Origin of the sequence: Streptosporangium sp. NPDC051022 (assembly GCF_040683035.1) — a bacterium.
GTDB lineage: Bacteria > Actinomycetota > Actinomycetes > Streptosporangiales > Streptosporangiaceae > Streptosporangium.
The window spans coordinates 1-113,681 of sequence record NZ_JBFBCF010000009.1 but is presented as its reverse complement, the minus strand read 5'-3'; the positions used below and the strand labels follow the sequence as shown (position 1 = coordinate 113,681).

Sequence of the window (113,681 nt, the reverse complement as noted above, 5' to 3'; positions counted from 1 at the left end):
CCCGCGCGGCCCGGTCCATCCAGCCCAGGGGCAGGTCCTCCTTGAGGCCGCCGACCCGGTTGAACATGTAGTGCATCCGGCCGCCGGAGATCTCCTCCATCACGGCCTGCAGGGTCTCGCGTTCCCGGAACGCGTAGAAGACCGGGGTGATCGCGCCGAGCTCCAGGGGGTAGGAGCCGAGGAACATCAGGTGGCTGAGCACCCGGTTCAGCTCGGCCATCAGCGTGCGTGTCCAGACCGCCCTGATCGGCACCTCCATGCCGAGCATCCGCTCGACCGCCAGCACCACGCCCAGCTCGTTGGCGAACGCCGACAGCCAGTCGTGCCGGTTGGCCAGCATGATGATCTGCCGGTAGTCCCTGACCTCGAACAGCTTCTCCGCGCCACGGTGCATGTATCCCACGACCGGCTCGGCCGCGCTGATCCGCTCCCCGTCCATGGTGAGCCGCAGGCGCAGCACCCCGTGGGTCGACGGGTGCTGCGGCCCGATGTTGAGGACCATGTCCTCGGTGGCGAGCTCCTTGCCGCCCGCCGCCGCGACCGCGTCCGCTCCGGCCCCGATCCCCACGTTCACTTCCCGGGGCGCGCCCTGGGCACGAGGCTCAGTCATATGCCCCATGCTGCCACGTCAGCGGCGGGAGGCGAGATCCCGCAGAGCCGCGATCAGACGGTCGACGTGCTCGGTGGTGCTCCCGATGCCGATGGAGGCGCGCACCGCCGAGGCGGTCACGTCCTCGCAGCCGCCGTCCTTGGCGCCCAGGAGGTGGCGGACGAAGGGGTGGGCGCAGAACTTGCCGTCGCGGACGCCGATGCCGTACTCGCCCGACAGGGTCTCGGCGACCTGGCGGGCGGTGAACCCGTCGACGACGAAGGAGACGATGCCGACCCGCGGGTGCTCCGGGCCCCACAGGGACAGCTCGTGGACGCCCTCGATGTCCGCGAGGCCCGCGCGCAGGCGGCCCAGGAGGCGCTCCTCCTCGCGCACCAGCGCGTCCCAGCCGGTGGCGGTCAGCGCGTCGCAGGCGGCGGCCAGCGCGATCGCGCCGAGGACGTTCGGCGTTCCGGCCTCGTGCCGGGCCTCGGGGTCGGAGTGCCACTCGGTCTCGTCGTCGTTCACGGCGCGCACCGCGCCGCCGCCCCTGAGGTACGGCTCGGCCGCCGACAGCCAGTCGGAGCGGCCGATCAGCGCGCCCGTGCCGAAGGGGGCGTACAGCTTGTGCCCGGAGAAGACCACGTAGTCCAGGTCGAGCGCGGTCAGGTTGAGGCGGCGGTGCGGGACGAGCTGGGCGGCGTCGACCAGGATGCGGGCGCCGTGGCGGTGGGCGATGTGGGCCAGGGCTGCGATCGGCCACAGTTCGCCGGTGACGTTGGAGGCGGCGGTCACGACCAGCAGCTTGGGGCCGTCGATCGCGGCCAGCGCGTCGTCGGCCGCGCGCACCGCCTCGCCGGGGAAGGCGGGGGCGGGCAGCCGTACGGCGTCGGCCCACGGCAGCAGCGAGGCGTGGTGCTCGGTGTCGAAGACCACGGTGGTGGTCCCGGAGGGCAGGCTGCGGGCCAGCAGGTTGGTGGCGTCGGTGGTGTTCCTGGTGAAGATCACCGAGTCGTCGGGGCGGGCGCCGACGAAGGCGCGCACGGTGTGCCTGGCCTGCTCGTAGCGGGCGGTGGTCAGCTGGGAGGCGTATCCCGCTCCGCGGTGGACGCTGGAGTAGGCCGGGAGCGCGGCGGCGACGGCGGCGCTCACCGGCTCCAGACAGGGGGCGCTGGCGGCGTAGTCGAGGTTGGCGTAGGAGACGAGCCTGCCGCCCTTCACCGGGACCTCCAGGTCCGCGCCGAGCACCGCGGGGATCGGGCGGTCGTCGCAGGCGCGCGTCGCCGGGACGGTCACGGCGGTGTTCTCGACGGTCTGGGGGACGGCGGAGGCGGTGGAGGTGAAGATCGTCAGAGTGGACACGCCGGTGCTCCTTAGAGGTCATCGGACCCCAAGCCGTCGGCGTTGGTGCGTGGAGCCCGCGCTTGCCCGACACACTCCGTGCCGGACCAGGTCCTCACCCGGGGCACCCCGCCGCGGACGCGAGGGTTGCCGGCCAGCGAGCCGGGGCTTGTCACTGGCACTCATGACCTACGGATCGGACTATACCCACAGCCGGGCCGTGCTTGGCAAGTCCGGAGAACGGCGCGGCGTTCCGGGGTGGAGGGAGCGGACGGGGCCCACGGGACGGCGGGCGGACCGGGGGGAAGGGCGATGAGCAGGCCGGGAGAGGGCTGCGACGGGTCCGGGGAATGTTCCCGAGGAGGGCGGGAGGAGTTTTCGGGGGTGATCCGGAGGAACTTCCGGTCCTGTCCGATCGTCTGGTGCTTTGACCGGGCCGGATCCGAGGACTGGAGGACACGATGGAATGGATCGCCGACCCGGCGAGCTGGATAGGGCTGCTCACCTTGGTCGCCCTGGAGATCGTGCTGGGGATCGACAACATCATCTTCATCTCGATCCTGGCCGGGAAGCTTCCCCCGGAGCAGCGCGACAACGCCCGCAAACTGGGCCTGCTGGCCGCCCTCGTCAGCAGGCTGGCGCTGCTGCTGGCCCTGTCGTGGGTGGTACGGCTCACCGCCCCGCTGTTCGAGGTCTTCGGCCACGAGATATCGGGGCGCGACCTGATCCTGATCCTCGGCGGCCTGTTCCTGCTGGCCAAGAGCGTCCACGAGATCCACGGCCACACCGAGGACGGTCCCGGCCACTCCGGCACCGGGGCGGCGGTCACCTCCTTCGGCATGGTGATCGTTCAGATCATGCTGCTGGACATCGTGTTCTCCCTCGACTCGGTGATCACCGCGGTCGGCATGGTCGACGAACTGGCCGTCATGGTCATCGCGGTCATCGTGGCGGTCGTCGTGATGCTCTTCGCCTCGGGCCCGATCAGCCGGTTCGTGGACAAGCACCCGACCATCAAGATGCTCGCGCTGTCCTTCCTGGTGCTGATCGGCGTGGTGCTCATCGCCGAGGGCCTCGAGCAGCACATCTCCAAGGGATACATCTACTTCGCGATGGCGTTCTCGCTGGTGGTGGAGCTGCTGAACATCCGGGCGCGCCGCAGGTCGGCCCTCGCGCGGCGGGCCGCCGCGGACGGGGACGTCGCGGGCTCCGGGGACTCCGGGGAGCCCGGGACGTCCGGGAGCCCGGTGAACCCGGAGGGCGGGCGGAACTCCGGGAGCCCCGCGAACCCGGAGGGCGGGCGGAACCCCGCAAGCGGGTGGAACCCCGGGAACCTGGAGAACCCCGGGAACCCCGGGACCCCCGGGAACTCAGGGGCTGAGCGGTCCGATTCCTGACGCAGGATGCCGGTTTTACGTGGACTATTACCATGGTTGGGTGCACTTTGATCCATGGAGTCCGGAATTCGTCGCCCATCCCTACGACGTCTACGCCGAGCTGAGACGGGAACGGCCGGTCGGCTTCTACGAGCCGACCGGCCAGTGGCTCGTCGCCCGGCACGCCGACGTCAACACGCTGCTGCGCGACCGCAGGCTCGGCCGCTCCTACCTGCACGTGGCCACGCACGCCGAGTTCGGCAGGCCGGACGACCCCGAGTTCCAGGATCCGTTCTGGCGGGTGGTCAGGGCGGGGATGCTGGACGTCGAGCCGCCGGTCCACACCCGGCTGCGGAGGCTGGTCTCCAAGGCCTTCACCCCGCGCATGGTCGAGGCGCTGCGCCCCAAGGTCGCCCGGATCGCCGGGGAACTGGTGGACGCCTTCGTCGAGCGCGGTGGGGGGAACCTCATCGCCGAGGTGGCCGAGCCGCTGCCGGTGACCGTGATCGCCGAGATGCTCGGGGTGCCCGAGGCCGACCGTCACCTGCTGCGTCCCTGGTCGGCCGACATCTGCGGGATGTACGAGCTCAACCCGTCGGTCGAGGCCCAGCACACCGCCGTACGCGCCGCCCAGGAGTTCTCCGACTACCTCGTCGGGCTGGCCCGTGCCCGCCGGGCGGACCCCGGCGACGACCTGATCAGCGCGCTGGCACTGGTGGCCGACGAGGGCGACACGCTCTCCGAGGAGGAGCTGGTCGGCACCTGCGTACTGCTGCTCAACGCCGGGCACGAGGCCACCGTCAACGTCACCGGCAACGGCTGGTGGTCGCTGTTCCGCAACCCCGCTGAGCTGGAACGGCTCCGCGCCGACCACGGCCTGCTGCCCACGGCGATCGAGGAACTGATGCGCTGGGACACCCCGCTGCAGATGTTCGAGCGCTGGGTGCTGGAGGACATCTCGGTCGGCGGCGTGGACATCCCGCGCGGCAGCGAGGTCGCGCTGCTGTTCGGCTCGGCCAACCGCGACCCCGAGGTGTTCGCCGACCCCGACCGTCTCGACGTCGGCAGGACCGACAACCCGCACATCTCCTTCGGCGCGGGCATCCATTTCTGCCTGGGCGCCCCGCTGGCCAGGATCGAGCTGGCCGAGTCGTTCGGCGCCCTGCTCCGCAGGGCACCGAAGATGGAGCTCGTCACCGAGCCCTCGTGGGGGCCGGGCTACATCATCCGTGGCCTGCGGGCCCTTGAGGTGCGGATCTGACAGACGCCTCCGCGGTCACCCGACCGGTCCTCCGGCCCGTTTCCTCGCCGGAGGACCGTTCCAGCCTTGGCGGGACTCCGATCAGCGCCTGCCGGTCCTGCGCAGCCAGATGGAGCCGGGGGCGTCGGTGGTGAGTGACGCGGGGACGAGCTCGGGGTGCTCGTGCCAGAGCCAGGAGGAGAACAGCAGGATCTCGTAGCCGGAGTTGCCGACGAGGAAGGCGTGCAGGAAGTAGTCCTCGTTCCAGTCGCGTCCCTCGCGCAGCCAGTCGTCGGGGTAGTCGAACGGCCAGAAGACGTCGTGGACGTGGACCACGACCCCGGGGGCGAGCCGGGGAAGCACCTGGAGGAACAGCCAGATCACGTCGGATCCGGCCTTGGCCACGTGGGTGGAGTCGATGAACAGGATGTCGCCCGACTCCAGCTTGGCGTAGGTTTCCAGGGGCACGTCCTGCACCGGTACGCGCAGCAGGGTCAGCCGGTCGCTGTCGCCGGGACGCATCAGGCCCAGCAGCCGGTCGGGATAGGGCTCGACGCAGGTCACCTCGACGGAGGAGTCGAGGGTGTCCAGCGCGACCGCGGTGGAGAAGCCGGAGCCGATCTCCATCACCCGCCGGGGCCGATGGTGGCGCAGCATCGACCGGTACACCGCCGCGTCGGCGGCGCAGAACATGGAGTTCGACGGGGTGTATCTCGGTCCCTCGAAAGGGGCGCCGAGTTCTTCGGCCAGATCGGCGGCCAGTGCGGTCTGCTCCGCCTCACGCAGGTCGACGCCCGGAACGCGGTCCTTGCCGGGGGTCCGCTTCCAGTCGAGAGCCCGTTTCACGTCGGCCGCGGCGGTGAGCGGAGAGTAGAAGTGACCCGGGGGCATCCAGGGCGGAGTGGTGAGGGCCGCACCCACAGCCCGTACCGTCCGCACCGTGCGTCGCCGTAATGGCTCTGACATGAAGGATTTTCCTCGTCTTTGGCGTTGACTTGTCGCGGCTGGGAAAACTGAAAGTCTGGGTCGGTCGGGGTTGGAGCCGGGATTCCATGACGACACGCCGGGCCGTGCGCCGGTCCGGTGGTTGGTGCGCGCTTTTAGCCGTTTTAGTTTTGCATGTTCTCTGCCGTTTGGATGAGAATCCGGCGGGTTATCTCCCCCGCGGACGCCCTCCGGTGAAGGGGGACGGCCGGGACCTCAGGTCCGGGTCTGGGCGAGCCAGCCGAAGCCGCCGAGGCCGCCCGGGGCGATCAGCTCCGCCTCCTCCGAGGCCCTCGCCAGGGCCCGCAGGTAGGCCGCCGGGTCGCTGCGGGCGAGGTCGAGGGACGGACGGGCGCCGGTGACGCCGAGGGCGCGCAGGGCCTCCCGCTGGGTGGTCAGGGTCGTGGTGACCGCCCCGGCCCGCTCTCCCGCCGCCGCGCAGGCGTCCAGGGCGACGTGGGAGGTGATGTCGCAGGACCCGTCAGGCACGGGCATGACGATCCCCCCGTCGCGGTAACCGGCCAGCGTGCCGTACGGCGGGCGGGCACCCAGGCTGTGGGCGTAGTCGATCGCGACGGCCCGGCCGTGTGCCAGCCGTACGATCACCGAGGCCCAGGCCTGGTCGCGGGGCCGGCCGATCTCGGCCCGCTCGCCCACCTCCCGCATCGGCCACCAGCGGTCCAGCCAGGCCGTGTCGGCCTCCTCCGGCCGGTCGCCGAGCCGCTCCGCACCGCTCGAGGGGTCGACCATGACGAGACGGGGACCGTCCGGCGTCTGCTCGGCGACGTCCACGGGAACGTTGTCCAGCCACTCGTTCGCGACCACCAGCCCGTGGATCGCCTCGGGTACGGCCGCCGCCCAGGCGATCTCCACGGGGAGGCCGGCCGGTCGGGGGGCCAGGTCGACGCAGGTCACCCGGAGCCGGGAGCGGAGCTCGGGGGGCGCGGCGGCGAGCACGTGGACCGCCAGCGTGCCCTCGCCCGCGCCGATGTCGACCAGGTCGAGCGCGGGCCGGGTGCCCGCGGGGCCGGGCCCGTCCCGCCCGGCGAGGCGGGCGTCGACGGCGACCAGCTCGCGCAGCACGGCACCGGAGAGGACGGCCGAGGCGCCGACCGAGGTCCTGAAATGGGCGGAGGGGCGTTCACGCAGGTAGAAGCCGTCCTCGCCGTAGAGCGCCCGCTCCGTCGCGGTCCGCCAGGTGAGCCACACGCCCACTGACAGTACAGGCGGGCCCATAACCCCGCAGAGAGTGGATCATGACAGTGGCCCCGGGCGCCTCACTCAGGGATCATGGCTGTGGCGGGGCAGCCGGCGGTGCGGAACGGGGAGCGAGAGCGTCGCCGCTTTCGGACACGTGCCTTCACGTAGCCCGGTGGGACGGGCCCGTTACGCTGGTCAACTGGGCACGGAGCCCCCATCTTGTCAAAGGACGGGACGTCATGGACGCAGTCGATCGCCCGGCGCGGCTGGCAGTCGGAGTGGTTGGAGCGGGCCGGGTCGGCTCGGCGCTCGGTGCTGCGCTGGCGCGGGCGGGTCACCGGATCGTCGCCGCGAGCGGGGTCTCCGACTCCTCCAGGGAACGGGCCGTCGAACGGCTCGGCGTCGTCCCGACCCGCCCGGAGACCGTGGTGGCCAAGTCGGACCTCATTCTCCTGACGGTCCCCGACGACGTGCTGCCCGACCTGGTCTCCGGACTGGTCGGCACCGGCGCCGACCTGCGGGGCAAGCTGGTGGCCCACACCAGCGGAGCGTACGGCCTGGCCGTGCTGAACCCGGCGATCAGGGGCGGGGCGCTGCCGCTCGCGCTCCACCCGGTGATGACCTTCACCGGCAGGGACGACGACCTGCGCCGTCTGGCCGGCATCTCGTACGGTGTCACCGCGCCCGACCCGCTCCGCCCGGTGGCCGAGGCGCTGGTCATCGAGATGGAGGGCGAGCCGGTCTGGATCGCGGACGCCGACCGGCCGCTCTACCACGCCGCCCTCGCGGGCGCGGCCAACCACATGGTGACGCTCGTCGCCGAGTCCTCCGAACTGCTGGAGAAGATCGGCGTCGAACAGCCTGGCCGGATGCTCGGCCCGCTGCTCGGTGCGGCCCTGGAGAACGTGCTGCGGCTCGGCATCGCCGGGCTGACCGGTCCCGTGGTGCGCGGCGACGCCGGGACGGTCCGCAAGCACGTGGACGCGCTGATCCTCGCGGCACCCGAGGCGGCGGACGCCTACGTGGCCCTCGCTAGGCTCACGGCGGATCGGGCGCTGGCGGCCGGCCTGCTCAAACCCGAGGCCGCCGAGCGTCTCCTGGACGCCCTGGGAGGAAACATATGGACGTGATCGTGGCCGCCGACCGCGCCGGGCTGGTCAAGGCGAGGCGGACGCTGGGGATCGGCGCCCCCTCGGGGGGAACGCTGGCTCTGGTGCCGACCATGGGCGCGCTCCACGAGGGACACCGCTCGCTCATGCGGCTGGCCCGCGAGCAGGCCGACCACGTGGCCGTGAGCATCTTCGTCAACCCCCTGCAGTTCGGTCCCAACGAGGACTTCTCCCGCTATCCCCGGACGCTCGACACCGACCTGGAGGTCTGCGCCGACGAGGGTGTGGGCCTGGTGTTCGTCCCCACGGCCGAGGTCATGTACGCGCCGGACCGGCAGGTCGCGGTCTCGGCGGGGGAGATGGGCACGATCGTCGAGGGGGCGTTTCGCCCCGGGCACTTCGACGGCGTGCTGACCGTGGTGCTCAAGCTGTTCAACCTGGTCCAGCCGGACGTGGCGGTGTTCGGGCGCAAGGACGCCCAGCAGCTGGCCATGATCCGCCGGATGGTCGCCGACCTCGACCTGCCGATCTCCATCCTGGGGGCGCCCACCCTCCGCGAGGCGGACGGCCTGGCGCTGTCCAGCCGCAACCGCTACCTGTCCTCACACGAACGGCACGTGGCGCTGACCCTGTCCCGGGCCCTGTTCGCCGGGGCGGAGCGGCGGACGCCGGAGGAGGTCCTCGGGGCCGCGCACGCCGTACTGGACGTCGAGCCCGAGATCGCGCTCGACTACCTGGTGCTGGTGAACCCGGCGACCTTCGCCGGGGTCGAGGAGGGATACACCGGGGAGGCGATCCTGGCCCTGGCCGCCAAGGTCGGATCGACCAGACTGATCGACAACGTGACGATCGAGCTCTGACGCTTCCGCCGGTCCGGGCCCTGCGCGGGCCCGGGACGCGGGAAGAACGGGGAGGCCCGGTGGAGACGGCGGGGACCTTCGCGGAGATCTCCGGAGCGTCGGATATATTCCGCGCAGGCGCGCACGTCACCAGGCGGCGCGACCGACCGAGAGGTGATCGACACATGCTTCGCACCATGCTCACGTCCAAGATCCATCGTGCCACCGTCACCCAGGCCGACCTGCACTACGTGGGATCGCTGACCATCGACGAGGATCTGCTGGACGCGGCGGGCCTGCTCGCGGGCGAGCAGGTTCACGTGGTGGACATCGACAACGGCGCCCGGCTGGTGACCTACACGATCGCCGGCCCCAGGGGCTCGGGGGTCATCGGCGTCAACGGCGCCGCCGCCCGGCTCGTCCACCAGGGAGACCTGGTGATCATCATCGCGTACGGCCAGCTCGACGACGCCGAGGCCCGGACCTTCCGGCCCCGGATCGTGCACGTCGACCGCGACAACCGCGTCGTCGACCTCGGCCACGACCCCGCCGAGGCGCCTCCCGGCCTCCTGCGCGGCGACGAGCTCCACGAGGAGCTCCAGGACGTCCTCCACCGGGACGGCCTGCACAGGGCCGCGCACGACCCCCGCTGACACGGGGCCCGTCCCCGCGTGCGTGGGGAGCGGGGCGCCGATCCCCGACTCACGCCTCTGCGCCGCCATCGTCGACCGGCTCACCTTCGGCGGTCGGCGTGCTCACGGTGCGTCTCCTCCCGCTGCACGTACTTCTTCAGGCAGGACGCGTCCTGAATCCTCAGTTGCTCAGCCAGGTTGTCGATCACCTCGGTCGGCACCTCGTCCAGCGGATCCGCCAGGAATCGACCGATGTAACGGACTGTCGTGAGCTGTACGGCGTAACCGAGCCGGCTGTGCGGACCCCGGCACCTCTGCACCGGCCTGCGGTCCGCGTCAACATGTGCTAGGTTAGACCCAGTTGCAGTTGTGGTACCCATAGAACTCGTGTGCGCCTGACGGTATGTAGCCTCAGGTGCATTTTTGTTTGCCGGTTATCTCCGGGTGTGGGCCTATCTCGGCGACGCGGAATTCGTCCGATGCGGATTTCGGCTTTGCGCCTATTGAGAGGAGACCAACATGGCTTCTGGCACAGTGAAGTGGTTCAACGCGGAAAAGGGCTTCGGCTTCATCGAGCAGGACGGCGGCGGCGCCGACGTCTTCGCGCACTACTCCAACATCGTCTCGCAGGGCGGCTACCGCGAGCTGCAGGAAGGCCAGAAGGTGGCCTTCGACATCACCCAGGGCCAGAAGGGCCCTCAGGCCGAGAACATCGTTCCCGCCTGACCAAGCACCGCCGCTGATCAGGGCTCGCACCTTCACGGGTGCGGGCCCTGATTCGTTTCCGGCTGTCACCGGGGGACAGGCCAGGTAAGCCGGACTCTGCCTCCGGGGCCGTCCCGGCGGTGACGCCGCCCACCGCGGGATCGGAAGATCACCGGGCCCGTAGCGGTAAGGCTGGCCCTACCAACGGATGGGGGTTCACGGGCTCGTTTCCGGAATATCCGAATCTCTAGCGTTAAGTACGCCAAAACAGGAGATCCGGAAGCGGGGGACGACAGGTGGCGACGCACGCGGTGCGCCTCAACGCGGTGACCAAGACCTACGGAAAACAAGTGCACGCGCTACGCGGGGTCACGGTCGATCTGCCCCGTGGCGGCTTCACCGCCGTCATGGGCCCGTCGGGTTCCGGTAAGAGCACCTTCCTGCACTGCGCGGCCGGGCTGGACACGCCCACCTCGGGCACGGTGCACATCGGCGACACCGAGCTGTCGCGGATGAACGAGACACAGCTGACCGAGCTGCGCCGGGACAAGGCGGGCTTCGTCTTCCAGGCCTTCAACCTGATCCCCGCGCTCAACGTGACCGAGAACGTACTGCTGCCCTTCCGGCTGGCCGGCAGGCGGCCCGACCACGCCTGGCTGGGCGAGGTGATCGAGCGGGTCGGACTCGGCGGGCGCACCGGGCACCGGCCGTCGGAGCTGTCGGGCGGGCAGCAGCAGCGGGTGGCCATCGCCCGCGCGCTGGTGACCCGCCCCGAGGTGGTCTTCGCCGACGAGCCCACCGGCGCGCTGGACACCCAGACCGCCGCCGAGGTCCTCACCCTGCTCCGTCAGGTGGTCGACGGCACGGGCCAGACCGTGGTGATGGTGACCCACGACCCGGTGGCCGCCTCCTACGCCGACCGGGTGCTGTTCCTGGCCGACGGCATGCTGGTGGACGAGGTGTACGCCGCCGACCCGCGGACGATCGCACAGCGCATGACCGCGCTCGGCCGTGCGAGGGCCGTGGCGTGCTGAGGCTCGCCTTCGCCACCTCGCGCGGGCGCCTGCTCTCCCTCGCGAGCTCGTTTCTCGCGCTGCTGTTCGCCGTGGCCCTGGTCGCCTCGTGCGGGCTGCTGATGGAGAGCGGCCTGCGTGCCCGTCTTCCCGCCGAGCGGTACGGCGCCGCGCCGGTCGTGGTGGCCGGGCAGCAGGAGGTCTCCCTCCCCGTGGCGGAGGCCGGGGAGGGCGATCTGGGGCAGTCCCTCTCCGAACCGGTCGCGATCCCGGCCGCCCTGGCCAAGCGGATCGCCAAGGTGCCCGGTGTCGCCAAGGTCGTGCCCGAGATCGGCTTCCCGGTCGGGCTGACCGGCGCCGACCGGCCCGTGACCGGGCGTTCCTGGGAGTCGGCGGGACTCACGCCGTACACCCTGAGGAAGGGCCGCGCGCCCGCCACGGCGGGTGAGATCGTCACGGACGCCGCGCTGGGCCGCGAGGTCGGTCAGAGGGTGCGCGTCGCGGGGCGGGACGGGCTTCGGGAGTACACCGTGACCGGGATCGCCTCCGGGCCGGATCAGGCCCGGAGGACGTCGGTGTTCTTCACCGGCGAGCGCGCCGCCGAACTGTTCGCCCGCCCCGGCAAGGTGTCGGCGTTCGGGGTGTTCGGCGAGGGCGGAGGCCAGGACGAGAGCGAGCGGCTGGCGGAGCGGGTCGAGCGGGCGCTCGGCGACTCCGTGGCGGTCTACGCCGGCGACCGGCGTGGGCTGGCGGAGGACGTCTCGGCCCAGGAGGGCCGGGAGATGCTCATCGCGCTCAGCGGCAGCCTCGGCGGCGTGATCCTCATGGTGGCGGGGCTGGTGGTCTCCGGCGCGTTCGGGCTGTCCGTCCGGCAGCGCAACCGGGAGATCGCCCTGCTGCGGGCCGTCGGCGCCACCCCACGGCAGGTCCGCGCCATGATCGGCCGGGAGGCGCTGATCGTCGGGCTCGCGGCCGTCGTGCCCGGCCTGCCGCTGGGAGTCGCGCTGGGCAGGTGGCTGTTCGACCAGTTCCTCACGCGCGGCATGCTGCCGCAGGGGTTCACCCTGGCACTCGGTCCCATTCCGCTGCTGGTCGCGGCCGTGACGGGGCTGCTCATGGCCTGGCTGGCCGCCCGCGGCGCCGTACGGCGCGCCGCCCGCATCAAGCCCACCGAGGCGCTGGGCGAGGCCGCGGCCGAACGCAGGGAGCTCGGCCGCGGCCGGATGATCACCGGTCTGGTCTTCCTCGTCCTGGGGACGGCCACCTCGGGCCTGTCGATGGTCGCGGCCGGTGAGACGGCCGCGATGAGCGCCAGCGCGATCGTGCTGCTGCTCATCACCGCCGCCACCCTCCTGGGTCCCTGGCTGGTACGGCTGACCGCGGGCCTGGTGGGCGGCCTGGCCGGGCGGACCTCGCCGGTCGGCGGCTACCTGGCCGTGGCCAACACCAGGACGGCGGCCAAACGGCTGGCGTCCGTCGCCGGTCCGCTCATCCTGATGTTCGCCTTCACCTCGACCATCCTGTTCTCCCAGTCCACCCTGGGCCACGCGGCCACCCGGCAGGCCCTTTCGGGCAACCGCGCCGACTACATCCTGGAACCGGCCGCCGGGCCGGGCCTGCCTCCCGAGGTCGCCCGGGCCGCTCGTGACCTGCCCGGGGTCAAGGGGGTGACCGAGACGATCCGTACCAAGGTGCTCGCCGACACGGTGGAACTGGGGGACCGCACGCTGAAGCCGATGGAGGCGATCGGGCTGACCGTCCCCGCGCACGGGATCGACCTCGACGTCACCTCCGGCTCGCTGGAGCGGCTGCGCGGCGACGGGGTGGCGCTGAGCACGATGGGCGCCAGTGGCTTCGGCGTCTCGGTGGGGGACAAGGTCCGGTTGCGTCTGGGCGACGGCACGCCCGTCACGCGGACCGTGGTGGCCGTCTACGGGCGCGGGCTCGGGTACGGCGACGTCGCCCTGCCGTACGAGGTGGTGCGCGACCACTCGGCGGCCGGGGTGGCGGGCCGGGTGTACGTCACCGGCGGCACGAAGGAACGGCTCGCCGCGCTGGCCCCGGGCGTGACGGTCCTGGACCGGACGGAGGCGGGGGCGGCGGTCAACGCGGCGCAGGAATTCAGCGACTGGGCCAACCTCCTGCTGCTCGGAATGATCATTGTGTTCATCGTGATCTCGGTGGTCAACACGCTGGTCACGGCCACCGGAGCGCGGGTGCGGGAGTTCGCGCTGCTGCGCCTGGTCGGCGGCACCCGGCGGCAGGTGCGCGGCATGGTGCGCTGGGAGGCGCTGCTGATCGGCGGCCTCGCGGTGATCACCGGAACCCTGATCGCCACGCCGACGCTGATGGCGCTCAGCTACGGGGTGACCGGCTCGCCGCTGCCGCACGTGCCGCCGCTCACCTACGTGACGATCGTGGTGACCACGATGGGGCTGGCGTACGCGGCGACCCTGACCCCGGCCCGAACGGTCCTGCTGGGCCGCCCCGCCGACCAGATCCGAGGCTGACCCCACCGCGTGCCTTCACCTGCTGGAGTGTCTTTCCCGGCGCCGGTATGGCGAGTGCTGGTACGGGCGTGATCGGCGCCCTTGAACGGCGCGTGACTTGGTGATGTGCTTTCGCCGGTTGGAGTGTCTTTCCTGGCGCCGGTATGGCGAGTGCTGATGTGGGCGTGATCGGCGCCCTTGAACGGCGCGCGGCCCGGCGATCGTTTCCGGCCACAGCACTGGGAGCGGATCCTGGGGCATAGCCAGGGGGCTGCCCGGCCGGATGTGGGGCCCGGCCGGGCGGCGGGGTCCGCACCGGCCGGGGGGACACGATGCGGACGAGGGATGCGGTTCCCGCTTTCCCGCGAATCCGCCGGGAACCATGTGGGGGTGCTGCCCGGGACCCCTCCTTCCCGGGCAGCACGTTCAGAGGCGCGACGGCGGGGACGGCACTCCCCGCCGCCGCGCCGGTCTATGCCGCGTCCCGGTGGGGACGCCGGGAGGGGTACGGCGTGACGGCGGACGCCGGGGGACGGGAGCGGCCGTGCCTGTCAGGGGAAGGCCCACGCCCGCTCAAGGAGGGCCCGCTCAAGTTGGGCTCGGTCAAGATGGGTCCGGTCAGGGTGGGCGGGGAGGTGGGAAGTGCACGCCAGGTCAGGGTTGTCTCGGTCTCGCGCATCCGTTCCTCCAGGCTCGCGGCGGTGTCGCCCTCGACGATCACCGGCTGGGGAGTGGGCCAGGAGCCCAGGGCGTAGAAGCGGCGGCCACCGAGGCTGTAGAGGACCAGCCACGCGGGCCAGGAACGTTCCAGGCGTTCGGCTTCGGCGCGGGCGGGGCCATCCCACAGGCGGCGGTGAACGGTGGTGCGGGGTTGTCCGGCGCGGTGGCGGCCCGCCGTACGAGGCGAACGTAACCCGATCATGAGGTCACCCGCCGGGCGATCTCCTCCTGCCGTTCCACGGCGGCCTGGACCTCGGAGAAGGTGTCGGCGTCCACCGCTGGATCGGCCCCGGCCCGCAGGGCGTCCACCGGGAACGGCCTCTGCCGCAGCGCCCAGAACCGCCCGGCATCACTGATGATCAGCCGCCAGCCCGGGGTCGTTCCCTGGACGGGGATGGCTCTAGCATTCTCCATGGATCGCACTCCTTTGCGATCAAGGACCTGTCCGGCGCTGGAGACGTCCGGGCAGGTCCGCCTTATGGGGCGGAAAGAACCTGAGATACGCCGTACGGCGAAGGTGGCCGAAGCGCCGGACAACGAAGACGGCAGCGATGATCTTTGCTCGCGCGAAAGCCGCCCGAGCCCGCCGTCGCAGGCGATTTGCTTCTCATCGAGCTCCCCTCTGTCCCGATATTGAGCCTGTGGGGCAGGTTCGTGCCCTCCGGGAAAAGGCTCCTGTTGGAATTTCAGTCCACATATACGACACCTTCCGCTTCCGCTCGCGCCATGGGTGCTTTGCGGCTGCGGACCCCGGTGGGATTCGAGATACGCATCTCTTCCTTGACGATCCCAGGAGAAAGTCGCCCGTGGAAGGGATTTATGGGCCACACTGTCCGCACAGATATTGCGGCCCTCCCGTGGAGGAGAAAGAGGGGAGAATATGGACATATCCAGCCGTCTCGACCCGGCCGTTTCGTCTAACGAATACTTTCTCCAGGAGCTGCTCAGACACCGCAAAGCTGCCGGAGTGAGCCAGAACGAGCTGGCACGGAGAACGGGATGGAGCGACAGCCAGATAAGCATGATTGAAAACGGGCACCGGAGACCCACCCGACCCTTCGTGGAGGCGACGGACAGGGCACTGGAGCTCGACGGGGTCCTGCTCGACCTCTACGACATGCTCCACTCGCTGGCGGGCCGGATCCCCGAATGGTTCCGCCCCTGGATCGAGATCGAGCGGGAGGCCGAGTCACTGCGAAACTGGCAGCCGCTCATCGTCCCCGGACTGCTCCAGACCCGCGACTACGCCCACGCGATGCTCGCCGGGGAGCCGCGCATCACTCCGGAACGACTTGAGGAGTACGTGGCCACCCGTCTCGAAAGACAGGCCATCCTAAGCAAGGCAAATCGACCCATGCTGTGGGTGGTCATGGACGAGGGCATCCTTTATCGTCCAATCGGCGGGGCCGAGGTGATGGCGGCTCAGCTTCGCCACCTTGTCGAGGCGGGCGACCACCCCGACACGGTGATCCAGATCCTCCCCCTCAAGACAGGCAACACAACCGGCCTATCCGGAGGCTTCTCCGTCGCGCAGGCCAGCCCCAGCAGAGGGGCGAGTTGCTCGGCCTATATGGAGTTTCCCGGCACGGGCCATGTGACAGACCGCCCCAACGAGGTCGCCGCCCTGGCACTGCGATACGAGACCATCCGTGCCGAGGCGCTGCCACGACGAGAGTCACTGGAGCTGATCAAGGAGGCGTTGGCGAGATGGAACTGAGCAAGGAACTGGAGCAGGCGACGTGGGTCAAGTCCAGCCGATCAAGCAGCAATGGCGGTGAATGCGTCGAGGTCGCCGCACTGTCCGGAAAGCGCCGAGGAGTCCGCGACAGCAAGGACTCGAATGGCCCCGCGCTGATCTTCACTTTCGGCGAGTGGGGTGCCTTTGTCCGGGCTGTCAAGACCGGCGATTTCGACATCTGACCCCATCGTTCCCCGACGCAAGCGAAGAACCTCCGGCCGGAACCGGGGGTTCTTCTTTGTGTGTCGCCGGTGTTTTGTTCTCATTGTGGAAAATTAGTTCCACAGGCTTTTTGTGGTCTCTGGCCTATAAACCATGAAATGCGCCGATCTGGTTATGGCCGCTCCTCAACTCGTGTGCGTACTGCTGCGACCGAGAAGGTTCACCGGGTCGAGCACCGTTCGTCGGCGCCGATCCGGTCCGCTCCACCGCTCGCCGTACCGGCGCCCGGACGGACACGGACCCGGTGCGGGTAAACGGTCACGAACACGGTGAGGGTAGGGGGCTGTCGTACCGGTGGAGTTTCCGGGCTTCGGTGCGGGTGGGGGGTTCGCGAAGTACCGGCGTCTGGACGGACACGGGCCCGGTGCGGGTGAACGGTCGCGAACGCGGTGGGGGTAGGGGGCTGCCGTACCGGCGGAGGTTCCGGGCTTCGGTGCGGGTGGGGGCCATCCCGCAGGCGGCGGGAGGTGGTGCGATCCCTGGGTGGCCTCACGGGCTCTGCCGTAGGGCCTGGGCCGTATCCGGCCCCGTACGCACCCGAGCGCCCCGGTGGGACACGTGGTCCAGAGGGGCGGGTGGGGCGCGTGGCTCGGAGGGGGAGGGGCGAGGGCGGTCGTTTCGGGAGGGGTGGTCTCCTTGGAGCGGTCCGGCGAGGTCGGGGGTGGGGGTGGGGGTGACGGGGACCCCCGGGGAACAGGCATCGCGGCGGGGGCGTTATCGTCACATTGACGAAATAGAAGTGCCTCTAGGCAATCCCCACGAGGAGGCGGCATGACGATTCCGGCCATTCCCCAGAGGTTGACCGCGCCCACCCCAGGCTGGACGGTCGAGGCCGACGTCGTCGTGGTCGGCTCCGGGGTCGCGGGCCTGACCCTGGCCCTGCGGTACGCCGCCCTCGACCCACGGGCCAGGATCCTGGTCGTCACCAAGGACGTGCTCTCCTCGGGGTCCACGCGCTGGGCGCAGGGCGGCATCGCCGCCGTGCTCGACCCCGCGGACACCCCCGCCGAGCACCTGTCCGACACCCTCGTCGCGGGGGTGGGCCTCTGCGACGAGGAGGCGGTACGGGTCCTGGTGACCGAGGGCCCCGGAGCCCTGCGTGACCTGATCGCGACCGGCGCCCGGTTCGACACCGACGCCTCGGGTGAGCTCCAGCTGACCAGGGAGGGGGGCCACCGGCGCAACCGCATCGTGCACGCGGGAGGCGACGCCACCGGGGCCGAGGTGCAGCGGGCGCTCGTCCAGGCGATCGGGGAGTCGGCGGTCCAGGTGATCGAGCACGCGCTCGTGCTCGACCTGCTCAAGGACGCCGAGGGCCGGACCGCGGGGGTGACCCTGCACGTCATGGGCGAGGGCGAGCGCGACGGGGTCGGCGCCGTCAGAGCCCCGGCCGTGGTGCTGGCCACCGGCGGCATGGGGCAGGTCTACGCCGCGACCACCAACCCCGTCGTCTCCACCGGGGACGGGGTCGCGCTCGCGCTGCGGGCGGGAGCGGTCGTCAGGGACCTGGAGTTCGTCCAGTTCCACCCGACCGTGCTCTGGCTCGGCGAGGACTCGACCGGCCAGCAGCCGCTGATCTCCGAGGCGGTCAGAGGCGAGGGCGCGGTGCTCGTCGACGCCGACGGCGTCCGCTTCATGAAGGACGTCCACGAGCTCGCCGACCTCGCGCCCCGCGACGTAGTGGCCAAGGCGATCATGCGGCGGATACGCGAGACCGGCACCGGCCACATGTACCTCGACGCCCGCCACTTCGGCGAGGAGAAGTGGCGCACCCGCTTCCCCACGATCCACGCGGTCTGCCTGGAGCACGGGATCGACCCGGTCACCGAGCCCATCCCCGTCGCCCCCGCCGCCCACTACGCCAGCGGAGGCGTCAGGACCGACCTGCACGGCCGTACCAGCGTGCCGGGGCTGTACGCCTGCGGCGAGGTGGCCTGCACCGGGGTGCACGGCGCCAACCGGCTGGCCTCCAACTCGCTGCTCGAAGGACTGGTGTTCGCCGCGCGCATCGCCGCCGACATCCACGCGGAGCGGGAGGACCGGGCCGGGCGCGCCCCGGCGAAGGGCGAGACGGGTACGGCCTCCACGGCGGGCGAGACGGATACGGTCTTCACGGCCTCCGGCGAGGGCCGGCGGGGCTCCGGCGAGCCGGTGGCCGACGACCGGCCGACCGGTCTGATCGACCCCAGGGCCAGGCCCAGGATCCAGGGACACATGAGCAGGGGCGCGAGCGTGCTGCGCAGCAGGGAGTCCCTCACCGAGGTCGCCAAGGCCCTGCTGAGCGTCCGCTGGACCCCGGTGGCCGTCGAGCCGTGCACCGAGTCGTGGGAGACCACGAACCTGCTGACGGTCGCCTCGGCGCTGGTGGCGGCCGCCCGCGAGCGGGAGGAGACCCGCGGGTCGCACTGGCGTGAGGACTTTTCCGAGCGGAACGATGACTGGTGGCTCGGCCACCTCGACGTGACCCTGACAGCGGAGGGAATGACCATGACATACGTGCCGCACACGCGCGACGTCGACGCGCTGCCGTCCCAGGTGGAGGCGGACCTGACCGAGGCGGGCCTGGACCCGGCCGCGGTGACGGCGCTCCTGGAGATCGCCCGGGCCGAGGACCTCCAGGAGGCGGGTGACGTCACCAGCCTCGCCACCATCCCGGCGGAGCAGACCGCGACCGCCGACGTGGTGGCCCGCGCGGACGGCGTGGTCGCCGGGCTGGCCGTCGCCGAGGGCGTGTTCTCCTTCTTCAGCCGGGGCCGCCTCACGGTGGAGCGCCGGGGCAAGGACGGCGAGCACGTGTCCAGGGGCGACGTGCTGATGACCGTCACCGGCCCGGCCCGCGACCTGCTGACCGCCGAGCGGACGGCGCTCAACCTGCTCACCCACCTGTCGGGCGTCGCGACCCTGACCAACCGCTGGGTCCGGGCCGTCGAGGGCACCGGGGCGCGGATCAGGGACAGCCGCAAGACGCTGCCCGGCCTGCGGGCGCTGGAGAAGTACGCGGTGCGGTGCGGCGGCGGGATCAACCACCGCATGTCGCTTTCGGACGCCGCGCTGATCAAGGACAATCACGTGGTGGCCGCGGGTGGGGTAGCCGAGGCGTTCCGGGCGGTGCGGGACGCCCATCCCGGCCTGCCGATCGAGGTCGAGGTCGACCGGATCGACCAGATCGAGCCGGTGCTCGCCGAGGGCGCCGAGGAGATCCTGCTGGACAACTTCACCGTGGAGCAACTGGTGCTGGCCGTACGGCTGGTCGGCGGCAGGGCGCGCCTTGAGTCCAGCGGAGGATTGACCTTGGAATCGGCTCGTGACGTAGCCGAAACAGGGGTTGACTATCTTGCCGTGGGCGCGCTCACACACTCGGCGCCCGCTCTTGACATCGCCTTGGACCTTCGGGGGAATTGATGCTGCTCGCCATCGATGTCGGTAACACCCACACCGTTCTCGGACTGTTCGAGGGCGATGAGGTCATCGAGCACTGGCGGATCGCCACCGATGCCCGGCGTACGGCCGACGAGATCGCCGTCGTGCTCCAGGGGTTGCTCGGCCAGTCGCCGTTGCTCAAGGGCACCGACGTCGACGGCATCGTCCTGTGCTCGACCGTGCCCTCGGTGCTCAACGAGATGCGCGAGATGTGCCGCCGCTACTACGGCGACGTCACGGCGGTGATCGTCGAGCCCGGCATCCGCACCGGGGTGCCGGTCAGGATGGACAACCCGAAGGAGGTCGGCAGCGACCGGATCGTCAACGCGCTGGCGGCCATCCAGCTGTACGGCGGGCCGTGCATCATCGTCGACTTCGGCACCGCGACCTCCTTCGACGCGGTCTCGGCCAAGGGCGAGTACGTCGGGGCGGTGACCGCGCCGGGCATCGAGATCTCGGTGGACGCCCTCGCGGCGGCCGGGGCGCAGCTGCACAAGGTCGAGCTGATCCGGCCCCGCTCGGTGATCGCCAAGAACACGGTCGAGGCGCTCCAGGCGGGCATCATCTACGGTTTCGCCGGCCAGGTGGACGGGATCGTCGAGCGCATGGCGGCCGAACTGGCCGACGACCCGGACGACGTCACCGTGGTCGCGACCGGCAGCGCGGCGGCGCTCGTGGTCGGCGAGGCGCGCTCGGTCGACGTGCACGAGCCGTGGCTCACGCTGATCGGCCTCCGGCTGATCTATCACCGCAACACCGCCTAGCCGGACATCGGTAACCTTGTTCGTGTGACCGATGAAGTGACGAACCCCGTCGAGGATCTGCCCGAGCAGATGCGCGTACGCAGGGAGAAGCTCGACCGCCTTCGCTCCGAGGGCGTCGACCCCTACCCGGTGAACTTCCCGCGTACCGCGACCAACGCCGAGATCCGCGAAAAATACGCCGATCTCGCCGCTGACACCGCGACCGGCGACAGGGTGGGCGTCACCGGACGGGTCATGCTGTCGCGGACCGGAGGCAAGCTCTGCTTCGCCACGATCCGCGACGGCTCCGCCGACCTCCAGATCATGGTCTCCCTCGACAAGGTGGGTGAGGAGTCGCTGGCCGCGTGGAAGCGGGACGTGGACCTCGGCGACCACATCGGCATCGAGGGCGAGGTCATCACCTCCCGCAGGGGTGAGCTGTCCATCCTCGCCGACCGCTGGGCGATCACCTCCAAGTGCCTGCGCCCGCTGCCGGAGAAGCACGCCGGTCTCACCGACCCCGAGGCGCGGGTCCGCCTGCGGTACGTGGACCTCATCGTCAACGACGAGGCCAGGAAGATGGCCCACACCCGCAGCGCGGTCGTGCGGTCGATCCGTGACTTCTGGCACGGTGAGGGCTACCTCGAGGTCGAGACGCCGATGCTGCAGCCGGTCCACGGCGGCGCCGCGGCCAGGCCGTTCAAGACCCACATCAACGCCTACGACATGGAGCTCTATCTCCGCATCGCGATCGAGCTCTACCTCAAGAGGCTCGTGGTCGGCGGCATCGAGAAGGTCTTCGAGATCAACCGCAACTTCCGCAACGAGGGCGCGGACGCCACCCACAACCCCGAGTTCACGATGCTCGAGGCCTACGGGACGTATCTCGACTACAACGACATGGCCGACCTGACCCAGCGGATGATCCAGAACGCGGTCGTGGCCGCGCTGGGTCACTCGGTGGTCGTCCACCAGGGCCAGGAGATCGACCTGGGCCTGCGGGAGTGGCCGCGGATCACCCTCTACGGGTCGGTCTCGGCGGCGCTGGGCGAGGAGGTCACGACCGAGACGCCGCTGGAGCAGGTCCGCAAGCTCGCGGACGCGCGGGAGATCCACTGGGACGCCAAGTGGGGTCAGGGCAAGCTCGTCCAGGAGATCTTCGAGGCGCTCGTCGAGCACACCCTCGTCCAGCCGACGTTCGTCATGGACTACCCGCTGGAGACCTCCCCGCTGACCCGTCAGCACCGGGACAACCCGCTCCTCACCGAGAAGTGGGACCTCATCGGCTTCGGCACCGAGATGGGCACCGCCTACTCGGAGCTGGTCGACCCGGTCGAGCAGCGCCGCCGTCTCACCGAGCAGTCCCTGCTGGCCGCGGGCGGTGACCCCGAGGCCATGCAGCTCGACGAGGACTTCCTCGCCGCGCTGGAGTACGCCATGCCGCCCACCGGGGGCATGGGCCTCGGTGTCGACCGTCTCATCATGGCCTTCACCGGCAAGAACATCCGCGAGACCATCCTGTTCCCGCTGGTCAAGCCGACGAGCTGAGCCCGTCCGGCGCGGCGCCCGGGACGCGGGCGCCGCGCCGGGACGGGAGTGTGGCGCCGGGGTGAGAAAGGCGATACCGCCCTGGGAACCCCGGCGTCCTGCGGGCGTGCCGCCGCCCTCGTTCCGCACACCTTCGCGTTGCCCGTTTTGTACAGTTTTGTACCGTGTCTGCGCTTTTTTGTACCGTGCCCGCGCCTTCGTTCCGGGCCGTTCGGAAGCCGCGGCCGGTTCCCCGTCCCACGGCCGCGCCCCGTCCTGCGGTCACTCCTCGTCTTATGGTCGTTCCCCGGCGGCCGCTCCCTGTCTTATGGCCACTTCCGACGGCCGTTCCCCGTCGTGTACGGCCGCGCCCCCGCCGTACGCCGGTCTGGTGTTCCGTGGATGCGTGCCTTTCGTGCCTCCCCGTACCTTTCGATGGCTTCATGTGCCTTTTCGGCACCGCCGGGCCGTACGGGGGCGCGGTCGTGTGCTCTGCGGCCGCGCGTTTCCCGGCTAGGCGGTTTCGGGCGGACGTTCCTCTGACGCGTGGGTTTCGGCGGGGTGGGTTTCGGGTGTGCCTTCGAGGCCGGTCATCAGCCAGTTCAGCGCCTTGGCGAACAGTTCGGCCGGAACCGCGGAGGGGTCGGCGCGGCGCTGGATCACCAGCCCTTCGAAGAGACCGATGATCACGGTCGCCACCGCGGTCGCCTCGTGGGACGTGTGGTGCGCGGCCACGAGGTGGGCGACGGCCGTACGGGGGGCCCACCAGCGGTTGGCCAGCCGGCCGAGCAATTCCGGCCGTGGCAGCGCGTAGCGCAGAAACTCCATTTCGAGCGCGCTCGACACCGTGTGTTGATCGGCTAGTTCCGCCAGATATGCGCCGAATGCCGCAAAATCGGGGACGTCGTCCTTCCATTGCGGGGGGATTCCGCCGCCCACGTCAAGGGGGTGGGGGACGTGCTCGTCGAAGACCGCGCGGAACAGGTCGTCTTTTCCGGTGAAATGAGAGTAGAGGGCGCCGACCGTGTGGCCCGCCCTGGAGGCGATCTCGTCCACCGAGGCCCCGGCGAAACCTTGTTCTGCGAAGACTTCGGCTGCGGCGGCCAGCAGGCGCCTGCGGGTGCGGGCCTTGGCTTGGTCCCGACTTAACCGTAAAGGCACCGACATATCATGAGTACTTCACGTAGCGCCCGCTATGTCAACAGCGCGTGCTACCTCTATGAAGAGCAGAACTTGACGACCTTTGAACAAGCCGTTTACCGTTCCTGGCGGGCGGCATTGATTCCAGACAACTCACGCCTCGGTCACAGGTGCGGGGGGAGCGACTCCAGATGGCATATCCCGAAGTGGATTCCCGTCGCGGCGACGGCCTCCTGAGCGTGGGCGAGATCGGCCTCAGCGACGAGGATCTCGTGTTGCTGGCGGAGCTCGCCAAGGGGGTCACCGTGGATCGGGTGGGCCGTCGTCTCGACATCAGCGGCCGGACGGTCCGGCGCAGGCTCCGCGGGATCTGCGACCGCATCGGTGTGGCGACGGCGATCGAAGCCGTGGCCTGGGCCGCCCGCAGACGGCTGATCTGAGCCTGTTCCGCGGAGTCCGGGCTTTCCTGCCCCTTGGGACTCTCGGCGCGGCCAGGTGCCTCTGAGCGCCGCGACAGGCCGTTCCGCGCCGGGAGGGCCGGGACAGCCGGGAGGGCCGCGGCCCGCTTCCGCGGGCCACGACCGGAAGCGCCTCAGTCGGCGATGCGCACGCCGCCCGCGAAGGGCCGGTTGTCGATCGTGGTGACGTGGACGACGTCACCGGTCTGCGGCGCGTGGACCATCAGGCCCGCGCCGATGTAGATCCCGACGTGGTGCAGGTCGCTGTAGAAGAAGACCAGGTCTCCGGGGCGGAGCTCGTTTCTGGAGACGTGGGTTCCGGCCGTCCACTGGTCGCCCGTGTAGTGCGGCAGGCTGATGCCGACCTTCTGGTAGGCCCACATCACCAGGCCGGAGCAGTCGAAGGTGCTGGGCCCCTCCGCGCCCCACACGTACGGTCTGAGCTGCTGGGTGAGGGCCCAGCGGGCGGCCTCGGCGGCCTTGCCCTCGCCCGTGATCGGCACGTTGATCCTGACCCGGCTGCTCCGGTTGCGGGCGGCCTGCGTGCGCACCTCGCTGAACAGGTCGCCCTCGACCCTCTTCACCAGGCGCTCGATCCTGGTGCGCCTGGCCCCCAGCTGGGAGAGGAGGGTGTTGACCTCGTCGGTGCGGGCCTTGGCACCGGCCTGGGCGCGCTTGGCGGTCTCGATCGCCTCGCCGATCTGGGCGACCTCCTGGCTCTGCTGCTGCTGGAGCGCGTAGTTCGTGGTCGCCTGGTCGAGGAAGGTCTCGGGGTTGGACGACTGGGTGAAGGCGAGCGCGGAGGCCAGGCCGCCCGCCATGTAGGTGCTCTGCGCCAGCAGGGTGGCCTTGGAGCGCCGGGTCTCCAGCTCCGCCTCGCTGACGGCGAGGGTCTTCTTGGCGCTCGCGGCGGCGCGCTGCGCCTCCTTGAGCTTGATCCGCCCGCCGTTGTACTGCTCGCTGAGCGTCTCGATCTCGGTGTGCAGTTTCTCGGCCTGCTTGGCGAGCTGCTGGAGGCTGGGCTTCGGTTCGGCGGTCGCCATCAGGGGAGTGCCGAGGACCAGGGAGGCGAACACCAGCCCGACGACCGTCATCCGGCGCGATAGCCCGCGCGTCACGTGTTCTCGATGGCGGGCATGCCTGCCCGCGCGCTCTCTCCCACGGTTGCGCGTGCGCTTCACCAACAGGCTCCTCTCTCGGCCGCCTGCCGGGTTAGCTGACGGGTTCGGGCCGGAGGCAGCCCTACCGTGCGCCGGTGGCGCTTCGGATTCACCCCGGGGGACTGGAGGGTGGGTCCCCGGCTCCCCATCTGCGGGGATTCGGCGGGTTCAGCACTTTACGTTGCTGACATCGAGCACGGACATTAGTGCAATTGGAGGTTCATGCTCAACCAGAACTGCAAAGCCGGTAGAGCTTTCACAACTGAAATGTCACGGGAAGGTCACGTCATTTCAAGATCGACATATGTGTCACGCAGGCCCCGGATCTTTCGGGCCCGTTCGCGTGAGAGGTCGTCGCAGGTCTGCGTTCCACGAGGGGATCGGACCGGGTGTACGGCCGGCGCGCCCGCCCCGCGGCGGCCGGTGGGCTGCCGCGTGTCATCCGGCGGATCCGAGGGGGGAGTTAAGGACGAGCCGTAAACAGACGCTGACGAGGACGTACGCTGATCGGTCATGGAGCAGGTAGCGGAGCAGTTTCCGGCGCGGGCCGTACGTGATTCCGGGGCGGTGGAACGACGGGCCGGAGACGGCGGCGGAGAGGCCGGCGCCGAGGTCGCGGGGGAGCGGTCGCCGGGCGGTCCGGGGGCCGGGACGGCGGTGGTCACGGTGCGCCGTGCCCGCACCCCGGACGTGCGCGCCATCCGGCGGCTCGTCGACACCTACGCCGGGGCGGGGCCGCGCCTGCTGGAGAAGGCCACGGTCACCCTGTACGAGGACGTCCAGGAGTTCTGGGTGGCCGACAGGGGCGGCGTCGTCGTGGGGTGCGGAGCGCTTCACGTCCTCTGGGAGGACCTCGCCGAGATCCGGACCGTCGCCGTCGACCCCGGATGCCGGGGGCTGGGCATCGGGCACCTGATCGTCTCCTCGCTTATCGGCACCGCGGGCGATCTCGGTCTGCGCCGGGTCTTCTGTCTCACCTTCGAGGTCGATTTCTTCGCCAGGCACGGATTCAAGGAGATCCAGGGGACGCCCGTCTCGCCCGAGGTCTACGCGGAACTGCTCGCCTCGTATGACGAGGGTGTCGCCGAGTTCCTTGACCTGGAGCACGTCAAGCCGAACACCTTGGGGAACACGCGAATGCTGCTTCATCTGACACGGCGGGACGCCTGAGTTGACTGTGGTGCTGACTGATCGGAAAGGTGACTGTTGATACCTATGTCGATACCTTGTGCACCAGCATGCATGTGAGTCTGACATGTGCCACATGCACAGTCGAAGTGAGGTGACGCGGTGAGCACCGGACAGCCGCCGTATCCGCAGGATGATCCCGACCGCGCACCGTCGGGTCATCCTCAATACGGACAGAATGCGGGTCGAGCCCCTGGCGAACTCGACCCCGATGTGACAGTCGTGGGATATCGATCCGAGAACACGGGACCGGGGCAGGCCCAGCCCGGCTACGGTCAGCAGGGCTACGGCCAGCAGGCCGGTTACGGGCAGCAGGCCGACTACGGCCAGCAGGCTTCCCAGCCCGGCTACGGCCAGCAGCAGGGTTACGGCCAGCAGGGCGGTACGGGCGCGTACGGCCAGCAGGCCTCCTCCCAGCCCGGTTACGGGCAGCAGGGCGACTACGGCCAGCAGGCTTCCCAGCCCGGCTACGGCCAGCAGCAGGGTTACGGCCAGCAGCCCGGGTACGGCCAGCAGGCCGCCTCCCAGCCCGGCTACGGGCAGCAGGGCGGTACGGGCGCGTACGGCCAGCAGGGCGCCTCCCAGCCCGGTTACGGGCAGCAGGGCGACTACGGCCAGCAGGCCTCCCAGCCCGGCTACGGTCAGCAGCAGGGCTATGGCCAGCAGCCCGGGTACGGCCAGCAGGCCGCCTCCCAGCCCGGCTACGGCCAGCAGCAGGGCTACGGACAGTCGGCCGACTACGGTCAGCCGGCCGACTACGGCCAGCAGACGGCCCAGTCCGGCTACGGCCAGCAGCCCGGGTACGGCCAGCAGCCGGGCTACGGTCAGCAGCAGGGCTACGGACAGCCGGCCCCTTCCTACGGTCAGGGATACGCCCCCCAGGGCGTGGTGCCCCCCGGTCTCCCCGCCCCCCTCGCGGAGTGGTGGCAGCGTCTGGTGGCCCGGATCATCGACGGCGTCATCCTGGCGATCCCGACGGTGATCGTCTCCCTCGTGCTGACCATGATCCTGGTCACCACGCCGAGCTTCGACATCAACACGGGGAAGGTGACGGAGGGCGGCGGAATCGTCCTCGCGGAGATCGTCGTCGCCCTCGTCGCGGGCCTGATCTACATCGCCTACGAGTTCCTGATGCTGAAGCAGAACGGGCAGAGCGTCGGCAAGATGGTCATGGGCATCAAGGTCGTGACGGTCGGCGGCACCCTCCAGGGTGGTCTCTCCTCCGACCTCGCGCTCAAGCGGGCGGCCGTGCTCTTCGGCCCGCTCGCCCTGCGCGGGGTTCCGTTCCTCGGGTGGATCGCCAACATCTTCTACCTGGTGAACACGCTCTGGCTGTTCTGGGACAAGCCGCTGCAGCAGTGCCTGCACGACAAGGTCACCATGACGGCGGTCGTCAAGACCAAGTAGTTGTACGAAAAGGGGCCGGCGGGTTCAACCCGCCGGCCCCTTTTCGCGTACGAGTGGGGAAAGGTGACCGGTAACGCCGTCCCGCCGGGATGCGATGGAAGCGCAAACCCATTCGCGACGGCGTGAGGAGCGTTATGGCCGTCCACCCGCCTCCGGCGGCGACAATCGCCGCGGATCGCAGACGCCACGGCAGGGCGGGCCTCGTCGGTCGCGGGGCACCCGGCCCCGTGAACTCCGCGCGTCCGGCCTTTGGGGCCCCGCAGGGGCCGCCTTATGGGCCGTCGTCCGCCGAGCGTTATGAGGTCCCAAAGGGAGAACGCCCGGCGCCGGGACTTCCCACACCGCCGGCCGAAAGGGCGGCGCTCCGGGGACACCCGCATCCCGGCCGGTGTCATCTTCGTGTCCCTCAAGTGATTGTCCAACCGGACTTCTCCTTCACCCGCCGGGCGAGGGGTGGAGACCTTCTTACCGATGCCCGCTCGGGAGCCCCGGTGTTGCCGTGGTTGTTGGAGAGTCCGAACCCGTTTGGTGGTTATACGGTCTACGACTATGTCCTAGATGCCAGACAAGGACGTACTCTTGGTAAGAAAACGAGGAAGATCCGTCTTCTTCTGTCCGGCGGAGTCGTACCACGGCCTCCCGGCGGATGAAGCGGGCAGCTCTCTATCCGGGTGTTCTTCACACTGAGGTCATTCCGGTGGTGAACCCGCCGGTTGCGATCTTCAGGTTCACGGCGGGCCTGTCCACCCTGGCCCACCGTCCCCCTCACCAGGAACTTCGCGGTGAGGAGCCGGACACCCCGGCGGCCGCGGGGCCGGGACCGCATTGGTTTTCCGGCGGAGCCGATCACCGCATGATCACCCTGTCGGTTTTTCCCTCCGGCTTTACGGAGTGCAACCGGTAAGACGGCTGGAGAGAAGCATTAAGGTGGTGAGCGGCGAGCGTGGCCGCCCCCGTGACACCCTCCGCCCGCAGGTGACGCTATGGTCATCTGTGGACGGATCCGGACTGATCGAGCGAGCCCTCCGGGCAGGGCCCGGATGTCGCCGGCAAAATTTCCATGGTCCCCGAAAGTTACCCACGGTGCGGAGCGAGGACGAATGAACGACGTATTGTCCGCGTTGATACCCCCGGTGGTCGTCGGCGGGGCCTTCATCTACGGAGTTGTCAAGCTTCTTCGGAGTGAAGCCGCCGGCCGCCGCCCGGCAAAACGGCAGGATCGGCCTGAGTCGCAGAACAGCTGATCCACTCCCCCCTCCGGGGTCCGGCGAGAATCGCCGGGCTCCCGGAATTGCCGCTCTCCGATTGCGGGTATATGTTTAGCTAGCGAATGAAACAATACTCCGCGAAAGGATTGCGTAGATGGCCAAGCAGATCCAGGAGATTCTCATCGACGACCTCGATGGGGGCGAGGCCAATGAGACTGTCGCCTTCGCGATTGACGGCACCAGCTATGAGATTGACCTCAGTGACGTAAACGCGAAGAAGCTCCGCGACTCCCTGTCGCCTTTCGTGCAGAGCGCCCGCCGTTCCGGCGCGCTCGCCCCCCGTCGCCGCCGTGCAGGTGGCACCCGGGCACTCACGAGAGAGAAGAGCGCCGACATCCGGGCGTGGGCCAAGTCCCACGGTCTTAATGTCAGCGAGCGCGGTCGAATCGCCTCCAAGATCGTCGAGCAGTACGAGCAGGCTCACTAGATCGTTGAATCATGCGGTTATGGCGGCCACGGTGGGGTCCGGTGGCGGCCATGACCGCATGACGCGTTTGAGCGGCCGACAAACGTCGTTCGCTTGCGGCGTATCGGGAACATCGCACCCCCCGCAAGTAGTTGGATGGAGGGTGAACGCCCTGCTCTCGGGGAACGTCTTCTGCGTAGAGCGGTCGCCGGGTCGGGGCTACCATGCGGGATGACAGGGCCCGGATATCCCGGACCTGCCTGACCGCTCTGTGAGGAGCGACGAGATGTTCGAGAGGTTCACCGACCGCGCACGGCGGGTTGTCGTCCTGGCCCAAGAAGAGGCCCGGATGCTCAACCACAACTACATCGGTACGGAGCACATTCTTCTTGGCTTGATCCATGAAGGTGAAGGCGTTGCCGCCAAGGCTCTGGAGAGCCTCGGCATCAGTCTTGAAGGTGTGCGTCAGCAGGTCGAGGAGATCATCGGCCAAGGACAGTCTGCGCCGTCGGGGCACATTCCCTTCACCCCGCGCGCGAAGAAGGTTCTTGAGCTGTCGCTCCGCGAGGCCTTGCAACTGGGGCACAACTACATCGGCACCGAGCACATCCTGCTCGGCCTCATCCGTGAGGGCGAGGGAGTCGCCGCTCAGGTGCTGGTGAAGCTCGGCGCGGATCTCAACCGCGTCCGGCAACAGGTCATCCAGTTGCTCCACGGTTACCAGGGCAAGGAGCCGGCCGCCTCGGGCGGTCCGCAGGAGGCGGCGCCGTCGACCTCCCTTGTGCTGGACCAGTTCGGCCGGAACCTGACCCAGGCCGCCCGCGAGGGCAAGCTCGACCCGGTCATCGGCCGGGAGAAGGAGATCGAGCGGGTCATGCAGGTCCTCTCCAGGAGGACCAAGAACAACCCCGTCCTGGTCGGCGAGCCCGGCGTCGGCAAGACCGCCGTCGTCGAGGGCCTGTCCCAGAAGATCGTCAAGGGCGAGGTGCCCGAGACGCTCAAGGACAAGCAGCTCTACACCCTGGACCTGGGCGCGCTGGTCGCGGGCTCGCGTTACCGCGGTGACTTCGAGGAGCGCCTGAAGAAGGTCCTCAAGGAGATCCGCACCCGCGGCGACATCATCCTGTTCATCGACGAGCTGCACACGCTCGTCGGCGCGGGTGCCGCGGAGGGCGCGATCGACGCCGCCAGCATCCTCAAGCCGATGCTGGCCCGTGGCGAGCTGCAGACCATCGGTGCCACCACGCTCGACGAGTACCGCAAGCACCTGGAGAAGGACGCCGCGCTCGAGCGCCGCTTCCAGCCGATCCAGGTGGCCGAGCCCAGCCTCAGCCACACGATCGAGATCCTCAAGGGCCTGCGTGACCGTTACGAGGCGCACCACCGGGTCTCCATCACCGACGGGGCCCTCGTGGCCGCCGCGCAGCTGGCCGACCGCTACATCAGCGACCGGTTCCTGCCGGACAAGGCGATCGACCTCATCGACGAGGCCGGCTCGCGCATGCGCATCCGCCGCATGACCGCGCCGCCGGACCTGCGCGAGTACGACGAGAAGATCGCCAACGTGCGGCGCGACAAGGAGTCCGCGATCGACGCGCAGGACTTCGAGAAGGCCGCCGCGCTGCGCGACCAGGAGAAGCAGCTCCAGCTCAAGCGGGAACGCCGTGAGAAGGAGTGGAAGGCCGGCGACATGGACGTCGTGGCCGAGGTCACCGAGGAGCTCATCGCCGAGGTCCTGGCGACGGCCACCGGCATCCCGGTCTTCAAGCTCACCGAGGAGGAGTCCCAGCGGCTGCTCCGCATGGAGGAGGAGCTGCACAAGCGGATCATCGGCCAGGACGACGCCATCAAGGGTCTGTCCCGTTCGATCCGCCGTACCCGCGCCGGTCTGAAGGACCCGCGCCGCCCGGGTGGCTCGTTCATCTTCGCCGGCCCGTCCGGTGTCGGTAAGACCGAGCTGTCCAAGGCGCTCGCCGAGTTCCTGTTCGGGGACGAGGACGCGCTGATCATGCTGGACATGTCCGAGTTCATGGAGAAGCACACCGTCTCCAGGCTGTTCGGCTCTCCTCCCGGCTACGTCGGATACGAGGAGGGTGGCCAGCTCACCGAGAAGGTGCGGCGCAAGCCGTTCTCCGTGGTCCTCTTCGACGAGATCGAGAAGGCTCACCCGGACATCTTCAACTCGCTGCTGCAGATCCTGGAGGACGGTCGCCTGACCGACGCCCAGGGACGGGTGGTCGACTTCAAGAACACCGTCATCATCATGACGACCAACCTCGGCACCCGCGACATCTCCAAGGGCATCGGGGTCGGCTTCGCGAAGTCCAACGACACCGAGTCGAACTACGACCGGATGAAGGCCAAGGTCCAGGAGGAGCTCAAGCAGCACTTCCGGCCCGAGTTCCTCAACCGTGTCGACGACATCGTGGTCTTCCACCAGCTCACGCCGAAGGAGATCATCCAGATCGTCGATCTGATGCTCGCCCAGGTGGCGCTGCGCCTGAAGGACCGCGACATGGGGATGGAGCTCACGCAGGAGGCCAAGCAGCTGCTGGCCGACCGTGGCTACGACCCCGTGATGGGCGCCCGTCCGCTGCGCCGGACGATCCAGCGCGAGCTGGAGGACACGCTGTCGGAGAAGATCCTGTACGGCGAGCTCAGGCCCGGCCAGATCGTCAAGATCGGGATCGAGGGCGAGGGCGACAACGCGAAGTTCACCTTCGTCGGTGAGACCGCGCCCGCCAGCCAGGTCCCCGACTCGGCCGCCGCCATCGCGGAGCCGATCCAGCACTAGACGGCATACCAGCGGTAAAACGAGCAGACCCCGCCGTGAGGACATCACGGCGGGGTCTGCTCATTTGTTATCCAAGGAGGTATCCCACCACCACAGGTAGTACTACACTCTGTAGAGTGAGCCTGGAAGGGCTCACCAAGTGATCCATATGCTGTACCGATTGCGGCGAGACCGGTCCTGAGATCAGCCCGGCGGCGTACCGGCGAATCAGCTGCGCGAGTGACGCGGAGCCCGGTGCCCGTACGGAATGCTCGGCGAACCGGGCCGAGTTCCCGGCCGGGCAGGACCCCGCCGACCCATGCTGTCGTGACCGCCTGGGGGCAATCAGGGTCACTTACCCGAAGGCACCACAATCCTTGGAGGCATCGGATGCGTTTGCGACACCAGGACGGGACTCTCGTTCACCTGTCCTACAACGCGGGCGTCCATCCCGCTGAGGACCTGGAGAACCTGATCGCGCACCTGACCCGATACGCGGTTCCGGTGCGCAAGCGTCTGGGCGTGTCCCGGATGGGCGTCGGGCTCTGGCTCTCCCCGGGCGTCGCCGACCATCTCGTCGCCGACCGCATCGAACTGGTCCGCCTGCGCCGCTCCCTGGAGGAGCGGGGCCTGGAGGTCGTCAGCCTCAACGGCACCGGCGGCCGCAACCAGGAGTCCCCGGGGCCCGACTGGGCCAAGCCGGAGCGCTACCGCTACACGATGGCGCTGGCCAAGATCCTGGCGTTCCTGCTGCCGGAGGACGTCCAGTTCGGCAGCATCTCGACCATCCCCATCGGCTGGCGCCGTGACTGGCCCGCCGACCTGCACGCCATCGCCGCGCGCCGCCTCGAACGCCTCTCCCGCGAGCTGCGCGGCCTCTACAGCGTCACCGGAAAGACGATCAGGGTCGGCTTCGAGCCCTGGCCCGGCTGCGTGCTGGAGACCACGAAGCAGGCGCTCGAACGGGTCTGCGACATCGACTCCGAGCACCTCGGCGTCTGCCTGGACGCCTGCCACCTGGCGGGCGGCGCGGAGGAGGCGGGGGCGGCCCTGCGCGGCCTGGCCGCGGCCGGTGCCCCGGTCGTCAAGCTCGGCCACGTCCACAACCACTTCGGCGACGCCTGCCAGGAGCTTCCGAGCACCCGCTCGGTCCTGGAGGACACCCTCACCGCCATGCTCTCCGGCGCGGTGCACGGCACCGCCCACATCGAGGTCGAGACCCACGACCTGGCCGTGCCGCTGCGGGCCAAGGGGCCCGGAGCCCTGGTCAACATGCTCGCCGAGGAACTCGACTGGGCCCGCACCAACCTCACCGCCCTCGGCCTGAGCCTCGCCGCCTGATCCCCACCCGGACCCCGGCCTGCCCCCCTGCCCTGCCGCCCGAGTCTCCACCCGGGTCCGGCCTGGGCCGGGGGCCGGCGTGTCGCCCGAGTTTCCACCCGGGTCCGGCCTGGGCCGGGGGCCGGCGTGTCGCCCGCCTGCCTTCACCGTGCCCGTGCGGGCGCCGGTACGGCGGGGGGTGGCACGGGGCGGATCGGCGCCTGTGAGCGGTGCTCGACCCGGTGCGCGTTCCCGGGCACGCCGGCTCCGGCCCGGGCCCGGTCGTCTGCGGGGCGGGCCTGGGTGCCCGGAGTGCGAGGGGTCCGAGGGTCAGGCGGGCAGCCGGTAGGTTCCGTCGTCGAGGACCTCCGCCAGGCCGTCGGCGACCAGGCCGTCGAGGGCGCGCTCCCGCTGCGGGGCGTCGTCCCAGACCACGTCGAGGGCGTCCTTGGGGACGGGGCCGTGGGCCTGGCGCAGGACGGCCAGCAGGCGCCCACGGCACTGGCGGTCGGTGCCGGCGTAGGTCTGCCCCTTGCGGGCCGGCCCCTCGTAGGGGGGCTTGCCGGCGAGCCGCCAGGCGCACAGGTCGAGGATCGGGCAGTCGGCGCAGCGCGGGGCGCGGGCCGTACAGACCAGGGCGCCCAGCTCCATGACGGCGACGGCCCAGACGGGGGCGTCCTCGGCGTCCGGCAGCAGCGAGGTCGCGAGCCTGCGTTCGGCGGGCGTGGTGGCCTTGGGGGGATACTCCTCGCTCCGCACCGCCCGCGCCAGCACCCGGCGGACGTTGGTGTCCAGGACGGCGTGCCGCCCCCCGAAGGCGAAGCTGGCCACCGCCGCCGCGGTGTACTCGCCGATGCCGGGCAGCGTCAGCAGGGTGGCGTGGTCCGCCGGAACCTGCCCGCCGTGGTCGTCGGTGATCGCCCTGGCGCAGGCGTGCAGGTTGAGGGCGCGGCGCGGGTAACCGAGGCGGCCCCAGTGGCGTACGGCCTCGCCGGGCGGCTCCTGGGCGAGGGCGGCGGGCGTCGGCCAGCGCTCCATCCACTCGGTCCAGACGGGAAGCACCCGGACCACCGGGGTCTGCTGCAACATGATCTCGCTGACCAGGACCGACCAGGGGGAGGCGTCCGGGGTACGCCACGGGAGGTCGCGGGCATTGCCGGCGTACCAGCTGAGAACGGGTTCCAGTAGACGGTTCGACTCGGGCACCCTCCGACGATAGTGCCGTCCAAGGCGTGGTTCACCGCCTTCGCCCGGTTCGGCTCGCCGAAACGGGGTGGCGGGAGCGGCGGGTCGCCCCTCACGGCCCACGGGGAATCTTCATACTGTGCGTATGGATCCGGACACTTTCCGTAGCGACATAGGGGTGGACGTCTACTGGCGGCGCCGGATGGCCGCGCTCGTCGGCGTGCTCGTGGTGGTGGCCATCGTGGCGTGGGCCTGTTCGGCGAGCGGGCCGGACGGCGAGCCGAAGGCGAACCCCCTGGCGGGCGAGTCGCCCACGCCGGATCCGATACTGGCGCTGCTGCCCGCGGTCACGATCACTCCCACTCCCACGCCGACGTCGTCCGTCTCGGCGACCCCCACCGCCTCGGCCAAACCCAAGCCGCCCGTCAAGACCAGGCGGCCCGGCGAGACCTGCGACCCGTCCGACCTCGTGCTGCACATGCAGGGGCAGGGGGAGATCTACACCGGGCGCGACCGGCCCCGCTTCATCCTCACGCTGGTGAACACCAGCAAGGTGATGTGCACGGCCGACGTCGGGTCACGGGCGCTGGAGGTCCTCATCACCTCGGGGACGGACCGCGTCTGGTCGTCCGCCGACTGCGTCAGCGGTGAGACCGAGGACGTCCACCGGCTCGACCGGGGCATCCCGTACGTCCGGCAGATCGAGTGGGACCGCCGCCGTTCCGGCGGGGACTGCGAGGCCGAGCGTGCCGCCGCCAGGACGGGGACCTACGTCGCCACGGTCAGCGGCCTCCACCTCAAGAGCCGCAAAACCGTCTTCCATCTGCGTTAGGGGCCCACGCCGGAGGCTCCCCGTGTTCCGGCCGGCGTCCGCAGGGTGCCGGTGGTGTGGTCGCGGGGTGAGGCCGCTTTCGCGGAGATGTCAGACGTAGCGTTCCAGGATGGAGGACTCGGCCAGCCGGGACAGGCCCTCGCGGATGTGCCGCGCCCTGGCCTCGCCGACCCCGCCGACCTCCTGGAGGTCGCCGGTGCTGGCGGCCAGGAGCTTCTGCAGGCTGCCGAACTGGTCGACCAGGCGGTCGACCACCGTGCCGGGCAGCCGGGGCACCTTGGCCAGCAGGCGGTAGCCACGGGGGCTGACCGGGGTTTCCAGCGCGTCGCTGCCCGACTGGCCCAGAACCTGGGCGACGGCGGACAGGTCGAGCAGGCCGTCGGAGGAGAGCTGCTCAAGGTCGTGCAGGGCATCGGCGAACTTGCGCGGGCGACGGGCCGACGCGGGCAGGTAGTCGCGCACGATCAGCTCGCGGTCGCTCTCGGTGCCGGCGGCCAGCTCGTTGAGCTGCAGGGAGAGCAGCCGTCCGTCGGTGCCGAGCTCGACCACGTAGCCGGCGATCTCGTCGGAGATGCGCCGGACCATCTCCAGCCGCTGGGCGACCACCGCCACGTCGCGGACGGTCACCAGGTCCTCGATCTCCAGCGCCGACAGCGTGCCGGACACCTCGTCGAGGCGGAGTTTGTAGCGCTCCAGCGTGGCCAGGGCCTGGTTGGCCTTGGACAGGATCACCGCCGACTCCTCCAGCACGTAACGGATCCCGTCGAGGTAGAGGGCGATGATCCGCATGGACTTGCTGAGGGAGATGACGGGGAAGGCCGTCTGCACGGCCACGCGCTGGGCGGTGCGGTGCCGGGTGCCGGACTCGTCGGTGGGAATGGACGGATCGGGCATCAGGTGAACGGCGGCTCGAACGATCTTGTGATCGCCGGAGCTCAGCACGATGGCGCCGTCCATCTTGGCCAGTTCACGCAGTCGCGTCGCGGAGAACTCGACGTCCAGCTCGAACCCGCCGCTGCAGATCTCCTCGACCGTGCCGTCGTAGCCCAGCACGATCAGACCGCCTGTGTGCCCGCGGAGGATGCGTTCCAGGCCATCGCGTAACTCGGTGCCCGGTGCGACCGCGGCGAGAACGCCTCTGCGGCGTTCGTCGAGCCCTTGTTCGTCGAGTCCCTTGTAGGTTGCTGCCACATGACCCCCGTGGTCTGCGTGTCACACTCAGCTTACCGGCGGAGGCACTGCGGAGTCCTGACCGCCGGACTGCCGAACCTAGGTGACGTGGGTGAGCGCGTCCCAAACATTCTCCGCTTCGACAACGTCGAAACCCGGCATGAAGTTCGCGCCCCGGCCGCCGACGGGGACGAGGGAGCGGGCGCCGTCGCGTCTCTTGCCCGCGTCGAGGGAGCCGGCGGGGACCAGGGCGCGGGTGAAGCCCAGCCTTGAGGCCTCCGACAGCCGCCGCCGGACGTCGCGCACCGGGCGCAGCTCCCCGGCCAGGCCGACCTCGCCCAGCACTACCAGACCGCGGGGCAGCGGCTTGTCCCCGGCCGCGCTGGCCACCGCGAGCATCACCGACAGGTCGATCGCCGGATCGCTGAGCTTGATGCCGCCGACGGTCGCGGTGAACACGTCGCAGCCGCCGAGCTTGGCGTTGAGCCGTCGTTCGAGCACGGCCAGCACCATCGTCACCCGGTAGGTGTCGAGACCGGAGGAGGAGCGGCGCGGCTGCTGGGCCTCGGTCCGCGCGACCAGGGCCTGGACCTCGGCGGGCAGCGGCCTGGTGCCCTCCAGGGTGACGGTCACGCACGTGCCGGGCACCGGGTCGTTGCGGTGGGAGACGAACAGGCCGCTGGCGTCCGCGATGCCCTCGATGCCGGCCTCGTGCAGGTCGAAGCAGCCGACCTCGTCGACGGGACCGTACCGGTTCTTGATCGCGCGGACCATGCGGAGCCGGGAGTGCCGGTCGCCCTCGAAGTGGAGCACGACGTCGACCAGGTGCTCCAGCGTCCGGGGGCCCGCGATCGAGCCCTCCTTGGTGACGTGGCCGACCAGCACCGTGGACATGCCGCGCTCCTTGGCCAGCCGGATCACGTTTCCGGCGACCTCCCGGACCTGGGTGACGCCGCCGGGCACCCCGGTGGCCAGGGCCGAGCCGATCGTCTGCACCGAGTCGACGATGAGCAGGTCGGGCTGGACCTTCTCCACGTGGGCGACCAGCGCGCCCAGGTCGGTCTCCGCCGCGAGGTAGAGACGGTCCTGGATCGCACCGATCCGGTCGGCCCTGACCCGCACCTGGGAGGCCGACTCCTCGCCGGTGATGTAGAGGACTGTCTGCTGACGGGCGATCTTGGACGCGGCCTCCAGCAGGAGCGTGGACTTGCCGATGCCGGGTTCTCCGGCCAGCAGCACCACCGCACCGGGCACCAGGCCGCCGCCGAGCACCCGGTCGAGCTCGCCGACCCCGGTGCTGCGGGCGTGCGCCGTCTCGGCCCTGACCTGACCGATCGGGACGGCCGGGGCCGAGACCGCCCCCGCCGAGGCGACGGTGACGCCGCCGCGCGCGCTCTCCTCCTCGACCGTGCCCCAGGCCTGGCACTCGCCGCAGCGCCCCACCCACTTGGCGGTCTGCCAACCGCACTCGCCGCAGCGATAGCCGACCTTCTTAGCCATGGCCGCACGTTACCCGTCCGGGCCGACAACTTTCATCTCGTACGGCACGGCCGTGCCGTACGAAGGCCGCCCGGGGACCGCCCGGTCAGGTCAGATGTGGCCTTCGAGGTCGGCCAGGAGCAGGCGCTTCGGCTTGGCGCCCTTGATCTGCCGCACGACCTCGCCGTCCTTGTAGAGGTTGAGCGTCGGCAGGCCGAGGACGCCGTACCTGGCGGAGATCTCGGGGTAGTCGTCGGCGTTGAGCTTGGCGATCGTGACGCGGTCGCCGTACTCGGCCTCGATCTCCTCCAGGACCGGCGCGATCATCCGGCACGGGCCGCACCACTCGGCCCAGAAGTCGACCAGGACGGGCTTGTCGCTGTTGAGCACCTGCTCGGTGAAGTTGTCGGCGGTCAAAGTGATCATGATTCCTCCTGCTTTGTGAACACGCATCCGGGGCAGGCGGCGCTCAGCTGCCCCGCGACCTCGGCCCTGCGGACCAGCAGCGCGCGGATCTCGTCGTCGATCTCGGCCAGCTTGCGCCGGTAGACCGCCACCGACTCCGGACAGGACGCCCCCGAATCGTGTCCTGCCCGCAGGCACGCCACGAACGGCCGGGCGTCCTCCAGCGTGAACCCGACGGTCATCAGCGTCCTGATCTCGGCGACGAGCCTGAGGTCCGCCTCGCTGTACTCCCGGTAGCCGTTGGACGCCCGCCGGGCCACGATCAGCCCCTGCTGCTCGTAGTAGCGCAGCGCCCGGGTGCTGACCCCCGTCCGCCTCGCGAGCTCCCCGATCCGCATCCGGCCCTCCTTATGGGCATCACGGTAGACATTGACGCCGACGTCAAGGTCAAGCGGCGAACGGCGCCCGCCGCATTCCCCGGCCGGGCCCGGGAGCCGGGGAACGGTGGCCGCGGGGGAGCGGCGGGCGGGATTCGCCGGGGTCACGCGCGTCGTCGTCGCGATCGAACGCGAAAAATATGATGTTCGTCACCATCGCCGCCGTTCGCGGGAGAGAACGGCCCACCCGTACGGCGGGCGACGCCGGGCGCTCCGCCCCCGAGGCTCCTAGAACCGCTTCCAGCGGAGCACGTTGGGATAGGCGATCTCCAGGCCCGGGGTCTCCGCGATGGCCTGACCGGCGACCGCGGGGGTGAACTCGATGCGGAGCACCGCCTCGAGGTCGGCGCGGCGCTCGAAGACCATGCGCAGGTCGAGAGGGTCGCGCCGCCAGCCCTGGCGGGCCCAGAAGTCCTCGACGGCCTTGGCCGAGTAGGAGGGGACCGACCGGCTGAACCAGCGGCCGAACGCGCCGCGGGTGGCGTCGAGGTCGATCACGAAGGCCGTGCCGCCGCGCCGTACCACCCGGGACAGCTCGGCCAGGCCCGGCTCGCAGCCGGGACCGAAGAAATAGGCCCAGCGGGCGACGGCCACGTCGACCGAGGCGTCGGGGAGCGGAAGGTCCTGGGCGGTGGCCCGGTGGACCTCCACGTTGGGCAGGGCGCGGCAGCGGCGCCTGGCCAGCTGGACGAGGTCGTCGTGGGGCTCGACGCCGATCACGCGGGCGGCCGTGGCGGACAGCGAAGGCAGGTGGTAGCCCGTGCCGCAGCCGATGTCGAGGACGGTCGCGGCGGCCGGCGGCCTGATGGCGGCCATGGCCGCCTCGACGCGGCCCTCGGGGTCGACCGCCCGGTTCTCCAGCTCGTACGTCTGGGGCGTGTTCCAGATGTTCGGGCTGGGAATGGCGCCCTTCATGAACCGCGACATGCCCCAACGGTAGCGACACGCGGATCCGCCGCGGTCCGTCCGGTCTCCTTTCCCCGGCGCGCTGGTGATGTCGTACGCCACTGTTCGCCCGGCGCGCTTAGGCTGGCAAGGTGAGCGAGCGAGCCGAGGGCGACAGGGGTGTCCGCTCACACGGACTCCGGCCCGGAGACGAGGAAGTCGTATGAGCGTTACCCGAGTGACCAGCGCGAAGATCGCACTGTCCACCGCGTCGGTGTACCCGGAGCGCACACCGGACGCCTTTGAGCTGGCCTCGCGACTGGGATACGACGGTGTCGAGATCATGGTGGGCGCCGACCCCGTGAGTCAGGACATCGACGTCCTGGAGCGGCTGTCGGACCACTACGGGCTGCCGATCCTGGCGATCCACGCGCCGTGCCTGCTGGTGACCCAGCGTGTGTGGGGCAAGGACCCCTGGGCCAAGCTCCAGCGGGCGCAGCAGGCCGCCGAGCGGGTCGGGGCCAGGACCGTGGTCGTGCATCCGCCGTTCCGCTGGCAGCGCGACTACGCGCGCGAGTTCGAGATCGGCCTGGCCAGGATGCGCGAGGAGACCGACGTGGTCTTCGCGGTCGAGAACATGTTCCCGCTGCGGGCCAGGGGCAACGAGATGATCCCCTACTCGCCCGACTGGAACCCGATCGACTACGACTTCCCCCAGGTCACCCTGGATCTCTCGCACACCGCCGTGTCCGGCTCGGACGCGATGGAGATGGTCGGCAAGCTCGGTGACCGGCTCGCCCACCTGCACCTGGCCGACGGCGTCGGGATAGCCAACAAGGACGAGCACCTGGTCCCCGGGCGGGGCAACCAGCCGTGCGGGCCGGTTCTGGAGCGCCTGGCGGGCAACGGCTACGACGGGCTGGTCGTTCTGGAGATCAACACGCGCAAGGCCGCGGGCCGTACCGAGCGGATCGACGACCTCGCCGAGGCGCTGGCCTTCGCGCGCCTGCACCTCGCCGCCCCCGCCAAGCCGGGGACCGCCGGGACCGCCGGCTCGGGGACCGGGTCCGCCAAGGCCGGGTCGTCGGGTCCGGGCGCGTGACCGAGCAGGCGTCGGCGAGCAGGCGGCGGCCGGGGCGCAGGCCGGGGTCGGCGGACACGCGAGGGCAGATCCTCGCGGCGGCGCGCGAGGCCTTCGCGGAGAAGGGGTTCGACAAGGCGACGGTGCGCGGCATCGCCAGGCGGGCGGAGGTCGACCCGGCGCTGGTCCACCATTACTTCGCGAGCAAGGAGGGCATGTTCGTCGCGGCGATGGAGCTGCCGATCAACCCCGAGAACGTCATCCCGCTGCTGCTGGCCGGGCCGCGCGAGGAGATCGGCGAGCGGCTGACCCGGTTCGTCCTGACGATGACCTCGGAGGCCGCGGCGCGTCAGCCCGTGCTGGCGCTGATGCGCACCGCGATGACCAACGAGCGGATGGTCGTCATGATCCGCGAGTTCATGACGCAGGCGCTGCTGAACCGGGTCGCGGAGGCGCTCGGGATCCCGCCGCTCCGGATGGAGCTGGCCTTCGCCCAGCTGTTCGGCACCGTCCTGGTCCGCTACGTGCTCCAGTTGGAGCCTCTCGCCTCGGTCGGCGTCGAGGAGCTGGTGGAGCTGCTCGCGCCCACCGTCCAGCGCTATCTCGACCCGCTGTGATGCCGTTGAGTGGGCAGATTATTGTTCTACGTAGTGGAATGACCGTATGGTGGCGACGGTCACCACGAGTCACCGGCAGGGAATGTGTTACCGGCGGGTAGATTTCGAGGTGACCCGTCGTCACCGTGGATGGGCCGCGGTCGTACGCTGACAGCCAACGCCGTCTGTGGGAGGACCCGTGCTCTGGGTAGCGATCATCGGCCTGATCATGACAGTAGTCGCGCTCGCGCTCGCCGCGCGCCGCGTGCTGTTCCTCTATAAACTCGCCACCGTCGGGCCTCCAGCGCCCGAACGGATCGAGTACGCCAGAAACAACGTGGGAACCGAGGTCAAGACGCAGCTGGTCGAGGTCTTCGGCCAGAAGAAGCTGCTGAAATGGACCCCCTCTGGCACCGCCCACTTCTTCGTCATGTGGGCCTTCTTCATCCTGGCGACCGTCTATCTGGAGGCGTACGGCGCGCTGATTCAGGGAGCGATCACCGGCACGCCCGATTTCCACATCCCGCTCATCGGGACCTGGGCCGTGCTGGGCTTCCTGCAGGACTTCATCGCGGTCGCGGCCCTGTTCGGCCTGATCGCGTTCGCCGTCATCCGGGTCAAGAACTCGCCCAAGAAGCTGGGCCGCAGGTCCCGCTTCTCCGGCTCGCACCTCGGCGGCGCCTGGCTCGTCCTCTTCATGATCTTCAACGTGATCTGGACGATGTTCCTCTTCCGGGGCGCGGCCCACAACACCGGCAACCTCCCCTACGCCTCCGGAGCCTTCGCCTCCGAGGCCGCCGGCGCCGTGCTGCGGCCGCTGGGAGAGTCCGCCAACGAGGCCCTGGAGCACGTCGGCCTGCTGCTGCACATCGGCGTCATGCTGGTCTTCCTCGTGATCGTGGTGAACTCCAAGCACCTGCACATCTTCACCGCGCCGCTGAACGTGATGTTCTCCCGGCGCCCCGACGGCAACGGGCCCGCCCAGCCGATGCGGATCGACGGCAAGGTCGTCGACTTCGAGGACGAGGACCTCGACGGTGACAGGCTGGGCCGCGGCAAGATCGAGGAGACCACCTGGAAGGGCTTCCTCGACTTCTACACCTGCACCGAGTGCGGTCGCTGCCAGTCGCAGTGCCCCGCCTGGAACACCGACAAGCCGCTGTCGCCGAAGATGCTGATCCTCGACCAGCGCGACCACGCCTTCAAGGTCGCCCCGTATCTCGCGGCCACCGAGGAGCAGCGCGCCGACCTGCCCGAGGACGTGCTGTCCCTGCTGAGCAAGCCGCTGGTCGGCGAGGACGGCGTCATCCACCCCGACGTGCTCTGGTCCTGCACCAACTGCGGTGCCTGCGTCGAGCAGTGCCCGGTGGACATCGAGCACATCGACCACATCCTGGACATGCGCCGCTACCAGGCGATGGTGGAGTCGAACTTCCCGTCCGAGGCCGGCGTCATGGTCAAGAACCTCGAGAACAAGGGCAACCCGTGGGGGATGTCCGAGATGAAGCGGGCCGACTGGATCGAGGAGCTCGCGAGCCGCGACGACGACCCCATCGAGATCCAGCTCATCGACGAGAAGATGCCCGAGGACACCGAGTACCTCTTCTGGGTCGGCTGCGCCGGAGCCCTGGAGGACCGGGCCAAGAAGACCACGAAGGCGGTCGCGGAGCTGCTGCACATCGCGGGCGTGAAGTTCGCGGTGCTCGGCCCGATGGAGGCGTGCACCGGCGACCCGGCACGCCGCCTGGGCATGGAGTACCTGTTCGACATGCTCGCCAAGCAGAACATCGAGACGCTCAACGAGGCCGGGGTCAAGAAGATCGTCGCGACCTGCCCGCACTGCTTCAACACCCTCGCCAACGAGTATCCCCAGCTCGGCGGCACCTTCGAGGTCGTGCACCACACCCAGCTGCTGGCCAAGCTGGTCGACGAGGGCAAGCTGATCCCGGTCACGCCCATCGAGGAGAAGATCACCTACCACGACCCGTGCTTCCTCGGACGTCACAACAAGGTCTACTCCCAGCCGCGCGACATCATGGCCAAGGTGCCCGGCGTGCAGGCCCAGGAGATGCACCGCCACAAGGAACGCGGCTTCTGCTGCGGCGCCGGTGGCGCGCGGATGTGGATGGAGGAGCGGCTCGGCAAGCGCATCAACACCGAGCGCGTGGACGAGGCGCTGACCACCGACCCGGACACCATCTCGACCGCGTGCCCGTTCTGCCTGGTCATGCTGGGTGACTCGATCAACGAGAAGAAGAACGCGGGCGAGGCGAAGGAGACGCTGGAGGTCGTCGACGTCTCCCAGCTGCTGATCAAGTCCATCAAGGGCCGGCCCGCGGAGTCCTCCGCCTCCCCGGTCTGACCCGCTCCCGCTGTCGGGCACGGCCCGCGTGCCGCAGGCCGTGCCTGACAGCTGGTCAAGCTTCCACGAAAAGGACAGAGGCCCTGAAAGTCATCCTGTCTATAACAGAAAAATCACGGTAATCTCAACGTCGCGGAGCCGTTCGACGGGGAGGGGGCCAACGGTGCGTGTCGTCGTCACCGACGCCGAGGTCACGCTGGCCGACATCCTGACCCTCCGGCTGGCCATCGACGGGCCGCTCGCCGCCGACAGTGAGCTGGTCCTGCGCCAGCGGGGCACGGCCGTCGAGCACAGGCTGCCCCTGGGCGCGACCGGGGCCGAGGCGCGCGACGCGACGCTCGCCCTCTCGCTGGCCCCGCTGCCGCTCAGCCCGGGCCGCTGGGACACCTACCTCAAGCAGGACGGCTCGCGCACCAGGCTGCGCAGCGTCGATCCCGGCTTCTCCCTCGACCATCTCGACGCCTACGCGCTGAGCAGGCGCACGCTGGCCTACCGGGCCTACCGGACGCGCAACGGCTTCCTGGCCCTGAAGATCGACGACGCGCAGCCGGTCGCCGAGGTCCGCGCCGTCTGGTTCCGCGAGGGCCGCTTCGAGGTGACCGGGCTGCTGGCCTTCACCGGTCTCGACGACGACGAGTCCCGGCACGAGGCACGGCTCGCGCTGCGCCGCGGCGGCCCCGACGCCGAGCTGACCTCGGCCGCGACGGTCCAGGGGGTGCGCTTCCACGCCGCGCTCTCCCTGTGCGACGTGCTCGCCGCGGCTCCCGAGCAGCCGGGGATCTGGGAGCCCACGCTGGAGATCGACGGCCTGCCCGCGCCGCTCCGTCTCGGCTCCCGCCTCGACGACGTGAACGGCAAGCGCCGCCGCCTCCAGTACCCGGCGGTGCGGATCGACGGCGTGCCGATCAGGCCCTGCTACACCGCGGACGACGAGCTCAGGATCGAGGTGGGGGGATGAGGATCTGCATGCTCGTCCCCTCGGTCTACGGCATGCGCGGCGACGTCCGGTCGGTCGTCAACCTCGCCGAGGAGCTCGCCGAGCGCCACGACGTGGAGATCCTCAGCGTCCGCCGGCACCGTGAGAGACCGTTCTTCCCGGTCTCGCCGAAGGTGACGCTGTCCTGGATCGTCGACGCCCAGCCCGGGGTGCGGCACCTGCTGCCACGGGGCCAGATGCGCACCGAGGTCGCGCTGTGGCGGCGCCTGCGCGGGCTCAAGGCCGACGCGGTCATCAGCACCAGGCCGGGTCTGAGCGTCCAGGTGGCCAGGCACGCCCCCCGCGAGATCGTGCGGATCGCCAGGGAGTGGGGCCGCCCGCCGCTGCCGGGGTCGATCGCCAAGTTCTACCCCCGCCTCAGCGCGGTCGTCACCGCGACCGAGCGGAGCAGGCAGGACTGGAGCCGCCTGCTGAACGGCGGCGACGTCGAGGTGATCCCCGACGCGCTGCCCGCCGGCCCCTGGCCGCGCTCGCGCATGGACAACCGCATCATCGCCGCGGGCGGGCGCTGGGAGCCGGTGAAGGCCTACGACCGGCTGGTCCGCGCCTTCGCCGTCGTCGCGGACAAGCGCCCCGACTGGCGGCTGCGCCTGTACGGCGGCGGCCCCGAGGAGAGGCGCCTGCGAGCCCTGGTCCAGGAGCTGAACCTGCACAACCACGTCTACTTCATGGGGACGACGGCCGACCTGACCGGTGAGTTCGCCAAGGCGTCGATCGTGGCGGTGACCTCCAGGGACGAGACGCCCGGGATGACGGTGATCGAGGCGATGGCCAGCGGGGTGCCGGTGATCGGGTTCGACAGCCCGAGCGGTCCCGGGAAGCTCGTGGTCGACGGCCGCAGCGGAGTCCTGGTCGCCGAGGGAGACGGCGAGATCGAGGCCTACGCCTCGGCGCTGCTGGCGCTCATCGACGACGAGCGGCGGCGCAGGGAACTGGCCGCGGGTGCGCTGGGGGCGGCGGCGGTCCATACGGCGCCCGCCGTCGCCGGGCAGTGGGAGAAACTGATCGCGGCCACTTCCCGTTGCGCCTGACGCGGGTACGGTTGGGGCATGCATGGCTACAGCGGAGACAAGCAGGCCTATCTGACCAGGCTACGGCGGGTCGAGGGGCAGATCAGGGGCCTGCAGCGCATGGTCGATGAGGATGCCTACTGCATTGACGTGCTGACCCAGGTGTCGGCCGCCACGCGAGCGCTCCAGGCCGTGGCGCTCGGCCTTCTGGAGGATCACATCGCGCACTGCGTCGCCGACGCGGTCAACTCCGGCGGCCCGGAGGCGCAGGAGAAGATCAAGGAGGCCTCGGCGGCGATCGCGCGCCTTGTCCGTTCGTGACTAGTCACCGGACCATCTTCACGAACCAGGTCCCGGACTCCGTCGGGGAGTCCGGGACTAGGCCGTTCAGACAGTTCTTCCATCGGCTTCAGCAGATCGCCGAAGCGCTTAACCCGAGCGCGTTGTCGAGCTCAGCCAAGGTGAGCGGCCGTTCGCTGATGGCAACGGCGGTCAGTACCTCGGCATAGAGTGCGATCTCGTCCAACGCGACACGGTCGTGGACTCTAGAGTCCAGGTCGTCGTGCCCCACCGCGTCGTCCTTCCTTCCGCAGCCCACACCCACTTCGAGGTTACGGTGGGAGGTCTTGCGTGCCCATGGCCCATCGGGACCATTCCTCGCGGCGTCACCACAACCTCAGGAGGATCGTTTCCCGCTCCTGAGATCACAATTCGGCAAATTGCGAGATATATAAAGTGTATAGAGATATGTGAGGAGTGAAAGTTAAATAAATGGCTCTGTGGGTCAAATGCGCTGAGACTCGTCAAAAGTGACGGGGGAAGGTCCCCGAGACTCCTGGGACGGGATCGTCCCGCTCGTGCGTCAGGAGATGCACGACCGCCGAGGCCGTGGCGAACCCGCGCTCCGGCACCGCCGTCCCGGTGAGGCGGCACCACGCGAGCCCCGTGGCGTAGGCGGCGCCCAGCAGCGCCGCCGCTCCCGCCCTGCCCGGTGGGTGCAGCGCCGAGGGCAGCCCCCCGGAACGCGGCCAGCAGCCCCGCAGCGGGTGGGACGGGTCGGAGAGCACCACGTGGAGGATGTGGCGCAACTCCGGGTCCAGCCACGGGTAGAGCGCGTCGGCCGTCCTGGAACCGAACGGCGTCAGGTCGGCGGCGAGCAGCGAGGCCGCGACGGCCCTGGGATCCGCGCCCTTGGGGACGATGAACCCCAGCGTCTCGACCAGGTCGTAGATCGCGTGCTGGAAGTGCTCCCCGGGGGAGGTGTCCGGCAGCGTCACGTGGGGCGGGCAGCGCGACAGCCACGCCTGCCGTACCGCGTCGTCGCCGAAGCGCGCGACGTCGTGGTCGGTCCCGGTACGGCGGAGCACCGGCTGCACCATGGTCAGCAGGGCGTCGGCCCGGGGCCGGAAACGGGGGTCGTTCCTGATGATCGCGGCCGTGTCGGCCATCAGCGCGACCAGCCTGAGCCCGGCCTCCGGGTGGCCGGCCCTGGCCCGCTCGCCGTACAGCGCGGCCAGGTCGTGCAGCGAGGCGGGAGGCAGCCAGCGGACCCACTCGTCGCCGGGCAGCGGGCGGGCCAGGAACTCGCCGAACATCGACAGCAGGACCTCGTTGCCGTCGAAGGCCGGCGCGTAGGCGCACCACATGAGCGTGCCCCAGATCGCGGCGACCGGGCTGGGCACCTCCCCGGCGAAGACCTCGGTGAAGGGGCCGGTGAGCGGGAAGTCCTCCCTGCGCCTGCCACGCTGGGAGACGACCAGCTCGCGGACCCGCTCGGTGATCTCCGGGGGCACGTCCGGGCCGACGAACCCCTGGACGGATCCCCGGTCCGCGGTGAAGTCGTGAACGCCGGGGACCAGGTGCGGCAGGATCACCGAGGTGGCCTGGATCACGTGCGCCGCCGCGCGCAGCCTCGGATCGGCCGGCGGGGCTGCCAGGTGCCAGCGACCGTCGGCCGGGTCCTGGCGGTACCACCGGGCGTGCGCCCCGAACAGCCAGCGGCCGCCGTCCGGAGTGGCCAGGGTGCGCAGCGCGACGGCCTGGGCCCGCGCGGGCAACGGGAGCGCCGACCACCGAGGGTCGGCGACCACGAGGCGCACATCCCTCTCGATGGCGTCGAAACCATCCCACTGCCGCACGGCGGTCATGTTACCGATGGCCTCTCCGCGCGTCAGCGACCCCGTGGATCATCGCAGGTGGCGCGGTGAGTGCTCGGGCGCGTTCGGGCGGGTGTCCGGGGGGCCGCTCAGGCGGGGGTGACGACGGTCGCGGCGCGGTGCCGCGCGGCCTTGGCGATGTAGTTGTCGGGGGTGCGGGCGAAGGAGGCGCGGTCGTCGTCGGTGAGCTCACGCACGATCTTTCCGGGGACGCCCGCGACGAGCACCCCCGCGGGGATCCGCTTGCCCGGTCCGACCAGCGCGCCCGCCGCGATCAGCGAGCCCGCGCCGATCCGGGCCCCGCCGAGCACGATCGCGCCGATGCCGACGAGCGCGCCGGTCTCCACGTGGGCGCCGTGCACCATGGCCTTGTGGCCGAGGCTGACCCGGTCCTCCAGCACCGCGGGCTCGCGGGGGTCGGCGTGCAGGCAGCACAGGTCCTGGATGTTGCACTCCTCGCCGACCTCGATGAGCTCGTCGTCGCCCCGCAGGACGGATCCGTACCAGACGTTCGAGGCGCGGCCGAGCCGTACCCGGCCGACCACCACGGCTCCGGGGGCGACGTAGGCGTCGGGATGGATCAGGGGGGTCGCGTCGCCGTCGAGGGAGGCGACGTACGGGATGGCGTTCATGCGGTCGATGTTACGCGGAGTGAGGTTGTCCGATATTTCCGCAAGCCGGTGGCGCGTTCCGGTTGCGGTCTTGGGCAGTAAGCAGGAAAGTCGTCTCCTGACGTCTCCTTTCCCGCCACACAACCTCCACGGGTAGCGCCATGACAAACCAGCACGAGAGCTTTCCAGATCTGATGCATGAGGACTCGTTCGAGGTCGTCATGCGTGGCTACAGTCGCCGCCAGGTCCACGACTACATGAACCGTACCCGCAACCAGATCCGAGATCTGGAGGAACGGCTCGCGCGGTCGATCGACCAGGCCGAGCAGGGCCGCGTGGAGCTCGCGGAGGCCCGGCGGCGTCTTTCCGACGCCCCGCAAGACTACGACGAGCTCGGTGAGCGGCTCAGCCAGATCCTGAAGCTGGGCGAGGAGGAGGCCGCCGCCAAGCGGCAGGTCGCCACCGCCGAGGCCAACAAGCTCTGCGACGACGCGACCGCCGAGGCCGAGCGGATGGTCAACTCGGCCATGGAGCGTGCCGAGGGCATCATGAACGCCGCGCAGCAGGAGGCCGAGCGCCGGGTCGCCGACGCGACGAACACGGCCGAGCAGATGCTCTCCCAGGCGGGGGGCGACGCGGAGGAGACCCTCAACGCCGCCCGCACCGAGTCCGACGAGACGCTGCGCGCGGCCCGCACCGAGGCCGAGCGGATGGTCACCTCCGCCAGGCAGGAGGCTGAGCGGACGGTCGAGGGCGCCCGCGCCGAGGCCGAGTCGACCGTGACCTACGCCAACGCCGAGGCCCACGCCACGCTGACGTCGGCCCAGCAGCGTGCCACGATCCTGGACGAGACGACGGGACGCCGGGTCACCTACCTCACCGACACCCACCACGAGGTCATGCGCCGTCTCAACGAGATGGGCGCCGTCCTCGGCGACCTGCTGCACCGGGAGGGCGTCGCGGGGCCGCTGGTCGACGAGGACGCGGTGCTTCCCCCGGCTCCGGCCCAGCCCGCTCTCACCGCCCCCGCTCCGGCGGGCGCGCCGGAGGCCGAGGACGACTTCGAGTCCGGGACGGAGTTCGACGCCTTCGGGGCCGGGACGGCGTTCGCCGCCGAGAGGGAGGCCGCTCCCAGGGCGGGCGCGCCGCTCGACGTCGAGCCCGACGTCGAGGCCGTCCGGGTGATCGTGGACGACGATGACGAGGGGCGCAACGGCTCCTACGCCGCGGGCAGGCGTGACCAGGGTCTCGACGACACCGACGCGACCGCGGGGCAGGCGGCCAGGGAGAACGACGAGTACGTCACCCGGAGGTAGCCGGATGCCGGGCCGGTCGCGGTCGAATCCCATGCCACGGCCGTACGGTCCTTGATATCAAGCGGAGCCCGAGGCCGGAGGAGGCCGAACGGAGCCGGAGTCAGGCGGAGCCCGAGGCCGGGCGAGGCCCGGCGGAGCCGGAGGCGGGCGAAGTCCGAGCCGGGCGAGAGATGAGGCCGAGCGGAAACCCCCGCCCCCGATAGGGTCGGGGGCTTCCGCGATTGGGGGCCCGGCGCCGGGGCCGCGAAGTCCGCTGACCCGGGCACCGGGCGGCTCGTCAGGAGTCCTCTCCGACGGATCCGTCGGCTCCATCGGATTCGTCGTCGAATCCGTCGGAGAGGTCCTGCTGGTCTCGTAGCTGCTCGCGCAGCTTCTCCGGATCGTCCGCGTCGATGGTCATGGCGCAGCCGAGATCGCGCTGGGCGGAGGTCAGCGGGTGGTGGCGGGTGGCCCACCACCTGCCCGCGTCGCTCCGCCAGATCGTCCACTCGGGAAACTCCCGGGCGATTTCCGCCAGATGCCGGTCGAATGACATCCCTGCACCTTCCCCGCGCCCAGGCCCTCGCGACGTTCTACTTCTCGAAGGTGATGCACTTCTCTAGAGAAATCAATGATCGTGAAGGACAGGTCAACCTATCGCTTGACGACCGGGCTTGATCTATGAGTCGAAGTCGTACTGGAGTACATAGGAGGCGGCGTCGAGGGTCATCTCGTTGACCTCGACGGGGACGCCCTCAGCCGTGTAGGCGATCCGGCAGATCACGACGACCGGGGTGCCCGCCGGCAGGTCGAGCTGGACGGTCTCGTGCGGATGCGGCATCCGGGCACGCACCTCCTCGGTGAAGTGCGCCGGCGCGTGGCCGAGATCGCCCAGGCGCGCGTAGACGCCTCCCGGCCCCGTGTCCTCCCGCGTGATCGGGGTGTCCTCGACCAGCGCGGCGGGGAAGTGGGAGACGGACAACTGGACGGGTCTGCCGTCCACCGAATAGCGCCTGCGGCGCACCCAAACCTCGGTGCTGTTCAGGACCCGGGCCACGGCCTCCTCCGCGATCTCCCGGTCGATGTTCACGTCGTCCACGGTGTAGGGACGGCCGGCGGTGTCGGAGTCCCAGATCGCCTGCCCCTGCCCCCACTGCCGCTGGGAGAGCCGTCGCGAGCCGTGCCGCCTGATCGGGCGGAACAGCCGGACGTAGACTCCCGAGCCGCGCTTGGGCACGGCCAGTCCTTCGTTGATGAGTACGGACAGGGCCTGTCTGGCCGTCGCGCGGGCTATGCCGTACTCGGCCATGAGGGCGTTCTCGCCCGGAAGCCGGTCCCCGTCTCGGAGTTCACCGGACAGGATCGCTTCGCGAAGTCCGTCGGCGATGCGCCGGTAGATCGGGGGCTCGGGAGGAACCGGGGACTGCTGCACGTTTTATCACCCTCTGTCACCAACCGGGTTTGGCGTCTCCAGAGAACTTGCCCCGTCTTGTCCACGATCGCACAGATGCAGAGGTTGGTCCCGTGCTTCTTTTGAGCGGATCGTGCCCGTGTGGCGATCTGCGGGGGTTTTTCCGGGCCGTTACCGTGGAACGGTCCCAGCCGCTATTGTCCGGGCCCACCACCTCCGCGTGACGGCGGCGGCCAGTACCGCACCCGCCGTGTTGATCAGCACGTCGTCGACGGAGCTCACCCTGCCCAGGCGCAGGCCGTACTGCAGGAGCTCGACGGTGCACGACGCGGCCGCGGCGACCCCCGCGACCCTGGTGAACGAGGCGAAGCGCGCCGAGCGGACCGGGAGCAGGGCGCCGAGCGCCGCGAAGACCAGGAGATTCCCTCCGACCTGCACGAACAGTGTGTCGGCCGATCCTCGCAGCAGCAGGAGAAGATCCCTGAACGGGATGAGGCTGACGGTGCTCGGGACCGGGGCGGGGGTGAGGATCATCCAGATCCAGGGGGCGGTGCCGACCGCCATGGCGACGTCGGCGGCGGCCGTGCGGAGGGGGAGGGGGTGACCGTTCCGCGCCCGGCGGCGGGCGAGCAGCCAGGCGGTGAGGACGGCGAGCGGGATCGCCAAGACGCTCGCGATGATGACATTTCCCCATAAGATCCACACCTGTTGCATGGGGCAATGATGTCGGGGGCGGAACCGGAGTGGAGCCCTCCGAGGACACAGGAAGGTGACCTTCGGGTAAGGGACGCCCGGACCGCCGGAAACGGCGCCACGGCCTCGGCCCGATCGTCGCCTGGACGCGGCTCAGGCTCACCCTCCCGCCCCCGCGCCACCCGGCGGGGGCCGAGGGGCGGGGCTCAGCGGAGACGCCGCTCCAGGAAGCCCAGGACCCGCTCCCAGGCCTCGGGTGCGGCCTGCGGGTCGTGGAACTGCGGGGCCTCGTGGTTGAGGAAGGCGTGCCCGGCCCGTTCGGCGACGTACGTCTCCACGTTCGGCCGATCCGCGGCGGCCCGCTCCACCTGGGCGACCTGGTCGCGGGGGATGTAGGGGTCCGAGCCGCCGAAGACGAACAGCAGCGGGGCGGTGATCTTCTCCATCAGCCCTGTCGCCCCCGGTACGGCCGAGCCGTAGCACGACGCCACCGCGTCCGTCTCGACGGCGGTCGCCAGGAGGTAGGCGATCGAGCCGCCCAGGCAGAAGCCGAGCACCCCGGTCCCGCCGTCCGCCTCGGGCAGCGCGCGCAGACGGGCCAGTGCCAGGGCCGAGTCGGCCACCCCCTGCGGGACGTCGAACCGCGAGGCCACCTTCAGCGACTCCGCCGTCCCGGCCTCGTCGTTGTCGGACGCCCAGCCGGGCTGGATCCGCCAGAAGAGGTCCGGCGCGCCGACGACGTATCCCAGCCCCGCCAGCTTCTCGGCGACCTGCCTGATGTACGGCCCGACCCCGTAGATCTCCTGGATCAGCAGGACGGCCGGGCCGCTCCCGCTCTCCGGCACCCACAGGTGCAGATCGAACGAGCCGTCGGCGACGGTCACCTTCTCGGTGCGGGTTTCCATGGAGGTTTCCTCCTGCGAACTGGTCGATCGAACGGACAGCGAGCCGTGTACCCGCCGAACCCGGGGGGACACGAAGTCTCGACGTGATCATCCATCTCGCGGGCCCGTGGCGGGGCTTCGGGCGGGGTTCCACGTCGTCCCCGGTGTCTCCGGGCGGCGCCGGTGAACGTGCCCGGGGCCCGGGGCCCGGGGTCAGGAGGAGGGGGAGGGAGCGTGGGAGGAGGTGAAGACGGGGGAGCCGTTGATGTCGAGGTCGCCGGGCCGTACCGGGACCATCGCCGTGTAGCCGATGACTCCCATGGTCATCCCCTCCTTGAGGCCGCGAAGGACGCTGAAGGCGGAGCCGTCGTAGTGCGAGAAGTAGTACTCGTTGTCGTTGCTCGTGTCACGCTTCTTCGCCGACCATCCCTTGTCGGGGGGAAACGGGGGATGACCTTCTTGGCGACGATCTCATCGAAGTCCTCGGGCGTCGGAGGTGCCGCCGTGAACCGTCCGTGCCTTTTCGGCCCTTCTCATGGCCGGTCGGCGCCGGGACCGGGCTTCGATTCCGGTGGTTCGCCCAGCGTGACGCCCCGGCTGCCACGTCGGACGGGTGGCTCGCTCCCGTGGCCACTCCTGAATAGGTGATTTGTCGGGAAATTCGACCGAGGAAAGAGGTACGGCCGACCGTTCGCTTTCAACGGCCGGCGATTCTGTGTTCCCTGAAGTTCCCCTGAAGTCCCCCCTGAAGTCCCTCCAAGGTTCCCCGAATCCCCCCGTCGGCGAATCGGTGTGAGCCCTCAGATGCCTCGGGTGAGGGCGCGGGAGATGCCGAGGGCGGCGGCTTTGACGGCGGGGGCCAGGCGGGTCGGCTGGAAGCGGGCCAGGGGGACGGAGACCGACAGGGCGGCGACCGCCATGCCGTCGCCGAACACCGGCGCCGCGATGCAGGCGCCCCCCAGCTGGGACTCCTCGCGCTCGTAGGCCAGGCCCGCGACCTGGATCTGGCCGAGGGTCTCCTCAAGACGCTGCGGGTCCACGATCGAGTGGGGGGTCAGGCGGCGCAGGGGACGGCTCAGGACCTCCTCGATCAGCTCGGGGGCCGAGTAGGCCAGCAGGGCCTTGCCGATCCCGGTGCAGGTCAGCGGGAGACGGCCGCCGACGCGGGAGGGCAGGGCGAAGGACTCCTGGCCGCGGATCTTCTCGACGTAGACCACGTCCAGGCCGTCGCGCACGCCCAGATGCAGGGTTTCGTGCGTGGCCTCGTAGAGGTCGTGCATGAAGGGGAGTGCCGCGTGTCTCAGATCGCGTTCGAGGGGCACGATGGAACCGAGTTCGAACAGGCGGCGGCCGAGGTAGTAGCCGTCGTCGCGGCGGGTGATCGCGCCGATCTCGGTGAGTTCGGTGAGGAGCCTGAAGGCGGTGGTCTTGGGCAGGTGGCAGCGCTCGGCCACCTCGGTGAGCCGCAGCGGGCCTCCCGTGGGGCGGAACGAGTCCAGCACGAGCCAGGACTTCTCCAGCATCGACAGGCGGTCGGGGTTCCGTTTCACGGAACACATTGTTGCCCATGAAGGGCTCGCCCCCATATACCCATACATAGTGACCCAGGAGGGTCCTTTCGGGAGGAGAAGCCTTGTCTGACCTGGTGACCCACTTCATCGGCGGGGTACCGGTCGCCGAGGGCGCGACGTTCGCCACCCACGACCCGGTGACCGGGAAGCCGGTCCGTCTGGTCCACGAGGCGGACCGGGCCGTCGTCGACCGGGCGGTGACCGCCGCCCGCGCGGCCCTGCCCGGCTGGGCGGCGCTGCCGGTGGCGGAACGGGCCGTGTGGATGCGCCGTCTGGCCGACGCGGTCGAGGAGCGGTTCGAGGAACTGGTGGCCGCGGAGATCGCGGACACCGGTAAGTCGATCACGCAGACCCGCACCCTGGACATCCCGCGCGGAGCGGCCAACTTCCGGTCCTTCGCCGAGATCGCCGCCCAGCGCCCGGAGAACGCCTTCCACCTGACGGACGTGCTGAGCTACACAGTGCGCAAGCCGCTCGGCGTGGTCGCGGTCATCGTGCCGTGGAACCTGCCGTTCCTGCTGGCGACCTGGAAGATCGGTCCCTCGCTCGCGGCGGGCAACACCATCGTGGTCAAGCCCTCCGAGCACACGCCGAGCTCGGTCGCCGTGCTGGCGGACATCGCCGCCGAGATCGGCCTGCCGCCGGGTGTCCTGAACGTCGTGCACGGCTTCGGCGGCGGCTCGACCGGCCAGTTCCTGGTGGAGCACCCGGGGGTCGACGCGGTCACCTTCACCGGCGAGAGCCGTACCGGGTCGACGATCATGAAGAGCGTGGCGGACCGGGTCAAGCCGGTCTCGTTCGAGCTGGGCGGCAAGAACGCCGGGCTGGTCTTCGCGGACGCCGACCTGGACGCGGCCGTCGAGGGCAGCGTGCGCTCGGTCTTCACCAACGGCGGCCAGGTCTGCCTGTGCACCGAGCGGCTCTACGTGGAGCGGCCCGTCTTCGAGGAGTTCGTCACGCGGCTGGCCAAGCGGGCCGGGGAGCTGCGGTTCGGGCGTCCCGAGGACGAGGACACCACGATGATGCCCATGATCTCCGCCGAGCACCGGGACAAGGTGCTGTCCTACTACCGCCTCGCCGAACAGGACGGCGCCGAGTTCAGGGCGGGCGGCGGCGTGCCGAGCTTCGGCGACGACCGCGACGGGGGATACTACGTCGAGCCGACCGTGCTGACCGGCCTGCCGCAGAGCTCCAGGGTGAACCGGGAGGAGATCTTCGGCCCGGTCTGCCACGTCACGCCGTTCGACACCGAGGCCGAGGCGATCGAGCTGGCCAACGACAGCGAGTACGGCCTGGCGGCGACGGTGTGGACCTCGCGGCTCAGCAGGGCCCACCGGGTCGCCCAGTCACTTGAGGCGGGCCTGGTCTGGGTCAACACCTGGTACCTCAGGGACCTGCGCACCCCGTTCGGAGGAGTGAAGCTGTCGGGCATCGGCAGGGAGGGCGGCACCAACTCCCTGGACTTCTACTCCGAACCCACCACGATCACGATCAAGCTGGAGCCGGGAAATGACTGATGAGTGGAGCGACGCCACCGACGTGCTCGTCGAGGCGGCGGACCAGCTTCTGGAGGCGGCCCGCACCGGCAAGCCGTGCCCGCCCGTGCGGCAGACGCTGCCGGCCGGGACCGCGGAGATCGGCTACGCGGTACAGGAGATCAACACCAGGCGGGCGCTGCACGAGGGGCGGCGGCTGGTCGGGCGGAAGATCGGCCTGACCTCCCCGGCGGTGCAGAGCCAGCTCGGCGTCGACCAGCCCGACTTCGGCATGCTCTTCGCGGACATGGCCTACCTCGACGGCCTGCCCGTGCCCACCGAGCGCTTCCTGCAGCCGAAGGCCGAGGCGGAGGTCGCGCTGGTCCTCAAGAGCGACCTGGTCGGCGGCCCCTTCACGGTGGCTGACGTCATCAGGGCGGTCGACTTCGCGCTGCCCGCGATCGAGATCGTCGACAGCCGGGTCGCCGGCTGGGACATCACACTCGTCGACACGGTCGCGGACAACGCCTCCAGCGGGGCGTTCGTCCTGGGCAACACCCCGGTCGACCTGCGCGGCCTGGACCTGCGGCTGGCCGGGATGACCCTGAACCGGGGCGGCCAGGAGGTCTCGACCGGCGTGGGCGCCGCCTGCCTGGGGCACCCGCTCAACGCCGCCGTCTGGCTGGCCAACGCGCTGGGCGCCAAGGACTTCCCGCTGCTGGCCGGGGACGTCGTGCTGACCGGGGCGCTCGGTCCCATGGTTCCCATCGAGTCCGGTGACGTTTTGGAGGCCCACATCGACGGCCTCGGTTCGGTAAGGGCGGTCTTCTCATGACCAGTGTCGAGTCCGGCGTGGTCGCCGGCACCTCCGGCGAGCACATCGATCCCCCCGCCCAGGGTGCGGCGAACGGCCGCAGGCCGGCGAGGATCGCGATCATCGGTTCCGGGAACATCGGTACCGACCTGATGTTCAAGGCCCTGCTGTCCAAGCGGGTCGAGGTCGTCGCCATGGCGGGCATCGACCCCGACTCCGACGGCCTCGCCCGTGCCAAGCGGCGCGGGGTGGCCACGACCCACGAGGGTGTCGAGGGCCTGGTCGCGCTGCCCGGCTTCGCCGGTGTCGACATCGTCCTCGACGCGACCTCGGCGAAGGCGCACCTGCACAACGAGCGGGTGCTGCGGGCGCACGGCAAGCGGGTCATCGACCTGACCCCCGCCGCAGTCGGGCCCTACGTGGTGCCTCCGGTGAACCTGGACGCCCACCTCGGCGAGCAGAACCTCAACATGGTCACCTGCGGCGGTCAGGCGACGATCCCGATCGTGGCGGCGGTGGCCTCACAGGTCCCGGTCCGGTACGCCGAGATCGTCGCCTCGATCGCCTCCAAGTCCGCCGGGCCCGGCACCCGCGCCAACATCGACGAGTTCACCGAGACGACCTCCCGGGCGATCGAGGAGGTCGGCGGGGCGGCCCAGGGCAAGGCGATCATCGTTCTCAACCCGGCCGAGCCGCCGCTGATCATGCGCGACACGGTCTACTGCCTCGTCGACGACTGCGACGAGGCCGAGGTGGCGCGGGCCGTGGAGGCCATGGTGGAGCGGGTCCGCGAGTACGTGCCCGGCTACCGGCTCAAGCAGGACGTGCAGTTCGACCGGATCCCGGAGGGTGAGCCGCTGCCGACCGGTGAGCGTACCGGAGGCGTCAAGGTGAGCGTCTTCCTGGAGGTCGAGGGCGCCGCCCACTACCTGCCCGCCTACGCGGGCAACCTGGACATCATGACCTCGGCCGCGCTGCGCACCGCCGAGCGGCTGGCGGAGGTGAACGCGTGAAACTCTACGTTCAGGACGTGACGCTGCGGGATGGCATGCACGCCATCCGGCACCGCTACACCACGGCCCAGGCCGCCGAGATCGCCGCCGCGCTGGACGCCGCGGGCGTGGCGGCCATCGAGATCGCCCACGGTGACGGCCTCGCCGGGGGCAGCTTCAACTACGGCGCGGGCGCGCACACCGACGAGGAGTGGATCGAGGCGGTCGCGGGAGCCGTACGGCAGGCGAAGCTGACGACCCTGCTGCTGCCCGGCATCGGCACCATCCACGACCTCAAGCGCGCCCACGCGCTCGGCGTGACCTCGGTCAGGATCGCCACCCACTGCACCGAGGCCGACATCTCCGCCCAGCACATCGCCACCGCGCGCGAGCTGGGCATGGACGTGGCCGGCTTCCTGATGATGTCCCACATGGCCCCGCCCGACGAGCTGGCCAGGCAGGCCAAGCTCATGGAGTCGTACGGCGCGCACTGCGTCTACGTGACCGACTCGGGCGGCGGGCTGACCATGGACGGGCTGCGGGAGCGGGTCCGGGCCTACCGCGAGGTGCTCGACGAGGAGACGGAGATCGGCGTCCACGCCCACCACAACCTGGGCCTGGGCGTGGCCAACTCGGTGGTGGCGGTGGAGAACGGCACCTACCGGGTCGACGCCTCCCTGGCCGGGATGGGCGCGGGCGCGGGCAACTGCCCGATCGAGGTGTTCGTCGCGGTCGCCGACCTGATGGGCTGGGAGCACGGCTGCGACCTAAACGCCCTGATGGACGCGGCCGACGACCTGATCAGGCCGCTGCAGGACCGCCCGGTGCGGGTGGACAGGGAGACGCTGACGCTCGGCTACGCCGGGGTCTACTCCAGCTTCCTGCGCCACGCCGAGGCCGCCTCGGCGCGCTACGGGATCGACACCCGGACCATCCTGACCGAGGTGGGCCGCCGCAGGATGGTCGGCGGCCAGGAGGACATGATCGTGGACATCGCGCTGGACCTGGCGCGTGCGGAGGGGAAGGCGTGACCGACATCCACAAGCTCGCCGCCGTGCTGGACCAGGCGGCCCGTACGGCTCGCGCGGTGGCGCAGCCGGAGCAGGACTACGACGTGGCCACCGCCTACCGGGTCCAGGAGGAGCTGCTGCGGCTCCGCCTGGAGCGGGGCGACCGCCTCGCCGGGGTGAAGCTGGGCTTCACCAGCGAGGGCAAGCGGCGTCAGATGGGCGTGCACGACGTGATCTTCGGCAGGGTTCCGGAGTCGTCGGCCGTTCTCGACGGCTCATACGCCGATATATCGGGATACATTCATCCGCGGATCGAGCCCGAGGTCGTCTACCTGATCGGCCGCCGCATCGCCACCGTCGCCGACGCCTTCGCGCCCGGCGCGGTCGTGGCCGCCGCGGCCGGAATCGAGATCATCGACTCCCGCTACGAGAACTTCCGGTTCTCGCTGCCGGACGTGATCGCCGACAACACCTCGGCCGCCGGATACGCGCTCGGCCCCTGGCAGCCCTACGACCCCGGCCTGTGGAACCTCGGGGTCGTCATGGAGCTCGACGGCCGTCCCGTCCAGACGGGGTCGACCGGCGCCATCCTGGGCGACCCGCGCCGGGCCGTGGCCGAGGCGGCGCGGCTGGCCGTACAGGCGGGCCTGGTCCTGGAGCCCGGCTGGATCCTGTTCGCGGGCGCCGCGACGCCCGCCGTCGCGCTCCCCTCGGGCGCGCACGTCAGGGTGGAGGTCCAGCACCTGGGCTCGGTCTCCTTCACCGCCACCGGCACCCCGGGGGCCGCCTCATGACCGGCGGAACGACCGGGGGAATGGTCGTCGGCGGCAAGGCCACGCCACGGGGGAGGTTCCCGCACGTCAAGCGGGCCGGGGACTTCATCTACGTGTCCGGCACCAGCTCCCGCAGGCCGGACAACACGATCGCGGGGGCCGAGGCCGACGAGTTCGGCACGGTCAAGCTCGACATCGCCGAGCAGACCAGGGCCGTGATCGACAACATCGGCGACATCCTCGCGGCGGCCGGAGCCGGCCTCGACGATCTCGTCCAGCTCACCGCCTACCTGGTGAACATGAACGACTTCGGCGGCTACAACGCCGTCTACGCGGAGTACTTCGACGAGACCGGGCCGACCAGGACCACCGTCGCCGTCCACCAGCTCCCGCACCCGCACCTGCTCATCGAGATCCAGGCAGTCGCCTACAAGCCGACGCAGAACCCTCAGGAGGGCCAGTGATACCACCCATCGACTTCACCAAGTGGATCGACGAGCACGCCCACCTGCTCAAGCCGCCGGTCGGTAACAAGGTCATCTTCGAGGACTCGAACGACCTCATCGTCATGGTCGTCGGCGGCCCGAACGCCCGGACCGACTTCCACGTCGACCCGTACGAGGAGCTGTTCTACCAGGTCCGCGGCAACATGCACATCAACGTCATGACCGAGAACGGGCCGGATACCGTGCACATCCAGGAGGGCCAGATGTGGCTGCTCCCGCCGAACCTGCCGCACTCGCCGCAGCGTCCCGAGGAGGGCTCGGTCGGCTTCCTCGTCGAGCGGATCAGGCCCGAGGGGGTGCTGGAGAAGTTCCGCTGGTACTGCCAGGAGTGCAACGCCGTCGTCCACGAGGTCGAGCTCCAGGTCCGCGACATCGTGAACGACCTGCCGCCGATCTTCCAGGCCTTCTACGACAGCCAGGAGGCCCGTACCTGTGACGCCTGCGGCGCACTCCACCCGGGCAAGGGATAGCCGTTGATCATCGACGCCCACACGCACCACGTCCCCAAGGGCTGGCCGGACCTCGGCTGGCCCGAGGCGCCCAGGCTCCGGATCGAGTCGGAGCGGGAGGCCATGATCCTGCTCGGCGACCGGGAGTTCCGCCGGATCCAGGACGACTGCTGGAACCCGGCGGTGCGCCTCGACCAGATGGACGCAGACGGGGTGGACGTCCAGGTCGTCTCGCCGACGCCGGTGTTCTTCTCCTACGAGCGTCCCGCGGCGCAGGCCGCGGGCGTCGCCAGGATCTTCAACGACCTGGCCCTGGAGATCTGCGCCTCCGAGCGGCTGGTGCCGTTCTGCCAGGTCCCGCTCCAGGACCCCGACCTGGCCTGCGCCGAGTTGGACCGGTGCCTGGCGGCGGGGCACGCGGGCGTCGAGATCGGCAACCACGTCGGGGACCGTGACCTCGACGACGCCGGGATCGTCCAGTTCCTCCAGCACTGCGCGGCCGTCGGCGCGCCCGTCTTCGTCCATCCATGGGACATGGCGGGCGGCCCCCGGCTGCAGCGCTGGATGGCCCAGTGGCTGGTCGGCATGCCCGCCGAGACCCACCTGTCGGTGCTCGCCCTGATCCTGGGCGGCGTCTTCGACCGGGTCCCGGACAGCCTGCGCATCTGCTTCGCGCACGGCGGCGGCTCCTTCGCCTTCTGGCTCGGCCGCTTCGAGAACGCCTGGCACCGCCGCAACGACGTGGTCGGGACCTCGGAGCTGCCGCCCTCGGCCTACGTGGAGCGCTTCAGCGTGGACTCGGTGGTCTTCGACGAGCGGGCGCTGCGGCTGCTGGTGGACACCATGGGGGAGGACCGGGTCATGCTCGGCTCCGACTTCCCCTACCCGCTGGGCGAGACGCCGGTCGGCTCGCTGATCCGGGGGGCGGGGTTCCTGTCGGACACCGCCCGCGCCAAGCTGCTCGGGGGCAACGCCGCGAGGTTCCTGGGCAGGTGAAGCCGCCGGCCCGGCCGGGTCCCGCCTGCCCGGCGACCCGGCCGGGACCCGGCCTTACGCCCCGAAACCCGGCCTTACGCCTCGAAACCCGGCCGGGACCCGGCCTTACGTCCCGAACTGCAGGTCGGAACCGGCGAGCTGTTCCTCCTTGGTCTCCCTCATCCTGAACAGCCCGTCGACGACCTTGCCGATCACGAACGTGATCACGAAGGAGTAGACGGCCACCACGATGACGGCCACCACCTGTTTGCCCAGCAGCGCTCCGGAGCCGCCGTAGAACAGGCCCTTGGTGGGGCTCCCGGTCACACCGGTGGCGAGCAGGCCGATGAGCACGACGCCGACGATGCCGCCCGCGCCGTGCACGCCGACCACGTCGAGGGTGTCGTCGTAGCCGAGTACCAGCTTCCACTCCACGGCGTAGGACACCACGACCGCCGCCACGACGCCGATGAGCAGGGCGCCCCACACGTTGACGAACGCGCACGACGGCGTGATCGCCACCAGCCCGGCCAGCGCGCCGGTGGCCGAGCCGAGTCTGGTGAAGTGCCGGTACCGGATCCACTCCAGGATCAGCCAGGTCAGCATCCCGGCGCTCCCGGCCATCATCGTGCTGAGGAACGCCGCGACCGCGACGCGGCCGTCGTTGAGAGCCGATCCGCCGTTGAACCCGAACCAGCCGAACCACAGCAGTCCCAGCCCCAGCATGACGAAGGGGATGTTGCTCGGCACGGGGGGCTCTCCCCTGCGGTACCTGATGCCGGGGCCGAGAGCGATGGCCAGGGCGAGCCCGGCCATTCCGGAGTTCAGCTCGACGACCAGCCCGCCCGCGAAGTCGAGCACGCCCCACCTGTTGATCCAGCCCGAGGGCGAGAACACCCAGTGGGCGACGGGGAAGTACACCAGGGTCACCCAGACGACGGAGAAGATGATCCACGGCCCGAGCCGGGTGCGGCCGGCGACCGAGCCGCTGATCAGCGCCACCGTGATGATGGCGAAGGTGAGCTGGAACAGGGCGAAGGCGTAGAGGGGGACGAGTCCGTGCAACGTGCTGGGGGCGACGTCGGTGAAGCCCAGATGGCTGAAGCCGATCAGGCCGACGTCTCCGGCGTCCCGGCCGAAGGACAGCCCGAAGCCGTAGAGGAACCACACGACCGTCACCACGCTGATGGAGACGAAGCTCATGAAGAGCATGCTCAGGACGTTCTTCGCGCGGACCATCCCGCCGTAGAAGAAGGCCAGGGCGGGGGTCATGAGAAGCACCATGGCGGCGCTCACCAGCACCCATGCCGAGTCACCGGTGTTCAGCCCGGGTGGCATCGCGCACCCCCTCTCTCGCTTCGCCCTTCCCCCGGAAGCCTGGGCAGCCGGGACGGCCGCGAAACCGGCCACCGGGCGGGATTGGGAGGTGACATTCCATATCCGGACGCCGGGGTGGTGTTGGCCGTCGCAGGTAAAGCGTCCCCCGGAGGGGACACGCCTGATGTGCCGATCCTCACCGTGTGTCCGGTGAGGCGTGCCTGGTGAAGCGCCCGCGCCCGCGCCCGCGTCCACGTCCGAAGACCGGGCGCGGGCGCGGCTCAGTTCACCGGTACCGGAGTCTTGCGCGGACGAACGGCCAGGCTCCGCTCCGTGAGAGCGCCGAAGCCCAGTCCCAGGGCGGTCCAGAAGACGGCCTGGACGCCGAGCGAGGCGATGCGGAAATTCCACAGCACCGCGCCCGGGAAGCCCCTGGGAACCTCGTTGACCGTGGGAAGGGCCAGATAGGAGATGGCGACGAGGACGAGCGCCACGGCGGCGCCGACCAGAGTGGCGTTCCAGTTACCCAGCCGCGCCGCGAGGCGGTGTCCTGTCTGGACCGCGACGACCGCGATGATCACCGAGATGACGATCAGGGCGAAGTACGTGGCGGCACGCATGCCCACCGTGTCCGGTGAGCCGACCGAGGGAGGGTTGGCGGGATATTTCAGCGCGGGCAGCAGTGAGACGGTGAGGAACCCGGCACCGGCCACCAGCGCCGACGTGGCCCGTGGGCCGAACCGGCTGATCCTCGCGTGAACGAGGGCGAACGCCAGGGCGAACAATCCTCCCAGTGCCACACCGAACAGCCCCATCGCGGTGGCCAGGCCGAAGGTCTGCTGCACGCCGCGTGAGACTATCTCGACCTCGTGCTCGTGACCGCCCGCGCTCATGCGGTGCTCCTCGAAGGCGATGGCCGAGTTGATCTGGGGCTCACCGAAGATCCAGGCGAACACCAGAGCGAGAAGAGCGGCTCCCAGTCCGACGAGCATTCCGCGTACCAGCAGTGTGCGCATGGTCATGGTTCGGCTGCCCTGCGATCAGTGGCAGGGGAAGCCGAGAAGATGCCTCCCGTCGTGCATGAACTCGTGAACGGCACGGCCGTTGATCAGTGAGGTCGCGCCCTGCTCGGCCCCGACGAAGTAGAGGATCAAAAGTGCCAGTGCCAAGGTGAGGATCGCCCAGGGAACAATCTCACGGAGAGGAATCGGGATCGGGATCGGGTAGGTCCGGCTGGTGGGTACCGTTCTTTCAGCCATGGGTTCCTCCTTCGAGGACTGGCGTGTCTTAATCGCGGTGGACGTCGCGCGAATTCGGCTCTCGGGCCACAAAGGACGGCTCGTGATGATGAGGCTACTCTGTGCGTTCACCGGGCCTGTGCGCCGTCACAATTGGTTCGTCTATTAACCTATGGTGCCGGTCGGGAGCGGTCAATCAACCCGACGCAGATCATTTCGCCTGCGTTTGTGATTCCTTTTTACCGTTGAAGGTGTGGTGTGGTGATTGTCCGGCTTTCATGTGTCGGCTGCTGACGTTCCTCCAGGTGACGGGTACTTCCGTGCGGAGGCGGACGCGTCCGGCGAATTTGCCGCGCTCTCGTCGCCTTTCGTGAGCCGGTCGTTTTTCCGCTGAAGGTGACCGCGTGGCATCACCTGTTTCGTTCCGTGTCCGCCGGGGTCGGAAAGGGTGGGGTGACAAATCCTCCTGCCCTTCCGGCCCTGCTTTCCCGGCGGGAGGTACGTGATTTATCCGCTCTTCCCGGCGACCCCGGGCGGGCCGCCGTTTCCAGGAAAAACCCGAATGGTCGGACAGCGGAAAGGTTTGTAAAAGTAAAATGGAATCGGTGTTTCGCGGGGACCTCCGTTCTTCCTCTCTTGAGAAGGTGTCCGGGCCGGAATGCTCGATGTGAGAGCCGACGGGGGGAGTCGACAGTGCGGCCCGGGCGGGACACCGAGGGGCAGCCCTCTGAGGCGATGCTGATGGGCCTCACCTTCATGAGCGGCATGGTCGACGCCAGCAGCTATCTGGGAATCGGTGAGATCTTCACCGCGAACATGACGGGAAACCTGCTCATTCTCGGTTTCGCCGCCAGCGGCACTCCCCAGTTCTCGATCGTCGCGTCGGCCATCTCGGTTGTGAGTTTCTTTCTCGGCGCGGCGCTTGGAGGCAGGCTCACCGTCGTCATAGCGTCTCGCCGCCGCCGGCTCGTCGTCGCCATGACCGTCGAGTCCGTCCTGAACGCGCTCGCGGCCGCGGGCTCGTTCCTGCTGCCCACGTCGTCGGTGGCCCATCAGTACGTACTGGTCGCCATCCTGGCGACGTCCATGGGGGTGCGGAACACCGTGGTGCGCCGTCTCAAGATCCCCGACATCACCACGACGGCTCTGACGGGCACACTGACCAAGCTGGCGGCGGACTCCGTGCTCGGCACCGGGAGACGGGTCCGGGCCGGGCGCCGCCTGACTCAGATCATCTCCCTCGTCCTCGGTGCCTGCACCGGCGGTCTGATCCTGGGACACTTCGGTCTTCCCGCCACGATGGTGTCGATGACCGGCCTCATCGTCGTGCTGACCGTCGCCTATGTCTGGTACTCGGCTCCGGCCCGCACGGACGGGAAGAGGTGAGAGGCGGAAAGGCGGAAAGGCGACCACCGGATCGGTGTCCTCTCGCCGCTTTTCCCGATGGTGGCCCGATGACCGTCAGGGGTCACTCCTCGTTCAGGCGAGCGCGGACCCCTTCCATCTTCCGCCGGAGTTCGTCCTCGGTGAAGACCTGCCTGTCCATGAGCGAGTGCGCCACGACCAGGGCCGAGCGGGTCTGCACGGGGAATCTGGCGTAGACGGTCTCGCCCAGCCGATCCTCGGCGTTCCGGCGCTCCAGGTTGTCCAGTGCGCCGTGCGAGGAGAGGCACTCACAGGTCACCTGCATCCTCGACTCCCATACGGCGGGCTCGTGGTCCAGACACCGCAGGTCGGTGTCGGTTCGCTCACCGATGTCGGCCAGGGTCTCCATGAGCACGCCGTACGTCTTCTGGGGCGCTGTGCTCATCGCTTCCAGCCTGCCAGTTTCTGGGTGGCCGTGTCGGACGTCCGGCCGGCCTCCGGCAGTGCGACACCGATCATGGTGTCACGGGTGACGATCTCGGCGAGTTGCTCCTCGCTCCACCCCTCGGTTCCCTCGGGCCGCATGGGCATCACCATGAAGCGCGACTTCTGGTTGGAGTCGTGCACGCGGACCTCGACGTCGGGCGGCAGGTGCAGGCCGAACTCGGCGAGCACCTCGCGGGGCCGCCGGACCATCCGGCGGCGATAGCTCGGCGTGCGGTACCAGTCCGGCGACATGCCCAGGACGGGCCGGGGGTAGCAGGAGCAGAGCGTGCACACGATGACGTTGTGCACCTGCGGCGTGTTCTCCAGCACGTAGAAGAAGGTGTAGTCGCTGGGAGTGCCGACGCCCGTCGGCTGGAGCCAGTCGATGCCCACCTCCTTGCAGGCCTCCGTGCCGTTGGAGAGCAGCCGCTCCTTGAACCCCGGATCGGACCATGCCTTGGCGACCAGCTTCGACCCGCCGTGCGGGCCGACGCCGTCCGCCCATTCGGCGAAGCGGCGGTGGTCCTCGGCCGAGAAGATGCCCTTCTCGATGGCCAGTTCACGGATGGCGAGTTCGAGGATCTCGAACTCACTGACCTTCGACGCCACCTGGAGCGTCCCGTGGTGACTTCCAGCCATCACTCCCCCTTGTCAGCTGACCGGCTGCAGCCAGCGCTCCGAGAATTCCGATTCCAACGTGTCCTGGCTGAACCCGGTGTAGTCGGGCCACAGTTCGGTCTGCTTGAACCTGACGACGTAGAAGGGCTCCTTGCGCCCGGTCTCCAGCCGGTCCCACGCCTCGTCCTCGGGGATGACCCATTCGGGCCGGTGGTCGACGACGACTCCCTCGTGGCCGCGGGTGTACTGCTGGGTGCGGGTGTGGAACAGCGTTGTCTCGTTCTTGATGACGACCCTGTCGCCGATGTTGAACTTTGGCTTTGCCATCACTTCTTCGCCTCCAAGCGGGCACGGATCTCGTCGATCTTGGCTCCCAGCTCGTCGGTGGTGATGAGACCCTTGTTCACGAGGGTCTTCGTCGCGACGGTGATCCAGCGACCGTAGTAGGGCATGCCGAAGTACTGGGTCGTCCCGAGATCGTTCTCGGCTCTGCGCCTCATCTCGGAGTTCCACGCACCACGCCAGCCCAGGCACTCGCAGGTGAGGTAGGTGTTCATCTCCCACTCCTCCTCACCCTTCTCGAAGTAGGGCTGAGGGTGGTCGGGCTGTCCCCCGACGTCGTGGACCACCGCGCGGAGTGAAGCGTAGAACTCATTTGAGATCGTGTACGGAGAGTCAAGGACCTCACGGTCTTCCGGCGCGAGGTTTCTGACGTTGGACAGCAGCTTGTCGTAGAGCAATGTCGCCATCTGTTCCCCCTCGTTCTTCTTGTAAAGAACGTCAGCACCACCTTACCCGGATGCTTCCCGTCAACCTCTATGTCGCGACAAAGGGTCGCAAAGTATCTTTGGATCTGAAAACCCCGTTGAGTTGTGCGGGGATCTTTGACTTGCAGATTTTGGCAATTTTTGACGCGCTTTGCGATGTGTGCGACATCCGGATCGCCGATGTAAATCGAACGCTTTTTTGAAAAATGCGTTCCGGGATAATTGTCGAATGATGTCCGCGTTTCGAAGGGAGATTCGATGGTGGAGACGCGGGTACGGGGGACTTCCGGACGTGTTCGGGTGGCGGGCCGTGGTCCCCTGCCGGGTCACGCTCACCCGAGGACGATCGCGAGGGCCGTACCGCCGTGCGGAACCCGGGCTGCCTGATCACCGTGTGTCGCGGCTGCTGCTGCGGCACCGAGCGCAAACATCCCGGTGTCGACCACCGGGAGCAGGTCGACCGGCTCCGCCGGGAGTTGAGCCCCCCTTCCCGGGTCCGCGTCTCGGGCTGTCTCGGCCTCTGCGTCCGGTCGAACGTCGTCGTCGTCGGACCCTCGCCCGAGGGGCGGCTGTCGGGGGGCCGCCCGGTCTGGCTGGGCTTCGTCCTCGACGAGGAAGTCGTCGGGGATATCGCCGTCTGGGGAAACGCCGGCGGCCCCGGTATCGCGGACCCGCCTCCGGCCCTGACTTTTTACGTGTTCGAATGGCCGTGGCGGCGTGGGATCACGGCACCGGGAAAGGAATGAGAGCGGGATCGGAAAGGATCCTTGGTGGTTGTCGCGGAGCGTTACGGGAATATCCGGGCACGGAGCGCCCTGTCAGGGCCTCCTGTTTTCTGCGAAAGGAAAACCGGTGGCTGAGTTCGAGAAAAGACTGGCATGTGTCATCGCGGAGGACGGGTCGGTCGTCCGCGGATATCTGATCGACGGGTGCGAGTTCGACGGGACCAACACCTACACCCTGAGCTGGGGGGTGCCGCTCCAGGGCGAGGCGAAGACCAATTTCGCGGGCACGGTCGGCAGCGCGCAGACCGAGTCGGTCCGGCCCGGCCTGATCACGGTCGGCCTGGGGGACGCCCCGAACCAGATGAAGGTGCACACCTTCGACGTGGACGGCACTCCCGCCCCGCGCTCCTTCCACCTGGTCTGCTTCCGGGACCAGTGAGCCGGCGCCGCGCCCGGCGGCCCTGTTCCGGGCCGACGACGACTTCTACTTCTCGGAGAGCCGGTGGCCCCTGAACATCGGGTGCTTGGTCTCCCAGTACCGCCAGCCCTCGACCCGCGCGGGGACGTTGGCGATGCCGGTGGCGACCCTGTTCACGCTGCAGTCCTGGAGCTGCTGCCACGCCGCCCAGCCCACCCGGTAGCCGAAGACGCGGTACCACAGGTTGCCGTACATGCCGGGGCTGACCACCTGGGCGTAGTCGTGTCCGGCCTCGACGATGTGCTCCTCGGCGAGCAGTGGGTTGACGTTGTTGCGCAGTCTGCGGAGCAGTGACCGCTGGAGCTCGTCATGGGTGAAGGTGTGGCCGACCTCGCTCTGCTTCTCCCTTTCGATCTCGAGCTCGAGGTACACGCGGTGCTGCCGCCTGACCGAGACCGTCATCGTGCCGCCGGGACCGTCGATGAAGCGGGTGCGCGGGATGAAGAAGTTGCGCGCCCTGAAGTCGTGGAACCTGAAGAGGGCGCGGGGCCTGCACTTTCTGCGGGCCTCCTCCCCGATTGTGGGGAAGGTCGGGGTGGGGGTCGGAGTCGGGGACGCGGACGGGTCGGCGGGCGCGGAGGCCAGGCTCTGGGCGGGCACGAGGAGGGCCGAGCACACGGAGGCGCCGAGGGCCACGGAGGCGGACCCGGCCATGAGCGCCATCCCCAGCTTCCTGGACGGCCCGCGCCTTCTCGGCCGGGCATGCGCGGTGATGGCATCCGGGTGGGGATCGGGCGTGAACATGGAAATACCCTTCCTTTCGAACGCGGCCCGTGACCGCGACCAACCGGCTGGCCGGAGACGGCCCGTGCCCGTTACGCGACATAACTCAACGTAATGATAAAGATGCTTACAGTTGCCGATGGTTGTCTTGTGGTGCCACGCCGCCACGAAGTCCCTTTAAAAGGAAAAGGGCGGGTGAAAGGCGTCTACGGCAACCGGTGCCCGGTTGTGGGGGCGTTCGCGGGCATGGCCGGAGCGTTACCACTGAGAGGGGTGTTTACCTTTTGCTGTGGCGATCAGGTGAAACGCGCGACTTGGGGGGTTTCCGGCTTTCGGGGGCCGGGTGGTTCGAGGAGGGGGAGGGATGGTCACAATAAGTGTGCATGTAATCACTTTTTGTGCGCGAAAGGTAATTTAGTCATTCGAAGGCTTTGAATTTCTCCAGGTGACCCCCGGGGCCCGGCCACCTAGCGTGGAACTTCAGTCCCACTCCGTGCGGTAGGTGACATCCGCACGGCGCCCGTCGGCCCGGGCATCGCCCGGGGTGCGACTGACTCACATGGAGCGACCTGTCATGATCAAGATCAGTAACGCTCTCGCAGCCGGGGTGATGGGGGCCTCCGCCCTCATCGTGCCCATGACGATGCCGGCCCAGATCGCCCCCGTGGCCCCCGCGGCCCCCGCGGCCGTGACCGCGGCGGCCTCACCCACTCTCACCGCCGCCTCGAAGCCGTGCAAGCACGGTCAGTGCCACGCCCCGCGTCACGCTCCCCGCGGCGGCATCGACAGCGGCATCAGCGACAACAGGGTGCCGGGCGGCATGGGAGGTGGCAGCGGCATCGACAACTGACGCGCGGGAGACAACGGAGAACGGCCGGACGGCCGGAGACGGCCTCCGGCCCGCGTCCCCGGACGCCGTGACGGTCCTCAGCCCGCCGCGGTGCCGGGGGACGCGGCGTCGAGCCCGGCGACGAGCCTCTTCGGAGCCACCGCCCGGTAGCTCTCCTCGACCCAGTCGAGCAGCACCTCGGTCTCCGGCAGCTCGCCCGTCAACGGGATCGTCACCCACCCCGCCTTGCCGAGCCCGTATCCCGAGGGCCTGACGCCCTCGACGGCCAGGGCGTGGCCGTTCGACTGCGGCAGCTTGACCCCGACGTGCGGGCTCCACCTGTCGCTCGGCTCGTCGACCCCGAGGAAGACGAAGATCTTCTTGTTGACCTTGACGACGCTCTCGCCCCACGGGTGATCCTCGTACGCCTCCGGTAGTCGCAGCGCGAACTCGCGCAGCGTCCGCCGGACCTCACGCCAGCTCTCCATGGCGCCCATTGTGTCCGGCGGCACCGACATTTACGGCTCGCCGGCACCTACGGCGCGCCAGCGGCCGAGCACGCGGTCGATGTCCGCCCTGATCCGATCCCTGGCCTCGGCCCGGGGCACCCCCGACATCAGCAGCCGGTCGTAGTCGGTGTCCAGGTGCCTTATCGAGGCGACCACGGCCAGCGTGATCGCGTTCTCGTCGAGCACCCGGGCGGCGGCGGTACGGCCGACCCGGCCGCTGCCCCGATGCCCGGCGTGCCGGGAGATCTCCTCGGCCCGCTCGGGCGGGCAGCCGGGGAACAGCCTGACGATCTCCCCGGCCATCCTCGCCTGGAACTCCACGTCCTCCCCGGCCCGCCGCTCCCGGTCACGCTCCCGGCGGCGCAGCCGTACCTCCTCGTCGGCCAGGCAGCGCTCCTCGGCCAGCGCCAGCGCGGCCTCCTCGACCAGGATGCCCAGCCGTTCGTACCGCTTGCGCCTGGAGTTGAACCTGACCACGACCGCGGCCAGGCCGCTCTCCTTCTTCGCCCGGCGGCTGAGCGCCGCGTCGCCCGCGGGCAGGAAGACGAGGTGGTCCATGTCCGCGCAGGTCAGACAGTGCGGACCGGCGTTCTCCATGATCAGATAGGGGCCGGTTCCGCCGCAGCCCGCGCACTCCCAGGCCTGCTGGGACTCGACCGCGACCAGGTCGGGGGCCTTGCTCTGCCGCTCGGCCAGTTGCCGTCTCCTGGCCTCGCTCATGTCCGGGGAGATCCAGTGGATCCGGAAGGCAGAGTCGTCCCCGGTGGACAGGAACCGCAGCTCCCCCCGGTCCCGGCCGCCGGACACGTAGGCGCTCTCACCGGCTGTGAGCCCTTTGCCCAGCGCCCAGCGCCTGAGCACGGCCACCGCGTCGGCCATCTTGGCGCCGTCGACCGCGGAGAGCTCCTCCAGCGTGGCGGCCCGGCCCTGCCGCCAGGTGTCCACGTGCCGGGCGTGCAGCCAGCGGACACCGGTCAGCACGTCGATCGCGGTGACGAACCTGCGCTGGGCGAGCGCGGCCTCGGCCGCCTCCACGATCCTTCGCTCCAGTTTGCTCACCCCGTCAGCCTGCCGTACTCCCGGGCCTGTCAGGGACGGGGAATGTTCCGCAGGTTCGCCCGGGCCATGTCGATCATGCGGCCCACCCCGCCGCTCAGCACCACCTTGCCCGCCGCCCTGGCGAACCCCCTGACCTGCCCGCCGGTGATGCGCGGCGGGATGGACAGCACGTTGGGGTCGGTGACGACGTTCACGAGGTACGGCCCCGGCATCGTGAAGGCGGTGCCCAGCGCCTTCCTGACCTCCGAGGGCGTCCGCACGGTCTCCGACTCGATCCCCGCTGCGGCGGCGATCGCCGCGTAGTCGACGGGCGGGTAGTCGGTGCCGAAGTCCGGCATCCCGTCCACCAGCATCTCCAGCTTCACCATGCCGAGCGAGGAGTTGTTGAACACCACGATCTTCACCGGCAGGTCGTACATCCGCACGGTCAGCAGCTCGCCGAGCAGCATGCCGAGCCCTCCGTCGCCGGACAGCGAGACCACCTGCCGGCCGGGGGCGGCGAACTGCGCGCCGATGGCGTGCGGGAGGGCGTTGGCCATGCTCCCGTGCCGGAAGGAGCCGATGACGCGGCGGCGGCCGTTGGGCGTCAGGTAGCGGGCGGCCCAGACGTTGCACATCCCGGTGTCGACGGTGAACACCGCGTCGTCGTCGGCGAGCTCGTCCACGAGGCTCGCCACGTACTCGGGGTGGATCGGCACGTGGTGCTCGATGTCGCGGGTGTAGGCGTCCACGACGTGGTCCAGCGCCCGCAGATGCCGCTCCAGCATCCTGTCGAGATAGCGGCGGTCGGTCTTCTGCGCGACCTTCGGCAGCACCGCGCGCAGCGTCTCGCCGACGTCACCGTGTACGGCCAGCTCCAGCGGGGTCCGGCGGCCCAGCCGCGTGGGGTCGCGGTCGATCTGGACCGTGCGCGCGCCCGGCAGGAAGTCGTCGTAGGGGAAGTCGGTGCCCGCCAGCACCACCAGCTCCGCCTCGTGCATGGCCTCGTGGCACGCGCCGTAGCCGAGCAGCCCGCTCATCCCCACGTCGTACGGATTGTCGTACTGGATCCACTCCTTGCCCCGCAGCGCGTGCCCGACGGGCGCCAGCGTGCGGGCGGCCAGGGACATGACCTCCTCGTGCGCGTCGCGGACCCCGGCGCCGCAGAACAGCATCACCTTCTCCGCGTCGTTCAGCGCCGTGGCCAGCTGCGCCACCTGGTCGGCCGGAGGCCGGAGCGTGCCCCGCGCGGTGAGGAAGTCGTGGGGCCCGACGGTTCCGGCGACCCGCAGCTGCGCCACGTCGCCGGGAAGCACGAGGACCGAGACGCCACCGCGGCCGATCGCGTGCTGGACGGCGACGCGCGGCACCCGGGGCAGCTGCCCGGGGGTGCCGATCGTCTCGCAGAAACCGGCGCAGTCGACGAACAGCCGCTCCGGATGGGTCTCCTGGAAGTAGCCCGTCCCGATCTGCGGGCCGGGAATGTGCGAGGCCAGCGCGAGTACGGGGGCGCCGCTGCGGTCGGCGTCGTACAGCCCCTGGACCAGGTGGGTGTTGCCCGGCCCGCAACTGCCCGCGCACACCGCCAGGCGCCCGGTGAGCTGCGCCTCCGCCGACGCGGCGAACGCCCCGGCCTCCTCGTTGCGCACCTGGACCCACTCGACGCCGCCGGCCCTGCGGACCGCGTCGACCACGGGGTTCAGGCTGTCGCCGACCACCCCGTAGATCCGCTCGACCCCGGCCTGCCGCAACACCTCGACGAACTGCTCGGCAACGGTCGCCATGGCGCCCCCCCTCGCTTGTCGCGTCAAGGGGTACCTCACCGGATTTCGCGAGGTCATTCCGGATGGGGCGGTGCTCGTCCCACCGGCCGCCGTCGCCTGTCTGTCCGAGCACCGCCCGCACCGGTGAGGTCCTCGCTCCGGCCGGCGGCGAGCCCCTTCCCGGGTGAGCCCCGGGGCCGTCCGGCGGCGACGGCTACCATTGGACGATGACGGTGACCGTGCTGACGGGGGCGGGGATCTCCACGGAGTCGGGGATCCCGGACTACCGCGGTCCGGACGGCCTGTGGCGCAGGGATCCCGCCCACGAGAAGCTCGTCACCTACGACTACTACATGGCGGATCCGGAGATCAGGCGCCGCTCGTGGCTGCTCCGCCGCGACAACCCCGCCTGGGAGGCCGAGCCCAACGCGGCGCACCGCGCCCTGGCCGCGCTGCCGGACGCCTGGATCATCACGCAGAACGTCGACGGTCTGCACCAGCGGGCCGGATCGCCGCCCGAGCGGGTGCTCGAACTGCACGGCAACATGTTCGGTGCGGTGTGCACCGCGTGCGGCGCGGGCTCGACGACACGCGAGGCGATCGATCGGATCCTCGCCGGGGAGGACGACCCGGCCTGCCGGGAGTGCGGGGGCATCCTGAAGACCACGACCGTGATGTTCGGCCAGTCCCTCGACCCGGTCACCCTCGGCAGGGCGGTCGAGGCGGCCGAGGCGTGCGAGGTGTTCGTCGCCGTCGGCACCTCGTTGCAGGTGCAACCGGCCGCGTCCCTGGTGATGGTCGCGGCCGAGGCGGGCGCCAGGCTGGTCATCGTCAACGGCGAGCCGACGCCGTACGACGCGCTGGCCGACGAGGTGATCCACGCCCCGATCGGCGAGGCCGTCCCCCACCTGTGCGCCGAACTCCTGGCCTGACCGGCGGCGATCTGGATCGCGGCGAAGGACGTCGCCTCTGTGGTCGCCGGTTCCCTCCGGTCGTGGTCGGGCGAAGGTCTCGGCGGGGGCGGCTCCTGGACCTGATGGAGGTCCGATCCATGAACGACGCCGGATCCGGCGTGACGTCGACGGGGTGATCGGGGGTCAGGAAACGCCCTGGACGGTGGCGTGGGGCAGGACCTGGCGGCGGTCGGCCGCGTTCGCGATCACTACGGCGATCTGGCCGCGGTACTGGCCCGTCAGCACCTGGGCGGAGGCCTCGCCGTCGAGTCGCACGTCCTCGGGAGGCGCGCCGGAGCCGGTGTTGATCATGAGCAGCATGGTTCGCGGGCCGCAGGCCAGAGTCACCCTTTTGAGGGTGCCTCCCTGGAAGGTGGTCGAGACGAGCCGGTCGTCGGCGAGAGTGGTGAACACCTTCGGGTTCAGCTTCTGTGTCGTCGACTCTGACCTGGTCAGGTCGATGGTGGCGCGGACGCCGTCGGCGGACACGCCGCAGACCCCGGCGGTGCGTGTGAAGGCGATCACCTGCGACCTCCCCGTCCGCACCCGCGCGATCGCCTTGGACGTCCCCGGCTTGTCGATGTCGAGGTCGTGGATTTCGGAGAACGACATGTCGATCGCGGGGAGAGCGGCGATCGGCCAGCTCGCCGGATCGCTCACCACCGGGTCCTCGATCCCCTCGCCGGAACACGCGCCGACGAGTGCGAGCATCGTCACCAGTAACGCCGCTTTTCTTCGCACACGGTCTCCTCGCCTGAAGGTTGGAGGAACGCGGAATCTTCCCCGGGCGTCCGGGTGTCCGGGCGGGAAGACGGCAGGGGCGGGGGGGACGTCCCCTTGATCGACCCTACCCGGCGGGGCGTCGCCGCGAGGCCGGAGACGACGAGGTCCGGGGCGGTGGTTCCGTACACCGTCTGGAGTCCGGCGCTCACCGCGTCGATCGCCGCAGAACAGGCGGCACCACCGGTTTTTCCGGGGGCCGCCTTCTCGGTGCTCCGGCGGTGCCGTTCGCGAACGAGATCTCCCGCGACCGTCGTCCGCGACGTGTCCACACTTCCTATTTCGGTAGGAATTGCCATTAATCAGAACAAAACCGCATCTCTCTTTTTTGTGGGACGGCAACCTCTTGTCGCCTTTGCACGTCTCGTTTCCTGCGATATCCGTCTATGGGAGGGAACGATCTATGTTTCCGTACGAAGAACCGGCGAAACAGCAGGCGGAGGAAGAGGAACAGCAGCAATTACAGGTGCAGGTGACGGCGGCGGTGCCGGCTCCGCCGCCGCCTCCGGCTCCCGCTCATGCCTTGCCGGTGTTCCAGGTCGACGGGGACTTCCACGCGGACCTGAACGAGGAGAGGGCGCGGGTGACCACGTCGGTGATCCGGGGGCAGGCCAACATCGACCGCAGGGTGGTGGGTGTCGAGATCGGCACCGATCTCGGGTGGGTGCAGACCATGTTCCGGGCGCGGATGCAGGCCGACTACTACACGGAGGGGGGCTACGCGCGCTCCCTGATCCTGCAGACGACCGAACCGGTGATCGACGGCAACGACAACAACGACATCTGGTACGGCGATCCGCGGCGGTTCGACCACACCGGTCCCTTCATCGGGACCGTCTTCGACGACTCACCGCAGTTCGTCGCCCCGGCGCTGTCCCCGGAGGGTGACCGGCTCGTGCGGCTCTCGGGGTCGTGGACGTTCGGATGCTGGCTGGTCACGCGCAGCCAGAACCTGCGTTCCAAGTTCCTCTACCACCAGGACTGGACGGCGTCCTTCCACGCGGAGGTCACCCCCGAGGGGCTCGCGCTGTCCTACAGCGATCTCACGCTCGGAGACGCCGGGGCCGGGCCTGGAACGCTCCACCCGCTGATGGACGGGCCGCCGTCGAGCACCTTCCTGGACGACCAGGGCACGTGGCGGGTTCTCGCCGAGGCCGAACGTCTTGACCAGGACGGGATGGACCTCACCTGACCGGGGAGCCGAGGCGTGACCTCTCCGGTTCCGCACAGGGGATCAGGAGAAATGCCCGCCTTTCAGCGGCGTCGGGGAATATGCCCCATTCATGAACGATAAACGGCGGCACCGGTCCGGTCGCGTTCTCGCCGTGGCGGATCGCGGCCGGGCCGGGGAAGCCGGAAGCCGGCTCGCCGGTGGGGGACCGGCCGGGGCCGGTACCCGGCCGATCCCCCACCGGCGGGCCGTACGCCGACGAGCCGGGACCCGTGAGGGGCACCGGCTCTCGGCTCCGCCCGCTCTCCGCGGGCGCGTCACGAACCGTTCGCGACGCCTTTCGGGGACGTCCCGCCCCCGGGCGGCGTCACGGGCGCAGGACCTCCTGGACCAGCGCGGTGTCGGTGAACTGCTCGAAGCGCTTGGCGACGCCGCCCTCGAGCTGCCACACGTGGGTGAAGCGGACGTCCATGTACTTGCCGGTGGCGAGGTAGGTGCCCCGGTAGTTGCCGTAGACGACGATCGTGTCGCCGCCGTCGACGTACGCCTCGGGAACCGCCTGGTAGTTGTCCCACTCGCTGCCGAGGCGGCCGAAGACCTTCTCCAGGACGTTCTGCGGGCCGACGTAGGTGCCCGCGTAGGGGAAGCCGGCCATCTCGGTCCACTCGGCGTCGGGGCCGAGCAGGGCCAGGATCCCGTTGATGTCGCCGGCGGCCGATGCCTCGTAGGAGGCGCGGACGGCCTCCAGGTTCTTGCTCATTGTGTCTCCTTGCTGGACGGCGCTTTGTTTGTCAGACGGGTTCTTCGCCGGTCGGGTAGACCACGTCGCCGAGCGGCAGGATGTGGGCGCCGCCCGGGGAGTTGTTGATCTCGCCCGCGCCCGAGATGCCGAGGAAGGTGCCGACCGTGCGCAGCGCGGCCCAGTCGTAGAGCCAGGTGGCGGCGACCGGGATGAGGAACTCCCGGAAGGTGAACACGTAGACGTCCTCGGCGATCTTCCAGGTGCTCGCCATGTCCACGTCACCGTGGCCGCGCTGCTCGCCTACGAGGCACTGCCAGGCGTAGCGTTCGGAGCTGAGATAAACGTGCTCGTAAAGGTGATTGGGGCTGTAACGGTACAGAGCCCGCCTACCGATCAGGTCACGAGTTGGTGCGGGTGCTTCCCCCGTCACCTCGTGACCGTCGATCGTGCCGGGGGTGAAGGTCTGTGAGACCTGGGGTTCGCCGGGGGTCCGCTCCTCGGCGATCGTCGAGACGATTCGCAGGGCGCGCCCGGTGGCGGTGTGCAGGACGGTCACGGTGGACTCGCGGGGGCGCGAGGCGTGGGTCTGGTTGACGAAGAACAGGTCCTCGCGTACGGCGATCGCCTCGTACCAGTCCGCGGGGCCGCCGTCGGCGCTCACGCCGTGCGCGTTCTCGAAGGAGAGTTTGGTGGTGGTTCCGTCGTCGAACGTCAGGCTCAGCGCGGTGCCCGCGAGGACATCGGTGACCGGAAGCCGGTTGGTGTCGATCCCGGCCGCGAAGTCGTCCATGTTCTTCCAGCCCGCGGGCCGGTCGATGTCGGCGGTCAACTGCGACTCCTTCCTACACGAAGTTATCTATGAAATCATATAACTTCTAGCTGCAAAGGAGTAGGCCGATGAGGCTAAAAGGTAAGGTCGCCCTGGTCACCGGGGCCGGTACGGGAATTGGTGCTGCGGTCACCCGGAGGTACGTGGAAGAGGGGGCCAGGGTCGTCCTGACCGGCCGGAGAGAGGGGCTCCTTACCGAGGTCGCCGCGCCGCTCGGCGACGCCGCCGTGGCGTTCGCCGCCGACGCGACGGACGCCGCCCAGATGCGGGCGGCGGCGGACCTGGCACTCGACCGCTTCGGCTCGCTCGACATCGTCGTCGCCAACGCGGGCGGCCACGGGGGCTCCGGGGTCGCCGACACCGACGACGAGTCGTGGCGGCTCAGCCTCGACGCCAACCTCAACAGCTGCTTCGTGACCTGCCGGGAGACGCTGCCCGCGCTGATCGAGAGCCAGGGGAGCATCGTGATCGTCTCCTCGATCGCCGGCCTGGCCGCCGGACCGAACGTATGTGGATATGTCACGACCAAGCATGCGCTGGTCGGGCTAACCAAGTCACTGGCCCGCGACTACGGCCCCAAGGGCGTGCGGGTCAACTGCCTGTGCCCCGGCTGGGTGCGCACCCCGATGGCCGACCACCAGATGGACGAGCTCGCCGAGCGGGACGACATCAGCCGTGACGAGGCCTACGCCCTGGTGACCAAGGACGTACCGCTGCGCCGGCCGGCGACCTCTGAGGAGATCGCCGACATCTGCCTGTTCCTCGGCTCCTCGGAGTCCGCCATCATGACCGGCTCCGTGGTCGTCGCGGACGGCGGCGCCATGGCCGTCGACCTGCCGACCCTGGCCTTCGGCTGACCGGCCGACCGGCTGACGGATCGACGGACTGACGGATCGACGGACTGACAGATCGACGGACTGACAGGTTCACGGACTGACGGGCGAAACCCGCGGGCCGTGGTCTCCCCCCACCGGCAGGAGGTGACGGGAGACCACGGCCCGCGGGTCGTCCGGGTCAGGAAACGCCGAACCGCGAGATCGGCAGATCCTCGGTCGCCACGTGCACGATGTGCGACTCGGTGTAGACGTCGATGCTGTGCTTGCCGCCCTCCCGGCCCAGGCCGCTGGCCTTGACGCCGCCGAAGGGGGTGCGCAGGTCACGGACGTTCTGGGAGTTGACCCAGAGCATGCCCGACTCGATCTGCTGGGCGAGCCTGTGCGTGCGGCGCAGGTTGTTCGTCCACAGGTAGGCGGCCAGGCCGTACCGGGTGTCGTTGGCCAGTGCCAGCGCCTCCTCCTCGGTGGAGAACGGCGTGACGCACACGACCGGGCCGAAGATCTCCTCCTGGAAGATCCGCATCTTCGGCGTCACGTCCGCGAACACCGTGGCCGACAGGAAGTTGCCGACCGGCAGGTGGTCGGGGCGCGAGCCACCGGCGACCAGGCGGGCGCCCTCGTCGATGCCGATCTGGACGTACTCCATGACCCGCGCGTAGTGCTCGGGGTGGACCAGCGCGCCCAGTTCGGTGGCCGGGTCGTCGGGGGAGCCGACCTTCACCCGGGAGGCGCGCTCGGCGAAGCGCCGGACGAACTCCTCGTAGATCGTGTCCTGGACCAGGACACGCGAGCTGGCGGTGCAGCGCTCGCCGTTCAGGGAGAAGACACCGAAGACCGCGGCGTCGAGCGCCCGGTCGAGGTCGGCGTCGTCGAACACCAGCAGCGGGGACTTGCCGCCCAGCTCCATCGACAGGGTCTTCAGGTTGTCGGCGGCGTTGCGCATGATGATCTGGCCGGTCGTGGTCTCTCCGGTGAAGGAGATGATCGGCACGTCGGGGTGCGCGACGAGGGCAGCGCCCGCCTCCTCGCCGATGCCGTGCACGATGTTGAACACACCGGCCGGCACGCCCGCCTCCTCCATGATCTCCGGCAGCAGGCTGGCGGAGAGCGGGGACCACTCGGCGGGCTTCAGGATGACCGGGCAGCCGGCCGCGAGCGCGGGCGCGAGCTTCCAGGTCTCCAGCATGAACGGGGTGTTCCACGGGGTGATCAGACCGGCCACGCCGATGGGCTTGCGGATCACGTAGTTCAGCTGGGCGGAGGCGACCCGGTAGACGTCCTCGCCCAGGGTGGTGATCACGTCGGCGAAGAAGCGGAAGTTCTGCGCGGCGCGGTGGGCCTGGCCACGCGCCTGCGTGATCGGCAGACCGGTGTCACGGCACTCCAGCGCGGCGATCTGGTCGTCCCGCTTCTCGATCGCGTCGGCGATCTTGCGCAGGACGCCGGCGCGCTGCTGGGCGGGCATCTTCGGCCAGGGGCCCTCGGTGAAGGCCTTGCGGGCCGCGGCGACCGCGGCCTCGATGTCCTCGGCCTGACCGGCGGAGACCGTGAGGTACTCCTCGTTGGTCGCGGGCTCAAGGGCGGTGAACGTCGCGCCGGAGACGCTGGGAACGTGTTCCCCGCCGATGTAGTGCTGCAGGTTCATCAGGCCACTCCCTCACTCTGGGCCAGCAGTTCGTTGATCCGCTTGATGCCCGCGTCGGTGGGCGTGATCAGCGGCGGGCGGACGTGACCGGAGGCGATCAGACCGCGTTGTTCCAGGACCCACTTGGCGGGGGCCGGGTTCGTCTCAACGAACAGCAGCTCGACCAGGGGGTGCAGGGCGTAGTGCAGGTCGAGGGCGGTCTGGTGGTCGCCCTCGACGTAGGCGGTGTACATCTTGGCCACGGAGGCCGGGGCCAGGTTGGCCACCGCGCTCACGAAGCCGACGCCGCCGATCGCCAGCAGCGGCAGGCAGAGCAGCTCGATGCCCGACCACATCAGGAAGTCACGGCCGCACTTGTGGAGCACCTGGGAGAAGTGCTCGAAGTCCTTGGTGGTCTCCTTGATGCCCACGATGTTGTCGTGGGAGCGGCGGAGCCGGGCGACGGTCTCGGGGGCGATGTCGACCGCGGTCCGCGACGGGACGTTGTAGATGACGATCGGCAGGGCGGGGAACTCCTTGGCGACCGTGGAGTACCAGCTGTAGAGCGCCTCCTGGGTCGGCCGCGCGTAGTACGGGGTGATGACGAGCGCGGCGTCGGCGCCCAGGCGCTCGGCCTCGGCGGTCAGCCGGAGGGTCTCGTCGAGCTTGGCGGAGCCGGTGCCGGGCAGGAACGGCACCCGGTCGGCCGTCTCCTCGGCGACCGCGGCCATCGCCGCGATCCGCTCGTCGACGCTCTGCGCGCCGGGCTCACCGGTCGAGCCGCCGATCGAGATGCCGTGGGAACCCTGGGCGATCTGCCAGCGCACCAGCGCCCGCAGCGAGTCGAGGTCGAGCTCGCCCGTCGCGGTGAAGGGGGTCACCACCGGGGCGAGGGACCCGCGTATGCTCGCGGGATCCGAACGGAACTTCATATGATCACTCCTTGTACTGCTTCAAGTCGGTCTGCGCGGGATCAGGCGTTACTCGGCGTGTTCCTGCTCCTCGTAGACCTGGCGCCAGGCCTTGTTCATCGGATAGAGCCCGTCGACCGAGGCACCCTCGTCGACCCGCTCGTAGATGAAGCGCTCCTCCTTCTCCTGCTGGACGGAGTCGCGCGCGACCTCGGCCACCAGGCGGGGCGGGATGACGACCACGCCCTCCGCGTCGCCGACCAGGACGTCGCCGGGCATGACCAGCACGCCACCGCAGTCCACCGGGATCTGCGAGTCCATCGGAACGTGCCTGCGCCCGAGCACGGCGGCGTGTGCGACCGCATAGTAAGAGGGCAGCTCAAGGTTGGAGAAGGAGGGGCTGTCACGCAGGCCGCCGTCGGTGATCACCCCGGCCGCGCCGCGGCGCAGGGCACGCAGCGCCAGGATGTCGCCGAGCGTGCCGGATCCGTGCTCGCCCCGCGCGCTGATCACCAGGACCTCGCCGGGCTGGATCTCCTCGACCGTACGCTTCTGGGCGTTCATCCCGTTGCCGATCTCGGCGAACACGTCCTCGCGGAGGGGGAGATAGCGCAGTGTCCGGGCGATGCCGACCATGCGCAGGTCGGGCCTGGCGGGCTTGACGCCCTCGATGAAGTGGTGGTCGATGCCGCGCTTGCGCAGCTGAGAGGAGATCGTCGCCGTCGAGACCGACCGCAGGGCCTCCTTGATCTCCTCGTCGAGGACACCGGGTTTGGCGGCCTCGGCGGCGGCGGGGGCGCCGGCGGAGCCGTAGGCGGCCGCGCGGACCTCGTCGGTTACCTTGGGCTGGACACCGTAGGAGGCGAGTTTGTGGTCGTCGGAGACGATTTCGTTGCGGAGCCGTCCGGTGTCCTCCAGTTCGACCTCGACCACGTCGCCCGGCTGCACGACCGTCGACCCCGCGGGGGTGCCGGCGAGGATGATGTCGCCGGGTTCGAGGGTCATCAGCCGGGACAGGTCGGCGATCAGCAGGTCGAAGCCGAACAGCAGGTCGTCGGTGCACGCCTCCTGGACCAGCTCGCCGTTGACGTAGGTGCGCAGCCACAGCTTGGACGGGTCGTCGGTGCGCAGGATCGCCGGGCCGACGGGCGTGTAGCCGTCCTGGCCCTTGGCGCGGAGGTTGGAGCCGAGGTCGGCGTGCTTGAAGTCGTAGACTCCGAAGTCGTTGGCCGCGGCGTATCCCGCCACATGGCTCAGGGCCTGCTCGGGGGAGACGCGGTGTGCCCGGGTGCCGATGATGACGGCGATCTCGCCCTCGAACGCCAGCAGCTCACAGCCCGCGGGCCGCACGACGGGGCGGCCCGACCAGGACAGCGACGACGTCGGCTTGACGAAGTAGGAGGGAACCGCCGGCGTGCGTCCACGCTCGGCCGCGCGGCTGCGGTAGTTGAGATGGACCGCGATGATCTTTCCTGGTGCCAGGCCGAGCGGGTGCTCCACGGGCACTCCCTTGGTTCAAATCGTATACGACATCCTCGATGATACGCGATTTGGCCATGTGGGGCTATAGACAAAGATATCTGAATTCATACATGATTTGGAGACACCCGGGCTCGCGGGACCCGTCGCCGGAAGGTGCGAGACGCGGGGCCGACCCGAGGAGATCGAAGAGATGACGGACCTGTTCATCGGAGGCAAGTGGTGTCCCGCCGAGAGCGGCGCCACCTTCACGACCCTGAACCCGGCGGACGGCTCGGTGTTCGAGGAGTGCGCCGAGGCGGGCGTGGCCGATGTGGACCGCGCGGTCGCCGCGGCCCGCGCCGCGCTGACCGATCCCGTGTGGGCGGACATGCCCGCGCACGCCAGGGCGCGGTTGCTGTGGCGGGTGGCCGACCTCATCGAGGAGGTCGGCGACGAGCTCGCCGAGCTCGAGACGCGGGACAACGGGCAGCCGCTGGGCATCGCCAGGAGTGTCACGGTCCCCGGTGCCGCCGAGCACTTCCGCTACTTCGCCGGATGGTGCACCAAGATCGAGGGATCGGTGCTGCCGGTCGCCTTCCCCGACACCCTGCACTACAGCAGGCGCGAGCCCGTCGGCGTCTGCGCGATGATCACGCCGTGGAACTTCCCGCTGATGATCGCGGCCTGGAAGCTCGCCCCCGCGCTGGCCTGCGGCAACACCGTGATCATCAAGCCCGCCGAGCAGACCCCGCTGTCCACGGTCATGCTGGTCGAGCTGATGGAGCGGGCCGGCTTCCCGCCCGGCGTGGTGAACCTGCTGACCGGCGGCCCGGCCGCCGGCGCCGCCCTCGCCGAGCACCCCGACGTCGACAAGGTCTCCTTCACTGGATCGACCGCCGTCGGCCGCAAGCTCGTGCACGCCAGCGCCGGCAACCTCAAGCGGCTCACCCTGGAGCTGGGCGGCAAGACGCCGAGCATCATCGCCGCCGACGCGGACATCGACGCCGCCGTCGCGGGCAACGTGCAGGGCGCGCTGTTCAACAGCGGCCAGGTCTGCGCCGCCTACTCCCGCTTCTACGTGGACCGCAAGCGGGCCGACGAGTTCACCGAGAAGATGGCCGCCGCGGCCTCCGCGCTGGCCCTCGGCCCGGGTCTGGACCCGGCCACGCAGCTCGGCCCGCTGGTCAGTGAGGAACACCTGGCCAAGGTCGACTCCTATGTACGCGGCGCCCGTGACGAGGGCGCCGAACTGGTGACCGGCGGCAGGCGGGCCGACGGCCCGCTCTCCGACGGCTTCTTCTACGAGCCGACCGTCTTCGCCGGGGTCACCGACGAGATGGCCATCGCCAGGGAGGAGGTGTTCGGGCCGGTCATCCCGGTACTCTCCTACGACGACCCCGACGAGATCGTGGAGCGTGCCAACAACTCGGAGTACGGCCTCGCGGCCTCCATCTGGACCAGGGACCTGTCAACGGCCCATCGTCTGGCGGCCAGGATCAGGGCGGGAGCCGTCTTCATCAACATGATCCATGTTCCCGACGCCGCGACCACATGGGGCGGGTTCAAGGCCAGTGGCTGGGGCCGGGAGATGGGACCGTACGCCATCGACGCCTATACAGAGGTCAAGGGCGTCTGGACACACCTGGGAGGGGCATGATGGGAGAACTCGTCATGGCGGCCAAGATCACACACGTGCCGTCGATCTGGCTGTCGATTCAACCCGGCAAGCACTTCGGCATCCGGAAGAACGCCGAACTGGCGCTGGAGGAGATCGGCAGGCGGGCCCACGAGCGCGGGGCCGACACCTTCCTGGTGGCCGACACCCACTGGCTGAACAGCATCGGCTTCCACCTCAACGGCAAGGACCGGCACCACGCCACCTACGTCAGCCACGAGCTCCCGCACTTCATCCATGACCTGGCCTACGACTACGCCGGTGACCCCGAGCTGGCCGAGCTGGTCCGCGAGGAGATCGTCGCGGGCGGGCAGAAGGCACGCGTCCACAACTACAACGACCTTGGCCTGGAGTACGCCACCCTGGTGCCGATGTACTTCATGAACAAGGACTCCGACATCCGGGTGCTGCCGATCGGCTGCAACATGTACTCGACGATCGAGGAGAACCGCCTGATCGGCGAGGCCCTGATGCGCGCCGTCCGGCGCAGCGACCGGAAGGTGGCCTTCCTGGCCAGCGGCTCGCTGTCGCACGCCTTTCCCCCCAACGCGATCGCCGAGTCGATGCTCGACGACGTCAGCAGCGAGATCAACCGTCAGGTGGACCACGCGGTCCTGGACATGTGGACGCAGGGCAGGACGGCCGAGTTCCTGGAGATGCTCCCCGACTACAACAAGCGGTGTACCGGCGAGGGCGCCATGGCCGACACGGCCATGCTCTTCGGCCTGCTCGGCTGGCAGGACTACACCGGCGAGGGCGAGCTGCTGTGCCCCTACTTCGGCAGCAGCGGCACCGGTCAGGTGGTCGTCGACTTCCCGTTGCCGGCCGTCGTCGGCTGAGGGCCGTACCGGCGCCTCCCGGTTTCGCCGGAGGCGTACAGTACGATAAGAAATCGTATGTGAACCATTGTTGAGGAGTGCGTCACCGATGCAGGATCGACAGGGCTTGTCCTCTCGTGTTTTCTCTCCTGACCATCCCGTCGACCTGCCGCCCGTGCTCCTCCTGCACGGCATCGCCTCCAACGGCAACGGCGACTGGGTCGAGCCCGGAACCGTCTCCGCGCTGACCGACGCCGGGCGCACCGTCGTCGTGGTCGACCTGCGCGGCCACGGCGACAGCCCCGCGCCGGTCTCGGCCGCCGAGACCGGCGCCCCGGCCCAGGCCGAGGACGTGCTCGCCGTACTGGACGGGGCGGGTGTCGAGACGTTCGACATCGTGGGTTACTCGATGGGCGCCAGGCTCGCCTGGGCGGTCGCCGAGGCGGCCCCGGGCCGCGTGCGCAGGGCCGTCCTCGGCGGCCTCAGCCCCGTCGAGCCGTTCACCATGGTGGACGTCGCCGCCCTCCACAAGGCGGTCGCCGAGGGTGTTCAGCCCGAGGATCCCTTCACCGGGATGATCGCCGGTCTGGTCGGCTCCCGCGGTCCGGAGCGGGCCCCCGGCCTCGCGCTGGTCGTCGAGGGACTGGCCGGCACCCCGTTCGAGCCGAAGGCGTGGCCGGGGACGACCCCGCCGGTCTTCGTGGTCGGGCAGGACGACATGATGACGCAAGGAATCGAGCGTATCGTCGATCTGGTGGGTGGAGCGGAGCTGGTCACCGTCCCGGGCGATCACTTCGGCGTGCTCACCGGTGCCGAGTTCCGCGGCACCGTCGTGAGGGCCCTGGGACAGTGACCGTCCTGGGGACGGTCACCGGCCCAGGCAACGGCCGATGGCCGAGGATGAGGGGACACCGGTGAGAGTCGTCAAGAAGCCCGCCAAAGCCAAGGAGTCGAAGGCTGAGATCAGCTACGGACTGTTACGTTCGCGAATCCTTGACGGCACCTACGGGCCGGGTTACCGGCTGGTGATGGACCAGCTCGCCAGGGAGACCGGGGTCAGCACGATCCCCCTGCGCGAGGCCGTACGGCGGCTGCAGTCCGAGGGACTCGTCGAGGTCGTGCGCAACATCGGCGCGCGCGTGGCCGTCTTCGACTCGACCCAGGTCGAGCACACGCTCAACGTCCTGGCCCGCCTGGAGGGATACGCGACCGCGATCTCGTCCCCCCTCATGACGCCCGAGCAGATCGAGGCGTCGAGGGAGATCAACGCGCGCATGGTCGAGGCGCTGGAGGAGTTCGACCCGACCTCCTTCACCGCGCTCAACCGGCAGTTCCACTTCTCGATCTACCAGTACTGCCCGGACGACCACCTGGCGAATTTACTGGAGTCGGAGTGGGCGCGGCTCGACCACATGCGACGCTCGACCTTCACCTACGTTCCGGGGCGGGCGCGCCGTTCGGTGGTCGAACACGAGCACATGCTGGACCTGATCGCGATGGGCGCCGAGGCGGCCGAGATCGAACGGGTGGCCTGCGCTCACAAGATCGCCACAGCAGAGGCCCTGCACAACGCCCATGTCTGATCCGCTCTGATCCACGCCGTCTTCGGCGACACGAGGGAGACCTCGCAAGAACACCTCGCAAGAACACCTTGCAAGAACACAGCCCGGCACGCCCCCACGGCATGCCGGGCTGTGTCGTCTTCGAGTCACACCAGCAGCTGGCCGCCGTCCACCTGGACCACGGTGCCGGTGATGTGACCGGCCGAGGCGGAGGCGAGGAACAGCACCAGCGGCGTGATGTCCGCGGTGGTGGCGATCTTCCGGAGGGGGATGCGGGACTCCCAGGCCTCCCGGGCCTCCGGGTTCTCCATCAGGCCGGCCGTCATCGGGGTGTGCACCGGGCCGGGCGCCACGCCGTTGACGCGGATGCCGTGCGGGGCCAGTTCGACGGCGCCGGTCCGGGTGAGGGCGTCCACGGCGGCCTTGGTGGCCTCGTAGTGCCCCATGCCGGGGGTCGGCTGGCGGGCGCCGATCGAGCTGATGTTGACGATGACGCCCTTGTTGTCCGCCTTGATCATCTGGGCGGCGACGGTCTTCGTGACCGTGAAGGTGCCGCGCAGGTTGACCGAGACCACCTTGTCGAAGACCTCGAAGGGGAGGTCGACGAGGAGGCCGCCGCCCGCGACGAGCCCGGCGTTGTTGACCAGGACGTCGACCGGGCCGAGCTTCTCGGCCACCTCGTCGACCGCGGCGGCGACCGATTCGGCGTCGGTCACGTCCAGGGTGACGGCCAGCGCGCCCAGTTCGGCGGCGACCTCGTCGGCGGCGGGGCGGTTGACGTCGGCGACCACGACCCGGTCACCGGCGGCGGTGAACGCCTCGGCGACGGCCCTGCCGATCCCGCTCGCGGCGCCCGTGACGAGGACGACGCGTCCCGCGGTGCTCATCGGGCTTCCGCGATGATGATGCGCGGGCTGCCTGGCAGCGCGCGGGTCTCGACGGGCTCCCAGCCGGCCTCCGTGAGCCAGCCGCGGACCTGGTCCTCGGGGTAGACAATGGTGCCGTCGATCACGAGGTACTCACCGGCGTGGAGCGCGTCGATGGTGCGCTGCTTGTCGTCGGAGTCGAGGAAGAAGTCGAGCAGCAGCAGCTTGGCGCCGGGGGCGGCGGCCTCGCGGGCCCGCTTGGCGATGAGCCTGTTCTGCTCGTCGTCGTAGCGGTGCGCCACGTGCTCCAGGAACACCAGGTCGAAGCCGGTGGGGATGTCACCCTCGAGGATGTCGCCCTCGACGATCTCGACGCGGTCGCTCAGGCCGGCCTCGGCCAGCACGCCCCTGGCCGCCTCGACGAGCGGGCCGCCGGAGAAGAAGGTGCCCTGCAGCGCCGGGTTGGCCGCCAGGGCCTCGCCCAGGAAGGAGACGGACAGGCCGCCGAAGTCCAGGACGCGCTTGTAGGGGGAGAAGTCGAAGTTCTCGGCGAGCATCTTGGCGTGCAGCGCGTTGTAGGTCATCACGCCGCTCATGAAGGGGGCCAGGCGCTCGCCGGACAGGTCCAGGTCGGCGGGCTTGGCGGTACGGGAGGTCTCGCCGAAACCGAGCCAGTGGCCGTAGCTGATGGCGTCGAGGAAGGCCAGGAAAGCACGCAGATCGACGTCGTCACCCGAGCCGGCGAGGTAACGTGCGGTGGAGGGCGAGTTGGCGTACGTACCGTCGGTACGGGTCAGAAGGTCGAGGCTCGACATCGCGTCGGCGAGGATCCGGGCGGTGCGCTCGGGAAGGCCGGTGCGGGCGGAGATCTCGGCGACCGTCGCGGGCCCTTCCGCCAGCGCGGCGAACAGCCCCGCTTCACTGGCGGCGAAGAGCTGCTTGGCCGCCATATAGCCGATGGCCACGTCCACGATCTTCGAGGGGCTCGCGGACTGGGTGCTGTCCGGGTGAGGCGACATGCGATGCGCTCCTTTGATTCCAAACAATATTGGGAATACTATACGATTCACCAGGCAGCGGCCAGGGGTCGCGCACAACGTCATCGGAGGTTCGCGGTGGAGTTCTCAGGTCAGGTCCCCCGGCGTCGTCTCGGTGAACGCGGCCCCCTGGTGCCCGTCTTCGGCCTGGGGTCGTGGAACACATGGGACCGCATGTCGACGGACGACGCGGTCGCCCTGATCAGATACGCGGTCGACCGGGGTGTCAACCTCTTCGACGTGGCCCACTACAACTTCGGGCCGCACGCGGAGAACGCCGTCACCGACATCATCTTCGGCAAGGCCGTCGTCGAGGCGGGCGTCGCCAGGGAGGACTACCTCCTGTGCGGCAAGCTCTGGCTCTGGGAGTATCCCCAGTCCTCCTTCGCCGAGCAGATGGAGACCTCGCTGTCGCGCATCGGGACCGACCGGGCCGACTCCGTCGTCGTCGGGGACTTCTTCGGCGAGCTGGACATCCGCGCCGTCGTCACCGACGTGGCCGAGCTGGTCAGGGCCGGGCGCTTCGAGACGTGGGGCGTGAACAACTGGTCGGCCGCCGACCTGTGGTTCGCGCGGGACTTCGCCATCGCCGAGGGCATGGAGCCGCCGTCCTTCGCCCAGCTCAAGTACAGCCTCGCCCGGCGTTCGGTGCCGGACGGCGAGCCGTACGGGCGGCTGTTCACCGAGGGCGGGCTGGGGCTGCAGGCCTCCGACGTCTTCGAGGGCGGGATCCTCGCCGGCAAGCTGAACCCGCAGCGCAAGATCGGCGCCGACCCGGGTGGCATCCGCGACCGGATCCGCGAGTCGTACCCCGAGGTCAAGCGGGTCGCCGAGAGCTTCGGGGCCACCCCGGCCCAGCTCGCGATCGCCTTCACCCTGACCCACCCCGCCGCGGCGAACGTGCTCTTCGGCGCCAGCAGCCGTCAGCAGCTCGACGACAACCTGGGCGCGCTCGAACTCCTGGAGCGTCACGGCGCCGAGCTGCGCCCGGCGGTCGAGGGACTCTGGATCGACAAGGGCGTGGTGAACCCCGACGCGTCGTGGGGGACCGACGCGCCGGACAAGGCCTGAGACGCGGGGGGCGTCTCTGTGGCGACGTGCCGGCCCGACGGCGTGCGGGCCGGTACGTCGTGATTCTTCCGGTACGGCGCGCGTCGCGGGCACGACGCGCGTGAGGCGGCCGTGCGCCGCGGGCGGCACGGTGTGCACCGTGTGTGCGCTGTGTGCGTCGTGTGCGCTGTGTGCGCCGCGGGCGTACGGCCGCCGCCGGGAGGCCGGGGAGACCGGCACAGAACCGCCCGTGGGGGGCGGGGGCCCGTGACGTCGGGGACGGCACGGAAAGGCCCGGCACGGCTTTGACGGCCGTGCCGGGCCTTGTTCTGTTCCGGGTTCCGCTCCGGCGGTCGCCGGGACGCTCGGTGACCTCTCAGAGCTCGTGGACGACGCGGCCGTCGACCATGGTCAGGGCGATCGGGACCTGGGGCAGGGCGTCCGGCTCGACGTCCAGCAGGTCCGCCTCGAGGACGCACAGGTCGGCGACCTTCCCGGCCTCCAGCGAGCCCTTCCAGGACTCCGCCCCGTCCTGCCAGGCGGCGGTGATCGTGTAGGCGCGCAGGGCCTCGGTGACGGCCAGCCGCTGGGCGGCTCCGCGCACGCCGCCGTCCAGGCCGCGCCGGGTCACCGCCGCGGCGACTCCGACCCGCCAGTCCGGGGTGAGCACGGGCGAGTCCGAGCTGAGGCAGAGCTTGACGCCCGCGTCCAGTGCGTCACGGGTCGGCCACGTCTGGGGGAGGATGTCCTCACCCAGTGCGTCCAGCACCATATGCTCAGTCGCGACAGGGATTCCGACCTGGGTGTTGAGGCCGACGCCGGCAGCCGCCATCGTCGCCAGGGTCGCGGAGGAGATCACGTCGCCGTGGATGATGTAGTGCCTGGCGTCACGGCCGTCCCGGGCGGCGGCCGCGCCGAAGGCGTTCGCCACCGTCCTGGTCGTCCTGCTGCCGGTCGCGTGCACGGCGACCTGGTGTCCGGCCGCGTGCGCCGCGTCGATCATCGCGATGAGGGCGGCCTCGCGCTCGGCCTCGGAGTCTCCCTCGATCAGCAGGCCCCCGTACGTGCCGTCGGTGTACGGCTCGTCCATCCAGGCGTTGCGCATCGGCGGGATGCCGTCGCCGAAGATCTTCACTCCCGCGACGCGGAACCAGCCCGGCACGTCGGCGGGCGGCACGAAGTCGCGCAGCCCGTCCAGCACTCCGGACAGGGAGCTCGCGCCGTCGAGCTCGCCGAACAGCATGAGGGCGGTCACGCGGGCGTTGAGGCGTCCCTCGGCCGCGAGGTCGGCGTAGTCGCGCAGCGCCGCCGATCCGAAGCAGCCGCTCGGCCCGTCGTCCTCTCCGGGGCCGAGGCCCGGTTCGGTGTAGCTCGTGATCCCGAGTGAGGAGAGCAGTTCAGCCGTGCGCAGAATGGCGCCCCGCCTCGCCTCGCGGGTGTCCAGCCGTGCGGGGGGCTCGCCCCCGTGGTGCCCGGCGGCCATCTGGTCCATCAGCAGGGACGGCCACATCTGGCCGAGCCACACGCCGTGGAGGTGGGAGTCGTTGATCCCCGGGAGGACCGATCTTCCACGCAGCGGGATGACGCGGGTGCCGGGGCCGATCAGAGATGAAATTTCATCTTCTGTTCCTACCCTGGCGATCCGGCCGCCGGTGATCGCGATCGACTCCGCCAAAGTGTCGGCGGCATCGACGATGTGCACCTTGCCGCCGGTCATGACCACGTCCGCCGGAGCGGCGCCATGCCTCGAATCGTTAGGCAACATTTCACCATCACACTAGACACGTCATTTGGACCCGCATAACGTACATGGAATCGGATACGATTTGCGAGTGCCTGAACCTCAGGACGGCACTCGGGCCCCCGGAGGTAACCCCATGCCCCTGCATCCCGAGGCGCAGAGAATAGTCGACCGCAACGGAGTTCAGGACCAGGGCGAGGCCCCCCAGCTTGACGTGGCGGCGATGCGCGAGGGATTCCGCCTTGCTTGGACCCTGCCGGACGATCTCCAGCCGGTCGGCGGCGTCGTCGACACCGCGTTCCCCGGACCCGCGGGGGACGTTCCCGTCCGGGTCTACACCCCCGAGGGCGAGGGCCCCTTCCCCGCCCTGGTCTGGTTCCACGGCGGCGGATGGACCATCGGCGGTCTCGACGAGAACGAGGTCGCCTGCCGGGCCGTCTGTGCCGGTGCCGGTGCCGTGGTCGTCTCCGTTGACTACCGGCTCGCGCCGGAGAACCCCTTCCCCGCGGCGACGGATGACACCTACGCCGCGGTCCTCTGGGTCCACGACAACGCCGAGCGGCTCTCGGCCGACCCGTCGCGCATCGCCGTCGGCGGTGAGAGCGCGGGCGGCAACCTGGCCGCCGTCGCCGCGTTGAAGGCCCGTGACCTCAACGGCCCGAAGCTGGCTCTGCAGGTGCTCGTCTCGCCCGTCCTGGGTCACCCCGACGACGGGCGAGCCTCCTACCGTGACTTCACCGAGGGGTACTTCCTCTCCAAGGAAGGCATGGACTGGTTCTTCACCCAGTACCCCCGCGACGCAAGTGACGTCGACAATCCCTATCTCCTGCCGCTGCGCGCGAAGGACCTGTCGGGTCTCGCGCCCGCGCTGATCATCGAGGCCGAGTACGACGTGCTCCGCGACGAGGGCGCCGACTACGCCGAGGCGCTCAAGAGCGCCGACAACCAGGTCGAGCTCGTCGTCTTCGAGGGCATGATCCACGGTTTCTTCGGGCCCCTGGCCGTGGAGCTGGCCGAGATCAGCGGTGTGAGCAAGTGCGTCATCGACGCGCTGCGGTCCGCCTACGCGAAGGACGCTCAATGAGCGGCGAAGTCCTCTCCCTGAAGGACGTCAGCATCAACCGGGGCGAGGCCCCGATCGTCCACAACGTCTCCCTCAGCGTCGCCCCCGGCACCGTCACCGTGGTACTGGGCGCCAACGGCGCGGGCAAGACCACTCTGATGGACGGCATCGCCGGGCTGGCCCCCGTGACCTCGGGAACGATCCAGCTCGCGGGCACTCCGATCGAGAAAATCCCCACCTACAAGCGCTCCCAGGCGGGCCTGGGATACGTCGAGCAGGCGCGGACGGTGTTCCGCACCCTGACCGTCGAGCAGAACCTGCTCGTCTCCCGCTCCGGTGCCGGAGACATGTCGACGGTCTACGAGCTCTTCCCCGAGCTGAAGAAGCGCCGCACGCTCCAGGCGGGACACCTGTCCGGCGGTGAGCAGCAGATGCTCGTGCTCGGGCGCGCGCTGATCTCCGACCCCAAGATCATACTGATCGACGAGATGTCACTGGGCCTGGCGCCCGTGGTGGTCCGCCGCCTCATGCACGCGGTCAAGGACCTGGTCGGCCTGGGCATCGCGGTCCTGCTCATCGAGCAGTTCGCGAACCTGGCGCTGGAGATCGGCGCCAACGCCTACGTGCTGCGCAAGGGCCGGGTCGTGTTCGACGGCCAGTGCGACGAGATCAGGGGCGACTCCGAGCGGCTGCACGAGTTCTATTTCGGCGCCATGCCCACGGACGCCGCTGTCGAGGCTGGGGGCGAGAACCGGTGAACATGATCAATACGCGTTCGTGGGGGATCGCCCTGGCCGCCGCCGCGGCGGCCTGCGTGATCGTGCCGAACCTGCTCCCGCCGTACTGGGTCTACCTGGCGATCACCGCGGTGGTCAGCTCGGTGATCATGCAGAGCTACGGTGTGATCGTCGGCCGGGCCGGCGTCATGTCCCTGTGTCAGATGTCCTTCGCGGCGATCGGCGCCTGGGTGGTGCTCAGGCTGAACCTGGCCGACGCGCCGGGCGGCTTCATCGTCTGGCTGGTCATCGGCGGTCTGGCGGCCGTTCCCGTCGGTGTCGCCATCGGCCTTCCCGCCCTGCGCATCCGCGGTGTGAACCTCGCCGTCGTCACCTTCGGCTTCGCGGTCGCCACGGACATCGTGCTCAACTCCAACCAGTTCCCCGGCACCTCCGAGCTGAAGACGCTGCAGCGGCCGAGCATGTTCGCCACCAACGGCGGATACTTCGTCCTGGTCGTCGTCGTCTTCATGATCCTGGCCATCGGGCTGGCCCTGTTCAACCGGACCCGGCTCGGCATGTCCTGGCTGGAGATCCGCTACTCGGAGCGGGCCGCCGCCGCGCACGGCATCTCGGTGGCGCGCAGCAAGCTCGCCGCGTTCGCGATCAGCGCCTTCATCGCCGGCATCGGCGGCGGTCTGATGGCGGGCCAGCTCGGCCTGGTGGTCTCCAGCAACTTCGCGATGGGCCAGTCGCTCGCGCTCTTCGCGGTGGCCATCCTCATCGGCCCGCACAACCCCGAGGGCGCCTTCATGGGCGGTATCTTCGGTGCGGTGATGGCGACGATCCTGGAGAAGCTCAAGCTGCCCCAGGACCTCGGCGGCATCCTGTTCGGCCTGTCGGCGATCTTCGCCCTGCGCAGCGGCGTCAGCCAGACCGACTTCACCCGCGCCCGTAAGCGGGAGCGCGAGGCCCGTAAGCTGCTCGAAAGCATCAAGGACAAGCCCGAGGACGCCGAGCTCCCGGCCGCCCCCCTCGTGCCGTCGCCCGCCCCCGCGAGCGGCGAGCCCGCCCTCAGCGTGCGGGGCCTCACCGTGCGCTACGGCGAGGTCGTGGCGCTCGACGGGATCGACCTCACCGTCCCCTCCGGCGGTGTCGTGGGCCTCATCGGCCCCAACGGCGCGGGCAAGTCCACCTTCATCGCCTCGGTCAGCGGCTTCATCCCCGGCTACGAGGGCACGGTCGAGCTGCAGGGCAGGTCGATCGACAGGCTCAGCCCGAGCGTGCGGGCGAGCAAGGGCCTGCGGCGCACCTTCCAGACCACGGTGATCGCCCCCGAGCTGACCCAGTACGAGTATCTGGCGATCGGCGCGAACCGGAAGCTCTCCAAGCAGGAGGCCGACGAGCTGCTCGAATTCTTCGGGTGCCCGCCCGGAGACGTCCCGGTCTCCATCGTCGACGTCGGCAGCCGCCGTCTGCTCGACGTGGCGGCCGCGATCGCGGCGAAGCCCAAGGTCGCCCTGCTCGACGAGCCCGCCGCGGGACAGTCGGCTGCGGAGTCGCTCAAGCTTGGCCGTAGGCTCGCCGAGGTGCCCGCCCGTTTCGGAGTTTCCATCCTCCTCGTCGAACACGACATGGAGCTGGTCCGCGCGGCGTGCGCGCAGGTGACCGTTCTCGACTTCGGACACGTCATCGCGTCCGGATCCACGCAGGAAGTGCTCGACGACCCGGCCGTCATGGCCGCCTACCTCGGCACTGCCGACGTTCCCCTGGTTTAAGTCCCTACTATCCCCCCACCCCCCCTCTTCCCCCAGCCCCAAGGAAGTGCAGTAATGAAGCGTTCCCTCATAAGCGTCACGGCTGTCGCAGCCCTGGCCCTGGCCGCCACCGGTTGTTCCGACGACGGCGGTTCCGGCAAGGGATCGATCAAGGTCGGTGCGATCAACGGTGTGACCGGCCTGTTCCAGACGCCCGAGGTTCCCCAGGCCGTCAAGGCCGTCTTCGACGAGGTCAACAAGGCGGGTGGCATCAACGGCCGCCAGATCGAGCTCGTCAGCAAGGACGACGCGATGAACCCGCAGCGGTCCACCGAGGCCGCGCTGGACCTGCTCGAGTCCGAGAAGGTCGTCGCGCTCGTCGGCTCCTCCAGCGCGGTCGACTGCGGTCTCAACCGCGCGACCTACAGCAACTCCGGGATCATCTCGATGCCGGCCATCGGCGTCGACCCCGCCTGCTTCACCAGCCCGAACATCGCCCCGGTCAACCCGGGTCCGTTCAAGCTGATCACCGCGATGCTCTACTACGCGTCCGAGACCCTCAAGCACGACAAGGTGTGCATGTACTACACCGTGCTTCCGGGCAGCGGTGGCGGCATCGACGCCGCCATCAAGGAGTGGACCGACATCACGGGCAAGCAGCTCACGGTCAAGGACACCTCGGTCGGGCAGGGTGACCCCACCCCGTACCTGGTGAAGGCCAAGGCCGCCGGCTGCCAGGCGATCCTGTACAACGCCACGGTCGGCCCGTGGTTCGCCCAGGCCAAGACCCAGGGCATGCAGGACATCGACTTCATCGTGGCCGCCAACAGCTACACCGACGCCAACGCCCAGGCCATCCCGGACGGCCTCAACGTCTACGCGGGCACCGAGTGGCAGCCCTACACCGACGAGACCCTCCCCGGCAACGAGCGCTGGGCGAAGATCATCGACGAGAACAAGATCCAGAAGACGGCGTTCAGCCAGGGCGGCGTCATGGCGGCGGACCTGTTCGTCCAGGTCCTCAAGGGCATCAAGGGTGACATCACCCGCGAGTCCGTCACCGAGGCCTTCAAGAACATGAAGCCGATCGACTACCCGATGGTCGGTACCCCCTGGGTCTTCGGCCCGGGTGAGGCCCACAGCCCGATCCAGGGCAGCCGGTTCGTCAAGGTCGAGGCCGGCAAGTGGAAGGTTCTTCCCGAGGGCTTCATCGTCCCCGGCAAGAACTGATCTTTAAGGAGCCCCAGGAGGTGGGTGTCCGATGTTGAATTCAGTGGTCGCGGGTCTGACAAGCGGTGGCGTCTACGCCCTGCTCGGCCTGTGTGTCGTGCTGACCTACCGGCTCGTCGCCGTGGTCAACTTCGCCATGGCGGGTGTGGGCACGATGGGTGCCTTCATCATGGTGTCGCTGATGGACGCGGGGCTGCCCTGGCCGGTCGCGCTGGTCATCGGCGTCGTGGCGAGCGCGCTGCTGTCCGGCCTGATCGGCGCCGGGCTCGTCCGCTGGTTCGGTGAGCACGACGAGCGCACCAAGGCCGCCGTCACCGTGGCCCTCTTCGTGGCCATCGGGGCGATCGGCCTGCGCCTGTTCGGCAGCACGTCGACGGGAGCCAGGCGCTTCCCGACCGTGTTCGACGCACCCGCCTTCACCCTGGGCGACGTCGTGGTGCCCCAGTCGGTACTGGTCTCGCTCGCCTTCGCGGTGCTCATCACCGTGGGCGTCGGGCTGCTGCTGAGCCGGACGCACGTCGGCCTGCGCCTGCAGGCCCTGTCGGAGCGTCCGGCCACCGCCCAGGTGGTCGGCATCCCGGCGCCCCGGCTGGCCATCGCCGTCTGGGTCGGCATCGGGGCGATCAGCACGCTGGTGATCCTGCTGGTGGCGCCGCGTCTCGGTGGAGACTTCTCCACGCTGAGCGGGCTCGTCACCACGGCCCTGGCCGTGGCGATGGTCGGCTCCTTCAGGAGCCTGCCCCTGACCCTCCTGGGCGGCGTGCTCATGGGTCTCCTGGAGGGCTTCGCCGCCTCTCTGGACGAGATCCAGCAGTACCGGGGAGTGGTCCCCTTCCTCGTGATCCTGGTGCTGCTGTGGTGGCGCAGCCGTAACGAGGTCTGGGACACCGCCCACAGCAGATAGCGAATCAATCGGAGAGCATCGCATGTCAGTTCCAACATCTACGCGGGCCGCCGTCCTGCGTGCCCACGGAGAGCCGCTCGTCCTGGAGGAGCTTCCGCTCCCCGGGGAGTGCGAGCCCGGCGCCGCGATCGTCAAGGTCGACTGCGCCACGCTGTGCGCGACGGACGTGCACATCTGGAGTGGTGCCATGTCGTTCCCCGGCATGCTCCCGATGGTGCTCGGCCACGAGATGATCGGAACGGTCGTGGCGGTCGGGTCCGGCACCGTCGACGCCCTGGGCCGCCCCCTGGGCGTCGGCGACCGGATCGGCTGGTCGGAGTCCACCTGCGGCCACTGCTACGGCTGTACGGTGATCGGCAACCCCGTGGCCTGCTCCAACCGGGGCTACGGGTTCATGCAGCGGTCCGACAACTGGCCCTACTCGACCGCCGGTCTCGCCGAGTACGACTACGTCACGCCGACCGCCCAGAAGTACATCCTCCCCGAGGACGTCAAGGACACCTGGGCGGCCAGCGCGGGCTGCGCCGTCAAGACGGTCCTGCACGCCTTCGACCGCGCGGGAGGCGTCCGCCCCGGGGCGAACGTCCTCGTGCAGGGAGCCGGCGCGCTCGGCATCGTCGCCACCGCGGTCGCCAGCGTGTCGGGCGCGGGTAAGGTCATCACCGTCGGAGCGCCCGACTCCCGGCTCGAACTGGCCAAGCGCTTCGGCGCCGACGTCACGATCGGCCTGGACGGCGACGCCGACAGCCGCCGCGCCACCGTCATGGAGGCGACCGGCGGCCGGGGCGCCGACCTCGTGCTGGACCTGGCGGGCGCGCCCGGCGTGGGCGCCGAGGCCGTGGATCTGGCCGCGTGGGGCGGTACGTTCGTCATCGTCGGCAGCACGGGCCCCCGCCCCGACCCGATCTCGCTGGGCACGGTCATGGGCAAGGAGCTGAACGTGCTGGGGTCGCTCAACGGCGACATCGGCGACTACTACGACTCGATCGAGTTCCTGCGCAGGTTCCAGTCCCGTTTCGCCTGGGACGAGCTGTTCAGCGAGCCCGTCGGGCTCAGCGGGGCGTCGGCCGCCATCGAGTCCATGTCGCGGCTGGAGCAGGTCAAGGCCGTCGTCCACCCGTGGCTTCCCTAACAGCCATTCACATATCAGCGAGGAGTTCGATGTCCACGCCCAAGAAGGTGGTTCCCCTCCGCAGGGTCGGGACCCACGGTCCCGACGTCTCCGTCCTGTCACTGGGGTCCTGGCACACCTATGACCGGATGGCCTTCGAGGACTCGGTCGCCATGGTCCGGCACGCCGTTGACCTGGGCATCAACCTGTTCGACGTCGGCGTCTACGGGTTCCCGGGCCACCCGCCGGTCTTCACGGACGTGCTGTTCTCGGCGATCGTGCGGGCGGCGGGGATCGCCAGGGAGGACTACCTCCTGTCGGCGAAGCTGTGGCTGGAGCCGTACCCGGAGATGTCGCTACGGGAGCAGCTGGAGCGCGCCCTGTTCCGGGTCGGGACCGACCGGGCGGACATCGTCGTCCTCGGCGACATCCGCCGCGACGACCTCGACCTGAACAGGCTCGCCGTCGACCTCGCGGAGCTGGAGGTCGACGGGATCATCGGCTGCTGGGGCGTGAACAACTGGTCGGCGACCGCGATCAAGACCATCCGCGACCACGCCATCAAGGCGGGCTCGCCCGGGCCGCAGATGGCACAGCTGAAGTACAGCCCGTGCCGCAGGTCGATCCCGGACGGGGCCCCGTTCGCGCAGGTGTTCGCCGAGGGCATCACGATGCAGGCCTCGGACGTCCTCGAGGGGGGCATCCTCGCGGGCAACAAGAACCCCGCGCGCGAGATCGGCCGTGACCCGGGTGGCATCCGCGAGCGGATCATCGAGGCGTCGGACGGGATCTCGGCGGTCGCGGCCGAGCTGGGCGTGTCCCCGGCTCAGCTGTGCGTCGCCTTCACGCTGACGCACCCGTCGGTCAGCACGGTGCTGTTCGGGGCGACCCGGATGCAGCAGCTGGTCGACAACGTCGCCGCGCTGGAGCTGCTCGACACCGTCGGTGCCGAGCGTCTGCGCGAGCTCCTCGCTCCCTTCTGGGTCGACGCCGACGTGGTGAACCCGGAAGGACCCTGAGTCACTCGTCCCGGGCGGTGGGGTGAGCCACCGCCCGGGGTGGGCGCAGGAGAGCCTGTGACGGCTTGTGGGGGGTCGTCTACGGCCCGCTGAACTACAAAGGCCGCGATCGTCCGTACGGACCGATCGCGGCCTTTTGGGAGCCGCCCGTCTCGGCTCGCCTCCTCTCGCGGTGCGGCGCGGTGAGGCGGGACGAGGCGGGCTTTCCCGCGTTCAGGAGTGACTGATCATCACGTGCTTGATCCGCGTGTAGGCGTCGAAGCCGTACCGCGACAGGTCCTTGCCGGTGCCGGAGTGCTTGAAGCCGCCGTGCGGCAGCTCCGGAATGATCACCTGGTGGCAGTTGACCCACACCGCGCCGAAGTCCAGGGCCGCGGTCAGCCGCATGGCGCGGCCCGTGTCACGGGTCCAGACGCTGGAGGCCAGGGCGTAGTCGACGCCGTTGGCCAGCTCGATCGCCTCCTCCTCGGAGGCGAAGGACTGGACGGTCACGACCGGTCCGAAGACCTCCTGCTGCACGATCTCGTCGTCCTGCCGCACCCCGGCGACCACGGTCGGGGCGAAGAAGTAGCCGGGCCGGTCGAGACGGCGCCCGCCGGTGACGACGCGGGCGTGCCCGGGAAGTCCCGCGATGAAGGAGGCGACCCGCTCGGCCTGGGCGGCGTTGTTGGAGGGGCCGAGGAAGACGCCCTCCTCGTCCGGGGCGCCGACGGTCAGCGCGTCCGCGGCCTCGGCGAGCGCCGCGGTGAACTCCTCGTGGACGCCCTCCTCGACCAGCACGCGGGTGACGGCCGTGCAGTCCTGGCCGGTGTTGAAGAACGCGGCCTCGGCGACCGAGCGCGCGGTGGCGGCGACGTCGACGTCGGCGAAGACCACCGCGGGGGCCTTGCCGCCCAGCTCCAGGTGGACGTCCTTGAGGTCCTCGGCGGCCGACTTCATGACCTCCATCCCGGCGCGGGTCGAACCGGTGATGGCCACCATCTCCACGCCCGGGTGCTCGACGAGCGCCCGCCCGGTGTCGCGGTCGCCGCAGACGACGTTGACGACCCCCGGGGGGAACACCCTCGCGCACAGCTCGCCGAGCAGCACGGTCGAGCCGGGGGTGCTGTCGGCGGGCTTGATGACCAGCGTGTTGCCGGCGGCCAGGGCCGGGCCGATCTTCCACGCGGCCATCATCAGCGGGTAGTTCCACGGGGTCACCTGGGCGACCACGCCGATGGGCTCGCGCCGTACGAACGAGGTGTGCCCCTCGGCGTACTCGGTGGCGCCGAGGCCTTCGAGGACCCGGGCGGCCCCGGCGAAGTAGCGGACGGCGTCGACGGACCCGCCGACGTCGACGCGGCGGGTCGTGCCCCTGGGCTTGCCGGTGGCGCGGACCTCGGCGTCGGTCAGCGCGTCGAGGTTCTCCTCCATCAGGCGGGCGAGCTCCAGCAGCAGCTCCTGCCGCCGGGCCGGGGTGCTCCGCCGCCACGTGACGGACGCCTCGGAGGCCGCCGTGACCGCCGCGGCGACGTCCTCGGCGGACGAGCGCGGGGCCCGGCCGTACACCTTCTCGGTGGCCGGGTCGACGAGCTCCATCCACTCGCCGGAGGCGGGGTCCCGGCTCTCCCCGCCGATCACGTTGCGCAGGGTGTCCATGCGTCTCCTTAGCTGGTGAGGGACTCGACGCGGGTCATCACACGGCGGCAGAAGGCCGCGACGTCGTGCGGGTCGTCGGTGAACTGGGAGGGCTTGATGCAGAAGGTGTCGAAGCCCTGGGCCATCTGGTCGGGGATGGTCGACAGCGCCTGGTCGAGGTCGGCGACCGAGTCGTTGTCGGGGAAGATCGCGCGGGTGCCGCCGATCATCTCCAGCTCCGAGATGTCCCTTCCGGCCTCGCGCATCGCGGCGGCCAGCAGGTCGAGCTCCTCGGGCTTCGGGCGGCCGAGCGGGTTGAAGCCGTGCCCGTAACGGACCAGGCGCCGCAGCAGCGGGCCGTGCAGGGTCTGGCCGCCGAACCAGAGGGTCGGGCCGCCGGGACGGAAGGGCTTGGGCTCCAGGTAGGCGTCCTGGAAGGGGTAGAACTCGCCGTCGAAGGTCGCGGGAGACTCCTTCCAGAGCAGCTCCCAGGCGGCCAGGTGCTCGTCGAGGAGCTTGCCGCGCCTGTCGAACGGCACGCCGAGGGCGGCGTACTCGTCGCGGCTCCAGCTCACCGTGGGGAGCACGACCAGGCGGCCCTCGCTGAGCCGGTCCAGCGTGGCCATCTCCTTGGCCAGCAGCAGCGGGTGGCGCAGCGGGGCCAGGATCGCCCCGGCGACCAGCCGGATCCGACTGGTCACCGCGGCGATGGCGCTGAGCAGTACGATCGAGTTCGGCCAGGAGGTCGCGGGATCCTGGTTGCCGGGCAGGGCGTACTCTCTGGGGTTGGGCATCACGCCCAGCGCGCCCGAGTCCGGGCCCAGCACCACGTGCTCGCTGAGCATCACCGAGTCGAACCCGGCGTCCTCCGCCTCGCGGGCCCACCGGACGACGGAGGCCAGGTCGTCGCCCGGTGTCATCGTCCAGTTCTCGCTGAGGATCAGCAGCATCTTCGGGGTGGCCACAGCCGCGCCTCCGCCTGTCGTTCTAAAGATTTGGATCCAAACGATATGCCGCGAGAGTTGGCATTGGCAAGGCTTGTACGCCGTGAGCTGCAAAACCCCCATTGACGGGGGGTCATTTGGGTCCATACATTCATTCAAACAACCCCTTGGAGGCCCCCGATGTCCCATCCAGCGGACCTGATCCTGGTCAACGGCGACGTCCTGACCGTCGACGCTGATTTCTCCGTCGCGCGGGCGGTGGCCGTACGGGACGGACGCATCCTCGCCGTCGGCGAGACCGCCGAGATCGAGGCGCTGGCCGGACCCGGGACGCGGGTGATCGACCTCGCGGGCCGTACGCTCCTGCCCGGCATCAACGACTCGCACCTGCACGGCGCCGCCTGGGGTCTCACCCGGCCGCCCTTCGCGCTCAGCGTCGGCTACCCCGCGGTCAAGTCCATCGCCGACATCGTTGAGGTCGTACGGCGGGCCGCCGAGACCACCCCCGCCGGGGAGTGGATCACCGGCCTCGGCTGGGACCTCGGCTACCTGGAGGAGACCCTCGCCGACCCGGCCCGCCGCCCGCACCGGCTCGACCTGGACGCGGTCTCCCCCGACCACCCCGTCGCGCTCACCGACTTCTCCGCGCACCAGCTGTGGGTCAACTCCAAGGCCCTGGAGATCGCCGGGATCACCCGTGACACCGTGGCGCCCCCCGGCGGCGTGGTCGACGTCGACGCCACCGGCGAGCCGACCGGCATCCTCAAGGAGGCCGCCCAGGCCTTCGTGCAGGACCACATCCCGCCCGCCACCGTCGAGCAGCGCAAGGAGGCCATCCGCTCCGCCGTGGCCGTGCTGCACGCCGAGGGCATCACCAGCTACACCGAGCCGGGCCTCGGCCCCGGCGGCACCCAGATCCTCGGCGGCGGGCTCAGCACCGAGTCGCTGGAGGCCTACATCGAGCTGGCCCGCGCCGGGGAACTGGCCGCCCGCGTCAGGGTCCTGCTGCTGCCCGCCGCGATCGGCGGCTCCGCGGCCGACCTGGTCGCCGGGCTGGAGGGCCTCGGCGTGCCCGACGACGTGGACCCGGACCGGCTCTCCGTCATCGGCGTGAAGATCTTCGCCGACGGCGTCCCGCCGAACGAGACCGCCTGGATGCACGAGCCGTACGGCAGCGCCGGAGGATACGGCTCGCTGTGCGTGCACGGCGCGACCGCCGCACTTCAGGAGGCCGAGCTGCGGGAGATGATCCGTCACGCGCACGCGGCGGGATACCAGCTCGGCGTGCACGTCACCGGTGACCGGGGCATCGACGCCGTGGTGGACGCCTTCGTCGCCGCCAACGAGGTCCACTCGCGCCCCGACGCCCGTCACTACCTGATCCACGGGGACTTCGTCTCGGCCGACAGCCTGGCCAAGCTCGCCTCGCACGGCTACTCGGTGAACATGAACCCCGGCATCAAGTGGATGACCGCCGACATGATGGACGACATCCTCGGCAAGGCGCGCTCGGAGTACCAGTGGCCGGTCCGCTCCGCGGTCGAGGCCGGGGTCGCGGTCTGCTCCAGCTCGGACGCGCCGATCACCGAGCCCAACTGGCGTCAGGCGGTCGCCTCGATGATGCTGCGCGAGTCCAAGGCGACCGGCCGGGTCAGCGGCCCCGACCAGTGCGTGGACCTGGCCACGGCCCTGCGCGCCTACACGAGCAACCCGGCCCGCCAGGACTTCGCCGAGTCCTGGAAGGGCACCGTCGAGGTGGGCAAGATCGCCGACCTGTGCGTCCTCGGCGGCGACCTGCGCGCCGCCGACCCGCACGACTTCGCCGCCATCCCTGTCGATCTCACGATCCTCGACGGCGAGATCGTCTACGAGCGCCCCTGCTGATCGCGACGCCTGACGACGGCGTCGCGGGCTCGGGCGTCTCCGAGTCACGACGGACCACGGCCCGCGACGCCTCCGGGTGCCGCGGGCCGTGGTGCTCCTGGCCGCCTTCCGCCGGCTTCCCCTGGCTTTCCCCGGCTTCCCCTGGCCTCCCCGGCCTCCCCTGGCTTTCCCCCGGAGGGAGAAGGAACTGCCGGGAAGGCGTTCATCTGCTCAGGTTCCGGTACCTTCGCGCCGACAGGGGCAGGAAGATCGCGATGAGCAGTACCGGCCACGCGATCGCCATCGGCACGGCGTTCTGGGTGATCCACGACCCGCCGCCGAAGCCGGGGGTGCCGAAGAGCCCGCGGGCCGCCGCGGCCGTGTCGGTCCGAGCAGCCCGCGCACCGATCCCGCCCGCACCCGGAGGTCGAACCCGTTCAGGCCCGTCCCCTCGGGGGTCTTCGGATAGTGCTTGCGCACGTCCTCCGCGCTGATCGTGATCTCGCTTTCCCCCATTTTCACCCTTTTCGCGCACGTTCTTCCCGTGCGGCCCGGCCCGCGTGGCTCCGGAGCCGTGCCGCTCCACAGCTTTCCGTACAGCGTACCGTACGCCGTATGGAGCGACTATAGTGGGGGTCAACGACGAAGGTTTGGAGACTGTTCCCGTGAGCGGAAGAAAGGGGGCCGACGTCGATCCGGCGCGTAGCCTGGCTCTGCTGTGGGGAGCGCACGGAAAGCCCGGCAGGTCCGGGCTGACCATACGGTCGATCGTCGTCGCCGCCATCGAGCTGGCCGACGCCGAGGGGCTGGAGGCCGTCTCCATGCGCCAGGTCGCCGAGCGGCTGGGGGCCGGCACCATGTCCCTCTACACCCACGTGCCGGGCAAGGCCGAGCTGGTCGACCTGATGGTCGACACCGCGTACGGGCGGCTCTACGACGACGTGGACGCGCCGTCCTCGCGGCCGGGAGGCTGGCGGGAGGCGCTGGAGTTCGTCGCCGCGCGCAACTGGGAGCTCTACCGGCGGCACCCCTGGCTGCTGCACGTCGTCGGAGGCCGCTCCGTCCTGGGCCCGAACGCCTCGCTCAAGTACGAGGCCGAACTGCGTCCGCTCGACGGCATCGGGCTGTCCGACCTGGAGATGGACGCCGTCCTCGCCCTGATCCTGACCCACGTCGAGGGCGCCGCCAGGGTCCAGGCGAACATGGCGCAGGTCCAGCGGGACAGCGGGATGACCGACGCCGAATGGTGGGTGATCAACGCCCCGCTGCTGGACAAGGTCATGGACGGGAGCAGGTTCCCCGTCGCCTCCCGCGTCGGTCAGGCGGCCGGGCAGGAGTACCAGGCGCTCGCCGATCCGGAACGGGCCTTCGCCTTCGGCCTCGAACGCATCCTCGACGGCGTCGCGGTCCTGATCGCCCGCAGGGGGGCGTGACCGTCCGCCTCGGGCATGATCTCGCGCCGTGATCCGCGCGACGCCGGCCCAACAGGTGCGGAGACTGGCCTTCCGCACCTGTGGAGTGAGGGCACCGATCCGGGAGCGGGGTCAGACGCGCGCCCAGAGGAAGCTGTAGTTCGGCGGCTCCCACCCGGGATAGGAGGTGTGCGCCGCCAGGCACCGGTAGGCCACCCCGTTGTAGGTGACCTGGTCGCCCACCCGGTAGTAAACGCCCGCCCGCCACTCGCCCGCGGGCGGGGAGGTCGGGGTCGAAGTCGGGGTCGGGGTGGGGGTGGGGTTGGGAGTGCCGGTGAAGTTGGCGACGAAGTCGAACGTCGCCTCCTTGCCGGAACCGACGGTGCGCACGTTCATGAGCAGACGTGAGTCGTAGATCGTGTCGGTGCTGTTGCGGGGTTCGCCCGGGAAGTACAGCTGGGTGGTGAGGATGGGCCTGCCGGGGGCCTGTACCTTGACGTGGATGTGGCGGGTGCGGCCCGGGTACAGGCCCGGCACGATCGTGGTGAGCCTGTAGGCGCCCTGGGCGTCGGTGAACTGGTGCCCGCGGAAGGTGAAGCCGCTGTTGTCGTAGTTGCCCGCGTTATCGGCCTGCCAGAAGTCCAGCAGCGCGTTGGCGACCGGCTGGCAGGAGCGGTTGAAGACGAACCCGCTGACGGTCAGCGCGGTGCCCGAACCGGGCAGCGTGCTGCGCAGCGGTGAGTTGGGCTTGAAGTAGGGGCCCTCGGTCTGCGCGATGGTCGCGGGGTCGCCGCTGCCGCAGAACGGCGTGGCGTCGAGCAGCCTGCCCTCCTGCCGCGCGTCGCGGGCCAGGGCGGGGACCTGGCCCATCAGCAGTGGGATCGGGGCACCGACGAGAGCGGCCTTCAACAGGGTCTTACGGCTGATGCCCTGGTTGCGGTGTTCCTCGTCGAGGTTCTCGGCGGTGTGGTCTTCGGCGTCCACGGTGGTCTCCTTAGCCTTGGGGGGCGGCACGCCTGACCGGGACCACGGCACCGGCGAGTGGCGTCGGCGATGTCAGATTCGCCGGTGATCGGCCGGACCGGGCAGGCGGGGCTGATCCAAAGCTCGCACGCACGCCGTATCGTTTGTACCCAATAGACCCCCATAACTCCGCGCAATGGTCGTCCGGCGGGATGGCGGTCGCGGACCGGGCCCGAAGGCGGTCGGAGCACGTCATCGCCCTTTTCCCTGGCCCCGGCGGGCTCCCGGGCAGGGCGCTCGCATTCGGCGGGGTGGCCTGCGCCCGCTCGGCTCACGGTCGCGGTACGTAGTTTCTGTGGCGGAGCTACGGATGTGGCAACGGATTTTTCGGTGGCGACCCAGTACCTACCGTCTGGCGTAACAGGGTGAAAACCTCATCCTTTCTACCCCCCATCCCCATGCTGCCCGCCGCCCGGGTGTTCCCCGGCGGCGTGGTGTCCGGCGTGACCCTCCGAGCCGGACATGCGGGGAAGCCAGCAAGGAGCAACACGTATGAAACGCAGAGCGATGATCGCGGTGACCGTAAGTGTCGCCACGGTCACGGCGACGGCACTTTGTGCATTACCTGTGAACGCGGCCAGGCAGGTCGCCCCCAACGACTCCGCCTCGGCGCCGAACGCGGCGGCCCCGCCCGACCCCGGGGCACTGGCCGTGGCGGCGGCCGACAGGGCGGCTGCCGGTGGGTTCGACGAACTGCGCAAGGGGCCGGACGAGTCCTATCGGCGCACCGGTGTGACCTCCGGTGTCGGCGGCATGCAGTACGTCACCTACGAGCGCAGCTACAAAGGTCTGCCGGTGGTCGGCGGTGACGCGGTCGTCGTCACCGACGCGGCCGGACAGATCAGGGACACCGCCGGGGCCGCGGGATCAAGCCCGGAGGGCATCCCGCTGACACCGAAGATCAGCGCGGCGAAGGCGACGGCGGTCGCCAAGGCCCGGTTGTCACGGGTGGACGACACCCAGGAGCCCCGTCTGGTGGTGAGGGCAGGGGAGAACGGAGCCAGGCTGGCCTGGGAGGCCGTGGTCGCCGGAACCGCCGCAGGCAAGCCGAGCATCCAGCACGTGTTCGTCGACGCCCTCAAGGGCTCGATCGTGGACTCCTACGACCTGGTCCGTTTCGGAACCGGCAACGGCTTCTACAACGGCCAGTTCACCATCACCACCTCCGGATCCGGCAGCTCGTACACCCTGCGGGACAACACCCGCAGCGGTGTGGCCTGTGGTGGCCAGAACGGCTCCCCGTACACCAAGAGCAGCGACTCCTGGGGCAACGGACAGGGCACCAACCTGGAGACCGCCTGCGCGGACGTGATGTACTCCGCGCAGAAGGAATGGGACATGCTCCGGGAGTGGTTCGGCTACAACGGCTTCAACGGCCGTGGTGGTGGCTTCCCGGCGCGCGTCGGCCTGAACGAGGTCAACGCCTTCTGGAACGGTTCCTACACCAACTTCGGCCGTAACCAGGCCAGCAGCCAGCAGGCCACCGCCATGGACGTCGTCGGCCACGAGTACGGTCACGCCATCTTCCAGTTCGCCGGCAGCGGGAGCGGGGGCAGCGGCAACGAGACCGGGGGCCTGAACGAGTCCACCGGTGACATCTTCGGCACACTGCTGGAGCACTACGCGAACAACCCCAACGACCCGCCGGACTACCTGGTCGGCGAGGAGGTCAACCTGAGCGGACGGGGTCCGATCCGCAACATGCACCAGCCCTCGCTGGTCAACAACGACCCCAACTGCTACTCCTCCTCGATCCCCAACACCGAGGTCCACGCGGCGGCCGGTCCGCAGAACCACTGGTTCTACCTGCTCGCCGAGGGCACCAACCCCGGCGGCGGCAAGCCGACCAGCCCGGTCTGCTCCGGACCGTCGACGCTGACCGGCATCGGCGTCCAGAAGGCCGGCAAGATCTATCTGAACGGCCTGCTGCGCAAGACCTCCACCTGGCGGCATGGCAACGTCCGCGTCGCCACCGTCGCGGCGGCGGTCGAGCTGTACGGCAACGCCAGCGCCGAGTGCGCCGCGGTCAAGGCGGCTTGGAGCGCGGTGAGCGTGCCCGCGCAGTCCGGTGAGGCCACCTGCACCACGCCCACCGCCACCCCGACGCCCACCGTGACCCCGACCTCGACCCCGACCGTGACCCCGACCTCGGGCCCCGGCGACATCCCCGACATCAGCCTGACCAACGTCAAGGCCCACCTGCAGCAGTTCCAGACCATCGCCACCAACAACGGTGGTAACCGTCGCTCCACCGGCGCCGGCTACACCGCCTCGGTCACCTACCTGGAGAACAAACTCCGCGCCGCCGGCTACACCGTCACACGGCAGAGCTGCACCTCCGGCTGCACCGCCGGGGCGGGCCCCAACCTGATCGCCGACTGGCCGGGAGGCGACCCCAATCAGGTCATCATGGCCGGCGCCCACCTCGACAGTGTCTCGGCCGGACCCGGCATCAACGACAACGCCTCCGGCTCCGGCATGCTGGCGGAGGTCGCCCTCGCCCTGGCCGCCAAGAACCCCACCATGATCAAGCACGTACGCTTCGGCTGGTGGACCGATGAGGAGCAGGGCCTCAATGGCTCCAAGTTCTACGTCAACGCCATCGGCGCCGCAGAACGCGCCAAGATCAAGCAGTATCTGAACTTCGACATGGTCGGCTCGCGCAACGGCGGCTACTTCATCAACAACATCAACACCGCCGCCGCAGCCGATCTGAGGGCCTTCTACACCAACCTGGGCGTGCAGCCGGAGGAGAACGTCGAGGGCGCCAACCGCTCCGACGACGCCTCCTTCCGCAACGCGGGCATCGCCACCTCCGGCGTGGCCGCCGGAGCCAGCGACCGCAAGACCGCCGCCCAGGCCACCAAGTGGGGCGGGCAGGCCAACCAGGCCTACGACTCCTGCTACCACTCCTCCTGCGACAACGTCTCCAACATCAACGACACCGTCCTGGACCGGGCCGCCGACGCCACCGCCTACGCGATCTGGAAGGCCGCCGTCGGCACCTCCCCGACCCCGACCCCGACCGTCACCCCCACCGTGACCCCGACTCCCACCGTCACCCCGACCCCGACGCCCACCGACCCGCCCGGCGACCGGACCTTCACCAACGGCACCGACTACCCCATCACCGACAGCGCCTACGCCTTCAGCCTGGTCACCTCGACCGCCACCGGCTCGGCCAACTCTCCGGTGAGGATCTCCTCCACCGTCAGCCATCCCTGCTCGGAGAGCCTGTCCGTATGGCTGCTGGCCCCCGGCGGGGGTGATTTCATCCCCGTCAAGCAGGCCGAGTTCGGCGACACCTGCACTCCGTGGTCGGGCCCGCGCACCTACGACGTGCCGGTGACCGCCGACGCGAGCGGCCCCTGGCACCTGCTGATCATGGACGGCAGGCAGGACGGCATGACCGGCACGCTCGACACCTGGAGCATCACCGTGTGATCCTCCGTTCGACCCCCGGTTCCTGACCCGGGGTGGGACCCCGGCCGGTCACTCCGGCCGGGGTCCTTCGTCCGCGGAGAACAGCCGTTCCCCATCGGGCAGCACCACCTCGGTGCGGGAACGGACGCCCAGCTTGCGCAGCACCTTGGCCACATGCGTCTCGACCGTCCTCGGGGACAGGAACAGCACCTCCGCGATCTCCCCGTTGGTACGGCCGAGCGCCACCAGCCTGGCCACCTCGGTCTCCCGCTGGGAGAGCACGCCCTGCCTGCTCCTTCTGCCCCGGGGGAGCAGAACCCCCGCGCCGATCGTCCGCAACGCCCGGCGGCAGCGCGCGGCGTCGTGGGCCGCCCCGAGCGCGGCGAACCGCTCGGCCGCGTCGGTGAGCGTCTCCGCCGCCGCGGGACGGTCGCCGAACGCGATCAGCGCCCTGGCCTCCTCCTCCATCGTGCGGGCCACGCCGTACGGGCGGGGCATCGCCTCCTGGGCGGCGCGGGCACGGGACAACAGGTCGACCGCCGTGCCGTACCGGCCCTCCGCATGGGCCAGCGCGCCCCGGACCAGGGTGAGCGCGACCTCGGCCGAGGGCGCGCCGCCGCCCTCGACGCCCGCCGCGAAGTCGGCGACCAGGGCGGTCGCCTCGTCGTGACGCCCGGCCCGCAGCAGAGCGGTGACGGCGGACGGCACCAGGTGGTCACCCCACACCCACACCCCCTTACGGCGCAGCCTGGCCAGCGCGCGGCCGGCCTCGGCGAGCGCGGCCTCGACCGAGCCCCGGGCCAGGTGCAGCTCGATCATCCCTCCGGAGGCGGTGGCGAGCAGGGGCAGGAAGCCGGAGGCGGGGTCGCACAGGCCCGCCGCGTACAGGTGCTTCTCGGCCTCCTCCCACTCGCCCGTGCCCAGGGTGAGCAGGCCGAGGGTCAACCGGGCGTCCACCGCGATGAGCGGCGCCTCAAGGGTTCTCTCCACGATCGCGGTCGCCCGCTCCCGCAACCCCTCCCAGCGTCCGGTCAGCCAGTCCAGCCGGACCGAGGTCACCTCCGTGAGGTGGACGGGGTACGGGGCGCCGGTCTCCCTGGCGATCCGCATGCTCTCGTTGGCGAACCGTTCGGCGGCGGTGTAGTGGCCGAGGGTGGTCGCCGCGTCGCACAGGTTGGCGTAGGCGCGGGCGACCTGCCGCCGTATCACCACCGACGGCTCGTCGGCGGGAAGCCTCTCGGCCAGCGCGAACGCCTCCGGCGCGCCGACCGACATGGCGAGAGTGACCCTGTTGGCCTGCACCGTCGCCGCCAGCTCGGGGTTGTCGCAGGAGGCCACCAGCCGTTCGGCGCGGTCCATCCACTCCAGGTGCCTGGCGATCGGTTCCTCACCCCAGTACGGCACGGCCAGCAGGGCCAGCCCGCGGGCGGCGGGGACCGGCAGGTCGTCCAGGTCGGCGAGGGCGGCGATGACCTCCTCCCGTCCCGCGGCGGCTGCCCCGGCCTGGTTGCACATCAGCACGCCGAGGTTGAGCCGCACCTCGCCGCGTACGTCCCTGGGGAGCTGGGGGTCGGCCAGCAGGCGCCGCAGCAGCCGGGCGACCCGGCTGTGGGAGACGCCGCTGACGGCCAGCCCGCTCAGCCGCACCATCAGGCCGCTGCGACCGGCCCGCAGTAGTTTGGGGTCGGCGAGCATGCCGCCGAGCACCTCGATCGCCTGTGGGATGTCGCCGAGGTTCGCGGCCTGGTCGGCGGCGGCCGAGCCGTACCGCTGCCAGGCCTCCAGATCGCCCGCGCGGCGGGCGTGGAAGGACAGCTCGGTCAGCGGCGGCGGTTCGGTCCCGGTGAGCGCGGCCAGGGCCCGCAGGTGGGCGATCCTGCGGTCGGGGCCGGTGATCGTGTCGTAGACGGACTGCGCGGCCAGGGCGTGGTGGAAGCTGTACCAGTCGTCGTCGTGCTCGCGCAGCACACCGGCCTCCAGCGCCTCGCGCAGGCCGGCCGCCACCTCGGGCGCGGGGGCGCCGCAGACGTCGGCGATCAGCGTCTCGCCGGCGGGTGTCCGGAGTACGGCGGCGGCGTGGACCACCCGCAGCCCGCCGGGGGACAGATCCGACAGATAGTCGGCCATCGCCTCGCGCAGGGGCGGCGGCACCGGGAGGCGGTCGAGGACCTCCGGTTCCTCCTCGCCGTCGAAGTGCTCTCCCCGGCCGTCGCGCAGCGCGCCGAGCATCTCCTCGACCACGAGCGGGATGCCTCCCGTACGTTCGAGCAGCTTCTCCGCGAAGGCCGGTGTCACGTCCGTATGGCCGAGCAACGCGCGCGCCAGGTCCCGTACCCCGTCGGCCCCGAGCGGCTCCAGCGTCATCACTTCACCGGTCGTTCCCGGCGGGCGCCGGTAGGCGTGCCCGAACGGCAGGCCCGCCACCGGCAGCTCACGCCGCCGGTAGGTCACCACCAGCGCCAGCCCGGCGGGCATCGGGTCGCTGAGGAAGCGCAGCAGGTCCCGGGTTCCCTCGTCGGCCCAGTGCAGGTCCTCGATCACCAGTACGGCCGGTGCGACGGCCGCCAGCAGCGTATGCACCGCCCTGAACAGCCGGTGCCGCTCGGCCTGCGGATCTCCGAGCGCGGCCGGGGCGGGTGGCAGGTTGGCGGCCAGCTCCGGCAGGTGGCCGCGTAACGCCCCGATGACCGGGTTCAGCCGTTCCCGCGACGGCAGGGCATCGGCCGTGTGCCGCAGGGCGTCCAGGACCGACCCGTAGGGGAACGGCTCGCGGATGTGCCGGCAGTGCCCGGCCAGGACCGTGCGACGGCTCCTGCGCAGGCGGTTGACGGCCGTTCTGACCAGCTGTGTCTTCCCGATTCCCGCCTCTCCTTCCACCATCACCACGGAGGGCGGGCGGGTGGCCGCCAGCAGGAGGGTCCGCAGCTCCGTGTCACGCCCGACCAGCACGGGAGAGGTCATGCCGGTCATCGCCACTGCCCGGGGCGGGAGCCGTCCTGGGGTGTCCGGCCAGGCGGGTGTGGGCCACGAGCGGGCGGTGGACGATCACTGCCCCGGAGACCGATGGATCGCTGCGGTCCGTCGTCTGTTCTCATGGCGCGGCCCTCCGGATGCGGCCGGCGGGTCGTGGGGGGCGCCGAACCGCTCGTCATCCTGATCGTTCGCCGACCGTCACACCGTCGCGCGAACGCTTGCCCGGGATGTTATTGGCATCGCCCGACGGTCCTCAAATCCCATTTTTTTACGCTTTTTTCTATGACATCAGCATCTGTGGCCTGATGCGCAACACCCCAAAGAACCAGAAACCCCTGTCAAGGGCACGTTGCCTCCCCACCCCGAAACCACGCCCTCCACCCGGAACGGTCCGCGCCCCGGGGTGGGCCGGGGCGCGGGTGGGGCGCGGGTGGGGTCAGCGCCGGGGGGCGCGGATGCCGCGGAACTCCCAGTCGCCGCCGAAGGTGGTGGAGATGACCTCTTCGGACTCGGTGGGCTGGGCGCCGCAGTCGTCGCGGATGGGGGCGGGGCCGGTGACGATGTGGTTGGTCAGGGTGCCCAGGCCCTCGACCTCGACCTCGACCACGTCGCCGGGCTGGACCGGGCGGGAGTTGGCCGGGGTGCCCGACAGCAGTACGTCGCCGGGGTGGAGGGTGATGGTGCGGGCGATGTCGGCGACCAGGTAGTGCATGTCCCATTCCATCTCGTCGGTGGAGCCGTCCTGGGCGACGGTGCCGTTGACGAGGGTGCGCAGCCGTTTGCCGCGGAAGTCCCAGCCGGTGACCAGGCCGGGGCCGAGGGGGCACAGGGTGTCGGAGCCCTTGACGCGCAGCATGGAGCCGGCGTCGGTGTCGCGGAAGTCGTGCAGGCCGTAGTCGTTGCCGATGGTGTAGCCGGCGATGTAGTCGCCGGCTTCGGCGGGGGAGATGTTGCGGGCGGTGCGGCCGATGACGATGGCCACCTCGCCTTCGTAGTTGAGGTACTTGCAGCGTTCGGGGCGGACGACGGCGCCTTTGTGGGCGTTGAGGGAGGAGGTGGGCTTGTGGAAGTAGGTGGGGGCGTCGGGCAGGGAGGTCATGAACTCCTCGACCCGGCTGCGGTGGTTGAGGTGCACCGCGATGATCTTGGAGGGGACGACCGGCGGCAGGTGCACGGCCTCCTCGACGCCGACTGTCCGGCCGTCGGCGCTGACGAGCTCGTCGCCCTCACGGCGCACCTGGGTGGCGGCGCCGTCGAGCAGGATCCTGCGGTACTCGGGCATCAACGGCCCCTTCCACGTGAGATGACAGACGAAACAGCAGAAAGACAGACGGATGGGAGACGGGCGGGCGCCACGAGGCGTCCCGCCGCTGTCCCGCCGCCGTCCTGGCCCGGACCCCGGGCCGGGAGAGCCGGGGGCCGGGCCGGGATCCAGACGGGATCCAGGCGGGTGAAACCGTCACCCGACGATGTCGGCGTGACCGAACGCGCAGGTCAGGATGGGTATGGGTAGGGGTAGGGGTCGGTGGAGGGGTCGGTGCGGTGCGGGGCGGGGAATCCGCCGGCCGGCCGGTCGAACCACAGGTGTACCTGGCCGGTGCCGACCGAGTTCTCGTAGTGGCCGTACTGGCGGCCGGGCACGGCGCAGTCGCT

The 113,681-nt window shown here is 69.9% G+C and carries 105 protein-coding genes and 2 riboswitches (1 of these 107 running past the window's edge); of the genes, 57 read left to right on the top strand and 48 right to left on the bottom strand.

The genetic code is table 11. The features are described from left to right. Together AB0N02_RS17650 and AB0N02_RS17645 are read right to left on the bottom strand one after the other, a co-directional pair. Nucleotides 1–610, bottom strand: the 5' portion of a protein-coding gene (locus tag AB0N02_RS17650; RefSeq protein WP_363947204.1) for an NADH-quinone oxidoreductase subunit D. The gene continues 587 nt to the left of window position 1, outside the view; the window shows 610 of its 1,197 coding nt (coding positions 1–610); the start codon lies at nt 608–610; its stop codon lies off the left edge, out of view. An 18-nt stretch (nt 611–628) separates the two neighbouring features. Then, entirely contained in the window at nt 629–1,885 is a 1,257-nt protein-coding gene (locus AB0N02_RS17645) for an aminotransferase class V-fold PLP-dependent enzyme (protein WP_363947556.1), read from the bottom strand. 119 nt (nt 1,886–2,004) lie between these two features. After that, nucleotides 2,005–2,120, bottom strand: a riboswitch (SAM riboswitch). Between the two features lie 271 nt (nt 2,121–2,391). Between AB0N02_RS17645 and AB0N02_RS17640 the strand changes: the two genes are divergently transcribed. Then, entirely contained in the window at nt 2,392–3,327 is a 936-nt protein-coding gene (locus AB0N02_RS17640; protein WP_363947201.1) for a TerC family protein, read from the top strand. A gap of 40 nt (nt 3,328–3,367) precedes the next feature. Then, complete coding sequence (locus AB0N02_RS17635; protein ID WP_363947198.1) at nt 3,368–4,567, top strand: cytochrome P450; 1,200 nt, start codon at nt 3,368–3,370, stop codon at nt 4,565–4,567. 81 nt (nt 4,568–4,648) lie between these two features. On the opposite strand, the gene AB0N02_RS17630 is transcribed toward AB0N02_RS17635, so the two are convergent. Further along, nucleotides 4,649–5,467: a class I SAM-dependent methyltransferase gene (locus tag AB0N02_RS17630; RefSeq protein WP_363947195.1), complete on the bottom strand. Its 819-nt coding sequence runs from the start codon at nt 5,465–5,467 to the stop codon at nt 4,649–4,651. 279 nt (nt 5,468–5,746) lie between these two features. Then, nucleotides 5,747–6,739, bottom strand: coding sequence for an SAM-dependent methyltransferase (locus AB0N02_RS17625; protein ID WP_363947193.1), 993 nt, complete (start codon nt 6,737–6,739; stop codon nt 5,747–5,749). Nucleotides 6,740–6,969: 230 nt separating this feature from the next. Between AB0N02_RS17625 and AB0N02_RS17620 the strand changes: the two genes are divergently transcribed. The 3 genes from AB0N02_RS17620 (at nt 6,970) to panD (ending at nt 9,331) form a co-directional block, all read left to right on the top strand. Next, nucleotides 6,970–7,860, top strand: a complete 891-nt coding sequence (locus AB0N02_RS17620) for a DUF2520 domain-containing protein (RefSeq protein WP_363947190.1) — start codon at nt 6,970–6,972, stop codon at nt 7,858–7,860. Then, a complete protein-coding gene (gene panC, locus AB0N02_RS17615; RefSeq protein ID WP_363947187.1) occupies nt 7,851–8,699 on the top strand; it encodes a pantoate--beta-alanine ligase in 849 nt (282 codons plus the stop codon). The genes AB0N02_RS17620 and panC overlap by 10 nt, the downstream gene beginning before the upstream one ends. Before the next feature lie 164 nt (nt 8,700–8,863). After that, nucleotides 8,864–9,331 (top strand): aspartate 1-decarboxylase, encoded by a 468-nt coding sequence (panD, locus tag AB0N02_RS17610; RefSeq protein WP_363947184.1) that lies wholly within the window; start codon nt 8,864–8,866, stop codon nt 9,329–9,331. 80 nt (nt 9,332–9,411) lie between these two features. Here panD and AB0N02_RS17605 read toward each other — a convergent pair whose 3' ends face one another. Beyond that, a complete protein-coding gene (locus AB0N02_RS17605) occupies nt 9,412–9,690 on the bottom strand; it encodes a DUF4158 domain-containing protein (RefSeq protein WP_363947181.1) in 279 nt (92 codons plus the stop codon). Between the two features lie 139 nt (nt 9,691–9,829). Between AB0N02_RS17605 and AB0N02_RS17600 the strand changes: the two genes are divergently transcribed. The 3 genes from AB0N02_RS17600 (at nt 9,830) to AB0N02_RS17590 (ending at nt 13,538) form a co-directional block, all read left to right on the top strand. Further along, a complete protein-coding gene (locus AB0N02_RS17600) occupies nt 9,830–10,036 on the top strand; it encodes a cold-shock protein (RefSeq protein ID WP_363947179.1) in 207 nt (68 codons plus the stop codon). 275 nt (nt 10,037–10,311) lie between these two features. Next, complete coding sequence (locus tag AB0N02_RS17595) at nt 10,312–11,049, top strand: ABC transporter ATP-binding protein (protein WP_363947176.1); 738 nt, start codon at nt 10,312–10,314, stop codon at nt 11,047–11,049. Further along, nucleotides 11,043–13,538, top strand: coding sequence for an FtsX-like permease family protein (locus AB0N02_RS17590; RefSeq protein WP_363947173.1), 2,496 nt, complete (start codon nt 11,043–11,045; stop codon nt 13,536–13,538). The genes AB0N02_RS17595 and AB0N02_RS17590 overlap by 7 nt, the downstream gene beginning before the upstream one ends. Nucleotides 13,539–13,989: 451 nt before the next feature. Here the strand turns inward: AB0N02_RS17590 and AB0N02_RS17585 are convergent, their stop codons facing one another. After that, on the bottom strand, nt 13,990–14,439 hold the full coding sequence (locus tag AB0N02_RS17585) for a hypothetical protein (protein ID WP_363947170.1): 450 nt from the start codon (nt 14,437–14,439) through the stop codon (nt 13,990–13,992). Next, nucleotides 14,436–14,651 carry a hypothetical protein gene (locus tag AB0N02_RS17580; RefSeq protein WP_363947167.1) on the bottom strand — a complete coding sequence of 72 codons (216 nt, stop codon included), beginning with the start codon at nt 14,649–14,651 and terminating at the stop codon, nt 14,436–14,438. The genes AB0N02_RS17585 and AB0N02_RS17580 overlap by 4 nt, the downstream gene beginning before the upstream one ends. Before the next feature lie 466 nt (nt 14,652–15,117). Here AB0N02_RS17580 and AB0N02_RS17575 point away from each other — a divergent pair, with 466 nt between their 5' ends. From AB0N02_RS17575 to lysX, 5 genes are all read left to right on the top strand, one after another. Beyond that, nucleotides 15,118–15,954, top strand: coding sequence for a helix-turn-helix transcriptional regulator (locus AB0N02_RS17575; RefSeq protein WP_363947164.1), 837 nt, complete (start codon nt 15,118–15,120; stop codon nt 15,952–15,954). Next, on the top strand, nt 15,945–16,157 hold the full coding sequence (locus AB0N02_RS17570) for a DUF397 domain-containing protein (RefSeq protein ID WP_363947161.1): 213 nt from the start codon (nt 15,945–15,947) through the stop codon (nt 16,155–16,157). Before AB0N02_RS17575 ends, AB0N02_RS17570 begins: the two co-directional genes overlap by 10 nt. 811 nt (nt 16,158–16,968) lie before the next feature. Beyond that, entirely contained in the window at nt 16,969–19,599 is a 2,631-nt protein-coding gene (locus AB0N02_RS17565; protein ID WP_363947158.1) for an L-aspartate oxidase, read from the top strand. Next, complete coding sequence (locus AB0N02_RS17560) at nt 19,599–20,381, top strand: type III pantothenate kinase (RefSeq protein ID WP_363947156.1); 783 nt, start codon at nt 19,599–19,601, stop codon at nt 20,379–20,381. Before AB0N02_RS17565 ends, AB0N02_RS17560 begins: the two co-directional genes overlap by 1 nt. A 24-nt stretch (nt 20,382–20,405) precedes the next feature. After that, nucleotides 20,406–21,908, top strand: a complete 1,503-nt coding sequence (gene lysX / locus AB0N02_RS17555; RefSeq protein ID WP_363947153.1) for a bifunctional lysylphosphatidylglycerol synthetase/lysine--tRNA ligase LysX — start codon at nt 20,406–20,408, stop codon at nt 21,906–21,908. Nucleotides 21,909–22,400: 492 nt separating this feature from the next. On the opposite strand, the gene AB0N02_RS17550 is transcribed toward lysX, so the two are convergent. Then, nucleotides 22,401–23,054 (bottom strand): helix-turn-helix domain-containing protein, encoded by a 654-nt coding sequence (locus tag AB0N02_RS17550; RefSeq protein WP_363947150.1) that lies wholly within the window; start codon nt 23,052–23,054, stop codon nt 22,401–22,403. A 164-nt stretch (nt 23,055–23,218) separates the two neighbouring features. Here AB0N02_RS17550 and AB0N02_RS17545 point away from each other — a divergent pair, with 164 nt between their 5' ends. Next, nucleotides 23,219–23,467, top strand: a complete 249-nt coding sequence (locus AB0N02_RS17545) for a LuxR C-terminal-related transcriptional regulator (protein ID WP_271215229.1) — start codon at nt 23,219–23,221, stop codon at nt 23,465–23,467. Between the two features lie 152 nt (nt 23,468–23,619). On the opposite strand, the gene AB0N02_RS17540 is transcribed toward AB0N02_RS17545, so the two are convergent. Continuing rightward, entirely contained in the window at nt 23,620–24,603 is a 984-nt protein-coding gene (locus AB0N02_RS17540; RefSeq protein WP_363947147.1) for an NlpC/P60 family protein, read from the bottom strand. 68 nt (nt 24,604–24,671) lie between these two features. Continuing rightward, nucleotides 24,672–24,820, bottom strand: a riboswitch (cyclic di-AMP (ydaO/yuaA leader). Nucleotides 24,821–25,302: 482 nt separating this feature from the next. Here AB0N02_RS17540 and AB0N02_RS17535 point away from each other — a divergent pair. The 5 genes from AB0N02_RS17535 (at nt 25,303) to AB0N02_RS17515 (ending at nt 33,028) form a co-directional block, all read left to right on the top strand. Then, nucleotides 25,303–25,815 carry an amino-acid N-acetyltransferase gene (locus tag AB0N02_RS17535; protein ID WP_363947553.1) on the top strand — a complete coding sequence of 171 codons (513 nt, stop codon included), beginning with the start codon at nt 25,303–25,305 and terminating at the stop codon, nt 25,813–25,815. 240 nt (nt 25,816–26,055) lie between these two features. Continuing rightward, nucleotides 26,056–27,240: an RDD family protein gene (locus AB0N02_RS17530; protein ID WP_363947144.1), complete on the top strand. Its 1,185-nt coding sequence runs from the start codon at nt 26,056–26,058 to the stop codon at nt 27,238–27,240. A 1,362-nt stretch (nt 27,241–28,602) separates the two neighbouring features. Next, nucleotides 28,603–28,935, top strand: coding sequence for an Lsr2 family protein (locus tag AB0N02_RS17525; protein WP_363947141.1), 333 nt, complete (start codon nt 28,603–28,605; stop codon nt 28,933–28,935). A 265-nt stretch (nt 28,936–29,200) separates the two neighbouring features. After that, nucleotides 29,201–31,708 carry an ATP-dependent Clp protease ATP-binding subunit gene (locus AB0N02_RS17520; RefSeq protein WP_363947139.1) on the top strand — a complete coding sequence of 836 codons (2,508 nt, stop codon included), beginning with the start codon at nt 29,201–29,203 and terminating at the stop codon, nt 31,706–31,708. A 369-nt stretch (nt 31,709–32,077) separates the two neighbouring features. Further along, nucleotides 32,078–33,028, top strand: a complete 951-nt coding sequence (locus AB0N02_RS17515) for a TIM barrel protein (protein ID WP_363947136.1) — start codon at nt 32,078–32,080, stop codon at nt 33,026–33,028. Between the two features lie 309 nt (nt 33,029–33,337). Here AB0N02_RS17515 and AB0N02_RS17510 read toward each other — a convergent pair whose 3' ends face one another. Continuing rightward, entirely contained in the window at nt 33,338–34,213 is an 876-nt protein-coding gene (locus AB0N02_RS17510; protein WP_363947134.1) for an A/G-specific adenine glycosylase, read from the bottom strand. 124 nt (nt 34,214–34,337) lie between these two features. Between AB0N02_RS17510 and AB0N02_RS17505 the strand changes: the two genes are divergently transcribed. Then, a complete protein-coding gene (locus AB0N02_RS17505) occupies nt 34,338–35,024 on the top strand; it encodes a hypothetical protein (protein WP_363947131.1) in 687 nt (228 codons plus the stop codon). A gap of 90 nt (nt 35,025–35,114) precedes the next feature. Here AB0N02_RS17505 and disA read toward each other — a convergent pair whose 3' ends face one another. From disA to AB0N02_RS17480, 5 genes are all read right to left on the bottom strand, one after another. After that, complete coding sequence (gene disA, locus AB0N02_RS17500; RefSeq protein WP_363947128.1) at nt 35,115–36,215, bottom strand: DNA integrity scanning diadenylate cyclase DisA; 1,101 nt, start codon at nt 36,213–36,215, stop codon at nt 35,115–35,117. 78 nt (nt 36,216–36,293) lie between these two features. Then, nucleotides 36,294–37,694: a DNA repair protein RadA gene (radA, locus tag AB0N02_RS17495; protein ID WP_363947124.1), complete on the bottom strand. Its 1,401-nt coding sequence runs from the start codon at nt 37,692–37,694 to the stop codon at nt 36,294–36,296. 90 nt (nt 37,695–37,784) lie between these two features. Then, on the bottom strand, nt 37,785–38,099 hold the full coding sequence (gene trxA / locus AB0N02_RS17490) for a thioredoxin (protein ID WP_363947121.1): 315 nt from the start codon (nt 38,097–38,099) through the stop codon (nt 37,785–37,787). Continuing rightward, nucleotides 38,096–38,476, bottom strand: coding sequence for a MerR family transcriptional regulator (locus tag AB0N02_RS17485; RefSeq protein WP_363947118.1), 381 nt, complete (start codon nt 38,474–38,476; stop codon nt 38,096–38,098). The genes trxA and AB0N02_RS17485 overlap by 4 nt, the downstream gene beginning before the upstream one ends. A gap of 267 nt (nt 38,477–38,743) precedes the next feature. Then, complete coding sequence (locus tag AB0N02_RS17480) at nt 38,744–39,442, bottom strand: class I SAM-dependent methyltransferase (protein WP_363947115.1); 699 nt, start codon at nt 39,440–39,442, stop codon at nt 38,744–38,746. Nucleotides 39,443–39,623: 181 nt separating this feature from the next. Here AB0N02_RS17480 and AB0N02_RS17475 point away from each other — a divergent pair, with 181 nt between their 5' ends. From AB0N02_RS17475 to AB0N02_RS17450, 6 genes are all read left to right on the top strand, one after another. Beyond that, entirely contained in the window at nt 39,624–40,502 is an 879-nt protein-coding gene (locus AB0N02_RS17475; protein WP_363947112.1) for a sugar phosphate isomerase/epimerase, read from the top strand. Continuing rightward, the gene (locus tag AB0N02_RS17470) at nt 40,499–41,098 is read left to right on the top strand and encodes a TetR family transcriptional regulator (protein ID WP_363947109.1); all 600 of its coding nucleotides are present in this window, start codon (nt 40,499–40,501) and stop codon (nt 41,096–41,098) included. Before AB0N02_RS17475 ends, AB0N02_RS17470 begins: the two co-directional genes overlap by 4 nt. A 178-nt stretch (nt 41,099–41,276) precedes the next feature. Further along, nucleotides 41,277–43,439, top strand: coding sequence for a (Fe-S)-binding protein (locus tag AB0N02_RS17465; RefSeq protein ID WP_363947106.1), 2,163 nt, complete (start codon nt 41,277–41,279; stop codon nt 43,437–43,439). A gap of 163 nt (nt 43,440–43,602) precedes the next feature. Further along, entirely contained in the window at nt 43,603–44,397 is a 795-nt protein-coding gene (locus AB0N02_RS17460; RefSeq protein WP_363947103.1) for a hypothetical protein, read from the top strand. Further along, entirely contained in the window at nt 44,394–45,467 is a 1,074-nt protein-coding gene (locus AB0N02_RS17455; RefSeq protein ID WP_363947100.1) for a glycosyltransferase, read from the top strand. Before AB0N02_RS17460 ends, AB0N02_RS17455 begins: the two co-directional genes overlap by 4 nt. Nucleotides 45,468–45,485: 18 nt before the next feature. Next, nucleotides 45,486–45,767 carry a metal-sensitive transcriptional regulator gene (locus AB0N02_RS17450; RefSeq protein WP_363947097.1) on the top strand — a complete coding sequence of 94 codons (282 nt, stop codon included), beginning with the start codon at nt 45,486–45,488 and terminating at the stop codon, nt 45,765–45,767. 88 nt (nt 45,768–45,855) lie between these two features. On the opposite strand, the gene AB0N02_RS17445 is transcribed toward AB0N02_RS17450, so the two are convergent. The 3 genes from AB0N02_RS17445 to AB0N02_RS17435 form a co-directional block, all read right to left on the bottom strand. Then, the gene (locus AB0N02_RS17445) at nt 45,856–46,017 is read right to left on the bottom strand and encodes a hypothetical protein (protein WP_012895481.1); all 162 of its coding nucleotides are present in this window, start codon (nt 46,015–46,017) and stop codon (nt 45,856–45,858) included. 232 nt (nt 46,018–46,249) lie between these two features. Beyond that, entirely contained in the window at nt 46,250–47,593 is a 1,344-nt protein-coding gene (locus AB0N02_RS17440; protein WP_363947094.1) for a hypothetical protein, read from the bottom strand. Between the two features lie 98 nt (nt 47,594–47,691). Beyond that, entirely contained in the window at nt 47,692–48,234 is a 543-nt protein-coding gene (locus tag AB0N02_RS17435) for a gamma carbonic anhydrase family protein (protein WP_363947091.1), read from the bottom strand. A 173-nt stretch (nt 48,235–48,407) separates the two neighbouring features. Here AB0N02_RS17435 and AB0N02_RS17430 point away from each other — a divergent pair, with 173 nt between their 5' ends. After that, nucleotides 48,408–49,529: a hypothetical protein gene (locus AB0N02_RS17430; RefSeq protein ID WP_363947088.1), complete on the top strand. Its 1,122-nt coding sequence runs from the start codon at nt 48,408–48,410 to the stop codon at nt 49,527–49,529. A gap of 277 nt (nt 49,530–49,806) precedes the next feature. Here the strand turns inward: AB0N02_RS17430 and AB0N02_RS17425 are convergent, their stop codons facing one another. The 5 genes from AB0N02_RS17425 to AB0N02_RS17405 all read right to left on the bottom strand — a co-directional run bounded on the left by AB0N02_RS17425 (nt 49,807) and on the right by AB0N02_RS17405 (nt 54,055). After that, nucleotides 49,807–50,064: a hypothetical protein gene (locus AB0N02_RS17425; RefSeq protein WP_363947085.1), complete on the bottom strand. Its 258-nt coding sequence runs from the start codon at nt 50,062–50,064 to the stop codon at nt 49,807–49,809. A 123-nt stretch (nt 50,065–50,187) separates the two neighbouring features. Then, entirely contained in the window at nt 50,188–50,940 is a 753-nt protein-coding gene (locus AB0N02_RS17420) for a GntR family transcriptional regulator (RefSeq protein ID WP_363947082.1), read from the bottom strand. Nucleotides 50,941–51,090: 150 nt separating this feature from the next. Continuing rightward, the gene (locus AB0N02_RS17415) at nt 51,091–51,585 is read right to left on the bottom strand and encodes a VanZ family protein (protein ID WP_363947080.1); all 495 of its coding nucleotides are present in this window, start codon (nt 51,583–51,585) and stop codon (nt 51,091–51,093) included. Nucleotides 51,586–51,818: 233 nt separating this feature from the next. Beyond that, entirely contained in the window at nt 51,819–52,517 is a 699-nt protein-coding gene (locus tag AB0N02_RS17410) for a dienelactone hydrolase family protein (RefSeq protein ID WP_363947078.1), read from the bottom strand. A gap of 779 nt (nt 52,518–53,296) precedes the next feature. Next, the gene (locus tag AB0N02_RS17405; protein WP_363947076.1) at nt 53,297–54,055 is read right to left on the bottom strand and encodes an IclR family transcriptional regulator; all 759 of its coding nucleotides are present in this window, start codon (nt 54,053–54,055) and stop codon (nt 53,297–53,299) included. 74 nt (nt 54,056–54,129) lie between these two features. Between AB0N02_RS17405 and AB0N02_RS17400 the strand changes: the two genes are divergently transcribed. From AB0N02_RS17400 to AB0N02_RS17365, 8 genes are read left to right on the top strand one after another with little or no spacing between them, the layout of a single operon-like run. Beyond that, nucleotides 54,130–55,584 (top strand): 2-hydroxymuconic semialdehyde dehydrogenase, encoded by a 1,455-nt coding sequence (locus tag AB0N02_RS17400; protein WP_363947074.1) that lies wholly within the window; start codon nt 54,130–54,132, stop codon nt 55,582–55,584. Continuing rightward, entirely contained in the window at nt 55,577–56,377 is an 801-nt protein-coding gene (locus tag AB0N02_RS17395; RefSeq protein ID WP_363947072.1) for a fumarylacetoacetate hydrolase family protein, read from the top strand. The genes AB0N02_RS17400 and AB0N02_RS17395 overlap by 8 nt, the downstream gene beginning before the upstream one ends. Continuing rightward, nucleotides 56,374–57,369 (top strand): acetaldehyde dehydrogenase (acetylating), encoded by a 996-nt coding sequence (locus tag AB0N02_RS17390; protein ID WP_363947069.1) that lies wholly within the window; start codon nt 56,374–56,376, stop codon nt 57,367–57,369. Before AB0N02_RS17395 ends, AB0N02_RS17390 begins: the two co-directional genes overlap by 4 nt. Beyond that, on the top strand, nt 57,366–58,379 hold the full coding sequence (dmpG, locus tag AB0N02_RS17385) for a 4-hydroxy-2-oxovalerate aldolase (RefSeq protein WP_363947066.1): 1,014 nt from the start codon (nt 57,366–57,368) through the stop codon (nt 58,377–58,379). Before AB0N02_RS17390 ends, dmpG begins: the two co-directional genes overlap by 4 nt. After that, nucleotides 58,376–59,152, top strand: coding sequence for a fumarylacetoacetate hydrolase family protein (locus tag AB0N02_RS17380; RefSeq protein ID WP_363947063.1), 777 nt, complete (start codon nt 58,376–58,378; stop codon nt 59,150–59,152). The genes dmpG and AB0N02_RS17380 overlap by 4 nt, the downstream gene beginning before the upstream one ends. Continuing rightward, on the top strand, nt 59,149–59,595 hold the full coding sequence (locus tag AB0N02_RS17375; RefSeq protein WP_363947061.1) for a RidA family protein: 447 nt from the start codon (nt 59,149–59,151) through the stop codon (nt 59,593–59,595). The genes AB0N02_RS17380 and AB0N02_RS17375 overlap by 4 nt, the downstream gene beginning before the upstream one ends. Beyond that, nucleotides 59,592–60,107: a 3-hydroxyanthranilate 3,4-dioxygenase gene (locus AB0N02_RS17370; protein WP_363947058.1), complete on the top strand. Its 516-nt coding sequence runs from the start codon at nt 59,592–59,594 to the stop codon at nt 60,105–60,107. The genes AB0N02_RS17375 and AB0N02_RS17370 overlap by 4 nt, the downstream gene beginning before the upstream one ends. A gap of 3 nt (nt 60,108–60,110) precedes the next feature. Further along, entirely contained in the window at nt 60,111–61,082 is a 972-nt protein-coding gene (locus tag AB0N02_RS17365) for an amidohydrolase family protein (RefSeq protein WP_363947055.1), read from the top strand. Between the two features lie 105 nt (nt 61,083–61,187). Here AB0N02_RS17365 and AB0N02_RS17360 read toward each other — a convergent pair whose 3' ends face one another. From AB0N02_RS17360 to AB0N02_RS17350, 3 genes are all read right to left on the bottom strand, one after another. Further along, nucleotides 61,188–62,399, bottom strand: a complete 1,212-nt coding sequence (locus AB0N02_RS17360) for an ammonium transporter (protein ID WP_363947052.1) — start codon at nt 62,397–62,399, stop codon at nt 61,188–61,190. Nucleotides 62,400–62,659: 260 nt separating this feature from the next. Then, nucleotides 62,660–63,400 (bottom strand): CbtA family protein, encoded by a 741-nt coding sequence (locus tag AB0N02_RS17355; RefSeq protein WP_363947049.1) that lies wholly within the window; start codon nt 63,398–63,400, stop codon nt 62,660–62,662. 18 nt (nt 63,401–63,418) lie between these two features. After that, on the bottom strand, nt 63,419–63,637 hold the full coding sequence (locus AB0N02_RS17350) for a CbtB domain-containing protein (protein ID WP_363947046.1): 219 nt from the start codon (nt 63,635–63,637) through the stop codon (nt 63,419–63,421). Nucleotides 63,638–64,309: 672 nt separating this feature from the next. Between AB0N02_RS17350 and AB0N02_RS17345 the strand changes: the two genes are divergently transcribed. After that, the gene (locus tag AB0N02_RS17345; protein ID WP_363947043.1) at nt 64,310–65,002 is read left to right on the top strand and encodes a YoaK family protein; all 693 of its coding nucleotides are present in this window, start codon (nt 64,310–64,312) and stop codon (nt 65,000–65,002) included. A gap of 82 nt (nt 65,003–65,084) precedes the next feature. On the opposite strand, the gene AB0N02_RS17340 is transcribed toward AB0N02_RS17345, so the two are convergent. From AB0N02_RS17340 to AB0N02_RS17325, 4 genes are read right to left on the bottom strand one after another with little or no spacing between them, the layout of a single operon-like run. Beyond that, nucleotides 65,085–65,426 (bottom strand): ScnB, encoded by a 342-nt coding sequence (locus tag AB0N02_RS17340; RefSeq protein WP_363947040.1) that lies wholly within the window; start codon nt 65,424–65,426, stop codon nt 65,085–65,087. Further along, entirely contained in the window at nt 65,423–66,106 is a 684-nt protein-coding gene (gene scnC, locus AB0N02_RS17335) for a thiocyanate hydrolase subunit gamma (RefSeq protein WP_363947038.1), read from the bottom strand. The genes AB0N02_RS17340 and scnC overlap by 4 nt, the downstream gene beginning before the upstream one ends. 12 nt (nt 66,107–66,118) lie before the next feature. Further along, nucleotides 66,119–66,412 carry an SH3-like domain-containing protein gene (locus tag AB0N02_RS17330; protein ID WP_363947035.1) on the bottom strand — a complete coding sequence of 98 codons (294 nt, stop codon included), beginning with the start codon at nt 66,410–66,412 and terminating at the stop codon, nt 66,119–66,121. Continuing rightward, entirely contained in the window at nt 66,412–66,834 is a 423-nt protein-coding gene (locus AB0N02_RS17325; RefSeq protein WP_363947033.1) for a hypothetical protein, read from the bottom strand. Before AB0N02_RS17325 ends, AB0N02_RS17330 begins: the two co-directional genes overlap by 1 nt. A 50-nt stretch (nt 66,835–66,884) precedes the next feature. On the opposite strand from AB0N02_RS17325, the gene AB0N02_RS17320 reads away from it, so the two are divergent. Continuing rightward, a complete protein-coding gene (locus AB0N02_RS17320; protein WP_363947030.1) occupies nt 66,885–67,055 on the top strand; it encodes a hypothetical protein in 171 nt (56 codons plus the stop codon). 649 nt (nt 67,056–67,704) lie between these two features. Further along, complete coding sequence (locus tag AB0N02_RS17315) at nt 67,705–68,016, top strand: hypothetical protein (protein ID WP_363947028.1); 312 nt, start codon at nt 67,705–67,707, stop codon at nt 68,014–68,016. Between the two features lie 45 nt (nt 68,017–68,061). On the opposite strand, the gene AB0N02_RS17310 is transcribed toward AB0N02_RS17315, so the two are convergent. After that, complete coding sequence (locus tag AB0N02_RS17310) at nt 68,062–68,799, bottom strand: hypothetical protein (RefSeq protein WP_363947025.1); 738 nt, start codon at nt 68,797–68,799, stop codon at nt 68,062–68,064. 553 nt (nt 68,800–69,352) lie between these two features. On the opposite strand from AB0N02_RS17310, the gene AB0N02_RS17305 reads away from it, so the two are divergent. Further along, the gene (locus AB0N02_RS17305) at nt 69,353–69,628 is read left to right on the top strand and encodes a hypothetical protein (RefSeq protein ID WP_363947022.1); all 276 of its coding nucleotides are present in this window, start codon (nt 69,353–69,355) and stop codon (nt 69,626–69,628) included. A gap of 77 nt (nt 69,629–69,705) precedes the next feature. On the opposite strand, the gene AB0N02_RS17300 is transcribed toward AB0N02_RS17305, so the two are convergent. From AB0N02_RS17300 to AB0N02_RS17290, 3 genes are read right to left on the bottom strand one after another with little or no spacing between them, the layout of a single operon-like run. Then, nucleotides 69,706–70,095 (bottom strand): MmcQ/YjbR family DNA-binding protein, encoded by a 390-nt coding sequence (locus AB0N02_RS17300; protein WP_363947019.1) that lies wholly within the window; start codon nt 70,093–70,095, stop codon nt 69,706–69,708. A gap of 30 nt (nt 70,096–70,125) precedes the next feature. Next, nucleotides 70,126–71,175 (bottom strand): DUF2293 domain-containing protein, encoded by a 1,050-nt coding sequence (locus tag AB0N02_RS17295; protein WP_363947016.1) that lies wholly within the window; start codon nt 71,173–71,175, stop codon nt 70,126–70,128. 29 nt (nt 71,176–71,204) lie between these two features. Further along, on the bottom strand, nt 71,205–72,938 hold the full coding sequence (locus tag AB0N02_RS17290) for a pyruvate dehydrogenase (protein ID WP_363947013.1): 1,734 nt from the start codon (nt 72,936–72,938) through the stop codon (nt 71,205–71,207). Nucleotides 72,939–73,144: 206 nt separating this feature from the next. Between AB0N02_RS17290 and AB0N02_RS17285 the strand changes: the two genes are divergently transcribed. Then, on the top strand, nt 73,145–73,849 hold the full coding sequence (locus tag AB0N02_RS17285) for an NAD-dependent deacylase (protein WP_363947010.1): 705 nt from the start codon (nt 73,145–73,147) through the stop codon (nt 73,847–73,849). A gap of 165 nt (nt 73,850–74,014) precedes the next feature. Here AB0N02_RS17285 and AB0N02_RS17280 read toward each other — a convergent pair whose 3' ends face one another. Then, complete coding sequence (locus tag AB0N02_RS17280) at nt 74,015–74,611, bottom strand: hypothetical protein (RefSeq protein WP_363947007.1); 597 nt, start codon at nt 74,609–74,611, stop codon at nt 74,015–74,017. 442 nt (nt 74,612–75,053) lie between these two features. Between AB0N02_RS17280 and AB0N02_RS17275 the strand changes: the two genes are divergently transcribed. Further along, nucleotides 75,054–75,842 carry a hypothetical protein gene (locus AB0N02_RS17275; protein ID WP_363947004.1) on the top strand — a complete coding sequence of 263 codons (789 nt, stop codon included), beginning with the start codon at nt 75,054–75,056 and terminating at the stop codon, nt 75,840–75,842. 346 nt (nt 75,843–76,188) lie between these two features. On the opposite strand, the gene AB0N02_RS17270 is transcribed toward AB0N02_RS17275, so the two are convergent. Further along, complete coding sequence (locus AB0N02_RS17270; RefSeq protein ID WP_363947001.1) at nt 76,189–76,581, bottom strand: nuclear transport factor 2 family protein; 393 nt, start codon at nt 76,579–76,581, stop codon at nt 76,189–76,191. Between the two features lie 31 nt (nt 76,582–76,612). Continuing rightward, nucleotides 76,613–77,392: a MoaF C-terminal domain-containing protein gene (locus AB0N02_RS17265; protein ID WP_363946998.1), complete on the bottom strand. Its 780-nt coding sequence runs from the start codon at nt 77,390–77,392 to the stop codon at nt 76,613–76,615. A gap of 68 nt (nt 77,393–77,460) precedes the next feature. Here AB0N02_RS17265 and AB0N02_RS17260 point away from each other — a divergent pair, with 68 nt between their 5' ends. Continuing rightward, entirely contained in the window at nt 77,461–78,249 is a 789-nt protein-coding gene (locus AB0N02_RS17260) for an SDR family NAD(P)-dependent oxidoreductase (RefSeq protein WP_363946995.1), read from the top strand. Between the two features lie 157 nt (nt 78,250–78,406). On the opposite strand, the gene hpaE is transcribed toward AB0N02_RS17260, so the two are convergent. Genes hpaE through AB0N02_RS17245 form a run of 3 tightly spaced genes read right to left on the bottom strand, consistent with a single transcriptional unit; the run spans nt 78,407 to nt 82,263 of the window. After that, nucleotides 78,407–79,873, bottom strand: a complete 1,467-nt coding sequence (gene hpaE / locus AB0N02_RS17255; protein ID WP_363946992.1) for a 5-carboxymethyl-2-hydroxymuconate semialdehyde dehydrogenase — start codon at nt 79,871–79,873, stop codon at nt 78,407–78,409. Continuing rightward, nucleotides 79,873–80,784, bottom strand: a complete 912-nt coding sequence (gene dapA, locus AB0N02_RS17250) for a 4-hydroxy-tetrahydrodipicolinate synthase (RefSeq protein ID WP_363946989.1) — start codon at nt 80,782–80,784, stop codon at nt 79,873–79,875. The genes hpaE and dapA overlap by 1 nt, the downstream gene beginning before the upstream one ends. A gap of 48 nt (nt 80,785–80,832) precedes the next feature. Then, the gene (locus AB0N02_RS17245; protein WP_363946986.1) at nt 80,833–82,263 is read right to left on the bottom strand and encodes a fumarylacetoacetate hydrolase family protein; all 1,431 of its coding nucleotides are present in this window, start codon (nt 82,261–82,263) and stop codon (nt 80,833–80,835) included. A 172-nt stretch (nt 82,264–82,435) separates the two neighbouring features. On the opposite strand from AB0N02_RS17245, the gene AB0N02_RS17240 reads away from it, so the two are divergent. The 4 genes from AB0N02_RS17240 (at nt 82,436) to AB0N02_RS17225 (ending at nt 86,300) form a co-directional block, all read left to right on the top strand. Continuing rightward, entirely contained in the window at nt 82,436–83,881 is a 1,446-nt protein-coding gene (locus AB0N02_RS17240) for an aldehyde dehydrogenase family protein (protein WP_363946983.1), read from the top strand. Beyond that, entirely contained in the window at nt 83,878–84,738 is an 861-nt protein-coding gene (gene hpaD, locus AB0N02_RS17235; RefSeq protein WP_363946980.1) for a 3,4-dihydroxyphenylacetate 2,3-dioxygenase, read from the top strand. The genes AB0N02_RS17240 and hpaD overlap by 4 nt, the downstream gene beginning before the upstream one ends. 106 nt (nt 84,739–84,844) lie before the next feature. Further along, nucleotides 84,845–85,570: an alpha/beta hydrolase gene (locus AB0N02_RS17230; RefSeq protein WP_363946978.1), complete on the top strand. Its 726-nt coding sequence runs from the start codon at nt 84,845–84,847 to the stop codon at nt 85,568–85,570. A 61-nt stretch (nt 85,571–85,631) separates the two neighbouring features. Then, complete coding sequence (locus tag AB0N02_RS17225) at nt 85,632–86,300, top strand: GntR family transcriptional regulator (RefSeq protein WP_363946975.1); 669 nt, start codon at nt 85,632–85,634, stop codon at nt 86,298–86,300. Between the two features lie 125 nt (nt 86,301–86,425). Here AB0N02_RS17225 and AB0N02_RS17220 read toward each other — a convergent pair whose 3' ends face one another. After that, on the bottom strand, nt 86,426–87,166 hold the full coding sequence (locus tag AB0N02_RS17220) for an SDR family NAD(P)-dependent oxidoreductase (protein ID WP_363946972.1): 741 nt from the start codon (nt 87,164–87,166) through the stop codon (nt 86,426–86,428). Further along, entirely contained in the window at nt 87,163–88,164 is a 1,002-nt protein-coding gene (locus AB0N02_RS17215) for a methyltransferase (RefSeq protein ID WP_363946969.1), read from the bottom strand. Before AB0N02_RS17215 ends, AB0N02_RS17220 begins: the two co-directional genes overlap by 4 nt. A gap of 96 nt (nt 88,165–88,260) precedes the next feature. On the opposite strand from AB0N02_RS17215, the gene AB0N02_RS17210 reads away from it, so the two are divergent. After that, entirely contained in the window at nt 88,261–89,253 is a 993-nt protein-coding gene (locus AB0N02_RS17210; protein WP_363946967.1) for an aldo/keto reductase, read from the top strand. A 355-nt stretch (nt 89,254–89,608) separates the two neighbouring features. On the opposite strand, the gene AB0N02_RS17205 is transcribed toward AB0N02_RS17210, so the two are convergent. Beyond that, on the bottom strand, nt 89,609–90,949 hold the full coding sequence (locus tag AB0N02_RS17205) for an amidohydrolase family protein (RefSeq protein WP_363946965.1): 1,341 nt from the start codon (nt 90,947–90,949) through the stop codon (nt 89,609–89,611). A 160-nt stretch (nt 90,950–91,109) separates the two neighbouring features. Here AB0N02_RS17205 and AB0N02_RS17200 point away from each other — a divergent pair, with 160 nt between their 5' ends. Genes AB0N02_RS17200 through AB0N02_RS17170 form a run of 7 tightly spaced genes read left to right on the top strand, consistent with a single transcriptional unit; the run spans nt 91,110 to nt 98,773 of the window. Continuing rightward, nucleotides 91,110–92,057: an alpha/beta hydrolase gene (locus tag AB0N02_RS17200; RefSeq protein WP_363946963.1), complete on the top strand. Its 948-nt coding sequence runs from the start codon at nt 91,110–91,112 to the stop codon at nt 92,055–92,057. Next, complete coding sequence (locus AB0N02_RS17195) at nt 92,054–92,794, top strand: ABC transporter ATP-binding protein (RefSeq protein WP_363946961.1); 741 nt, start codon at nt 92,054–92,056, stop codon at nt 92,792–92,794. The genes AB0N02_RS17200 and AB0N02_RS17195 overlap by 4 nt, the downstream gene beginning before the upstream one ends. A gap of 2 nt (nt 92,795–92,796) precedes the next feature. Beyond that, nucleotides 92,797–94,530, top strand: coding sequence for an ATP-binding cassette domain-containing protein (locus AB0N02_RS17190; RefSeq protein WP_363946958.1), 1,734 nt, complete (start codon nt 92,797–92,799; stop codon nt 94,528–94,530). A gap of 54 nt (nt 94,531–94,584) precedes the next feature. Next, a complete protein-coding gene (locus AB0N02_RS17185; RefSeq protein WP_363946955.1) occupies nt 94,585–95,739 on the top strand; it encodes an ABC transporter substrate-binding protein in 1,155 nt (384 codons plus the stop codon). Nucleotides 95,740–95,770: 31 nt separating this feature from the next. Beyond that, complete coding sequence (locus AB0N02_RS17180; RefSeq protein WP_363946952.1) at nt 95,771–96,643, top strand: branched-chain amino acid ABC transporter permease; 873 nt, start codon at nt 95,771–95,773, stop codon at nt 96,641–96,643. A 22-nt stretch (nt 96,644–96,665) separates the two neighbouring features. After that, complete coding sequence (locus AB0N02_RS17175; RefSeq protein ID WP_363946950.1) at nt 96,666–97,775, top strand: zinc-binding dehydrogenase; 1,110 nt, start codon at nt 96,666–96,668, stop codon at nt 97,773–97,775. Nucleotides 97,776–97,804: 29 nt separating this feature from the next. Beyond that, nucleotides 97,805–98,773 (top strand): aldo/keto reductase, encoded by a 969-nt coding sequence (locus AB0N02_RS17170; protein WP_363946948.1) that lies wholly within the window; start codon nt 97,805–97,807, stop codon nt 98,771–98,773. A gap of 213 nt (nt 98,774–98,986) precedes the next feature. Here AB0N02_RS17170 and AB0N02_RS17165 read toward each other — a convergent pair whose 3' ends face one another. Continuing rightward, on the bottom strand, nt 98,987–100,411 hold the full coding sequence (locus AB0N02_RS17165) for an aminobutyraldehyde dehydrogenase (protein ID WP_363946945.1): 1,425 nt from the start codon (nt 100,409–100,411) through the stop codon (nt 98,987–98,989). A gap of 8 nt (nt 100,412–100,419) precedes the next feature. Further along, a complete protein-coding gene (locus tag AB0N02_RS17160) occupies nt 100,420–101,355 on the bottom strand; it encodes a TIGR03619 family F420-dependent LLM class oxidoreductase (RefSeq protein WP_363946943.1) in 936 nt (311 codons plus the stop codon). A 159-nt stretch (nt 101,356–101,514) separates the two neighbouring features. Between AB0N02_RS17160 and AB0N02_RS17155 the strand changes: the two genes are divergently transcribed. After that, nucleotides 101,515–103,218, top strand: coding sequence for an amidohydrolase (locus AB0N02_RS17155; RefSeq protein ID WP_363946940.1), 1,704 nt, complete (start codon nt 101,515–101,517; stop codon nt 103,216–103,218). A gap of 644 nt (nt 103,219–103,862) precedes the next feature. Continuing rightward, complete coding sequence (locus AB0N02_RS17150) at nt 103,863–104,630, top strand: TetR/AcrR family transcriptional regulator (protein WP_363946937.1); 768 nt, start codon at nt 103,863–103,865, stop codon at nt 104,628–104,630. 111 nt (nt 104,631–104,741) lie between these two features. Here the strand turns inward: AB0N02_RS17150 and AB0N02_RS17145 are convergent, their stop codons facing one another. After that, on the bottom strand, nt 104,742–105,593 hold the full coding sequence (locus tag AB0N02_RS17145; RefSeq protein WP_363946934.1) for a carbohydrate-binding protein: 852 nt from the start codon (nt 105,591–105,593) through the stop codon (nt 104,742–104,744). Between the two features lie 531 nt (nt 105,594–106,124). Here AB0N02_RS17145 and AB0N02_RS17140 point away from each other — a divergent pair. Then, nucleotides 106,125–109,076, top strand: coding sequence for a M28 family peptidase (locus tag AB0N02_RS17140; RefSeq protein ID WP_363946931.1), 2,952 nt, complete (start codon nt 106,125–106,127; stop codon nt 109,074–109,076). A 48-nt stretch (nt 109,077–109,124) separates the two neighbouring features. Here AB0N02_RS17140 and AB0N02_RS17135 read toward each other — a convergent pair whose 3' ends face one another. Both AB0N02_RS17135 and AB0N02_RS17130 read right to left on the bottom strand, forming a co-directional pair. After that, nucleotides 109,125–112,016, bottom strand: a complete 2,892-nt coding sequence (locus AB0N02_RS17135; RefSeq protein ID WP_363946929.1) for an AAA family ATPase — start codon at nt 112,014–112,016, stop codon at nt 109,125–109,127. A gap of 448 nt (nt 112,017–112,464) precedes the next feature. Beyond that, on the bottom strand, nt 112,465–113,310 hold the full coding sequence (locus tag AB0N02_RS17130) for a fumarylacetoacetate hydrolase family protein (RefSeq protein WP_363945943.1): 846 nt from the start codon (nt 113,308–113,310) through the stop codon (nt 112,465–112,467). Nucleotides 113,311–113,681: the final 371 nt, after the last annotated feature.

Bases quoted from the DNA above. Each gene is read 5' to 3' on its own strand.
- AB0N02_RS17640 (WP_363947201.1), top strand. From the start codon at position 2,392: ATGGAATGGATCGCCGACCCGGCGAGCTGGATAGGGCTGCTCACCTTG.
- AB0N02_RS17620 (WP_363947190.1), top strand. From the start codon at position 6,970: ATGGACGCAGTCGATCGCCCGGCGCGGCTGGCAGTCGGAGTGGTTGGA.
- panC (WP_363947187.1), top strand. From the start codon at position 7,851: ATGGACGTGATCGTGGCCGCCGACCGCGCCGGGCTGGTCAAGGCGAGG.
- panD (WP_363947184.1), top strand. From the start codon at position 8,864: ATGCTTCGCACCATGCTCACGTCCAAGATCCATCGTGCCACCGTCACC.
- AB0N02_RS17605 (WP_363947181.1), bottom strand. From the start codon at position 9,690: ATGGGTACCACAACTGCAACTGGGTCTAACCTAGCACATGTTGACGCG.
- AB0N02_RS17600 (WP_363947179.1), top strand. From the start codon at position 9,830: ATGGCTTCTGGCACAGTGAAGTGGTTCAACGCGGAAAAGGGCTTCGGC.
- AB0N02_RS17585 (WP_363947170.1), bottom strand. From the start codon at position 14,439: ATGATCGGGTTACGTTCGCCTCGTACGGCGGGCCGCCACCGCGCCGGA.
- AB0N02_RS17580 (WP_363947167.1), bottom strand. From the start codon at position 14,651: ATGGAGAATGCTAGAGCCATCCCCGTCCAGGGAACGACCCCGGGCTGG.
- AB0N02_RS17575 (WP_363947164.1), top strand. From the start codon at position 15,118: ATGGACATATCCAGCCGTCTCGACCCGGCCGTTTCGTCTAACGAATAC.
- AB0N02_RS17570 (WP_363947161.1), top strand. From the start codon at position 15,945: ATGGAACTGAGCAAGGAACTGGAGCAGGCGACGTGGGTCAAGTCCAGC.
- AB0N02_RS17565 (WP_363947158.1), top strand. From the start codon at position 16,969: ATGACGATTCCGGCCATTCCCCAGAGGTTGACCGCGCCCACCCCAGGC.
- AB0N02_RS17560 (WP_363947156.1), top strand. From the start codon at position 19,599: ATGCTGCTCGCCATCGATGTCGGTAACACCCACACCGTTCTCGGACTG.
- AB0N02_RS17550 (WP_363947150.1), bottom strand. From the start codon at position 23,054: ATGTCGGTGCCTTTACGGTTAAGTCGGGACCAAGCCAAGGCCCGCACC.
- AB0N02_RS17545 (WP_271215229.1), top strand. From the start codon at position 23,219: ATGGCATATCCCGAAGTGGATTCCCGTCGCGGCGACGGCCTCCTGAGC.
- AB0N02_RS17525 (WP_363947141.1), top strand. From the start codon at position 28,603: ATGGCCAAGCAGATCCAGGAGATTCTCATCGACGACCTCGATGGGGGC.
- AB0N02_RS17520 (WP_363947139.1), top strand. From the start codon at position 29,201: ATGTTCGAGAGGTTCACCGACCGCGCACGGCGGGTTGTCGTCCTGGCC.
- AB0N02_RS17515 (WP_363947136.1), top strand. From the start codon at position 32,078: ATGCGTTTGCGACACCAGGACGGGACTCTCGTTCACCTGTCCTACAAC.
- AB0N02_RS17505 (WP_363947131.1), top strand. From the start codon at position 34,338: ATGGATCCGGACACTTTCCGTAGCGACATAGGGGTGGACGTCTACTGG.
- radA (WP_363947124.1), bottom strand. From the start codon at position 37,694: ATGGCTAAGAAGGTCGGCTATCGCTGCGGCGAGTGCGGTTGGCAGACC.
- trxA (WP_363947121.1), bottom strand. From the start codon at position 38,099: ATGATCACTTTGACCGCCGACAACTTCACCGAGCAGGTGCTCAACAGC.
- AB0N02_RS17485 (WP_363947118.1), bottom strand. From the start codon at position 38,476: ATGCGGATCGGGGAGCTCGCGAGGCGGACGGGGGTCAGCACCCGGGCG.
- AB0N02_RS17480 (WP_363947115.1), bottom strand. From the start codon at position 39,442: ATGTCGCGGTTCATGAAGGGCGCCATTCCCAGCCCGAACATCTGGAAC.
- AB0N02_RS17475 (WP_363947112.1), top strand. From the start codon at position 39,624: ATGAGCGTTACCCGAGTGACCAGCGCGAAGATCGCACTGTCCACCGCG.
- AB0N02_RS17455 (WP_363947100.1), top strand. From the start codon at position 44,394: ATGAGGATCTGCATGCTCGTCCCCTCGGTCTACGGCATGCGCGGCGAC.
- AB0N02_RS17450 (WP_363947097.1), top strand. From the start codon at position 45,486: ATGCATGGCTACAGCGGAGACAAGCAGGCCTATCTGACCAGGCTACGG.
- AB0N02_RS17440 (WP_363947094.1), bottom strand. From the start codon at position 47,593: ATGACCGCCGTGCGGCAGTGGGATGGTTTCGACGCCATCGAGAGGGAT.
- AB0N02_RS17435 (WP_363947091.1), bottom strand. From the start codon at position 48,234: ATGAACGCCATCCCGTACGTCGCCTCCCTCGACGGCGACGCGACCCCC.
- AB0N02_RS17430 (WP_363947088.1), top strand. From the start codon at position 48,408: ATGCATGAGGACTCGTTCGAGGTCGTCATGCGTGGCTACAGTCGCCGC.
- AB0N02_RS17425 (WP_363947085.1), bottom strand. From the start codon at position 50,064: ATGTCATTCGACCGGCATCTGGCGGAAATCGCCCGGGAGTTTCCCGAG.
- AB0N02_RS17410 (WP_363947078.1), bottom strand. From the start codon at position 52,517: ATGGAAACCCGCACCGAGAAGGTGACCGTCGCCGACGGCTCGTTCGAT.
- AB0N02_RS17405 (WP_363947076.1), bottom strand. From the start codon at position 54,055: ATGTGTTCCGTGAAACGGAACCCCGACCGCCTGTCGATGCTGGAGAAG.
- AB0N02_RS17395 (WP_363947072.1), top strand. From the start codon at position 55,577: ATGACTGATGAGTGGAGCGACGCCACCGACGTGCTCGTCGAGGCGGCG.
- AB0N02_RS17390 (WP_363947069.1), top strand. From the start codon at position 56,374: ATGACCAGTGTCGAGTCCGGCGTGGTCGCCGGCACCTCCGGCGAGCAC.
- AB0N02_RS17375 (WP_363947061.1), top strand. From the start codon at position 59,149: ATGACCGGCGGAACGACCGGGGGAATGGTCGTCGGCGGCAAGGCCACG.
- AB0N02_RS17360 (WP_363947052.1), bottom strand. From the start codon at position 62,399: ATGCCACCCGGGCTGAACACCGGTGACTCGGCATGGGTGCTGGTGAGC.
- AB0N02_RS17355 (WP_363947049.1), bottom strand. From the start codon at position 63,400: ATGACCATGCGCACACTGCTGGTACGCGGAATGCTCGTCGGACTGGGA.
- AB0N02_RS17350 (WP_363947046.1), bottom strand. From the start codon at position 63,637: ATGGCTGAAAGAACGGTACCCACCAGCCGGACCTACCCGATCCCGATC.
- AB0N02_RS17340 (WP_363947040.1), bottom strand. From the start codon at position 65,426: ATGAGCACAGCGCCCCAGAAGACGTACGGCGTGCTCATGGAGACCCTG.
- scnC (WP_363947038.1), bottom strand. From the start codon at position 66,106: ATGGCTGGAAGTCACCACGGGACGCTCCAGGTGGCGTCGAAGGTCAGT.
- AB0N02_RS17330 (WP_363947035.1), bottom strand. From the start codon at position 66,412: ATGGCAAAGCCAAAGTTCAACATCGGCGACAGGGTCGTCATCAAGAAC.
- AB0N02_RS17325 (WP_363947033.1), bottom strand. From the start codon at position 66,834: ATGGCGACATTGCTCTACGACAAGCTGCTGTCCAACGTCAGAAACCTC.
- AB0N02_RS17320 (WP_363947030.1), top strand. From the start codon at position 66,885: ATGCTTCCCGTCAACCTCTATGTCGCGACAAAGGGTCGCAAAGTATCT.
- AB0N02_RS17310 (WP_363947025.1), bottom strand. From the start codon at position 68,799: ATGTTCACGCCCGATCCCCACCCGGATGCCATCACCGCGCATGCCCGG.
- AB0N02_RS17305 (WP_363947022.1), top strand. From the start codon at position 69,353: ATGATCAAGATCAGTAACGCTCTCGCAGCCGGGGTGATGGGGGCCTCC.
- AB0N02_RS17300 (WP_363947019.1), bottom strand. From the start codon at position 70,095: ATGGAGAGCTGGCGTGAGGTCCGGCGGACGCTGCGCGAGTTCGCGCTG.
- AB0N02_RS17290 (WP_363947013.1), bottom strand. From the start codon at position 72,938: ATGGCGACCGTTGCCGAGCAGTTCGTCGAGGTGTTGCGGCAGGCCGGG.
- AB0N02_RS17285 (WP_363947010.1), top strand. From the start codon at position 73,145: ATGACGGTGACCGTGCTGACGGGGGCGGGGATCTCCACGGAGTCGGGG.
- AB0N02_RS17275 (WP_363947004.1), top strand. From the start codon at position 75,054: ATGTTTCCGTACGAAGAACCGGCGAAACAGCAGGCGGAGGAAGAGGAA.
- AB0N02_RS17270 (WP_363947001.1), bottom strand. From the start codon at position 76,581: ATGAGCAAGAACCTGGAGGCCGTCCGCGCCTCCTACGAGGCATCGGCC.
- AB0N02_RS17260 (WP_363946995.1), top strand. From the start codon at position 77,461: ATGAGGCTAAAAGGTAAGGTCGCCCTGGTCACCGGGGCCGGTACGGGA.
- hpaE (WP_363946992.1), bottom strand. From the start codon at position 79,873: ATGAACCTGCAGCACTACATCGGCGGGGAACACGTTCCCAGCGTCTCC.
- dapA (WP_363946989.1), bottom strand. From the start codon at position 80,784: ATGAAGTTCCGTTCGGATCCCGCGAGCATACGCGGGTCCCTCGCCCCG.
- AB0N02_RS17240 (WP_363946983.1), top strand. From the start codon at position 82,436: ATGACGGACCTGTTCATCGGAGGCAAGTGGTGTCCCGCCGAGAGCGGC.
- hpaD (WP_363946980.1), top strand. From the start codon at position 83,878: ATGATGGGAGAACTCGTCATGGCGGCCAAGATCACACACGTGCCGTCG.
- AB0N02_RS17220 (WP_363946972.1), bottom strand. From the start codon at position 87,166: ATGAGCACCGCGGGACGCGTCGTCCTCGTCACGGGCGCCGCGAGCGGG.
- AB0N02_RS17215 (WP_363946969.1), bottom strand. From the start codon at position 88,164: ATGTCGCCTCACCCGGACAGCACCCAGTCCGCGAGCCCCTCGAAGATC.
- AB0N02_RS17205 (WP_363946965.1), bottom strand. From the start codon at position 90,949: ATGACCGGCGGCAAGGTGCACATCGTCGATGCCGCCGACACTTTGGCG.
- AB0N02_RS17200 (WP_363946963.1), top strand. From the start codon at position 91,110: ATGCCCCTGCATCCCGAGGCGCAGAGAATAGTCGACCGCAACGGAGTT.
- AB0N02_RS17195 (WP_363946961.1), top strand. From the start codon at position 92,054: ATGAGCGGCGAAGTCCTCTCCCTGAAGGACGTCAGCATCAACCGGGGC.
- AB0N02_RS17190 (WP_363946958.1), top strand. From the start codon at position 92,797: ATGATCAATACGCGTTCGTGGGGGATCGCCCTGGCCGCCGCCGCGGCG.
- AB0N02_RS17185 (WP_363946955.1), top strand. From the start codon at position 94,585: ATGAAGCGTTCCCTCATAAGCGTCACGGCTGTCGCAGCCCTGGCCCTG.
- AB0N02_RS17180 (WP_363946952.1), top strand. From the start codon at position 95,771: ATGTTGAATTCAGTGGTCGCGGGTCTGACAAGCGGTGGCGTCTACGCC.
- AB0N02_RS17175 (WP_363946950.1), top strand. From the start codon at position 96,666: ATGTCAGTTCCAACATCTACGCGGGCCGCCGTCCTGCGTGCCCACGGA.
- AB0N02_RS17170 (WP_363946948.1), top strand. From the start codon at position 97,805: ATGTCCACGCCCAAGAAGGTGGTTCCCCTCCGCAGGGTCGGGACCCAC.
- AB0N02_RS17165 (WP_363946945.1), bottom strand. From the start codon at position 100,411: ATGGACACCCTGCGCAACGTGATCGGCGGGGAGAGCCGGGACCCCGCC.
- AB0N02_RS17155 (WP_363946940.1), top strand. From the start codon at position 101,515: ATGTCCCATCCAGCGGACCTGATCCTGGTCAACGGCGACGTCCTGACC.
- AB0N02_RS17140 (WP_363946931.1), top strand. From the start codon at position 106,125: ATGAAACGCAGAGCGATGATCGCGGTGACCGTAAGTGTCGCCACGGTC.
- AB0N02_RS17135 (WP_363946929.1), bottom strand. From the start codon at position 112,016: ATGACCTCTCCCGTGCTGGTCGGGCGTGACACGGAGCTGCGGACCCTC.
- AB0N02_RS17130 (WP_363945943.1), bottom strand. From the start codon at position 113,310: ATGCCCGAGTACCGCAGGATCCTGCTCGACGGCGCCGCCACCCAGGTG.